Source organism: Rhizorhabdus histidinilytica (assembly GCF_900167915.1).
GTDB lineage: Bacteria > Pseudomonadota > Alphaproteobacteria > Sphingomonadales > Sphingomonadaceae > Rhizorhabdus > Rhizorhabdus histidinilytica.
On record NZ_FUYM01000001.1, the window covers coordinates 445,119 to 559,176 of the forward strand.

99 protein-coding genes and 2 tRNA genes (1 of these 101 running past the window's edge) are annotated in these 114,058 nt (G+C 67.0%); 38 read left to right on the forward strand and 63 right to left on the reverse strand.

Translation table 11 applies throughout. The features are described from left to right. The 3 genes from B5X82_RS02165 to cpdR form a co-directional block, all read right to left on the reverse strand. A protein-coding gene (locus tag B5X82_RS02165; protein WP_079646382.1) for a sugar phosphate isomerase/epimerase family protein crosses the window boundary here: on the reverse strand, positions 1-680 show its 5' portion. Its footprint begins 160 nt before the window's first position; 680 of the gene's 840 nt are visible here — the first part of the coding sequence; the start codon lies at positions 678-680; its stop codon lies beyond the left edge, outside the window. A 140-nt stretch (positions 681-820) separates the two neighbouring features. Further along, a tRNA-Val gene (locus B5X82_RS02170) sits at positions 821-895 on the reverse strand. A 60-nt stretch (positions 896-955) separates the two neighbouring features. Continuing rightward, positions 956-1,330 (reverse strand): cell cycle two-component system response regulator CpdR, encoded by a 375-nt coding sequence (gene cpdR, locus B5X82_RS02175; protein ID WP_079646383.1) that lies wholly within the window; start codon positions 1,328-1,330, stop codon positions 956-958. Between the two features lie 160 nt (positions 1,331-1,490). On the opposite strand from cpdR, the gene B5X82_RS02180 reads away from it, so the two are divergent. Continuing rightward, positions 1,491-2,351: an N-formylglutamate amidohydrolase gene (locus tag B5X82_RS02180; protein WP_079646384.1), complete on the forward strand. Its 861-nt coding sequence runs from the start codon at positions 1,491-1,493 to the stop codon at positions 2,349-2,351. 300 nt (positions 2,352-2,651) lie between these two features. Here the strand turns inward: B5X82_RS02180 and B5X82_RS02185 are convergent, their stop codons facing one another. Together B5X82_RS02185 and B5X82_RS02190 are read right to left on the reverse strand one after the other, a co-directional pair. Further along, positions 2,652-3,431, reverse strand: a complete 780-nt coding sequence (locus B5X82_RS02185; protein WP_079646385.1) for a SapC family protein — start codon at positions 3,429-3,431, stop codon at positions 2,652-2,654. Positions 3,432-3,496: 65 nt separating this feature from the next. Then, positions 3,497-4,954 carry an FAD-binding oxidoreductase gene (locus tag B5X82_RS02190; RefSeq protein ID WP_176152442.1) on the reverse strand — a complete coding sequence of 486 codons (1,458 nt, stop codon included), beginning with the start codon at positions 4,952-4,954 and terminating at the stop codon, positions 3,497-3,499. Between the two features lie 196 nt (positions 4,955-5,150). Here B5X82_RS02190 and B5X82_RS02195 point away from each other — a divergent pair, with 196 nt between their 5' ends. Continuing rightward, the gene (locus B5X82_RS02195; RefSeq protein ID WP_079646387.1) at positions 5,151-5,567 is read left to right on the forward strand and encodes a hypothetical protein; all 417 of its coding nucleotides are present in this window, start codon (positions 5,151-5,153) and stop codon (positions 5,565-5,567) included. A 96-nt stretch (positions 5,568-5,663) separates the two neighbouring features. Further along, positions 5,664-7,010 (forward strand): DEAD/DEAH box helicase, encoded by a 1,347-nt coding sequence (locus B5X82_RS02200; RefSeq protein ID WP_079646388.1) that lies wholly within the window; start codon positions 5,664-5,666, stop codon positions 7,008-7,010. A gap of 256 nt (positions 7,011-7,266) precedes the next feature. On the opposite strand, the gene B5X82_RS02205 is transcribed toward B5X82_RS02200, so the two are convergent. Then, the gene (locus B5X82_RS02205) at positions 7,267-8,670 is read right to left on the reverse strand and encodes a M20/M25/M40 family metallo-hydrolase (RefSeq protein WP_079646389.1); all 1,404 of its coding nucleotides are present in this window, start codon (positions 8,668-8,670) and stop codon (positions 7,267-7,269) included. Between the two features lie 54 nt (positions 8,671-8,724). Then, the gene (locus B5X82_RS02210) at positions 8,725-10,299 is read right to left on the reverse strand and encodes a phospholipase D-like domain-containing protein (RefSeq protein ID WP_235862573.1); all 1,575 of its coding nucleotides are present in this window, start codon (positions 10,297-10,299) and stop codon (positions 8,725-8,727) included. 128 nt (positions 10,300-10,427) lie between these two features. On the opposite strand from B5X82_RS02210, the gene B5X82_RS02215 reads away from it, so the two are divergent. Next, positions 10,428-10,982 (forward strand): biliverdin-producing heme oxygenase, encoded by a 555-nt coding sequence (locus tag B5X82_RS02215; RefSeq protein WP_139385007.1) that lies wholly within the window; start codon positions 10,428-10,430, stop codon positions 10,980-10,982. Between the two features lie 4 nt (positions 10,983-10,986). Then, positions 10,987-13,560, forward strand: a complete 2,574-nt coding sequence (locus tag B5X82_RS02220; RefSeq protein ID WP_079646392.1) for an HWE histidine kinase domain-containing protein — start codon at positions 10,987-10,989, stop codon at positions 13,558-13,560. A 21-nt stretch (positions 13,561-13,581) separates the two neighbouring features. On the opposite strand, the gene B5X82_RS02225 is transcribed toward B5X82_RS02220, so the two are convergent. From B5X82_RS02225 to B5X82_RS02235, 3 genes are all read right to left on the reverse strand, one after another. After that, on the reverse strand, positions 13,582-15,009 hold the full coding sequence (locus tag B5X82_RS02225) for an oligosaccharide flippase family protein (RefSeq protein WP_079646393.1): 1,428 nt from the start codon (positions 15,007-15,009) through the stop codon (positions 13,582-13,584). An 89-nt stretch (positions 15,010-15,098) separates the two neighbouring features. Further along, positions 15,099-15,683 carry a 2OG-Fe(II) oxygenase gene (locus B5X82_RS02230; protein WP_079646394.1) on the reverse strand — a complete coding sequence of 195 codons (585 nt, stop codon included), beginning with the start codon at positions 15,681-15,683 and terminating at the stop codon, positions 15,099-15,101. Between the two features lie 76 nt (positions 15,684-15,759). After that, on the reverse strand, positions 15,760-16,719 hold the full coding sequence (locus tag B5X82_RS02235; RefSeq protein WP_079646395.1) for an NAD(P)H-binding protein: 960 nt from the start codon (positions 16,717-16,719) through the stop codon (positions 15,760-15,762). Between the two features lie 90 nt (positions 16,720-16,809). Between B5X82_RS02235 and B5X82_RS02240 the strand changes: the two genes are divergently transcribed. Next, positions 16,810-17,700 (forward strand): LysR family transcriptional regulator, encoded by an 891-nt coding sequence (locus tag B5X82_RS02240; RefSeq protein ID WP_079646396.1) that lies wholly within the window; start codon positions 16,810-16,812, stop codon positions 17,698-17,700. A 10-nt stretch (positions 17,701-17,710) separates the two neighbouring features. Here B5X82_RS02240 and B5X82_RS02245 read toward each other — a convergent pair whose 3' ends face one another. Then, positions 17,711-18,322: a glutathione S-transferase family protein gene (locus B5X82_RS02245; RefSeq protein WP_079646397.1), complete on the reverse strand. Its 612-nt coding sequence runs from the start codon at positions 18,320-18,322 to the stop codon at positions 17,711-17,713. Between the two features lie 105 nt (positions 18,323-18,427). Here B5X82_RS02245 and B5X82_RS02250 point away from each other — a divergent pair, with 105 nt between their 5' ends. Continuing rightward, a complete protein-coding gene (locus B5X82_RS02250) occupies positions 18,428-19,129 on the forward strand; it encodes a helix-turn-helix transcriptional regulator (RefSeq protein ID WP_079646398.1) in 702 nt (233 codons plus the stop codon). 155 nt (positions 19,130-19,284) lie between these two features. On the opposite strand, the gene B5X82_RS02255 is transcribed toward B5X82_RS02250, so the two are convergent. The 10 genes from B5X82_RS02255 to dapB form a co-directional block, all read right to left on the reverse strand. Continuing rightward, entirely contained in the window at positions 19,285-20,307 is a 1,023-nt protein-coding gene (locus B5X82_RS02255; protein WP_079646399.1) for an alpha/beta fold hydrolase, read from the reverse strand. 29 nt (positions 20,308-20,336) lie between these two features. Beyond that, positions 20,337-20,642: an aldo/keto reductase gene (locus tag B5X82_RS02260; RefSeq protein ID WP_079646400.1), complete on the reverse strand. Its 306-nt coding sequence runs from the start codon at positions 20,640-20,642 to the stop codon at positions 20,337-20,339. A gap of 9 nt (positions 20,643-20,651) precedes the next feature. Continuing rightward, positions 20,652-21,791 carry a DNA adenine methylase gene (locus tag B5X82_RS02265; RefSeq protein ID WP_079646401.1) on the reverse strand — a complete coding sequence of 380 codons (1,140 nt, stop codon included), beginning with the start codon at positions 21,789-21,791 and terminating at the stop codon, positions 20,652-20,654. Next, a complete protein-coding gene (locus B5X82_RS26170) occupies positions 21,788-22,819 on the reverse strand; it encodes a hypothetical protein (protein ID WP_139385008.1) in 1,032 nt (343 codons plus the stop codon). Before B5X82_RS26170 ends, B5X82_RS02265 begins: the two co-directional genes overlap by 4 nt. A gap of 281 nt (positions 22,820-23,100) precedes the next feature. Next, on the reverse strand, positions 23,101-24,606 hold the full coding sequence (locus tag B5X82_RS02270; RefSeq protein WP_079646402.1) for a DGQHR domain-containing protein: 1,506 nt from the start codon (positions 24,604-24,606) through the stop codon (positions 23,101-23,103). Between the two features lie 125 nt (positions 24,607-24,731). Continuing rightward, the gene (locus B5X82_RS02275; RefSeq protein WP_139385009.1) at positions 24,732-25,004 is read right to left on the reverse strand and encodes a hypothetical protein; all 273 of its coding nucleotides are present in this window, start codon (positions 25,002-25,004) and stop codon (positions 24,732-24,734) included. Positions 25,005-25,064: 60 nt separating this feature from the next. Then, positions 25,065-25,141: transfer RNA gene (locus B5X82_RS02280), tRNA-Arg, on the reverse strand. 62 nt (positions 25,142-25,203) lie between these two features. After that, positions 25,204-25,590, reverse strand: coding sequence for a hypothetical protein (locus B5X82_RS02285; protein WP_079646404.1), 387 nt, complete (start codon positions 25,588-25,590; stop codon positions 25,204-25,206). Positions 25,591-25,678: 88 nt separating this feature from the next. After that, complete coding sequence (gene nth, locus B5X82_RS02290; RefSeq protein ID WP_079646405.1) at positions 25,679-26,332, reverse strand: endonuclease III; 654 nt, start codon at positions 26,330-26,332, stop codon at positions 25,679-25,681. After that, entirely contained in the window at positions 26,329-27,087 is a 759-nt protein-coding gene (gene dapB / locus B5X82_RS02295; RefSeq protein WP_079646699.1) for a 4-hydroxy-tetrahydrodipicolinate reductase, read from the reverse strand. The genes nth and dapB overlap by 4 nt, the downstream gene beginning before the upstream one ends. 128 nt (positions 27,088-27,215) lie before the next feature. On the opposite strand from dapB, the gene B5X82_RS02300 reads away from it, so the two are divergent. From B5X82_RS02300 to B5X82_RS02310, 3 genes are read left to right on the forward strand one after another with little or no spacing between them, the layout of a single operon-like run. Further along, positions 27,216-27,548, forward strand: a complete 333-nt coding sequence (locus B5X82_RS02300; RefSeq protein WP_079646406.1) for a cupin domain-containing protein — start codon at positions 27,216-27,218, stop codon at positions 27,546-27,548. Beyond that, positions 27,545-28,099, forward strand: a complete 555-nt coding sequence (locus tag B5X82_RS02305) for a DUF922 domain-containing protein (RefSeq protein ID WP_079646407.1) — start codon at positions 27,545-27,547, stop codon at positions 28,097-28,099. The genes B5X82_RS02300 and B5X82_RS02305 overlap by 4 nt, the downstream gene beginning before the upstream one ends. Next, a complete protein-coding gene (locus tag B5X82_RS02310; RefSeq protein ID WP_079646408.1) occupies positions 28,096-28,800 on the forward strand; it encodes an NAD-dependent deacylase in 705 nt (234 codons plus the stop codon). The genes B5X82_RS02305 and B5X82_RS02310 overlap by 4 nt, the downstream gene beginning before the upstream one ends. A gap of 153 nt (positions 28,801-28,953) precedes the next feature. Here B5X82_RS02310 and era read toward each other — a convergent pair whose 3' ends face one another. Together era and rnc are read right to left on the reverse strand one after the other, a co-directional pair. After that, positions 28,954-29,847, reverse strand: a complete 894-nt coding sequence (gene era, locus B5X82_RS02315; protein ID WP_079646409.1) for a GTPase Era — start codon at positions 29,845-29,847, stop codon at positions 28,954-28,956. Continuing rightward, complete coding sequence (rnc, locus tag B5X82_RS02320) at positions 29,844-30,512, reverse strand: ribonuclease III (protein ID WP_176152443.1); 669 nt, start codon at positions 30,510-30,512, stop codon at positions 29,844-29,846. The genes era and rnc overlap by 4 nt, the downstream gene beginning before the upstream one ends. Before the next feature lie 62 nt (positions 30,513-30,574). Between rnc and B5X82_RS02325 the strand changes: the two genes are divergently transcribed. Continuing rightward, complete coding sequence (locus tag B5X82_RS02325; RefSeq protein ID WP_079646411.1) at positions 30,575-30,751, forward strand: DUF4169 family protein; 177 nt, start codon at positions 30,575-30,577, stop codon at positions 30,749-30,751. Between the two features lie 24 nt (positions 30,752-30,775). Here the strand turns inward: B5X82_RS02325 and B5X82_RS02330 are convergent, their stop codons facing one another. The 8 genes from B5X82_RS02330 to B5X82_RS02365 form a co-directional block, all read right to left on the reverse strand. Next, the gene (locus B5X82_RS02330) at positions 30,776-31,054 is read right to left on the reverse strand and encodes a hypothetical protein (RefSeq protein ID WP_079646412.1); all 279 of its coding nucleotides are present in this window, start codon (positions 31,052-31,054) and stop codon (positions 30,776-30,778) included. Between the two features lie 58 nt (positions 31,055-31,112). Beyond that, positions 31,113-31,484, reverse strand: a complete 372-nt coding sequence (locus B5X82_RS02335; protein ID WP_235862574.1) for a flagellar export chaperone FliS — start codon at positions 31,482-31,484, stop codon at positions 31,113-31,115. 49 nt (positions 31,485-31,533) lie between these two features. Next, complete coding sequence (fliD, locus tag B5X82_RS02340) at positions 31,534-33,165, reverse strand: flagellar filament capping protein FliD (protein ID WP_079646414.1); 1,632 nt, start codon at positions 33,163-33,165, stop codon at positions 31,534-31,536. A gap of 112 nt (positions 33,166-33,277) precedes the next feature. Beyond that, a complete protein-coding gene (gene flhB / locus B5X82_RS02345; RefSeq protein WP_079646415.1) occupies positions 33,278-34,417 on the reverse strand; it encodes a flagellar type III secretion system protein FlhB in 1,140 nt (379 codons plus the stop codon). Positions 34,418-34,420: 3 nt separating this feature from the next. Further along, positions 34,421-35,203 (reverse strand): flagellar biosynthetic protein FliR, encoded by a 783-nt coding sequence (gene fliR, locus B5X82_RS02350; protein WP_011951066.1) that lies wholly within the window; start codon positions 35,201-35,203, stop codon positions 34,421-34,423. 10 nt (positions 35,204-35,213) lie between these two features. Continuing rightward, complete coding sequence (gene fliQ / locus B5X82_RS02355; protein ID WP_011951067.1) at positions 35,214-35,495, reverse strand: flagellar biosynthesis protein FliQ; 282 nt, start codon at positions 35,493-35,495, stop codon at positions 35,214-35,216. 12 nt (positions 35,496-35,507) lie between these two features. Further along, on the reverse strand, positions 35,508-36,299 hold the full coding sequence (gene fliP / locus B5X82_RS02360) for a flagellar type III secretion system pore protein FliP (protein WP_051743687.1): 792 nt from the start codon (positions 36,297-36,299) through the stop codon (positions 35,508-35,510). A 225-nt stretch (positions 36,300-36,524) separates the two neighbouring features. Beyond that, positions 36,525-38,693 (reverse strand): primosomal protein N', encoded by a 2,169-nt coding sequence (locus tag B5X82_RS02365; protein ID WP_079646416.1) that lies wholly within the window; start codon positions 38,691-38,693, stop codon positions 36,525-36,527. A 156-nt stretch (positions 38,694-38,849) separates the two neighbouring features. On the opposite strand from B5X82_RS02365, the gene fsa reads away from it, so the two are divergent. Genes fsa through B5X82_RS02385 form a run of 4 tightly spaced genes read left to right on the forward strand, consistent with a single transcriptional unit; the run spans position 38,850 to position 41,387 of the window. Further along, a complete protein-coding gene (fsa, locus tag B5X82_RS02370) occupies positions 38,850-39,503 on the forward strand; it encodes a fructose-6-phosphate aldolase (RefSeq protein ID WP_047166300.1) in 654 nt (217 codons plus the stop codon). Between the two features lie 50 nt (positions 39,504-39,553). Then, the gene (locus B5X82_RS02375) at positions 39,554-39,856 is read left to right on the forward strand and encodes a hypothetical protein (RefSeq protein ID WP_079646417.1); all 303 of its coding nucleotides are present in this window, start codon (positions 39,554-39,556) and stop codon (positions 39,854-39,856) included. Between the two features lie 59 nt (positions 39,857-39,915). Continuing rightward, on the forward strand, positions 39,916-40,476 hold the full coding sequence (locus B5X82_RS02380) for a DUF484 family protein (protein WP_011951072.1): 561 nt from the start codon (positions 39,916-39,918) through the stop codon (positions 40,474-40,476). Beyond that, positions 40,461-41,387, forward strand: a complete 927-nt coding sequence (locus B5X82_RS02385; protein WP_079646418.1) for a tyrosine recombinase XerC — start codon at positions 40,461-40,463, stop codon at positions 41,385-41,387. Before B5X82_RS02380 ends, B5X82_RS02385 begins: the two co-directional genes overlap by 16 nt. 15 nt (positions 41,388-41,402) lie before the next feature. On the opposite strand, the gene B5X82_RS02390 is transcribed toward B5X82_RS02385, so the two are convergent. From B5X82_RS02390 to B5X82_RS02435, 10 genes are all read right to left on the reverse strand, one after another. Continuing rightward, positions 41,403-43,970, reverse strand: coding sequence for a calcium-binding protein (locus B5X82_RS02390; RefSeq protein WP_079646419.1), 2,568 nt, complete (start codon positions 43,968-43,970; stop codon positions 41,403-41,405). Between the two features lie 261 nt (positions 43,971-44,231). Beyond that, a complete protein-coding gene (locus tag B5X82_RS02395) occupies positions 44,232-48,272 on the reverse strand; it encodes a multiheme c-type cytochrome (RefSeq protein WP_377266361.1) in 4,041 nt (1,346 codons plus the stop codon). Between the two features lie 59 nt (positions 48,273-48,331). Beyond that, positions 48,332-50,242 carry a hypothetical protein gene (locus B5X82_RS02400; RefSeq protein ID WP_176152444.1) on the reverse strand — a complete coding sequence of 637 codons (1,911 nt, stop codon included), beginning with the start codon at positions 50,240-50,242 and terminating at the stop codon, positions 48,332-48,334. Next, the gene (locus B5X82_RS02405; RefSeq protein ID WP_079646421.1) at positions 50,242-52,254 is read right to left on the reverse strand and encodes a heme-binding protein; all 2,013 of its coding nucleotides are present in this window, start codon (positions 52,252-52,254) and stop codon (positions 50,242-50,244) included. Before B5X82_RS02405 ends, B5X82_RS02400 begins: the two co-directional genes overlap by 1 nt. After that, positions 52,251-53,663: a multiheme c-type cytochrome gene (locus tag B5X82_RS02410; RefSeq protein WP_079646422.1), complete on the reverse strand. Its 1,413-nt coding sequence runs from the start codon at positions 53,661-53,663 to the stop codon at positions 52,251-52,253. Before B5X82_RS02410 ends, B5X82_RS02405 begins: the two co-directional genes overlap by 4 nt. Before the next feature lie 116 nt (positions 53,664-53,779). Next, entirely contained in the window at positions 53,780-55,216 is a 1,437-nt protein-coding gene (locus B5X82_RS02415) for an aldehyde dehydrogenase family protein (RefSeq protein ID WP_079646423.1), read from the reverse strand. A gap of 96 nt (positions 55,217-55,312) precedes the next feature. Further along, positions 55,313-56,965: an acetolactate synthase large subunit gene (locus B5X82_RS02420; protein WP_079646424.1), complete on the reverse strand. Its 1,653-nt coding sequence runs from the start codon at positions 56,963-56,965 to the stop codon at positions 55,313-55,315. 282 nt (positions 56,966-57,247) lie between these two features. Continuing rightward, a complete protein-coding gene (gene cysS, locus B5X82_RS02425; RefSeq protein ID WP_079646701.1) occupies positions 57,248-58,780 on the reverse strand; it encodes a cysteine--tRNA ligase in 1,533 nt (510 codons plus the stop codon). 273 nt (positions 58,781-59,053) lie between these two features. Continuing rightward, positions 59,054-59,755, reverse strand: coding sequence for a hypothetical protein (locus B5X82_RS02430; protein ID WP_223811339.1), 702 nt, complete (start codon positions 59,753-59,755; stop codon positions 59,054-59,056). A gap of 40 nt (positions 59,756-59,795) precedes the next feature. After that, positions 59,796-61,823 carry an adenylate/guanylate cyclase domain-containing protein gene (locus tag B5X82_RS02435; RefSeq protein WP_079646426.1) on the reverse strand — a complete coding sequence of 676 codons (2,028 nt, stop codon included), beginning with the start codon at positions 61,821-61,823 and terminating at the stop codon, positions 59,796-59,798. A 123-nt stretch (positions 61,824-61,946) separates the two neighbouring features. On the opposite strand from B5X82_RS02435, the gene B5X82_RS02440 reads away from it, so the two are divergent. The 3 genes from B5X82_RS02440 (at position 61,947) to B5X82_RS02455 (ending at position 64,672) form a co-directional block, all read left to right on the forward strand. Further along, a complete protein-coding gene (locus tag B5X82_RS02440; protein ID WP_079646427.1) occupies positions 61,947-63,284 on the forward strand; it encodes a DNA recombination protein RmuC in 1,338 nt (445 codons plus the stop codon). 20 nt (positions 63,285-63,304) lie between these two features. Then, the gene (locus tag B5X82_RS02445) at positions 63,305-63,763 is read left to right on the forward strand and encodes a hypothetical protein (RefSeq protein ID WP_079646428.1); all 459 of its coding nucleotides are present in this window, start codon (positions 63,305-63,307) and stop codon (positions 63,761-63,763) included. Between the two features lie 204 nt (positions 63,764-63,967). Beyond that, positions 63,968-64,672, forward strand: a complete 705-nt coding sequence (locus B5X82_RS02455; RefSeq protein WP_079646430.1) for a glutathione S-transferase family protein — start codon at positions 63,968-63,970, stop codon at positions 64,670-64,672. Positions 64,673-64,717: 45 nt separating this feature from the next. On the opposite strand, the gene B5X82_RS02460 is transcribed toward B5X82_RS02455, so the two are convergent. From B5X82_RS02460 to B5X82_RS02475, 4 genes are all read right to left on the reverse strand, one after another. Then, complete coding sequence (locus B5X82_RS02460; protein WP_079646431.1) at positions 64,718-65,416, reverse strand: energy transducer TonB; 699 nt, start codon at positions 65,414-65,416, stop codon at positions 64,718-64,720. Between the two features lie 210 nt (positions 65,417-65,626). Beyond that, a complete protein-coding gene (locus B5X82_RS02465; RefSeq protein ID WP_235862575.1) occupies positions 65,627-66,367 on the reverse strand; it encodes a TorF family putative porin in 741 nt (246 codons plus the stop codon). A gap of 2 nt (positions 66,368-66,369) precedes the next feature. Next, positions 66,370-66,807 (reverse strand): hypothetical protein, encoded by a 438-nt coding sequence (locus B5X82_RS02470; RefSeq protein ID WP_079646433.1) that lies wholly within the window; start codon positions 66,805-66,807, stop codon positions 66,370-66,372. Between the two features lie 114 nt (positions 66,808-66,921). Next, positions 66,922-68,307 carry a M20/M25/M40 family metallo-hydrolase gene (locus B5X82_RS02475; RefSeq protein ID WP_223811337.1) on the reverse strand — a complete coding sequence of 462 codons (1,386 nt, stop codon included), beginning with the start codon at positions 68,305-68,307 and terminating at the stop codon, positions 66,922-66,924. A 104-nt stretch (positions 68,308-68,411) separates the two neighbouring features. Between B5X82_RS02475 and ettA the strand changes: the two genes are divergently transcribed. Next, a complete protein-coding gene (ettA, locus tag B5X82_RS02480) occupies positions 68,412-70,091 on the forward strand; it encodes an energy-dependent translational throttle protein EttA (protein ID WP_079646435.1) in 1,680 nt (559 codons plus the stop codon). 89 nt (positions 70,092-70,180) lie between these two features. Here the strand turns inward: ettA and B5X82_RS02485 are convergent, their stop codons facing one another. Both B5X82_RS02485 and B5X82_RS02490 read right to left on the reverse strand, forming a co-directional pair. Continuing rightward, positions 70,181-70,600 (reverse strand): hypothetical protein, encoded by a 420-nt coding sequence (locus B5X82_RS02485; RefSeq protein ID WP_079646436.1) that lies wholly within the window; start codon positions 70,598-70,600, stop codon positions 70,181-70,183. Between the two features lie 82 nt (positions 70,601-70,682). Continuing rightward, entirely contained in the window at positions 70,683-71,315 is a 633-nt protein-coding gene (locus B5X82_RS02490; protein ID WP_079646437.1) for a carbonic anhydrase, read from the reverse strand. A gap of 66 nt (positions 71,316-71,381) precedes the next feature. On the opposite strand from B5X82_RS02490, the gene lipA reads away from it, so the two are divergent. Both lipA and B5X82_RS02500 read left to right on the forward strand, forming a co-directional pair. Then, the gene (gene lipA, locus B5X82_RS02495) at positions 71,382-72,320 is read left to right on the forward strand and encodes a lipoyl synthase (RefSeq protein ID WP_079646438.1); all 939 of its coding nucleotides are present in this window, start codon (positions 71,382-71,384) and stop codon (positions 72,318-72,320) included. Between the two features lies 1 nt (position 72,321). Further along, a complete protein-coding gene (locus tag B5X82_RS02500; protein WP_079646439.1) occupies positions 72,322-72,807 on the forward strand; it encodes a type II toxin-antitoxin system RatA family toxin in 486 nt (161 codons plus the stop codon). Here the strand turns inward: B5X82_RS02500 and B5X82_RS02505 are convergent. Then, a complete protein-coding gene (locus B5X82_RS02505; protein WP_079646440.1) occupies positions 72,744-73,280 on the reverse strand; it encodes a CinA family protein in 537 nt (178 codons plus the stop codon). The two genes, B5X82_RS02500 and B5X82_RS02505, sit on opposite strands and share 64 nt — an antisense overlap. A 15-nt stretch (positions 73,281-73,295) precedes the next feature. After that, positions 73,296-74,444, reverse strand: coding sequence for a bifunctional 2-C-methyl-D-erythritol 4-phosphate cytidylyltransferase/2-C-methyl-D-erythritol 2,4-cyclodiphosphate synthase (locus B5X82_RS02510; protein ID WP_079646441.1), 1,149 nt, complete (start codon positions 74,442-74,444; stop codon positions 73,296-73,298). Positions 74,445-74,671: 227 nt separating this feature from the next. Between B5X82_RS02510 and dusB the strand changes: the two genes are divergently transcribed. From dusB to hflX, 7 genes are all read left to right on the forward strand, one after another. Next, the gene (gene dusB, locus B5X82_RS02515) at positions 74,672-75,673 is read left to right on the forward strand and encodes a tRNA dihydrouridine synthase DusB (RefSeq protein ID WP_079646442.1); all 1,002 of its coding nucleotides are present in this window, start codon (positions 74,672-74,674) and stop codon (positions 75,671-75,673) included. Further along, positions 75,649-76,770: a two-component system sensor histidine kinase NtrB gene (locus B5X82_RS02520; protein ID WP_079646443.1), complete on the forward strand. Its 1,122-nt coding sequence runs from the start codon at positions 75,649-75,651 to the stop codon at positions 76,768-76,770. Before dusB ends, B5X82_RS02520 begins: the two co-directional genes overlap by 25 nt. Next, positions 76,767-78,224 (forward strand): nitrogen regulation protein NR(I), encoded by a 1,458-nt coding sequence (gene ntrC / locus B5X82_RS02525; RefSeq protein ID WP_079646444.1) that lies wholly within the window; start codon positions 76,767-76,769, stop codon positions 78,222-78,224. The genes B5X82_RS02520 and ntrC overlap by 4 nt, the downstream gene beginning before the upstream one ends. Before the next feature lie 135 nt (positions 78,225-78,359). Continuing rightward, positions 78,360-80,690 (forward strand): sensor histidine kinase, encoded by a 2,331-nt coding sequence (locus B5X82_RS02530; RefSeq protein ID WP_079646445.1) that lies wholly within the window; start codon positions 78,360-78,362, stop codon positions 80,688-80,690. Positions 80,691-80,693: 3 nt separating this feature from the next. Continuing rightward, positions 80,694-82,085 carry a nitrogen assimilation response regulator NtrX gene (gene ntrX, locus B5X82_RS02535; protein WP_079646446.1) on the forward strand — a complete coding sequence of 464 codons (1,392 nt, stop codon included), beginning with the start codon at positions 80,694-80,696 and terminating at the stop codon, positions 82,083-82,085. 270 nt (positions 82,086-82,355) lie between these two features. After that, a complete protein-coding gene (gene hfq, locus B5X82_RS02540) occupies positions 82,356-82,838 on the forward strand; it encodes an RNA chaperone Hfq (protein WP_047166269.1) in 483 nt (160 codons plus the stop codon). Continuing rightward, positions 82,835-84,151, forward strand: coding sequence for a GTPase HflX (gene hflX / locus B5X82_RS02545; protein WP_079646447.1), 1,317 nt, complete (start codon positions 82,835-82,837; stop codon positions 84,149-84,151). The genes hfq and hflX overlap by 4 nt, the downstream gene beginning before the upstream one ends. 19 nt (positions 84,152-84,170) lie before the next feature. Here hflX and B5X82_RS02550 read toward each other — a convergent pair whose 3' ends face one another. The 5 genes from B5X82_RS02550 to B5X82_RS02570 all read right to left on the reverse strand — a co-directional run bounded on the left by B5X82_RS02550 (position 84,171) and on the right by B5X82_RS02570 (position 87,927). Continuing rightward, positions 84,171-84,698, reverse strand: coding sequence for a hypothetical protein (locus tag B5X82_RS02550; protein ID WP_139385010.1), 528 nt, complete (start codon positions 84,696-84,698; stop codon positions 84,171-84,173). Between the two features lie 146 nt (positions 84,699-84,844). Continuing rightward, positions 84,845-85,801 (reverse strand): DUF692 domain-containing protein, encoded by a 957-nt coding sequence (locus B5X82_RS02555; protein WP_079646449.1) that lies wholly within the window; start codon positions 85,799-85,801, stop codon positions 84,845-84,847. Between the two features lie 33 nt (positions 85,802-85,834). Next, positions 85,835-86,047 carry a hypothetical protein gene (locus tag B5X82_RS02560; RefSeq protein WP_079646450.1) on the reverse strand — a complete coding sequence of 71 codons (213 nt, stop codon included), beginning with the start codon at positions 86,045-86,047 and terminating at the stop codon, positions 85,835-85,837. A gap of 222 nt (positions 86,048-86,269) precedes the next feature. Next, positions 86,270-87,031 (reverse strand): nucleoside triphosphate pyrophosphohydrolase, encoded by a 762-nt coding sequence (mazG, locus tag B5X82_RS02565; protein WP_079646703.1) that lies wholly within the window; start codon positions 87,029-87,031, stop codon positions 86,270-86,272. 5 nt (positions 87,032-87,036) lie between these two features. Beyond that, complete coding sequence (locus B5X82_RS02570; protein ID WP_079646451.1) at positions 87,037-87,927, reverse strand: LysR family transcriptional regulator; 891 nt, start codon at positions 87,925-87,927, stop codon at positions 87,037-87,039. Between the two features lie 88 nt (positions 87,928-88,015). Between B5X82_RS02570 and B5X82_RS02575 the strand changes: the two genes are divergently transcribed. Then, positions 88,016-89,503 carry a hypothetical protein gene (locus B5X82_RS02575; RefSeq protein ID WP_079646452.1) on the forward strand — a complete coding sequence of 496 codons (1,488 nt, stop codon included), beginning with the start codon at positions 88,016-88,018 and terminating at the stop codon, positions 89,501-89,503. 31 nt (positions 89,504-89,534) lie between these two features. Beyond that, on the forward strand, positions 89,535-90,488 hold the full coding sequence (locus B5X82_RS02580; RefSeq protein ID WP_079646453.1) for a glycosyltransferase family 2 protein: 954 nt from the start codon (positions 89,535-89,537) through the stop codon (positions 90,486-90,488). Here the strand turns inward: B5X82_RS02580 and B5X82_RS02585 are convergent. Both B5X82_RS02585 and B5X82_RS02590 read right to left on the reverse strand, forming a co-directional pair. After that, entirely contained in the window at positions 90,428-91,228 is an 801-nt protein-coding gene (locus B5X82_RS02585) for an ABC transporter ATP-binding protein (protein ID WP_079646454.1), read from the reverse strand. The two genes, B5X82_RS02580 and B5X82_RS02585, sit on opposite strands and share 61 nt — an antisense overlap. After that, entirely contained in the window at positions 91,222-92,226 is a 1,005-nt protein-coding gene (locus tag B5X82_RS02590; protein WP_079646455.1) for a FecCD family ABC transporter permease, read from the reverse strand. The genes B5X82_RS02585 and B5X82_RS02590 overlap by 7 nt, the downstream gene beginning before the upstream one ends. A 45-nt stretch (positions 92,227-92,271) precedes the next feature. On the opposite strand from B5X82_RS02590, the gene B5X82_RS02595 reads away from it, so the two are divergent. Then, complete coding sequence (locus tag B5X82_RS02595) at positions 92,272-93,108, forward strand: ABC transporter substrate-binding protein (protein ID WP_328588170.1); 837 nt, start codon at positions 92,272-92,274, stop codon at positions 93,106-93,108. Between the two features lie 154 nt (positions 93,109-93,262). Here B5X82_RS02595 and B5X82_RS02600 read toward each other — a convergent pair whose 3' ends face one another. Then, positions 93,263-93,976 (reverse strand): hypothetical protein, encoded by a 714-nt coding sequence (locus B5X82_RS02600; protein WP_079646457.1) that lies wholly within the window; start codon positions 93,974-93,976, stop codon positions 93,263-93,265. A gap of 16 nt (positions 93,977-93,992) precedes the next feature. Then, positions 93,993-95,180: a toxic anion resistance protein gene (locus tag B5X82_RS02605; protein ID WP_079646458.1), complete on the reverse strand. Its 1,188-nt coding sequence runs from the start codon at positions 95,178-95,180 to the stop codon at positions 93,993-93,995. Positions 95,181-95,566: 386 nt separating this feature from the next. Here B5X82_RS02605 and typA point away from each other — a divergent pair, with 386 nt between their 5' ends. Beyond that, complete coding sequence (typA, locus tag B5X82_RS02610) at positions 95,567-97,390, forward strand: translational GTPase TypA (protein ID WP_079646459.1); 1,824 nt, start codon at positions 95,567-95,569, stop codon at positions 97,388-97,390. A 195-nt stretch (positions 97,391-97,585) separates the two neighbouring features. Here typA and B5X82_RS02615 read toward each other — a convergent pair whose 3' ends face one another. The 3 genes from B5X82_RS02615 to gltB all read right to left on the reverse strand — a co-directional run bounded on the left by B5X82_RS02615 (position 97,586) and on the right by gltB (position 104,118). Beyond that, on the reverse strand, positions 97,586-97,852 hold the full coding sequence (locus tag B5X82_RS02615; RefSeq protein WP_079646460.1) for a TFIIB-type zinc ribbon-containing protein: 267 nt from the start codon (positions 97,850-97,852) through the stop codon (positions 97,586-97,588). 163 nt (positions 97,853-98,015) lie between these two features. Continuing rightward, a complete protein-coding gene (locus tag B5X82_RS02620) occupies positions 98,016-99,452 on the reverse strand; it encodes a glutamate synthase subunit beta (RefSeq protein ID WP_079646461.1) in 1,437 nt (478 codons plus the stop codon). Positions 99,453-99,465: 13 nt separating this feature from the next. Continuing rightward, positions 99,466-104,118 carry a glutamate synthase large subunit gene (gene gltB, locus B5X82_RS02625; protein WP_079646462.1) on the reverse strand — a complete coding sequence of 1,551 codons (4,653 nt, stop codon included), beginning with the start codon at positions 104,116-104,118 and terminating at the stop codon, positions 99,466-99,468. A 262-nt stretch (positions 104,119-104,380) separates the two neighbouring features. On the opposite strand from gltB, the gene B5X82_RS02630 reads away from it, so the two are divergent. The 6 genes from B5X82_RS02630 to B5X82_RS02655 all read left to right on the forward strand — a co-directional run bounded on the left by B5X82_RS02630 (position 104,381) and on the right by B5X82_RS02655 (position 111,213). After that, entirely contained in the window at positions 104,381-105,169 is a 789-nt protein-coding gene (locus B5X82_RS02630) for a universal stress protein (protein WP_236035909.1), read from the forward strand. A 41-nt stretch (positions 105,170-105,210) separates the two neighbouring features. Beyond that, positions 105,211-107,106, forward strand: a complete 1,896-nt coding sequence (locus B5X82_RS02635) for a PAS domain-containing sensor histidine kinase (protein ID WP_079646463.1) — start codon at positions 105,211-105,213, stop codon at positions 107,104-107,106. Then, entirely contained in the window at positions 107,099-107,710 is a 612-nt protein-coding gene (locus tag B5X82_RS02640; RefSeq protein WP_079646464.1) for a response regulator transcription factor, read from the forward strand. Before B5X82_RS02635 ends, B5X82_RS02640 begins: the two co-directional genes overlap by 8 nt. Positions 107,711-107,821: 111 nt before the next feature. Further along, positions 107,822-109,336 carry a catalase gene (locus B5X82_RS02645; protein ID WP_079646465.1) on the forward strand — a complete coding sequence of 505 codons (1,515 nt, stop codon included), beginning with the start codon at positions 107,822-107,824 and terminating at the stop codon, positions 109,334-109,336. A gap of 165 nt (positions 109,337-109,501) precedes the next feature. Next, positions 109,502-110,743 carry an amidohydrolase family protein gene (locus B5X82_RS02650; protein WP_079646466.1) on the forward strand — a complete coding sequence of 414 codons (1,242 nt, stop codon included), beginning with the start codon at positions 109,502-109,504 and terminating at the stop codon, positions 110,741-110,743. Beyond that, entirely contained in the window at positions 110,740-111,213 is a 474-nt protein-coding gene (locus B5X82_RS02655; protein ID WP_079646467.1) for a VOC family protein, read from the forward strand. The genes B5X82_RS02650 and B5X82_RS02655 overlap by 4 nt, the downstream gene beginning before the upstream one ends. A gap of 9 nt (positions 111,214-111,222) precedes the next feature. Here the strand turns inward: B5X82_RS02655 and B5X82_RS02660 are convergent, their stop codons facing one another. After that, positions 111,223-111,489, reverse strand: coding sequence for a DUF2171 domain-containing protein (locus B5X82_RS02660; RefSeq protein WP_079646468.1), 267 nt, complete (start codon positions 111,487-111,489; stop codon positions 111,223-111,225). 211 nt (positions 111,490-111,700) lie between these two features. After that, positions 111,701-113,977, reverse strand: a complete 2,277-nt coding sequence (locus tag B5X82_RS02665; RefSeq protein ID WP_235862576.1) for a TonB-dependent receptor — start codon at positions 113,975-113,977, stop codon at positions 111,701-111,703. Positions 113,978-114,058: the final 81 nt, after the last annotated feature.

Genomic DNA, 114,058 nt, shown 5'->3' on the forward strand with positions numbered 1-114,058 from the left:
TCGAACAGGGGCAGTTCGCCTTCGCCCGGCGGGAGGCGCGAGAAGGCCGCTTCCTCGAAATAGATGGGGTGGGCCGGCGCGAGTGGCACGTCGCAGAGCTGCACATAGCCGATCGTGCCGGGCGCCAGCGCGGCGACGTCGGCGGGCGTTCCACCCGAGCGGATGAGGTGCATCGTATCGAGCAGGATTCGGCAATCGGACCGGCCGACATGCCGCCATGCCGCTAGAGCGGTCGGCAGGTCCGGCGTGCTGACGCGCCCGCGCGAGAACTCGATGGCGCTGTCGATGCCGGCCGCGCCGGCCATCTCGGCCAGCAGGGCATATTGATCGAAGGTTCGCGCCATGTCGGGATCGAAGCTCAATATGTTGACGCAGCGCACCCCGAGCTCCGCCATGATCGCGACGTCGTCGGCATAGAGGTCGCGCACGTCGCGATCGGGGCGGACGACCAGGCCTTCGCCGAGCGCGAGCGTCACCCCATGATCCCGCGCCACGGCAACCAGATCGCGCCGGAGCGCGCGATCGGTCCGCAGCGAATAGGGCGCATAGCCTTCCGGGTTGCAGTCGAGCGGTTCGAGGATCAGCGAGATGGACGGCGCGCCGAGGTCGGCCGCGAGCTCGACGAACGCCACCGGCGGCAGCGCGAACACGGTGAGGAAGTCTATGCCGGGACGGTTCACGCCATGCCTCTCCCTCATGCCTCGTCGCCGACGCGTATAGAGGAATGAACGGGCGATGTCCTTCATCCCGCACCGGCGGGCTCGGAAGCAGTCTTTCGGGAAACAAAAACCCCGGCAAGTCAGCGACTTGCCGGGGTTTGTGGTGGGCGTGGCAAGGATTGAACTTGCGACCCCTGCGATGTCAACACAGTGCTCTACCACTGAGCTACACGCCCAATGCGGGGCTCCCTAGCCGAGGCTTTCGGGGTGCGCAACCCCGTGTCACAGCTTTTTCTTCAAAGGCCCGAAGCGCTGCCCACCTGGAACATCCGATCGACCTCGAGAACCAGGTCGCGCAGGTGGAAGGGTTTCGACAATATCTTGGCGTCGGGCGGCGTCGCGCCGGATTTCAGCGTGACCGCGGCGAAGCCGGTGATGAACATGACGCGCATGTTCGGCGCGATCACATTGGCGCGTTGCGCCAGTTCGATCCCGTCCATCTCGGGCATGACGATGTCGGTCAGCAGCAGGTCGAAACTGCTTTCCTCGATCAGCGGCAGCGCGGCGGTGCCGCGGTCGACGCTGGTGACGGCGTAGCCCGACCGTTCGAGCGCGCGCGCCAGATATTCGCGCATCGAATCGTCGTCTTCGGCCAGCAATATACGGATCATGACCCGATCGTACCCCGCAGCCGGCCACATGCCGGACCCGCGCCCTCCTTATGCGCCCATCGCTTAACAAATTCCAGCCGCGCGAAATTCGACCTTCGGGGAATGGTGGCGGAAAGGCGGCGGTTGCACGCCGTGCCCGACCTCCCTAGCACTGGCGGCGATGGCTTCCGAACCCGCCTTCTCGATCCTCGGTCCCGCGACGCCGCGCTCGCCGGTGCTGCTGGCGGTGCCGCACGCCGGGCGATCCTATCCCGCCGAGGTGGTGGCGCGGGCGCGGGTGCCGATGGAGCGGTTGCGCGCGCTGGAGGATCGCCATGCCGAGCGGCTCGTCGCCCAGGCGGTCGATGCGGGCGCGACCGCGATCGTCGCGCATCTCGCGCGCGCCGCGATCGACCTCAACCGCGACCCGCGCGAGATCGATCCGGCGATGATCGAGGGGAAGCCCGGCACGGAGGGGCTGCTCATGACCGGCAAGGTCCGCGCCGGGCTCGGCCTGTTCCCGCGCCGCCTGCCTTCCTGTGGCGAATTGTGGCGCACGAGGATGCCGGTGGACGCCGCCATGCGGCGGATCGCGGAGGTCCACGAGCCCTATCATCGCGCCATCGCCGAGCGGATCGAGGCGACGCGTGCGGTGTTCGGTGCGGCGGTGCTGATCGATTGTCATTCGATGCCGCCGCTGCCGGTGCGGCAGGCGGGCGGCCCGGTACGCATCGTGATCGGCGACCGCTTCGGTGCGGGCGCCGCCGGAGCGGTGGTCGATCTCGTCCTGGCGGTGATCGACGGGGTGGGGCTGCGCGCCGCGCGCAACCATCCCTATGCGGGCGGCTATACGATCGACCGCCACGGCCGGCCGCGCCGGCAGGTCCATGCGATCCAGATCGAATATGACCGATCGCTCTATCTCGACGCCGCGCTCGACGCGCCGACCGCTCAGATCGAGGATTGCGGACGGCTGCTCGCGGCGATCGTCGCGGAACTGGGGGCGCTGTTCAGCCCCGACCTGCCGATGGCGGCCGAATAGCGAAAGAGACCGTCAGAGCCTCAAAAGCCCGGAAATCGGGGCTTTCGATCTTCCGCATAAAAAAGAACCACCTCGTGCTTACGCACGAGGTGGCCAAGGTTCAGGGAGGAACGCATCCCGAGGGATGCGTCGTACGGGGCCGCGAAAGGGGGGCACGACCACCGCACATCAACAAGATAGGGCGCTTCCCCTGCGGATTCAAGGACAGTTCGTCCTCCTCGGGAAAATTCCTTATCTTTGTCGTGGCTTTGGGTCCGGACGGCGTCCGAGGCCGGAAGCGTTTCCGGCCCCGGATCGGGGTCAGGCCGGAACCGCCGGGGCGGGCATGGCCGGGGCCTTGCCCTGCTGCATCTGCAGCGAGAACACATCGCGAATCAGCGACAGCGAGAAGAGGTGCGCATAGATCAGCGGCAGCAGGCCGCTCTGGACCATCTTGCGGAGCACGTCACCGCGCAGCTCCTTGAGTTTGTCTTCCGACACGATCTGGAAACCGCGATAGACGAAGGGCTGGCCGCCGCCGTCGGGCTCGATCGTCACTTCGCCGTCGATCAGCAGCTTGTTCTGGATCAGCTCCTGCATGAACATGCCGGTGCGCATGCCGGCCTGCTCGAACTGCTCGCAGAAGGCGAGGGTGTTCTTGATCGCCTCCGAAGGCTCCTCCCCCTCGAACAGCGGCGCGCCATCGTCGAATTCGCCCAGCAGGCCGGCGGTGCTGTCGAAGCAGAGCGAAAGGTCGTCGCTGTCCGGCCGCAGCCGCGCGAGCATGAACGGGTAGCGGCGGACATAGGCCGGGACGTAGAGGTCGCGGGTCGGCTGGCCCTTCTCGTCGGTGAAGACGTTGACGCCCTCGTTCAGGCCGAACAGCGCGAGCGGAACGGGATCGGGACCGACCGAGAAGACGATCGGGTAATGGCGCTGTGCCGGGATGAACTCCTCGACGGTCAGCGGCACCGCATGCGCCTTGCCGAAGAACTCGGCGCTCTCCATCGTCTTCGCCTTCCACGAGGCGTGGAGCTGGCTCGAAAGGGGCTGCAGGTCGTTGTAGAACAGGGGCAGGGCGTTGGCCGGGGCGCTCGCCATCGAAAATCTCCTGAAGAATATAGGTCTCGTGTTCGGACGACGGGCCCGAAGGATGCCGCCGCCGTCTATTGGTCCTCGTCGTCGGAAGCAAGCGGAACGAGCTTTCCGGGGTTCATGATACCCAGCGGATCGAACGCCTGCTTGATCGCGCGAAGGGCGTGGAGACGAACCGGATCGGTCAGCCGCGCGAACTCGTCCAGCTTGGCTTGGCCGATGCCATGCTCGGCCGACAGCGATCCCCCGGCCGCGGCGACCCGGTCGTGAACTAGCGCGCTCGCCGCGGCGCCATGCTCAGCGATCCAGGCGCGGCGGGAGGCGTTCTCGGGCGGCAGCAGGTTGAAATGGATGTTGCCGTCGCCGAGGTGGCCGAAAGCGATGATCCGCGACCCCGGATAGCGTGCCTCGATCCGCTCGCGCTCGCGCTCCAGGAAGGCCGGCATCTCCGACACCGGCACCGATATGTCGTGCTTGAGCGAGGGGCCGTCGATCTTCTCGGCCTCCGAGATCGATTCGCGCAGCGCCCACAGCGCCTCGGCCTGCGCCTCGTTCGCCGCGATCGTCGCGTCGACGACCAGCCCGTCCTCGATCGCGGCGGCGAGCGCCTGTTCGAGCGCGTCGCGCGGATCGGGGCCACCGGTGCTTCCTATCGCCTCGACCAGCACGTTCCACGGACAGGGATCGGCCAGCGGCGCACGCGCGCCGCCGATGTTGCGCAGGACCAGCGCGAGCGCGTCCGCCGGCACCAGTTCGAAGCTCTCGACCGCCTCGCCTGTCCGTTCCTCCAGCCGGCGGAGCAGCGCCAGCGCCGCCCGCGGATCGGGCACCCCGACCCAGGCGACCGCGCGCGCGGCCACGGCGGGCACCAGCCGCAGCGCGGCGGCGGTGACGACGCCGAGCGTCCCTTCGGCGCCGGTCAGCAGCTGGCGCAGATCATAGCCGCGATTGTCCTTGCGCAGCGTCGCGAGTCCCTCGAACCGGGATCCGTCGGGCAACACCGCCTCGACCCCCAGCACCAGCGCGCGCATCGGCCCGAAGCGGAGCACCTGGGTGCCGCCGGCGTTGGTCGAGACCAGGCCACCGACCGTCGCCGATCCCTTGGCCGCGAGCGACAGCGGGAACCGCCGGCCGATCGCGGCGGCGGCGTCGTGCAGGTCGGACAGGATCACCCCTGCCTCGGCGATCACGGCATTGTCCTCGGCGGAGATCGAGCGGATCCGGTTCATTCGCCGCAGCGACAGCAGCAGCGCCGACCCGTCGGCCGGCGGAGTCGCGCCGCCGACCGTGCCGGTGTTGCCGCCCTGCGGCACCAGTGCGACCCGCGCCTCGGCGGCAAGGCGGACCACCTCGGCCACCTGCGCGGTTGACGATGGCGCGAGCAGCGCGAGGGTCTCGCCGCGATAGCGATCGCGCCAGTCGGTCAGCCACGGGGTCACGAGATCGGGATCGGTGACGAAGCCCTGCGGCCCGAGCAGGGTGCGGAGACGATCGAGCAGCAGGGGGGCGGGGGCATGGAGGCGGGGCATGGCCGGAGCATAATGCAGGCGCCGCGCGATTTGCCAGCGCGCGATGGCGCGTCAGTTCATCCACGGTTCAAATGATTGCGTCGAGGATCGAACCGGGTAAGGATCGCGTTTAAAGCGCGAAATCTCGAAAAAGGGTGGATTCTCGACCGTGATGCCTGGCCGCTTGCCGCGATTGCTGTGTGCCGGGAGACGTCCCATGGTCTTGGTCGCCCTCGGAACGGGGCTGGGGCTTGCGATCCCCGCGGCGGCCGATCCGCGCCCCGTCCGCGTCGCCCAGATCACCGTCGAGCAATCGCTGATCGTGCGGGTGCCGCGCCGCGTGCCCGCCAAGCCGCTGCGCTGGAAGGAGAAGAAGGGCCCCAAATGCGTCGCGATGAGCGCGATCGCAGGAGCCGCCGTCGTCGCCGACGATGCGATCGACCTGGCGCTCAAGGGCGGGCAGCGGCTGCGTGCCAAATTCTCCTCGCGCTGCCCGGCGCTCGACTATTATTCGGGCTTCTACATCCTGCCGACCGAGGACGGCAGGATCTGCGGCGATCGCGACGTGATCCGCACCCGTTCCGGCGGACAGTGCGAGATCGAGCGATTCCGCAGGCTCGTTCTCGACGATTGAACCCCATCCGGCCCCTAATTTCCTTGACAAAACACGGTCGGACGCCCAATCGCGCGCACTGTGCGGCGCTCATTGCCGTCTTTTCCGGATAGCTTCATGTCCTTTGCCGATCTCGGCCTTTCTGACGAACTCCTCCGTGCGGTCTCGGAGGCCGGCTATAGCGAGCCGACCCCTATCCAGGCCCAGGCGATCCCTCCGGTCCTGATGATGAAGGACCTGATCGGCATCGCGCAGACGGGGACGGGCAAGACCGCCAGCTTCGTGCTGCCGATGATCGACATCCTCGCGCATGGCCGCAGCCGCGCGCGCATGCCGCGCTCGCTGATCCTGGAACCGACCCGCGAGCTCGCCGCGCAGGTTGCCGAGAACTTTGAGAAATATGGTAAATATCATAAGCTTACCATGGCTCTCCTCATCGGCGGTGTGAACATGGGCGATCAGGTTGCCGCGCTCGAGAAGGGCGTCGACGTGCTGATCGCCACGCCGGGCCGCCTGATGGATCTGTTCGGGCGCGGCAAGATCCTGCTGACCGGGTGCAGCCTGCTCGTCATCGATGAGGCGGACCGGATGCTCGACATGGGCTTCATCCCCGACATCGAGGAAATCTGCACCAAGCTGCCCGCCCAGCGGCAGACGCTGCTCTTCTCGGCGACGATGCCGGCGCCGATCAAGAAGCTGGCCGACAAGTTCCTGTCGAACCCCAAGCAGATCGAGGTGTCGCGGCCGGCGAGCACCAACCTGGCGATCGACCAGTCGCTCGTCGAGACGTCGAGCCGCGGCAAGCGCGAGACGCTGCGCGATTTGCTGCGTGGCGAGGAGGTCTCGACCGCGATCATCTTCTCGAACCGCAAGACGACGGTGCGCGAGCTGGCCCAGAGCCTCGGCCGCCACGGTTTCAAGGCCGGGCAGATCCACGGCGATATGGAGCAGCCCGAGCGGCTGCGCGAGCTCGACCGCTTCAAGGGCGGGGAGATCAACATCCTCGTCGCCTCCGACGTCGCGGCACGCGGGCTCGACATCAAGGGCGTCAGCCACGTCTTCAATTTCGACGTGCCCTGGCATCCCGACGATTATGTCCACCGCGTCGGCCGCACCGGCCGCGGCGGCGCGACCGGCACCGCAATCACGCTGGTGACCCCGGAGGATGCCGAGGCGATCGAGGCGATCGAGAAGCTGACCGGCAACAAGATCGCCCGGCGCGGCAAGCCGGCCGGCGCGGCCGATGAGGCCCCCCCCGAAGCGACCGAGCCGCGGCGCGAGAAGCGCGAGCGGGGCGGACGCCGCGAGAGGAAGGCCGAGGTGCCCGCGCCGCGCGAGGCGAAGCGCGAGGACCGCGACCGCCGCCCGCGCCGCGACGACCGCCGTCGCGACCCCATCGACGATGAGCCCGACGACGGCTGGAACGGCCCGGTGCCGGGCTTCCTGAGCGTCAGCCTGGGCTGAACCGCTCCTACGCATCGGCAAGTCCAGAGCAAGCGGCTTTCAATCCGACGCGCCCGTCTCAGATAACGAGGCTAGATGCTTTGGGACCGTTCGTCCCGAGCGAAGTCGAGGGACGTTGGTTCTCGCAACATGTCCCGACTTCAGCCAAAGGCTGAAGTTTATCCCGAGCGCCTGCCTTGCAGGCAGTCGCGGGGCTCGACACGAACTGATTGATATATGATCTGAAGTTGAATTCAGAGTGTTTTGAAATTCATAGCTATTTCGACAGGTCGACGATCAGCGTCCGCATCAGCCGCAGCGCCGGATCGATGCTCGCCACCGGCGCGCGTTCGTTCAGGCCGTGCGAGAAGTCGTCGGCGGGGTTGAGGAACATGCCGAGCACGCCATAGCTCGGCACGCCTTTCGCGCGGAAATAGAGGCTGTCGGTGGCGCCCGCCGCCATCTGCGGCACGATCGGCAGGCCAGGGAAGCTCTGGTCGATCCCCTTGCGCACCGCCTTCATCAGGTCGGGGCGAAGCGGCGAGGCGTCGCTGCCGAGCGGATGATCGAGGATGGTGACGGTCGCCTTGGGGTTGTCGATCACCTTCGCCAGCGTATCGCGTACGCTCTCGATCGGGACGCCGGGGAAGATGCGGCAATTGACCGACACCGTCGCCTTCTGCGGCAGCGCGTTGAGCGCATGGCCGCCCGACAGCATCGTGGGCACGCAGGTCGTACCGGTGATGCCGACATATTCGGGCTCGGCGCGCAGCGTCGCGATCGCCGCCGCGTCGTCGGGATTATCGGCGAAGCGCAGCATCGCCGCGCCGATCGTGCCGCCGACCTGCTTGCCGGTCGCCTTGAAATAGGCGCGGGTGATCTCGTTGACCTGGGCGGGGAATTTATACGCGGCGATGCGGTCGATCGCCTGGGCGAGGGTGGCGATCGCGTTGGTGGCGCCCGGGCGGCTCGAATGGCCGCCGGGATCGGTCACGCTGATCTCGATGTCGGCATAGGTCTTCTCGCCGCCCTGGACGTAGAAGGCGACCGGCTTGCCCTGGTCGTCGAGCATGCCGCCGCCACCGTCGGCGTTGAGCAGCAACTCGGCATCGCCGCCATAGCGCTCGGCGAGGCGGGCGGTCGTCGCCATCGCGGTCTCCTCGTCGCCCGACAGCAGCAGGAGGATGTCGCGCGACGGCTTGAACCCCTCGGCCTTGAGCTTGAGCAGGGTCGAAACCAGCACTGCGTCGCCGAACTTCATGTCGAGCGACCCGCGCCCGTAGACGAAGCCGTTCTCCTCGACCGGGGTGAAGGGATCGCGCGTCCAGTCGGACGGCCGCGCCTCGACCACGTCCATGTGGCCCGACAGCAGCAGCGGCTTGCCCTTGCCGGTGCCCCGGTAGCGGGCGGCGAGCGAGATGTCGTCGCCCTCGCCCTCGATCACGATGTCCTCGGCCGCGAAGCCGCCCTGCTTGAGCAGGTCGGCGACGTAAGTCGCCATCGCCCTTGTCTGGCCGCGGCCATGGACGGTCGGGATGGAGATCATCTTCTTCCAGATGTCCAGCATCTGGCGGTGCTGCGCGGGATCGACCGGGGCCGGCGCGGCGTGGGCGGGCTGGGCGGCGAGCGGCAGGATGGTGCCCGCGAGCAGGGCGATCGGCAGGGTTCGGGAACGGCGCATCGAGGCGTCCTTACAAGGATGAAAGCCGGAGATTGGCGAGGCGCCGGGCGGCCGTCAATCGTCGAGCTGGCGGGCCGCGTTCCACAGCTTGCGGAATTTGCGCCGCCAGCGGCCGCGATTGCGTTCGCGCCGGGCGCGGCGCTTCTCGCGGATCGTGTCGAACAATTGCCGGGTACCGCGCCGCAGGAAGCCGCGGAACAGGCCCCGGTTCGACAGGGGCTCGAACCGCTCGTCGACCGATTCCGGATCGAGCAGGCCGCTCGCGCCGATCGCGAGCGTCGCGTCGCTCCATTGGTGCGGTTCGAAGGGAATGAGCGACTTGGCCGTGCCGATCAGGCATTCGACGGTCGCGATCAGCGAGCCGGTGCGGTCGAAGGCGTCGCGCACCGCATCGGGCGCGACGCCGAGATGCTCGGCCATCAACGCCTCGCGCAGCCGGCGGATCGCCGGATCGGGGGCGTCGCTCGCCTCGCCCTCCAGCGCGATGTCGCATTCGCTGTCGAGCCCCATCGACCGGTTGTTCATGTTCGACGACCCGACCCGCAGGATGCGGTCGTCGACGATCAGCAGCTTCGAATGGACGTAGATCGGCTTCCGGCCGGCGGTGACAGGGGTGTAGATCTGGAAATGGTCGTCGCGGTCGATCTCCGCCAGCGCGAAGAAGAGCTCGGCCCGTGCGCTGCCCATCGCCGCTTCCTGGAGCCAGCCGTCGGCGCTGATCGGGTTGACGATGACGATCTCGGGCGGGCGGCGCTCGGTCAGTCGCCGGGCGATCGCCTCGGCGACCCGGCGCGACGCGAAATACTGGTTGTCGGCATAGATGAAGCGCTTCGCCGCCGCGATCATGTCGACATAGAGCTGCTCGATCTCGCGGACTTCGGCGGCGCCTTCGCTTTTCGGATGGGTACGGGCGATGGCGATCGCCCGGTCGTGGAACAGCGGTTCGACCCGCTCGGGCCATATCCCGCCATGCGACGCCGGCACGGGCAGGACCCGGCCCGTCGCGCGCTTCCAGCGTTCGCGCGCCAGATCGCCCAGCGCGGCGGCGGCGGGCCCTTCGATCATCCCGGCGGTGTCGTGCCAAGGCATATAGGGCTTGCCGTTCGGCCGGCAGCGGCGCGGATCGCCGTCAAGGTGCTCGGGCGTGTCCCAGCGGTCCTCGGTCATGTCGATGCCGCCGCACAGCGCCACCGAATCGTCGATGACGAGAATCTTCTGATGGTGCGTCGCGCCGATCGGATGGCTGCTGTCGAAACGGATCGAGACGTTGCGGGTCATCCGCCAGCGCAGGATGGTGAAGATCGACAGCCCGCGTGTCAGCATCTTCAGGAAGCCCATGTTCCAGATCAGCAGGTTGATCCGCAGCTCTGGCCGGCGCCGGACGAGCCAGGGGATGAATTGCGCAAGGCAGTTGGGCGGTTCGTCGCCGTCCCCGCCTTCGGCCAGATCGGGATCGAGGAGGATACGGGGATCGACGTCCCAGCCGACCAGCAATATCTGCTCGCGCGCCTGGAGCATCGCGTCGCGCGCGGTGCGGAAATAGTCGGCGGCATCGACGATCACCGCGGCCCGCGACGCTCGCTCGATCCGCCAGCAATTCTCGCCCTGTACGAAGATCCCGCTCGACATCACTCGCCCGACACCGAATATAGGCCCCTGATTTTGGCCCCGTAACATTTTCCACGGACCCTAACGCGCCGCCGCTCGTTTCGTGCCATTGGAGCCGGCGCCAGTCCACGACCAGTTGGGACACAATCTTGAAGTCTGAGAATGGCATTTCCCTGAGGGACAGATTGCGGCGGGAAACCGGAGCGGCGCACGGCCGTGTCGATGGACTGTTCGGCGCCTGCGATCTCGCAACCGAGCAGGGCTATGGCACCTTCCTGCGGGCCCAGGCGGTCGCATGGGAAACCCTTCGGCCGCTGCTCGACGATGGATCGCTCGCCCGTGCCGATGCGCTGCGGCGCGATCTCGATGCGCTGGGCCTGGCCGTGCCGCCGCCGCTTCGCAATGTCGACCTCCCCGAGATGGCAACAGCCGGTCATGACTATGTGCTCGAAGGCTCGCGCCTCGGCTCCGCCGTCCTGCTCCGGCAGTTGCGGGCCGCGTCGCCGGCGCTTGCCGAAAGAGCCGGAGCCTATCTTCTGGAGTCTGGTGATACGGCCGGGTGGAAGCTTCTGTCGACTAGGTTACAGAATGAGGGAGGCGTCCATGATAGCAATGACAAAATCGTCGAGGATGCCTTGTTCGTTTTCGACCTTTTCGAACGATCCTGGCATGCGGTGGACATGAGCCCCGCCAACATAAGCTGAGACATTGACGGCCACCCCAACCGACCAGCCCGACCTTACCGCATGTGACCGCGAGCCGATCCATCTCCTCGGCGCCGTCCAGAGCTTCGGGTTCCTGCTCGCCGTGTCCTCGGACTGGCTGGTCAGCCGGGCGTCGGAGAATCTGGCGGATCATGTCGGTACGGCATGGGATATCGCCCTGGGTCAGCCGCTCCATGCGGTACTGTCGCAGGATGCCGTCCACGACATCCGCAACCGCATCGCCTATCTCCAGGGCGAGGATTCGGTAGAGCGGCTGCTGCGGATTCGCCTCAAGCCGGACCTGCCCGAATATGACGTGGCGATCCACTTCAGCCGTGGATCGATCATCATCGAGGGCGAACCGAGCGGACCGGCGGGGCACGAGGATATTGGCATCACCGTCCGTTCGATGTTGATGCGGCAGAGCCAGTCCAGCTCGATGCAGAATTTCCAGCTCAACGCGGTGCGGCAGATCCGCGCGATCACCGGGTTCGACCGGGTGATGCTCTATCGCTTCGATCAGGACGGCGCGGGCGAGGTCGTGGCCGAGTCGGTCGCGTCGAAGCGCGAATCCTTCCTGGGCCTGCGCTATCCGGCGACCGATATCCCGCGCCAGGCGCGCGCCCTCTACCTGCGCAACGTGCTGCGCGTGATCGCCGACCTCCAGGATCCCGGCGCGCGGGTGCTGCCGGAGCGCGACCTGCACGGCCATCCGATCGACCTGTCGATGTCGGTGCTGCGGTCGGTGTCGCCGGTCCATATCGAATATCTCACGAACATGGGCGTGCGTGCCTCGCTGTCGATCTCGGTGGTCTGCGAGGGGCGATTGTGGGGGCTGATCGCCTGTCATCATCATGCGCCGCTGCGCCCGTCGCTCGAACAGCGCACCGCGGCCGAGCTGTTCGGCCGGATGTTCTCGATGATGCTCGAATCGCGCGAACGCGAGGAGACGGCCGGCTATGAGCAGCGGTCGCGGGCGATCGCCGACCGATTGATGGCGGTGGTCGCGCAGGACGCCAAGCTGCTCCATGATCCGGAATGGATCGGCGAGACCATCGGCGCCGCGATCCCGAACGACGGCATCGGCGTCTATCTCGACGGAAGGATCGCGCTGTCGGGCATGGCTCCCGATGAAGGCCAGTTCCGGGCGCTGATCCGCGATCTGAGCACCGGGGCGGCGTCGCAGATCGTGATCACCGATCATCTGTCGCAGCTGCACCCGCCGGCCGCCGCCTATGCCGAGCGTGCGGCGGGCATGCTCGCCATCCCGATCTCGCGCAGCCCGCGCGACTATGTCGTGCTGTTCAGGGCAGAGAAGGTCCGCTCGGTCCGCTGGGCCGGCGATCCGCAGAAGGCGATGGAGGAGGACGCCCATGGCGTGCGCCTGTCGCCGCGCAAGAGCTTCGAAGCCTGGCGTCAGCTCGTCCAGGGGGTCAGCGAGCCCTTCGCCGCGGCCGAGCGGCGCGTGGCGGAGGCCGTCCGCACGTCGCTGCTCGAAGTGGTGCTGCTGTTGTCGGAGGAGCGGGAGAGCGACCAGGCCAAGGCGCATGAGCGGCAGGACCTGCTGATCGCCGAGCTCAACCACCGCGTCCGCAACGTGCTCAGCCTCGTCCGCAGCCTGATCTCGCGGACCCGCGGCAGCGCGCAGAGCTATCAGGATTTCGCGGAGACGCTCGAGGGCCGAGTCCAGTCGCTGGCGCGGGCGCATGACCAGCTGACCATGAAGCGCTGGGGCCCGGCGGAGATCGAGCCGCTCGTCCGGGCGGAAGCCAGCGCCTATCTCGCCGACAATGGCGATCGCATCCGTCTGTCGGGGCCCCGCGTCCTGCTCGATCCGGCGGCCTTCAACACGCTATCGCTGGTGCTTCACGAGTTGATCACCAACTGCGCCAAATATGGCGCGCTCAGCGACAGCGGCCATGTCGACCTGCGCTGGAGCATCGACGGCGACGGGGCGTTGCTGATCAGCTGGCGCGAAACCGGCGGCCCGCCGGTCCGCGCCCCCGAACGCAGGGGCTTCGGCACGACGATCATCGAGCGGTCGATTCCCTACGATCTCGGCGGCCGGGCGCGGACGAGCTTTCGCCTGTCCGGCCTGGAGGCGGAATTCTCGATTCCCGGCCGGTTCGTCACGATCGGCAGCGGTGTGGTCGGCGATGCCGATACCGCCCGATCCGAGCCCGACCTCATGACGGCGGCCGAGGATTTCCCCCGCACCGTGTTGCTGGTCGAGGACAGCATGCTGATCGCGCTCGACGTCGAGGATGCGCTGAAGTCGCTCGGCGCCCGCCGGGTCGTGACCGCCTCGTCGGTGCGCCAGGCGCGCGACGCGATCGCCGACGGCGCGATCGATTTCGCGATCCTCGACATCAACCTGGGGACGGATTCGAGCCTGTCGGTGGCCGAGGAACTGCGCGCGGCGGGCATCCCCTTCCTGTTCGCCAGTGGCTATGGCGAACAGGCGCAGCTCTCGACCGAGTTCGCGCACGAGGAGGTGATCTCCAAGCCCTATGGGCGGACGGAGATCGCCGAGGCGGTTCATCGCATGCGGGTGAAAGGCGGCGCGGGGACGGCCTGATCCCGTCTGGCGTGCGCGGTCTCAGTGCCGTACGAGCCTCCACAAGGCGGTGATCACCGACCGCTGGAAGACGAGCAGCGCGGCGATCCACACCGCCGCCAGGATCGCCGCCGCCTCGATCACCGCTGAAATGGGATGCGTCGGGATGCCGCCGCCGCGGGCCGCGTCGATGGCGATGCCGGCGGCGGCCACCACCGCGCAGATCGCAATGGACGGCAGCAGGCTCGCCAGCACCTCACGCACCGTGAACAGCTTCAGCCGCGCGCCGAGGCGGATCGCCGCCGCCGCATAGACCAGCGAGACGCCTACCGTTCCTACCGCGACCAGGACGATGTCTGTCCGGCTCAGCATCGCCAGCATGACGACGCGCGCGCCTTGCTCGCAAATACTGAGCAGGAACAGCTGGCGGGCATGGCCGAGTCCCGAGAGCGAAGCGCCCAGCACCACGAACTGGCCGGTGATCGCCGCCGCCACGCAGACCCACGGCGCTGGCGCGATCGAGGCCTGCCACTGCCAGCCGTAGAGCCCGATCAGGATCGGTGCCGACTGGGTGGCGATGCCGATCATGATGGGGGAGAAGATGCAGCCGAACAGCCGCATCCGAAGCAGCAGCGTGGTGCGCGCGTCCACGCCGCGGCGCATCTCGTGCGCGACCAGCGGGGCGAGGATGCTGAGCACCGGCGGCGCGGCATAGTTCCACAGCATGCGCGGCAGCATCTCCGCCCTGTCGAGGAAAGCTGCGGGGGCGATGCCGAGCGAGCGGCCGACGAACAGCTCGTTGAGGCGCGGGCCGATCTGGTTGAGCAGCGTGCTCCCCAGCACCCAGCCGGTGAAGGAGGAGATCGATCGCCAATGGACGAGGGCCGGGCGGAAGACGAAGCCGGCCGGTCGGCTGGCGAGCATCACCCCCAGGCTGATGACCCCGCCGACCAGCGTCGCATAGGCCATCGACAGCGTGCCCCAGCCGAGGAAGGCGAGGGCGACGGCGGTTCCCGCGCTGGCGGCGGCTCCGGCCAGGGTGGCGCCCATGATCGCCTTGAAGCGCAGCGCGCGATTGAGCAGGCCGTGGGCGAGCACCTGGAAAGGCGCGAGCAGATAGGTGAAGGCGACGATCCGCAGCACGTCGGCGATCACCGCCGCGCGGTAGAAGGCGGCGATCAGCGGCGCGGCGGCGAAGATCAGCAGCGCGAAGCCGAAGCTGGCGATCATCGCCAGTCCGAGCGCGGTGCGGATGCGGGTCTGGTCGAGCTCGGGCGCCGAGACAAGGAACATGTTGATGCCGGCGCTGCGCAGTGTCTGCGCGATCATCACCGCCGCCAGTGCGATCGAGAAGGCGCCCAGCTCGTGCGGCGACAGCAGGCGGGCGACGATCAGGCTGGCGGAAAAGTCGATGACGAACTGGACCGCGGTCTGGATGCCGACGATCCGCGCCATCGCGCTGCCGCTCATGCTCAAAAGCCGTCATCCTTCCCCAGAGGTGCGTCGGCGACGCTACAGCCCATGATCCGCTTCGTGAAGATGGCGCGGTACGACCCTCGTCAGGGGCGATAATGGCGAACGTCGCGGGTGAACCAGGTGCTGAGCGTCACACGGTCGCTACCGACCACCGGCTTCACCCCGTGAGTGGCGCGCTCATCGCTGGGATAGAAGACCAAGGTGCCGGTCCGGGGCGTGCTGACATAATAGCCCCCATGTTCGTTGCGGATGAAGGTCTCGTCGCCCGAATAGTCGTAATTACAATAGGTTACAGCCGAATAGTGACGACAGCTCATAAGTTCGTGGTCGCCGGGATAGCCGTCGTCCTTATGCTCGTCCATGCTCTTGCCAGGCCGCCAGCGGACGAGATCGGTGAAGTGCGGAAAGACGATCTCGCGCACCGCGAGGCAGATGAGCTGGGCGACCATCAGCCGATAGCCGCCGATCAGGTGGCGCAGCTCGCCCTCCTCCCAATGGTCGAAGGCGAAGGTATCGCTGTCTTGCCAGGGGAGCTTGGCGGGGTCGGCCGCGCCCTCGGGCTTCTGGGTGTGGCTGTGCGACAATGTGCAGAGCCGTGCGCAGATCGCCGGGTTCAGCGCGCCGTCGAAGCGGTGGATCATCGCCGATCCGGTATCGACCTTCTGCACGCCCGCCGCCCCCTGATGCCGCCGCCCTCACCGGGATTAGGGCCGGAGCCCGGGCGAGCACAAGCGGGATCGCCGGTCAGGCCCGTTCCGCCAGGCAGCCTAGCGCGGCCAGCGTCGCCCGGACGGCCGTATCGAGCGGGGTGTGCGGCTCGTCGCCGAGGACCGCGACCAGCCGGCGATTGTCGAGCCGCACCGGCTGCTGCCACAAATAGCGCATCTCCAGCAGCTCGCGCAGCAGCGGCACGGCGGGGGAGGCGAGGCGCATCGCCCACCAGGGCAGCGGCCGGACCGGCACCGCTGGCGCGCGGAGCGCACGGCGGATGGCGTCCGTCATCCGGCTGCCGTCCGGGTCCCAATGGCCGTCCATGTGGAAGCGGGCGAAGGGCTCGAGATCGTCGCGCTCGGCGAGCCGCACCATGGTTTCGGCGACGTCGGGCAGATAGGCCCATTGGTGGCCGACGCCCGGCTTGCCAGGACGACGGATCACGCGCGGGCGGCGGCCGGGCCGGACAATCCCCTGGCCGAACCAGTTGTTGCCCGGCTGCGGCCCGAAGAAGTCGCCCGCCCGCACGATCAGCGCGCGGGCGGTGCCCGTGGTGGTGGCCTCGGCGAGGCGCCGTTCCAGCTCGACCCTGATGCGCCCCTTGGCGGTGGGCGCGTGCTGGGGCGCCTCCTCGCCGATCAGGGGGAAGGCGTCGGGGCCGTAATTATAGAGGGTTCCCGGCAGCAGGATGCGTGCACCGTTCGCTTGTGCCGCCGTGATGCTGTTGTCGATCATCGGCAGGACGAGCCTGTCCCAGTCGCGATAGCCGGGCGGATTGACGGCATGGACGATCAGCGCCGCGTCCCGTGCCGCCGCCGCCACGTCGGTCGCGACCATCGCGTCGCCGCCGATCCAGGCGAAGGCCGGGTCGCGGGCCGGATCGGGGCGGCGATGCAGCGCCCGTACCCGCCAGCCGCGTGCCGCCAGCCCGCGCGCCACCGCGCCGCCAATGCCGCCGGTCGCGCCCAATATGAGCGCCGTTCGTTCGATCATGCCGTCCTCCTTCGATGCCGGGGGTGAGGATCGGCGGATCGGCCATGATGGAAAATTGTGGAAATATCTGGTTCTGCTATACGGAAATAGATGAACTCGGAACCGGATTGGGACCTGTACCGCAGCTTCGCGGCCGTACTGCGCGAAGGATCCCTGTCGGGCGCCGCGCGCAGCCTGGGGCTGACCCAGCCGAGCGTCGCGCGCCATGTCGACGCGTTGGAGGCGGCGATCGGGACGACGCTGTTCCTGCGCACCCAGCGCGGCCTTTCGCCGACCGATGCCGCGCTGCGGCTGAAGCCTCATGTCGAAGCGCTGGTCGCCACCTCGGCCGCGTTGCTGCGGGCGGCCGCCGACCATGCGGGCCAGGTGCGGGGAACGGTGCGGATCAGCGCCAGCGAGGTCGTCGGCGTCGAACATCTGCCGCCGATCCTCGCCGAGCTGCGGCGGCGGCACCCCGCGCTTGGCATCGAACTGGTGCTGTCCAACAGCATCGACGACCTGCTCGGCCGGCAGGCGGACATCGCGATCCGGATGGTCGAGCCGGTCCAGCAGGCGCTCGTCACCCGCAAGGTTGGCGCGGTCGAGGTGGGGCTGCACGCCCGCCGTGACTATCTCGACCGGTGCGGTGTGCCGGAGACGATGGAGGCCCTGGCCGGCTACGACCTGATCGGCTTCGATGCCGAGACCCCGGCGATCCGCGCCATGGCAGGTCGTTATCCGATGCTCCGTCGCCGCTTGTTCGCGCTGTGTGCCGACAGCGACCTTGCCCAGCTCGCGGCGATCCGCGCCGGCTTCGGCATCGGCTTCTGCCAGGTCCAGGTCGCACGCCGCTCCCCGGAGCTGGTTCGCGTGCTCGAACACGACTGCGCCATCGAGCTGGGGCTGTGGATCGTGATGCATGAGGACCTGCGCGCCAGCGCATCGTGCCGGGCGGCGTTCGATGCGCTGGCGGCCGGCCTGGGGGCGATCGCGCGAGGCTAGACCTGGAGGTTCAGGCGGCCTGCTGCAGTCCCGAGGCGTCGTCGAGGGCGAGCGCCCGGATCGCGGCGGGGCGTTCGCGGCAGCGGGCCATATAGGCGTCGATGGTCGGGCTCTCGGGAAAGACCTGGCGTCCGAAGGCGAGCGCGCTCGCGATCAGCAGGTCGGCGCCGGTGAAGCGATCGCCCATCATATAGGGGCCCTGCGCCAGCGCCTGCTCGATCCGCCGGACGACCTGCGCATGATAGCGCTGGCGCATCGGCGCGCGTTCCAGCTCACCGGTCATGGCGGCGACCATCGCCGGCTCCATCTCCGCCGCATACCAGGCGAGCCAGGTGAGATAGGCGCCGCGCTGCGCATCGCCGGGAAGCGGCCCGAGCCCGGCTTCGGGGAATGCCTCCGTCAGGTAGAGGACGATCGCCACCGATTCGGCGGCGAGGTTGCCGTCATGCGCGATGGCGGGGACGCGCTGGTCGGGGTGCGGGTTGCCCGGATCGGGGGCGCCCTCGCCGGTCATCGGGCGAAAGATCGACACAGGCCTGATCTCATAGGGGGCGCCGATCTCCTCCAGCAGCCAGATCATTCGGGACGAACGGGATTGCGGCGCGTGATAGAGCGTGATCATGGCGGATGTTCCTTCCTTCTCGCCGTCGCCGGACGGCTTGCCCGGCGCGACGATCCCGTATTAGACCACCCCTGCTGACAGCATATTGTCAGTAGGGAGACGGGTATGCGTCGCGCCGACAGGCTGTTCCAGATCATCCAGATACTGCGGCGCTCGAACCGCGCGATCACCGCCGCCGACATCGCCGGGGAACTGGAGGTGTCGCCGCGCACCGTCTATCGCGACATCGCCGACCTGATCGGGCAGCAAGTGCCGATCCGCGGTGAGGCGGGCTTCGGCTATATCCTTGACGACGCCTTCGACATGCCGCCGCTGATGCTGACGCCCGACGAGATCGAGGCGGCGGTGCTCGGCGCGCAATGGGTGGCCGGGCGGGGCGATCCTGTCCTGGCCGGCGCCGCGCGCGACCTGATCGCCAAGATCAGCTCGGTCGTTCCCGAACGATTGCGCTCCTATGCGATGCTGCCCGCGACCGCGGCGCGCCCGGCCCGCGCGCCGCGCGACGGGATCGACATCGCCCGGACCCGGTCGGCGATCCATGAGGGACGCAAGATCAGGATCGACTATCGCGACGAGCATGGGCAGGCGACCAGCCGCGTGATCTGGCCGGTCGTCATCGGCTTCTTCGACAGCGCCCGGATGCTCGCGGCTTGGTGCGAGCTGCGCCAGAATTTCCGCCATTTCCGAACCGATCGCGTGGTCTCGGCCGAGTTCCTCGACGACCGCCACGGCGCCCGCCCCGGCGAACTGCGCCAGCGCTGGAAGCGTCATATGGCGGAGAAGCACGGGGCCTCCTTTTCGGGGTAGGGCGGCGGACGGCCTCCTGATCAGGCGTGGTCCAGCGCGCTATGCCATGGCCGCGACAGGGTCGGTCGCGTCGCTCACGCGCCCGGCCCGCGCGCGGAGAACCCTTTCGATCCTGGTCATGATATGCTCCTTTTCGTTTGATTGGGTGGTCATTCTCAAAGCCGATCGACGTCGATGACGGCCTTGGCGAATTGCTCTGGTGCTTCCTGCGGCGCATTGTGGCCGATGCCGCCGGTGAACAGCCGGTGCTCATATTTGCCGGTGAAGCGCTTGGCGTAGGCGGACGGATCGGGATGCGGTGCGCCGTTGGCGTCGCCCTCTATCGTGATGGTCGGCACGCCGATGCTGGGGAACCCCGCGAGCTTCTTCTCGATTTCGTCGAACCTTGGCTCGCCCTGCACGAGGCCAAGCCGCCAGCGATAATTGTGGATCGAGACCGCGACATGGTCGGGATTGTCCAGAGCCGCTGCCGAGCGGGCGAAAGTAGCGTCGTCGAACCTCCACCGCGGCGAAGCCAGTTCCCAGATCAGACGGGCAAAGTCGTGGGTGTATTTGGCGTAACCGGCGGCGCCTCGCTTGGTGGCGAAATAATATTGGTACCACCACTGCAATTCAGCCTTCGGCGGCAGCGGCGTCTTGTTCAATTCCTGGCTGCCGATGAGATAGCCGCTGACGGAGACCAGCGCCTTGCAGCGCTCGGGCCAGAGTGCGGCGATAATGTCCGCGGTCCGTGCGCCCCAGTCATAGGCGCCGATCACGGCCTTCTCGATCCTCAGCGCATCCATGAAGGCAATGATGTCGACGGCGAGTGCCGCCTGCTGACCGTTGCGCGGGGTTTCGGCCGAGAGAAAGCGGGTGGTGCCGTAGCCGCGCAGATAAGGCACGATCACCCGGTATCCGGCTCTGGCCAGGAGCGGCGCGACATCGACGTAGCTGTGGATGTCGTAGGGCCAACCGTGCAGGAGCAGCACCGGCGGACCATCCGACGGGCCGTCCTCGGCATATCCGACATCGAGAACACCGGTCTTGATCTGCTTCAGCGAAGCAAAGGTGGTGTGGCCACTCGTCGCCGGTGTCTGAGCGCGAACGCCGCTGAGAGCGCCGAGCTGCGCGAAGGCGACGCCGAGTGCGAGAGTGTTCAGGATATTGCGGCGGGACTGATCGATATTGTCAGACATGGTGCTGCTCCTGGTTCGAGGGTGAGGGATCAGTGTCCGAGCGTCGCCAGCATTCCCGGCGAATAGCGCTCGCCAGCGGCGGCGCCGAACGGGGCGGCCTGTTCCAGCGCGGCGAGTTCATCGGCCGACAGGGTGATGTCGGCGGCGGCGATGTTCTCTTCGAGATATCTGATGCGCCGCGTGCCGGGGATCGGCACGGTTCCTGCCTGCATCGTCCAGGCGATTGCGAGTTGCGACGGCCTAACGCCCTTCGCTTGCGCAATCTCCGTTAGACGCTCGACCAGCCGCAGATTGGCTTGCAGGTTCTCGCCCTGGAAACGCGGATCCGAGATGATGGAAAGCGTTTAAATCTGTAGCGGCTTCAGCGTAATGATCAGCTCTTCAGAATCCTGACGCGCGCCTCGATGCTTGTGATCACCTCCCAGCGTCGAAAACCTTGATAGAACGTGCGTTTTTACAACGCGGAAGTTGCTCTTAGCCAGTTCCGCAATGCGCGCGCCGCTTAATCGGTTCGAGGTTTCGGCTAAGGGAAAAGTGATGATCGCCGTCGCATTGGCCGCAGCTATGCGGTCCAGCAATTCGACTATCGCAGCCTCCGAGCGTGTGGGTATCGAGTAATCGGAGGAGGGACGGAGATGGGGTTCTGGATACCTTCCTGTGCCCGATACATCGCCAACGGAGCCACGCGCGATGCTTTCAAGAACGTGATAAAAGCGGCTGTAATGCACGCTGGAGTATGGCGGATCGAGGAAAGCGACATCTCCCTTTTTGAGCTTCCGCGCCACCGCATTAGCATCCGCCGGATACGCGCTTCCCTTTTTCACCGCATGACGTTCGCAAAGAGCGCTCGCGCTTACCGTGACCTGCGCCACGATATCGCGTTGCCATGCCTCCAACAGAAACGGCGCGGCCCGCGTGTCAGGTTTGAATGGTTGAGCAGTATGCCCCGGCGCAGCTACACATCGGCTAGCGGCTTGCACTACCGCAGCGACGGCCACATCAAACCATGCAGCGTCGGGGTTGGCTTCTTCGCGCAGAGAGTTGAGAAGAAGCGCTTGCCAGGGCGAATAATACCAACCGCCATACGCGCGGACGAAATCTGAGGAAGATGCAGCCGAGAGTTGCCGCGCTCGTTCAGCCTGCTTAGGCAGCTTATCAAGGGCAAGACGGTTTTGCAGGTTCGCAAACGCTATGGCGTTCGGATCGCGCTCCGCCCGCGCAATCGCTGAGGCGATCCAGGTCGGCACCCATTCCTCAAACGAGAGAGGCTTATCCCGCTTGATCACGGCACGAGCGAGCGTAGCAGCATATTGTTGGAGGTCTGTGGCGATCACCTTGACGGGATAATTTTCGGCAACATGGTGGGCGACCGAACCCGATCCGGTGAACATATCAAAGAAACGATCGCAATCGACGAGTTCTCTTTCCAGAACGTCACCCAAGCCGCCTAAAAGCATCGATCGCTTTGAGCCCATATATTTCATGCACAGAGGCTCCACACGGCAATTCGTTCTGCCTCGGTAATGAGCGGCATTCCGTTGTTGTTAGCGGTTTTCCAGCTCATAAGATCAGCGGGTGCGGGCAATCTAGATCGACCCAGATCATCCATCGCCACTCGGATATCGTCCCAAAGCCCTGAACCGTCGCCAAGCGGCGTTGTGGCACTACAAAATCCACGCAATTGAGCGTAGTTTTCTAGCCAAACTTGAAGGTCTCCCGTAGCGGTATTCACCCCCGCTTCGGACAGCGAAGTGTGGGTGAATGCCATAGCCGTCCGAAGCAGCATGAGCGCACGAGATAGCATTTGCAGTGGGGTAGCGGGCGTCGTTCCGGCGTCCGCATATCGAATGATCTCTAAGTTAGTAGCCTCAGTGTTCCCGACGAGAAAATCCTGCGAGCAAAGTCCCCTGATGGTGGCTGGCAAATTCCCGTACTGCGCAGGGATTGATCCCGCCGATGGTGGCGTACCCGGATTGGTCGCCTCATGCTGCGCCCATAGAATTCGTCGCAACAGGAAGCGATCGAGATTATCGAAGCCGGCACTTCCCGAAGGTTCAAACATTCGCCACGCGCGCTGCACAAAGCGCAAGTTTGTCGCGGTTCTCATCGGCAATGGGTTCAGCGCGTGCGGAGCGTAGCTTGATGTGTTCCGAAAATTCCTGTCAGTTTGGCCTCGCTTGAGATCGATCCCCCAAGCGTTGATGAGCCCTCCCACCGTCGCAGTTGAGATAAATCCCGGCCATATGGTTTCTAGTATGTCTCGTAGGGGCGCGTGCCTCACCTTAATGAGATCCAGAAACGACTGGGATAGCACGGGGTTTTTGCTCCAATCATCCAGAGCAGACCAAACCACCTCGTGTGTTCCCATTCCCCTACGCGACGTTTTCTTGGTTGGATCGATGCGAACGATGGCTCCCGCATTATCCACCGCAAAGTTGATCCCGTTGAACAACCCCACGCCTAAATTCGCCATGATGCAAAGACCGGCGCGAAGCTGGGCATAGTAGGCCATATGCCGACAGCCGTGTGCATCGCCCGCAAGGAGTGCATTTAGCCCGCGAGCAGCGAACGACCACCCATCAATACAGTGGCTGGGAATTGACACAGCGACAGCTTCAATGAGCTGAGCGGCAGGCAAAGCGGATACCGCCGTCCAGTTGTTGGGAAGCTCTCCATGGGGCGCGGAATGTCCCGCCGAAAGCCAGGCGTCCGGGTTGGCGTCTTTGACGCGAGCCAAAGTGGCGACAACATGGCTACGGGATGCCGCTGCGAGCGCGGTTGAGTTAAGAGGCATCAGGCCATTTTTGCGAGCAAGTCTGCCGCAACCCCTCCAACTGCGGTGCCCTGCTCGGTGGCGAGGCTTTTCAAAACCTCGATCTTGAGCGCGGTGTATCCGCCGCTTCCTCGGAATGATCGCTTCAGAACTTCTTCTTCGCTGTCTTTAACACCGGGGCCATCGAGCGAGCGCCAATCGAACGCCACAATTCCCTTCGCCAAGTTTGTGATTTCCTCAGCGAACGGAGCTTTATCGATTGATTCAAAGGCTGCGGATGCTTCGACGGGGAACGAGGCATCTTCGATATTCGGCGCACGCCAATCGTATAAATTCCAGTCATCCACCGCGTGCACGAAAATGTCGTTCGCGACGCTAAGGGTCGCACGGAGCCCCATATCCTGGTTGAGGAGAGATGTCCGGTCTATGAGAGGTCGATTTCGCTCGCCCTTATATTGGCGTGTCCACCAATGGCGTGCCCCTGTCTCGATCTCCGAGGCAATTTCCTGCCAAAGTTTTAGGAGGAATGCGCCTTGTTGACCGCGCGACCAAGGCAGAGGCATGTCATCTTCGCCGAGGTTGGCCTGAAATAATCCCTTTGTTCCGGCACCCTTTCCGGTGCTCAAGAAGCTAGCTGTCAGCGCCTTGACCCAAGCGTTCTGGCTTACCCCAACAACGCCTTTCTCGCCGAGCATATTGATCCGATGATGCCAAACGCTTTTCTCGTGCGTGTACATCAGCTCGGTCAGTTCTTGCGCCCGAGCCTCACGATAGACATTCAGCTCCCCAAACTGTTCCAGCCAATCTTGAGTCCGCAAAAGGGGATAGAGGTCGAAGGCGTGGCTTTTGTTAATGCGCTTTGGTGAGACGTTAATCGACCAAAAAAGATATGCCTGCCATGCGACATCCAACCCTTTAAAAGCCACAACGGGGAGTTCGAAATCATCTGGTATTCCAGAATCATCATTCCCGAAAGACCATAGACGGTGCTGCCCATCGATAACTTCGAAGGGAGCGAGATAGTCGCTGGATTTTGCGTCGATCTCGGGCACAGTAATTTCCACACTCGCGCCGTTTGATGTGACCTGTACGAGATGGTCGTCATTAAGCGTATGGCCGCGCCGAGAGGTGCCTTTTTCGAGGATGTTGATTACGATCGCCGTCGGAAGCCAGCCCGGCTTTTTTAGATGAGCGTGTTCCTTGTTCCGCATTGGAGCGGCAAGGTCGCCATACGGATAACCGTACCGCACGTATCGCTGAATTCGAGCGGTACGGTTAGTATCCTGAGCCCTTTGGACGCCCTCAGAAATGTTACCGTCGTACTTTCGACGATAAACGTCACTGAGATTTCTTAAATCTCCTGCCTTCATGCTAAATAGGTAAATGTATGGCTCGGGCTTCTTCCAACTTCCATTAGATACGGAAGAGTAGTTATCCCAATCCTGAAGCCACTGCTTAAAACGGAGCGCGGGAACCGTTTGCGCGGCAACGTGGATATTTTCTTCAACGTCTTCGTCGCCAGCCATTGGATTTCTTTTCTCGCCCCTAAATTCGTCGGATCAAGCTATTTTTAGGCCATTCTGATGCATCTCGTTACGGGATGCAATCCTGACAATAAACCGAAACGGTGGGGATTTGGGGGCGGGGCGACCTATTGCGCGAGGGTGTATAGGGGCGCGTGAAAGCCCTTCTCCTCCATCGGTTGGCTGGTTCCAGGATCACTAACGTCGATGCGTTCGTGATCTTTGCCGCGCATTAAGTCCGCCGGGGTAAGCAGGCGAATCAAAACGACCATAGCGATGAACGTCAATGCGACCTCGCCGCGCATCGTCTCAAGCCAGATGCCTTTCGCGATCATAGGCGCATTGCCAGCGGGGCGATCGGCGATGTCGGAAGAAGGGATGCAAATGGGCGCAAATCCCACCCTGTTTTCCGTACGCACTCCGTACGAAATGCGACTGAACCATCTAAGTCATTGAAATATTGGCGCACCCGAAGGGATTCGAACCCCTGGCCTCTGCCTTCGGAGGGCAGCGCTCTATCCAGCTGAGCTACGGGTGCGTCGAGGGGCGCTTAGCAAAGCGATCCGCGAACCGCCAGCGCAATTTCGGATTGTGCCGCAGCTATTTCGGCGCGCCCGTGATCGGCTGGAACTTGCCGAGGCCGCAGCTCGCGCCCTGCGGGACCGGCGGGGTGCGCAGCACGGTGATGATGTCGACCGAGCAGAGCTGCGACAGCGAGGTCGCATAGCCGAAGCGCTCCTCGAAGCCGAGGCCGGGGCAGCTTTGCGGCAGGACGTTGCGGTAGACCTTGCCGCCCGTCATGTAGAAGTCGATCGTTCGGTCGTCGCGGACGCGGGTGTTGCGGATCGAGCGGAGCGGGATGCAGTTCTCGGCCGGGCCGGCCGGCTTGATCTTCGCTTCCTGCTCGGGCTTCAGCGGCCGGGCGTCGGCCGTCATTCCGCTGGCGGCCAGTATCAGTGCCGCCGCGCCCGCGATCATCCTGCTCATCGCCGTCTCCTGTCGCCGTCGGGCACATCGTCCCGCTGGTCGCGCGAATATATTCCCGAATCGCCGCGATGGTTACGGAAAAAGCCGATCAGGCCGCCTGGGCGGCGGGTGGCGGAGTCTTGGGCTTGAACGCGCACAGGTCCGCGACCGGGCAACGCCAGCATTCGGGCCTGCGCGCCTTGCAGATGTAGCGGCCGTGCAGGATCAGCCAGTGATGCGCGCCCTGCAGGAAGGGTTTGGGCGTCACCTTCTCCAGCTTGAGCTCGACCTGGAGGACGTTCTTGCCCGGGGCCAGGCCGGTACGGTTGGCGACGCGGAAGATATGCGTGTCGACCGCGATGGTCTCGGCCCCGAAGGCGGTGTTCATCACCACGTTCGCCGTCTTGCGGCCGACACCGGGCAGCTCCTCCAGCGCCTCGCGGTCGCGCGGCACCTCGCCGCCATATTTGTCGACCAGGATGCGGGCGGCGGCGATGACGTTCTTCGCCTTGGTGTTGAACAGGCCGATCGTCTTGATGTGCTGCTTGAGCCCTTCCTCGCCCAGCTCGAGCATCTGCTGCGGCGTGGTGACCTTGGCGAACAGCGGGCCGGTCGCCTTGTTCACCCCGACGTCGGTCGCCTGCGCCGACAGTGCCACCGCGACCAGCAGCGTATAGGGGTTCACATAGTTGAGCTCGGTCTCCGGCGCGGGGTCGTTCTCCGCGAGCCGCCGGTAGAATTCGAAGATGTCCGCCTTCTTCATAGGCCGAGCACGTCGCCCATCGCGTAGCGGCCGGCGGGGCGACCCGCCATCCACAGGCAGGCCTTGACCGCGCCGCGCGCGAAGATGGCCCGATTCTCGGCGCGGTGGCCCAGCTCGATCCGCTCATTGTCGGTCGCGAACACGACCATATGGTCGCCCGCGACCGATCCGCCGCGTAAGGAGGCATAGCCGATCGTGCCTTCCTCGCGCGGGCGGTCGTTGCCATGGCCGATCCGGTCGAAGCGGTTGAGCGCTTCCGGGGTCGCGTTGCGGCCCTGCGCGGCGAAGGTGCCGAGCAGCAGCGCGGTACCCGACGGGGCGTCGACCTTGTGGCGATGGTGCATCTCGACGATCTCGATGTCCCAGTCGGAGCCGAGCCGCGCCGCCGTCTCGCGCACCAGATGGGCGAGGATGTTGACGCCGAGCGAGGTGTTCGCCGACTGGAGCACCGCCAGTCCGCGTCCGGCGGCGTCGTCGATCAGATGGTGATGCTCGGACTGGAGGCCGGTGGTGCCGACCACCAGCGCGACCTTCGCCGCCAGCGCGGCGTCGAGATGGCCGGCCAGCGCGGACGGTGCCGAGAAGTCGACGAGCACGTCGCTGGCGGCGGCGAGCGCGGCGACGTCGCCATGCGGGCCGAACACCGCGCCGTCCTGGTCGACGCCGCCGGCGAGGCCGGCGCCCAGTTCGGGCGCCACGGCGGCGATCGCGCGGCCCATCCGTCCGTTCGCGCCCAAAATCCCGATCACCGTCATGCCATGCCCCTCGTCTTCGTCGCGCGCTTCATGGCGGGCGCCGCCGCCCGGCGCAAGCATGCGATAGCCGCTGGCATTGCGGCGGCGGCCATGCTCAAACGGGCGGGTCGGAGGGAAAGGAGGCTCGCATGGTTCCGTCGGACTGGATGTTCTCGCTCGAATCGGCACTGGCCACGCTGCCCGAGGGGCCGGACGGCCGCTTCGCCTATCCGATCCGCCACGGCTCGATGAGGGTCGGCGTCTATGCCCCGCTCGGCATCGACGAACAGGCACCGCACGAACAGGACGAGCTCTACATCATCGCCTCGGGCACCGGCACCTTCACCAAGAACGGCGAGCGAAGGCCGTTCAAGCCGGGCGACGCGATCTTCGTCGAGGCGCATGCGCTCCATCGCTTCGAGGATTTCAGCGACGACTTCGCGACCTGGGTGATCTTCTGGGGGCCGAAGGGCGGCGAATGATCCTGTCGCTCGGGTTGGCCCTCACCGTGGCGACGAGCGCCGAGGTTCCCGCATCGTCGCCCTTCGCGGGCATGCCCAATCTCACCTTCCGCTATTATGAGGTCGAGGGCCGCACCCCGGCCGAAATCTACGCTTCGATGCGTGCGCGGGCGCCGCAGAAGGGCGATGGCGTCGCGCATACCGCCTGGCACATACGGGCAGGATGGCGCCAGATGCGGCGCGGCGGCGACTGTCGGGTCGCCGATCCGACCACCAGCCTGTCAATCATCGTCGTCCTGCCGCGCCTGGCCACCACCGATGGGGTGACGCCGGAAGGGTGGGCCTTCTGGGAGCGGACGATGCGCGGGCTGGAGATCCACGAGGCGGGCCATGCGCGGATCGCGATCGACCATCGCAACGATTTCGTGAAGGCGGCGGCGAAGGCGAGCTGCGGATCGATCAAGGACGTGGCGAAGCGGACCCAGGAGCGGATCGAGGAAATCCAGGAGGACTATGACCGCCGGACACGGCATGGGCTGACGCAGATTCCACGGCCGGGAGAGGCGCCATGACCGACATCCGCAACATCGTCGTCCTGACCGGCGCCGGCATCTCCGCCGAAAGCGGGCTCAACACCTTCCGCGGGCCGGGCGGTCTGTGGGAGGGGCATCGGGTCGAGGACATCTGCACGCCCGAGGCGCTGGCGCGCAACCGGGCGCTGGTGCTCGACTTCTACGACCAGCGGCGCGCGGCGCTGGCGACGGTCGAGCCGAATGCCGGGCACCGCGCGCTCGCGCGGCTCGATCGCGAATGGAAGGGCGGGCTGCTGATCGTCACCCAGAATGTCGACGACCTGCACGAGCGCGCCGGCGCGAAGCGGATGCTGCACATGCATGGCGAGCTGATGTCGGCCTTCTGCGAGCATTGCGGCCATCGCCAGCGCTTCGGCGGGGCGATGCTCGACGGGACGCACTGCGGCGGCTGCGGCGCGGCCGATACGCTGCGCCCCGACATCGTCTTCTTCGGCGAGATGCCCTACGAGATGGACCGGATCGACGCGGCGCTGGGCGAGGCCGACCTGTTCGTGTCGATCGGAACCTCGGGCGCGGTCTACCCGGCGGCGGGCTATGTCCAGCAGGCGCGCCACGCCGGGATCGAGACGCTCGAACTTAACCTGGAACCCTCGGCGGGGAGCTATTTCTTCCACGAGACCCGGCTGGGTCCGGCGAGCGAGCTGGTGCCGGCCTGGGTGGAGGAGGTGTTGGGAAAGTAGCTCCCCTCCTGCAAGGAAGGGACCGGGGGTGGGTCGCGAGCGCAGCGAGCGCCTACGATCGTTCCGCAGAACTCCGCCAAGGGGCATCGAGCCCCTTGGCTCCGTACCCCACCCTTACATCCCTCCCCTGAAGGGGAGGGAGATATTTTGGCGTCAATCCACCCAGTCGAGGCCGATCTCGCGGTAGAGGCCGCGGTCCTCGCCCCATTTCTCGGCGACCTTGACGTGGAGGAACAGGTGGACCTTGCGTTCGAGCAGCGTCTCCAGCTCGGCGCGGGCGCGCGAGCCGATCTCTTTCAGGCGGGCGCCGCGCTTGCCGAGCACGATCGCCTTCTGGGTGTCGCGCGCGACCAGGATCTGCTGGTGGATCGCGACCGATCCGTCGCGCCGCTCTTCATATTTCTCGGTCTCGATCGCCGAATCATAGGGCAGTTCGGCGTGGAGCTGGAGGTAGAGCTGCTCGCGCGTCACCTCGGCGGCGAGCATCCGGTCGGTGGCGTCGGAAACCTGCTCCTCGGGGAAGTGCCACGGCCCCTCGGGCACCCGATCGGCCAGTGCCTGGCGCAGGTCGGCGACGCCGTCGCCGGTCGCGGCGGAGACCATGAAGATCGCCTCGGGGCTGAGCTTCTCCTGCAGGCGCACGGCCAGTTCGAGCAGGCTTTCCTTCGAGCAGATGTCGACCTTGTTGAGCACCACCAGCTTGGGCTCGCGCCGCTGGGCGAGCGTGTCGAGCAACTCGCCGATGCGGTGGGTGATGCCGGTCTTGGCGTCGATCACGAAGGCGATCAGGTCGGCGTCCTGCGCGCCGCCCCAGGCGGCGGCGACCATCGCCCGGTCGAGCCGGCGGCGCGGGGCGAAGATGCCCGGGGTATCGACCAGCAATATCTGGCTCTCCCCCGCGATCGCGACGCCGATCAGCCGAGTGCGCGTGGTCTGCGCCTTGGGGCTGACGATCGCGACCTTCTGGCCGACCAGGGCGTTGACGAGGGTGGACTTGCCAGCATTGGGGGCACCGACGACGGCGACGAAGCCGCAGCGTTCGGTCATGACAATTTCTCCAGAAGCGCCTTGGCGGCGGCGGTTTCGGCTTCCTGCTTCGAGCTGCCCTCGGCACTCGCCTCGTCCCGGCCGGGGATGGCGACGGTGACGGTGAAGCGCGGCGCGTGGTGCGGGCCGCTGCGGTTGCCCATGGTGTAGACGGGCGGCTTGCAGCGATGGGCGGCGGCCCATTCCTGCAGCGCGGACTTGGGATGCTTGGGCGCCTGCGCCTGGCCGGTGGCGCGATCGTCCCAGGCGCGGCGGACGAAGGTCTGCGCGGCGTCGAGCCCGCCTTCGAGGTAGAGCGCGCCGATCAGCGCCTCGACCACGTCGCCGAGCACATTGTCGCTCTGCACCGCGCCGTCGTCGCGCGCCTGCTTGCCGAGCTTCATGTGCGTCGCGACCCCGATCGCACGGCCGACGTCGGCGCAGGTCTCGCGGCTGACGATCGCGTTGAGGCGGCGCGACAGCTTGCCCTCGGGCTCGTCCGGGAAAAGCTCGAACAGCCAGGCACCCGCGACCAGGCCGAGCACCCGGTCGCCGAGGAATTCGAGGCGTTCATAATGGTTCGGGCCATAGCTGCCATGGGTCAGCGCGCGCTCGAACAGGGCAAGGTCGCGCGGTTCGTGGCCGAGCGTGTCGGCGATCCAGGCGCGAAGGGCGGTTTCGTTCATCGCGCGCGCCTTAGCCGATCGCGGGGATTGCGTCACCTCCGCCCGTGCGGCAGGGTGAAGGGATGGGTGACGTGGTCAATCTCAACAAGGCGCGCAAGGCCAGGGCGCGGTCCGACGCGAAGGCGACGGCCGAGACCAATCGCGCGAAATTCGGCCGCACCAAAGCGGAGAAGGAGCGCGACCGGATCGAGAAGGCGCGCGCCGACAAGCTGGTCGATGGCGCGAAGCTGGAGGATTGAGGGCAGTCCCGGCGTGACGGGGAATCAGCGCGCCAGCATCATCATGGTGGCAAGGCCGGCGGCGCTGCCGCCCCACAGCAGCAGCGCGGTGCCGAGGAAGCGGATCAGCGCGCGGCGGCGGGCGACGGGATCGAGGATGTAGCCGTCCGCTGTTCGCTCGGCGAGCATCTGCTGGAGCGCATGGGCGGGCGAGGGCACGTGCTCGGCGACGATGTCGGCCGAGAAGGCGACGACCTTGCCGCGCACCCGGCGTTCCCGGAAGGGTGCGGCGTCGGCATCGGGCTTGTGCTTGAACAGGGCCATGGTCGTCTCCAGTCGGCCGCATGATGCGGCCGAAGGCGTTAACGAAAGCCTAAGGGCTTCAGCCGATCGCTTCCCAGGCCTCGACGATCTCGGCCAGGTAGGAGCGGGCGCGGTCGACCAGCTCGGGCTGGTTGTCGCGGCCGCCGAGCCGTACCAGCCGGCGCGCCTCGCGGTAGATCTTCGCGAGGTTGACCGCGATCTCGCCGCCGTTGCGATAGTCGAGGCTGGTTTCGAGCGCGAGCAGGATGTTCGAGGCGCGTGCCTGCTTGTCGATCGCCTTGGCGGTCATGCCGGCGCGCTGGGCGGCGGTCATGATCTCGAGCGCCTTCATCAGCTCCTCGAACAGGATGCCGATCAGCCGGTGGGGCGAGGCGCCCTCGACGCGGCTGTCCACGTCGACCGTCTGATAACGGAGCTTCGCCCCATTCATCGGGCTGCCATAACCGTGGCTCATATACATAGGGATTCGGCCTCTTCGTTTAGCTGCTGCTGTCGTTGGTCCAGAGCTTGATCTGCTGGCTCAGATAGCTCTGCGTCGAGGAGAAGGCGGACAGCGCGCCCTGCATGCGGGTATATTGGGCGGTGAGCTGGGCGCGGTAGGCGGTGTCGCGCGCGGCCAGCTTGTCCTTGTCGTCGGCGATCGACTTCTTCTCGTTGTCGAGCCGGGTCTGCGAGGCCGTGAGCTGGCCCGACGAGGCGGTCAGCTCGTTCTTGATCGCGTCGAGCGCGCCCTGCAGGCCGAGGTCGATCGTGATCGTCGCGCTGGCGACCGGGCCGAGCACGTCGAACGCCAGGCCGGCCGCCGCCGACGTGAAGGACGCCTGGACGCCGGTGGCGCCGAGCGGCAGCGTATAGCCCCCGTCGAGGGTCGCTTGCGCGGTGGTGCCGGCGACGCCCGGCGTGGCGTTGGTGACGGTGTAGACGCCGCCCTTCACCTGGCCGACCGCGTTGGTGATCTGGATCAGCGGATTGTCGCTGCGCTGGCCGGGGTTGAACATCGCCTCGACCGCGGCCGGGTTGCTCGCCATCACCGAGGAGAGCTTGGCGCTGTCGAGCGAGAGCGTGCCGTCGCGGTTGGTCGACACGCCGATCTCGGCCAGTGTCGTCGGGCTGCCGTCGCTCGAATAGGTGAGCCGGGTAGAGGTGAGCGCGCCGAGCTTGGTGACGAGCGCGCGGATGCCGGCGTCGCTGCGCAGCGATCCTTCGGTGCCGGTCATCGAAGTGAGCGTCGCCTTCATCTCGTTATAGGCGGCGACGAAGTCGCTCACCGCCTGCTTGATCGAATCGACCGGCTGGCTCGACCCGATCGACACCGTCGTGCCGGGCGAGGCCGAGACGAGGTCGATCTTCACGCCTGGGATGACGTCGCTGAAGCTGTTGCTCGCCTTGTTGACGGTGACGCCGTCGACGATGATCTGCGCGTCCTGCGCCTCCTGCTGGAGCGTCAGGCCGGTGACGGCGTCGGGATCGTAGGTGGCGGGATCGAAGGCGAAGCGATCGAGCTCGCCGGCGGTACCGCTCGTCACCTTGAGCGAGAAGGCGTTCGCCTCGCCGGTCGCGCCCTTCACCACCAGGCGCGCGCCGGTCGAGTCGGTGACGATGCTGGCGGAGACGCCGAGGCCGCTGTCCTTGATCGCCTGGGCGAGCCCGGCGAGCGAGTTGTTGGCGGAGGTGATCGTGATCGTCTTGGTCTTGTCGCCGACGGTCAGCTCCATCGTGCCGAGGCCGACCGGGCTGGCCGCGCCGGGCAGGGCGGCGGCGGTCAGCGTCTGGGCGCTGGCGATCCGCTCGACCTTGATCGTCGAGGACAGGCCGCTGAGCCGCGAGCCGGCGACCGCGCTGACGTTGACGATCGAGCTGTTCGAGCTGGTGGGCTGGGTGAACAGCGATCCGCCCGAGATCAGCGAGGAGAGCGACGAGGAGAAGGTGGTGATCGAATTGACCGCATTGGCGAGGTCGGAGATCTTCGCGGTGTTCGCGGTCTCGCGGGCGGTCAGCGCCTTGGTCTTGTTGGCGATCGCGGCGGTGGCGAGCTGGTCGACCAGCGAGCTCGTGTCGATGCTCGACGCGCCGAGCGCGGTCAGGATGGACGAACCGACAGACGTGACCATGGACTTCTCACCACCTCGCTGCTGCCGGTAACGGCGCATTCGGCGAGGGGTTTAGCCGGCCAACTCCTTTTAATTTCCTAACGGCGGCTAACCAACTTCTGTCCAGCGCTCGTCATCCCGCCCGCCGGCCGTCCTCGTCGAACCGGGCCCCCTGGGGCACGTCGACCTCGGGCTGGGCGATGCCTTCGGCCATGGCGCGGTCGAGGTTGAAGACGAAGGCGAGGATCGCCGCGACTGCGATGAACAGGTCCTCGCGGATCACCTGGCCCGACCGGCTGGTATAATAGATCGCGCGGGTGAGTTGGGGATAATGCAGCATCGGAACGCTGTTCTCGGTCGCCAGCTCGCGGATCGCCTGCGCCGTCGCGCCGCGTCCGCGCGCCAGCACGACGGGCGCGGTGTCGAAGCCGGGGCGGTAGCGCAGCGCCACCGCGAAATGGGTCGGGTTGGTCAGCACCACCGTCGCCTCGACCACCGCCTTGCGCGCCGATCCCATGGCGGCGGCCATCTGCTTCTGGCGGATCGCGGCCTTGAGCTCGGGCGAGCCTTCGGTCTGCTTCGACTCCTCCTTGATCTCCTGCTTCGACATGCGCAGCCGCTTGCCGCGCTGGAACATCTGCATCGGTACGTCGGCGCCCGCCACGACCGCGAGCGCCAGGGTCATCACCAGGATCGCGAAGACGAAGGTCGAGCCGAGGCTGTCGAGCGCGGTCCGCAGGTCCTGCTGTCCCATCGTCACGATCGCGGCGATCCGGTCCATCAGCAGCCAGTAGCCGACCGCGCCGAGCGCCAGGATCTTGAGCAGCGACTTGCCGAGCTCGATCAGCCCCTGCATGCCGAAGATACGCTTGAGCCCCGCCATCGGGTTGAGCTTGCTCGCCTTGAAGCCGAGCGCCGACCAGCGGAAGCCGAGCGACCCCAGCATGGCGGGGGCGGCGATCGCGGCGGCCAGGGTCAGCGCGAACAGCAGCACCAGCGGCAATGCCACCGTCGCGACCATCGCCAGCGCGGCCGAAAGCGGATCGAAATTCTCGATCGCGCCGGCATCGAAGGACAAGGCGTTGGACAGCATCCGCTTGAGCGCCGCCATCGCCCAGGGACCGGCGATCGCGATCCAGCCGGCGCCGACGATCATCACCAGCGCCGTGCCCAGCTCGCGCGACTGGAGGACGTCGCCCTTCTCGGCGGCGTCCTGCCGCCGTTTCGGGGTTGGGGCTTCTGTCTTTTCGTCGTCCTCGGGACCCTCGGCCATCGCCTATCTCCCGAGCGCGAGCAGCCGCGCTTCGGCGAGGCCGCGCTGGATCGCGGCGGTGATGCCGTCGGCCATCACCGGGGCGGCGATCGCCAGCAGGACGAGGCCGGCCATCAGCGTCGCGGGCAGGCCGACCGAGAAGATGTTCATCTGCGGCGCAGATCGCGCCAGCATCGCCATGACGAGCTGGACGAGGATCAGCGCGAAGCCGACCGGCAGGGCGATGGCGAGGCCGGCGGCGAACAGGTCGCCGCCGAACAGCGCCAGCCCCTGGATGCTGCGCGCGCCGAGCCAGGCCTCGCCGGGCGGCAGCGCGCGATAGCTCTCGACGATGATCGCGGCGAGCTGGAGATGGCCGCCGGTCGCCAGGAACAGGAAAGTCGCGAGCAGCGACAGATATTGGCTGACCGCCGGGGAGGGCGATCCGGTCGCCGGGTCCATCATGCCCGCGAAGCCGAGGCCCATCGCGTTGCCGATCACCTCGCCCGCGACCAGCGCGGCGGAGAAGCCGATCTGCACCGCGAAGCCCAGCGCGAGCCCGGCGAGTATCTCCCCCGCGACGAGCAGGAAGCCCTCGATCGTCACGATCCCGCCGACCGGCATCACGAAGGGGGTGTTGGCCAGCGCCGGGATGCCGATCGCCAGCGCCACGACGGCGCGAAGCTGCATCGGCACCTGCGGCGCGCCGAACACCGGCGCCGCGATGAACGCCGCGCCCGGCCGGATCATCGCGATCATCCAAAGCCAGAGCTGGGTTTCGATCCCCGCCAGGCCCTGGGGTATCATGGGAGCGCCATCATCGGAGCATGTCCGGGATGCGGGCGAATATCTCGCGCGTGAAGTCGGCGAGCAGCATCAGGATCGCCCCGCCGAACAGCGCCAGCGCGATGCCGACGACGATCAGCTTGGGGACGAAGCTCAACGTCTGCTCGTTGATCGAGGTCGCCGCCTGGATCATGCCCAGGATGATCCCCGCGACCAGCGCCGGGATCAGGATCGGCGCCGACGCGAGCGCGAGGATCCACATCGCCTGCTGGGCGATGCCGATGAAATAGTCGGGGCTGCCGGCGCTATCCATGGACGGGCCGGCTCATGTCGCGAAACTCGCCGCGAGCGAGCCCATCGTCAGCGCCCATCCGTCGACGAGGACGAACAGCAGCAGCTTGAACGGCATCGATATGATCGCCGGCGACAGCATCATCATGCCGAGCGACATCAAGGTCGACGCCACCACCAGGTCTATGATCAGGAAGGGCAGGAAGATCAGGAAGCCGATCTGGAAGGCGGTCTTGAGCTCGCTGGTGACGAAGGCGGGCAGCAGGATCGAGAAGGGTATGTCGGCCGGCCGCGCGAATTTCGGCGCCTTGGCGAGGTCGGCGAACAGCTTGAGGTCGGTCTGGCGGGTCTGGAGGACCATGAAGCGATGGAGCACCGCGCCGCTGCGGGTGATCGCCTCCTCGATCGTGATCTGCCCGGCGCCATAGGGCTTGAAGGCGTCGGCGTTGATCTGGTCGATCGACGGCCGCATCACGAACAGCGACAGGAACATGGCGAGGCCGACCAGCACCTGGTTCGGCGGGGTCTGTTGCAGGCCGAGCGCCTGGCGCAGCAGCGACAGGACGATGATGATGCGGGTGAAGCTCGACATCATCAGCACCAGCGACGGCAGCACCGTCAGCAGGCTCATCAGCACCAGGATCTGGAGCGACAGCGACAGCGGCCGGCCGTCGCCCGCGATCGTCGTCATCGCCCGGTCGAGCGCGCCGGTCTGCGCCGGGCCCGCGGTCGAGGCCAGCGCCGGATCGGCGATCAGCAGGGCGGACAGGAGAAGCGCGGCGACGGCGAGAATCGATCGGATCGTCGGGCGGCGCGGGGCTGTCATGCACGGCGTTTCAGCACTTGGGCAGGGTAACTTCAAGCGCCTTCCTTTCCCCATCCGCGTCATGCCAGCCCCTCGACTGCCTGCAAGGCAGGCGCTCGGGATAAACTTCAGCCAAAGACTGAAGGCTGGCATCCATGTCTGTCTTCTCCCCGACGGCCATCTGGCCGATGAGAGACATGGACCCCTGCCTTCGCAGGGGTGACGGGCTGTTTACGACGAACGCGTTTACAAGAAGCTATACGGATCGACATCGACCGCGACGCGGACGCCGCGCGGCCATTGCAACGGGCCGAGCCAGTCGCGGATCACCTGCTGGACGTCGAGCGAGCGGCGGGCGTGGACGAGCAGGCGTTGTCGGTGGCGGCCGCGCAGCATGGCGAGCGGGGCGGGGGCGGGGCCGTAGACGTGCATCCCCTCGACGGCCGGGGCGGTCCTGCCGATCAGCCGCGCGGTGGTCGCCGCCTCCTCGAGCTTCTCGGCGGAGATGATGATCGCGGCATAGCGGCCGAAGGGCGGCGCTTCGGCGATCTTCCTCGCTTCGGTCTCGGCGTCGTAAAAGCTCTGCGCGTCGCCCGAGAGCAGCGCCTGGATCACCGGTGCCTTGGGCGCATGGGTCTGGATATAGACATGGCCGGGCTTGGCGCCGCGCCCGGCGCGCCCGGCGACCTGGGCGATCTGCTGGAAGCTGCGCTCGGCCGCGCGCAGGTCGCCGCCCGACAGGCCGAGATCGGCGTCGATCACCCCGACCAGCGTCAGCTCGGGGAAATGATAGCCCTTGGTGACGAGCTGGGTGCCGACTACGACGTCGATGTCGCCCGCCTCCATCCGCTCGACGAACTCGGCGGCGCGGGCGGGGGTGGAGAGCGTGTCGGAGGTGGCGATCGCCACCCGCGCGTCGGGGAACAGCGCGGCCACCTCGTCCGCGATCCGCTCGACGCCGGGGCCGCAGGCGACCAGGCTGTCCTCGTCCTTGCACTCTGGGCATTCGGCGGGGGGCGCCATGCTGTGTCCGCAATGGTGGCATTGCAGCCGGCCGAGCAGCCGGTGCTCGACCATCCAGGCGGTGCAGTTGGGACATTGGAAGCGGTGACCGCAGGTGCGGCATAGCGTCAACGGCGCATAGCCGCGCCGGTTGAGGAAGAGCAGGCTCTGCTCCTTCTTCTCCAGCCGGTCGGCCAGCGCGCGCACCAGCGTCGGCGCGATCCAGCGGCCGCGCGGCGGTGGATCGGCGAGCAGGTCGATCGCCTCGATCTCCGGCATCTCGGCGGCGCCGTGGCGTGCGGTGAGCTTCAGTTCGGTGTAGCGGCCGATCGCCGCCTGCTGGCGCGTCTCGATCGCCGGCGTCGCCGAGGCGAGCACGATCGGGATCTCCTCCAGCTTGGCGCGCATCACCGCGACGTCGCGCGCATGGTAGAGGACGCCGTCCTCCTGCTTGAAGCTGGTCTCGTGCGCTTCGTCGACGATGATCAGGCCGAGGTCGCGATAGGGCAGGAACAGCGCCGATCGCGCGCCGACGACGACCTTCGCCTCGCCATGGACGATGCCGCGCCAGGCGCGCCGCCGCTGCGACTGGCGCAGCTCGCTGTGCCAGGCGACCGGCAAATGGCCGAAGCGGGCCTCGAAACGCTTGAGGAAAGGCTCGGTCAGCGCGATCTCGGGCAGCAGCACCAGCGTCTGCCGGCCGGCGCGCAGCGCTTCGGCGATCGCCTCGAAATAGACCTCGGTCTTGCCCGATCCGGTGACGCCGTCGAGCAGGAAGGGCTGGAAGCGCTTCGCCGCGACCGCGTCGGCGAGCATGCCGGCGGCAAGCTGCTGCTCTTCCGACAGGTCGACGGCGCTATGGCCGGGATCGGGGGGCGGCCAGGGCGTGTCGATCGACACCGTCACCGCCTCGATCGCGCCCGATTTGACGAGGCCGCGGATCACCCCCTCCGACACGTCGGCGATCGTCGCCAGTTCGCGGATCAGGCCCTGGCGCTGGCCGATCCGGTCGAGCGCCTGCTCGCGCTGCGGGGTCATCCGGCCGGGCCGCTCGCCGGTCGCGCGATATTCGATGATCGTCCGCGCGCCATCGAGCGCGCTCGACGAAGGCAGCGCCATCCGCAGCACCGCGGCAGGCGGAGCGAGATAATAGTCGGAGGTCCACTCGATCAGCCGGCGTAAGGGGGCCGCGAGCGGCGGGACGTCGTAGACGTCGAGCAACGGGCGCAGCCGGTTGTCTCCGACCTGATCGGCCGAGGGCAGCGTCTCCTCCTCCCACACCACGCCGACCATCTGCCGAGGCCCGAGCGGCGCGAGCACGATGCTGCCCGGCTCGACGACATGTTCGCGGTCGGCGCGATAGTCGAGCGGCCCGAGGGCGGGGTTGAGCAGGAGGACATGGGCGCGGGCCATCCGCCCGTGCTTAGGGGGCGCTTTCCGGCATCGCAATGCCACCCCCGTCGAAGCGGTGGATAACCTGCCCGGCCGGCGGTTCCGAGCCTAGGCGAGGGGCCCTGCGGCCGCTATAGGCAGCGCCAACCAGATATGCAGCCGGAAGGGCCTTCCTACATGAAATTCTTCGTCGACACCGCGGACACTGCCGACATTGCCGAAATGGCGGCGACCGGCCTGCTCGATGGCGTGACCACCAACCCCTCGCTGATCGCCAAGTCGGGCAAGCAGTTCGTCGACGTGATCGCCGAGATCTGCAAGATCGTGCCCGGCCCGGTGTCGGCCGAGGTCGTCGCGCTCGACCATGCGACGATGATGAAGGAGGCCGAAGTCCTCCGCAAGATCGCCGACAATGTCTGCATCAAGGTGCCGCTGACGATCGACGGGCTCAAGACCTGCAAGGCGCTGTCGGACGACGGCACGATGGTCAACGTCACGCTCTGCTTCTCTGCCAACCAGGCGCTGCTGGCGGGCAAGGCGGGCGCGGCGTTCATCTCGCCCTTCGTCGGTCGCCATGACGACGTCGGCTTCGACGGCATGGGCCTGATCGCCGACATCCGCCAGATCTACGACAATTATGATTTCGGAACCGAGATCCTGGTCGCCAGCGTCCGCCACCCGATCCACATCCTCGAATCGGCGAAGATCGGTGCCGACGTGATGACCGCGCCGCCGGCCGTGATCCGCGCGCTGTTCAACCATCCGCTGACCGACAAGGGCATCCAGGGCTTCATGGCCGACTGGGCCAAGACGGGGCAGAGCATCCTCTGATCCCGCTGGCGCTGCTGCTGGCCGCCGAGGCGCCGGCAGCGGCGCCGACGATGCCTTCGACCTTGGGCACCGCGATCGAGACGGCCACCGGCTGCCCGCGCGGCCGATCGGGCGAGATCGTGGTGTGCCGGCGCGGCAATGCGTCGGAACGCTACCGCATCCCCGAGGCCTTGCGCCCCGACGGCTTCGACTTCCACCAGCAGGACGTCGACGGCGTATCGCGCGAGCGGCATCGCCTGATGGAAGGCGGGGAAGGCGGGATCGGCTCCTGCTCGCCGTCGGGAGCGGCGGGCGCCAGCGGCTGCCTGGCCCAGAAATTCCGGGCGTGGGAGCAGCAGAAGGCGGGCCACTGAGCTTCATCTCCCCGACAATCCCCCATTGAGTGTTAACCAATGCAGGGTAAACTGCCTGCATGGGAAGCGTGATCGACTTCGAAGGCGGCGCCATGGCCTCGCTCAAGCGGCGGATGGCCGAGGTCGAGGAGGCCAATCAGGACCTCATCGCCTTCGCGCGCGGTCATTCAGGCGCGGTCTCGTCGATCCATGCCGCGGTGCTCGCCGCGACCGAGTCGGACGGGCTCGATCATCTTATCCATATTGTCACCCAGGTCTGGCCCGATATGCTCGGCCTCGACGCGGTGTCGGTCGCGCTGTTCGTCGGCGACCAGGGGCTGCGTGCCGATGCGTCGGGGATGCAGTTCGTCGAGCGGCGGATCATCGAGCGGTCGATCGTCGACATCGAAGGCGTGGTGATGCGCAGCGTCGAGCGCGGCCACCCGCTGTTCGGCCCGGCCTCCGAACTGATCCGCGCCGAGGCGCTGATCCGGCTGTCGGCCGAGGCGCCGCTGCCCGGCGGGGTGCTCGCACTTGGCCAGCGCCGCCCGATGGGCTTCGACACCCGCGCCGGTTCCGAATTGCTGGGCTTCCTCGGCGCGATGCTTTCGCGCATGATAGGACGGTGGTTGCTGCCCTAACTTTAGACGATCATCCCGCCCGCGACATCGCCGTGGCGTGGGCCGATCATCTCCGCCGCGACCGGCGCCGGTCCGAGCATACCGTCCGCGCCTATCTCGCCACCGCGCACCGCCTGATCGCCTTTCTCGGCCGGCATCGCGGCGCGGCGGTCGACGGCGTGCTGCTGGCGCGGCTCGATCGTGGCGACTTGCGCGGCTATCTGGCCGAGCGGCGCGGCGAGGGGCTGTCCAACGTCTCGACCGCGCGCGAGCTGTCGGCGGTCCGCAATTTCCTCGACTATGTCGCCGAGCGCGAGGGCACGGCCAAGCCGGTCAAGGTGAAGGGGCCGCGCATCAAGAAGGGCGTGCCGCGCCCGGTCGCGCCGGACGACATCGGCGCGATCGCCGAGGACGCGGCCGAGTCCGCCGCCGAGCCGTGGATCGCCGCGCGCGACGAGGCGGTACTGCTACTGCTCTACGGCGCTGGGTTGCGCATCGGCGAGGCGATGGCGCTGACCGGCGACATCCTGCCGCTGGGCGACACGCTCAGCGTCACGGGCAAGCGCGCCAAGACCCGCATCGTGCCGATGCTGGCGCCGGTGCGCGAGGCGATCGAGCGCTATGTCGCGCTCAGCCCCTATGGTGCGGCACCGGGCGAGATATTGTTCCGTGGCGCGCGAGGCGGGCCGCTCGCGCCCGAGCTGATCCGCCGCGCGATGCGCGCCGCGCGGGTCCGGCTGGGGCTGGGCGAGCGGACCACGCCCCACGCGCTGCGCCACAGCTTCGCGACCCATCTGCTTGGCCGGGGGGCCGACCTGCGCTCGCTCCAGGAACTGCTCGGCCATGCCAGCCTGTCGTCGACCCAGGTCTATACCGGCGTCGACGCCGCGCATCTGATGGACATCTACCGCAACGCCCATCCGCGAGCGTAGATTTCAAGGCGGTCGTCAGATGAAATCTTGAATGCCGATCGCCACGGGATCGCCGAAGTCCTGCAATGTGATCGCCTCGAGCGGGGAGGAGGGGCCGAGATCGTAGAATAGCACCGTATCGCCGCCAACCCGGAAGGCGACGATATCGGTGCTGCCCTGCGTGCCGAGCATCTGTTGGGCCGAGGCTGCCGCGGTCGCAAAGTCAGCGGAGGCGGCGCCCTGCAGAACGGCGCGGGGAATACCAAAGGCCAGGTCGATGAGATCGGTCCCATCGGTGAAATCGGTGATCCTGTCGGTCAGAAAAGCAAGTGAGCCGCTATTCGCGAAGGATGCGTCGCCGCCGGCGAAGACGAAGATGTCGACATCCGCTCCGCCCGTCAGGACGTCGATGCCGGAGCCACCCCCCAGCCGATCCTGGCCGAGATCTCCGGATAGGATGTCATTGCCGCCGCTGCCGAACAGGCTGTCGTCGTCCTGCCCGCCGCGGAGCGAATCGTTTCCGTCGCCGCCATAGATCGTGTCGTTGCCACGATTCCCGTTGACGGTATCATTGCCCGTCTCGCCCCGAATGGTGTCGTTGTCGGCGCCGCCCATGATCCGATCAGACCCAGCGCCGCCGCTGAGTTCGTCGTTGCCGGCATTGCCCTGGAGATAGTCGGAGCCATCGCCAGCCATGATCGTGTCCGCGCCGTCGGCCCCGCCGTCGGCGGATTGGCCATAGAGATGATCGTTGCCGCCTAACGCGCTGATGAAGTCGGCGCCTGCGCCGCCCGAAAGGATGTTGTGCCCATTGCCGCCATTGACCGCATCGGCCCCGTCGGTGCCGACGATCGTGTCGTTGCCGTTGCCGGCGTTGATCGACGCGCCGCTGCCGCCGGGTCCGGTTGGACCGGCGATCAACTTGTCGGCGCCATCGGTCAGATTAGCGGTGGCGAGATATTCGGCGTTGACGATGGTTGTCGTGCCGATCGTGACTGTGCTTCCGGTGCCCAGGGCGCGCAGATCAGCGATGATTGGTCCGGGTGCCCCCTGGTCGAAGATAAGGTGGAGACTGTCGGTGCCGCTGCCACCATCGACCTTGTCGCCATAACCGACCTGGATGACGTCGTCGCCATTGCCGCCGTTCAGCGTGTCGATCGCGGTGTCGCCCGTCGAACTGCTGTAGCCATAGCCTTTGAGCGTATCGTTGCCGTCGCCGCCGTTGAGGAGGTCGCGGCCATCGCCGCCCAGCAAAGCATCGTTGCCCGCACCGCCCTGGACGGTGTCGTCGCCGGCGTCGCCTTCGAGGCGGTCATTGCCTTCACCGCCGTCGAGACTGTCGATGCCGTCGCCGCCATTCAGGTCGTCATCGCCACCGCCGCCGACCAACGTGTCGTTGTTGCCTTCACCTCGAAGGACATCGGTTGCGCCGCCGCCGGTCAGCAGGTCATCGCCCCTCCCGCCATATTGGTAGGATCCTTGGGAACCGGCATAGATCCTGTCGTTGCCGTCGCCGCCCTCCAGCCGATCGAGCGGTATCGGAAAGGATGTCGGCGAGGGATCATGGCCGTTCAGGCCGTAGATGACGTCATCGCCGTTGCCGCCATAGATCGAGTCGATCTGATCGGTGCCGGTCAATGTGTCGTTGCCGTCCAGCCCTTCGAGGGTAACGCCGCTCGTACCGGGCGTCACAGGACCGGCAGTCACATTATCGGCAAAGTCGGTGAGCTGGATCGAGTCGATATATTCGACATTGGCGATGGTTACGCCCGCGATCGTGGCAGTGCCGCTCGCCAGGGGACGGAAGTCTGCGGTAATCCCTGTGGTTGCGCCGTCGTGAAAATAGAGGCTGAGCGTGTCCGTTCCGCTGCCGCCGTCGACGGAATCGCCCAAGCCGGCGTAAAGGCGGTCATTGCCGGCACCGCCGAGCAACGTGTCGCCTGGATCGGCCAAGTTGTCGAAGGATTCGCCCAGGCCGTTGAGCCGATCGTCGCCATCGCCGCCATCGATCAGGTCGCGGCCGCGACCACCGCCGACATAGTCGTCGTCGGCGCCACCCCGGAGCGTGTCGTTGCCATCATGGCCCTGCAGCGTGTCATTGCCGTTGCCGCCCTCGAGCACGTCCTCGGAGCTGGTGTCCTCGCCATTCAGGCGCGCCGTGTCGCCGGAGATCTCGTCATTGCCGTCGCCGCCATAGACCGTGTCGCGACCCGCCCCGGCCTGTATGTTGTCATCACCGGCTTCACCATAGAGGAGATCGTCGCCCTCGCTTGAAGAGATCAGGTCGTTACCGCTGCCGCCATAGACCGTGTCATTGCCACGCTGCGTGTGAATGGAATCGTCGCCGCCATCGCCATATACCAGGTCGGCCCCAGTGCCCGCCGGGCCGGTACCCAGGAAGATGGTGTCGTTGCCTTCGCCGCCATGAACGGTGTTGTCCCCGTCGCCGCCGTCGAGGATATCGTTGCCAGCATCTCCGAAGATTAGATCGGCACTTCCCTTGGTGACGATGAAGTCGTCGCCATCGAAGCCATGCACTTCATAAGAGGTCTCATCCGTCGGGAAGATATTATCATTGCCGGACGTACCGTTGATGGTTGCCACTCGATCGCCTCTCTAACTCGTTACGCCGGCGTGCGGAAAAGCCCAATGCCGACAGCATGTTATATCGAACGGCGATCTCTGCCGACCGCTTTTGCATCCGATTGGGAGCAATCATGCGGTACCGGTCGATTTTCCCGATGGTCCGAAAAGTAAGTCCTGAGAACGGAAGACGGTCGAGTGGCCGTCTCCAAGCCGGAGAACCGCGTCGCGGCTTCGCTCAGCCGCGTTCCTTCCCTCGGACATTTTGCGCCAGGGCGCGTCTCATCGTGCGGCCCGCGCCGGAACCCAATCGGCGAAGGTCGGCGTGTCGCTGACCTTCCAGACCTGGCCCTTGGCGTTGAGATAGAGCTTCTCCATCTCGTTGCGCCTGAACGGGCGCGAGCCGATGCGGCCGAAGACCGCGATCTGGTTGCCGCTCTCGTCGACGCCCCGGTCGCGGTCCAGGCCCTTCGACAGGGCCAGCGCGGGCGAGGGGGTCTTCGCCCAGGCGATCAGCTCGGGTTTGGGCGCGGGTGAGAAGCCGTAGAAATTGGGTTGGCTGTCTGGCGAGGTGAGCTGGATCACCTTCAGGCCATTGCGGCCGTCGGCGACATAGGCGAACAGCGAGGCATTGGTCGTGCCGACGATTACGTCCTCGGCATCGTCGAGCCGCCCGTCGAACGTCACTTTCTGGTAGAGCTTCGGCTTGAGCGGTCGGGTGATGTCGACGATCACCAGGCCGTCCTGCTTCGCCGCGACATAGGCATAGGTGCGGGCGAGGTAGACGCGCTGCGCATTGGCGATCGGCAGCGTCGCCGACGGGATCAGCACAGGCTTGTCGAGCTGGGTCACGTCGACGAGCTGGAGGCCATCGGCGGTCGTCACCCACAGATAGCGGAACTGCAGGGCCGATGCGCGCGCATCACGCAGCGGCACCGTCGCGGCGAGGCGTGGATTCCTCGGGTCGCTGATATCGACGACGACCAGGCCGACATCGGCGGCGATATAGGCATAGTTGCCGCCGATCGTGATATGGCGCGCGCCGGCGAGGATGTTGTTCTCGTTCCAGGTGGCGGTGCGCTTCAGGAAATTATTGCGCGGCTCGCCGTCGGCCAGCGTTTCGACATTGACGACGATCAGGCCCTCTACCGAGTCCGTGACGAAGGCGTAGCGATAGATCTCGCCCATCTTCTGTTCCTGGTTCTCGGGATAATATTTGACGATGTGATCGTTGCGCTCGGTCGAGATGTTCTGATCGGTCGGCAGCGCCATGCAGGTCGCGTTCCGTGACGCGACATGCGTGTCGTGGCCGAGCGGCGAGAAGGGCGCCGTCAGGATGCGCTGCGACGTGCCCTTGTTGGCGATCGACGCGACGTCATAGACGCGGAACCCGCCCTTGCCCTCGGCGACGAAGAGATATTCGCCGCGCAACTGCACGCAGCGCGCCGCGCCGCCGGTCGGATGATGGGTGTTCGCGAACTCCTCGAGCGAGTCCGGTTCGCCCGACAGATTCTTGTCGAAGCGGGTGCCGCGCACCCATTCGATCAGCTCGCGGCCATGGTCGAGATGCTGCTTGTACCAATCCGGATAGGCATATTTGTGGAGGTAGGAGCCGATCACCGCCTGCGGCTCGCTCCACTCGGTGACGCGGATCGCCTCGATGCCCTTCTCCAGCCCCGTCCAGGCGTTGAGGCCGACGAAGTTGACGAAATTGGTGCCGAGCAGGTTGAGCTGCGCCATGATCGCGTTGTTGTCGTCGTCGGCCGACAGGTGGCAGTCGGTGCACTTCTTGGTCTCGGTCTTGCGGACCGTGTGCGGGAAGTGCGGCGCGAAGGCCTGGCTGGAGTAGCCGGCGGCCGAGATCGGCGGCTGCTGGATGTAGATCCGCTCGCGGTTGATGTTGGTCGACGACAGGACCAGCGCCGATGTCGACCGGATCGGGGCGACGATGTTGCCCTTGGTCGTCTGGTGGATGCCGAGCTGGAACATCTCGTCGCGCGCGACCTGCGGGTTGTAGGTCGCGAAGTTGCGCGTTTCGATGCCTTCATATTTGTGGCTGCTGGTCTTCCAGTTCGCCTCGATCGGCAGGTGGCAGCCGCCGCACGACGTCGTCCAGGACAGGTGGCAGGTGAAGCAGGCCATCTTGTCCATGTCATGGGCACGGTCACCCGGCGCGACGCCGGGCCCCCATTCGAACCTGCCGGTTTCGACGCCGGCCTTGCCCATCAGCTTGGCGCGCGCGGCGAGGGGATTGAAGTGGGCGCTACCGCGATCGACCGATTCCTTGACCAGCGATACCTTCCATTCGATCTTCGGATCGACGATCGAACGCTGGATCAGCACCCGTTCGCCATTGGCGTCGGTCGTCCATTCGAAGCGCCGCTTGCCGTCCTGGTTGCGCAGCAACGAGAGGTCGGTGCCGCCTGGAGGCGCGGCCGGCCCTGACGTGCGCAGCGTCGGGAAGGCGTCCGGCGTGCCGTGACAGTCCTTGCAGCCGATCTCGACGGCATTGGCCACCTCGCCGTAGATCAGGCCGTTGCCGTGGCTGTCCTGCGCGAAGTGGCAGTCGGCGCACTGGAGACCCTTCTCGGCGTGGATGTCCATCATATGGACGGCCTTGCCCTTCTGCTCGCCCACCGGGGCGAATTCGGGCATCCCGGCCTTGCGGAATTTTTCCGGATCGTCGGGCGAGACGATATTGCCGTCGGCGTCGAGCAGATTGCCCTCGCGGTCGCGCTTGTAGATGGCGCGGAAGTTCCAGCCATGGCCGTGATAGTCGGCGAACTGCGTATCCTTCGCCTTCGGATTCACATCGTCATAGACGTTGCGCAGGAAATCCAGGTCGGCCCATTTGCCGATCGCGGCCGCGGCTTCGGGATTGCGGTCGAGCACCGCGTGACGTTCGGCGATCGTCGGGTTCTTCTGCTTCTCCGGCCACATCAGCGGCGCGTCGGACTCATAGTCCCACATCGTGTAGCCGAGATAGGAATTCAGGAATATGTTGGGCTGGTGCATGTGGCAGTTCATGCACTGCGCGGTCGGGATCGCCTTGGTGAAGGCGTGCTGGATCGGGTGGCCCTTCTCCTTCTGCGCGCCGATCGGATGGGCGGGCACGTCGGCCGCCCCGTGCATCGCGATGTCACGGCGATCATGATCGGGCGCGGGCGGGCCATGTTCGTCGGTCTTGGTGCCATGGCCGCCGCCATGACCGTCGCCCTTGGGTTCCAGCTTGTCCTTGATGGTCGGGTCGACCGTCGCCGTCTGGCCGTCGCGGCCATATTTGGCGTAGATCAGGCTGTGGGTGGGTTCGCGGTCGTTGGCATAGACGACATGGCAGCCCGCGCAGCCCGAATTGCGATAGTCGCCGGGCTGGTCGTTGGTGCCCATGAACCACATGAACGGATCGTTGAGGCGCGTCTTGTGGATGTTGAGCACGGCGATGGCGACGCGCAGACCGGTGCCGGGGCCACGGTTCGACTGCTTGAGGTCGGGCCGGCCGGGCTCCTCCAGTCGCTGGATGCTGCCGGTCGAGTTGGGCAGGCCGATTTCCGCGAAGGTGCTGTTGATCGTGCGGCCGCCGCGTTCGAACACGCGGAAGATGTCGGCGGGTGGAATGACGTGCCAGGTCGGCAGCGGATACATGACCGGCAGCGCGCCGCGCGCCTTCTGTTCGGGCGTCACCGTGCCCGGCGTCGTGCCTGGCGACTTGATCTGCGCGGGCTCGCCCTTGCTGGTATAGGCTTCGCCGAAGATGTAGTTCTTGTAGGGGACGATGCCGTTGTTATAGGCGCCGCCGCCCCACAGCATCGCGCCGGTCGACATCAGCGAGCGTTCCGCCGCCTGGATGATCTCCATGTGGCAGGAGCCGCAAGCCTGGCGCGCGACACGATAGTCGGATGGATTGACGAAGCGCACATATTCCGGCGCTTCCCGGTTGAGCAGCGTGTAGCTCCGCTTCGGGTTGGCCGACGAGGGCCAGTGCCAGCTCTGCGGATATTTCGGCAGGACGTGCGCCTTGTCGCGGGCGCGGACATAGGACGCGTCACCCATTCGGGCGCCCGCGTCGACATGGACGGTCGCATCGCCGCCGTGGCAGTCGACGCAGCCGAGCACGACCGCCTCGGTCTGGTGCATCGTCTTGCGGTCGGTCGCGGTGTGGCAGGAGACGCAGCCCGCGCTCTTGCCGTCGGCCTGGGCCCAGTCCTGGGTGCGCGGCGCATCGGCGAATTTGGGATAGCTGCGCGCGACCGGCTTCTCGCCCTCGGAAGCCGGGGCGGGTGAGGGCGCCGAGACGATCAGCGTGACCGCCGCCGCCAGCGCCATCGCGCCGCGTGCCGCCCACCGCATCGTCAACAGGGATCCCAAGCCTCGCATCTACATCCTCAGAAAGACAGGATCGCGTTGAAGAGGACCGAATAATATCGATCGTCGCCGCGCGAATTGGTGAAGAGGTCCGAAAAGCCCTTGCCCGGATCGAGCACCGCGCCCGACAGGCGGAAGACGACGTTCTGGATCATGCTCGGCCGCCAGATCAGCGCGCCCGACAGGTCCCAGCCGATCGACTTGGGGATGCTGCCCTCGTTGCGCAGCTCGCGCAGCGTCGCGGTGTTCTCGAACCACAGATGGTTGAGGTTGGTCGAGAAGCGAAGCTGCGGCAGGATGTCGAAATCCGCGCCGACGCCGAGCAGCATCGTCCCCGGATTGTTGAAATTCGACTGGCCCTGCTCCTTCGAGGTGCGCAGGTCGTTGAGGATGCCGTTGCGCGGCGAGATCGCGACATTGACGCCGCCGCCCGCGAAGGGGACGACCTGACGGATCCAGTAGCTGGTGTCGGCGCCGGCGAAGATCGGGTTCTCGAAGATCGCCGAGAAGCCGGTTTCCTTGTTGTCCTTCGGCTTGCCGTCGCCGGTCGCGTAGAGGCCCGACAGCTTCACGCGGATCCAGTCGATGTCGTAGCTCAGCTCAGCCGCCGCGAAGAAGGCGCGGATCTTGGCCGGCTTCGAGGTGAAGAAGCTGTTCCGGTCCTCGCCGAAGGCACCGTAGAAGGTCGACGACAGGTTGAAGCGCTTGAGCCGCCCATCGAGGCTATAGCCGACATAGTAGACATCATATTCGCGCGGCCTCTGGTCGCCGAGCAGGGCCGGGCGGACCGGAAAGCCGTTATGGTCGAGCTCGCGCTCGGTCTCGCGGTTGAAATTCGCGGTGAACGAGGCAAGCGAAGTCAGGCCCGGCAGCGGGAAATCCTGCGCGAAGATGTTGGCGCTCAGGATATAGTCGTCGCGCGGCTTCCTCGTGATGTCGTTGAGGCCGCTGTTGGTGTCCTTGTCGAGCCGCCAGATCGCCTGGAGGTTGAACTGGTAGCGATTATTGTCGCGGTTGCCGAAGAACCGGATGCCGAGCTGGTTGTCCTGGAACAGGAAGCCGCGGAAATCGAACTGGAAAGGCTGGATACCGATGCGGATCGAGTCGAAGTCGAAACGATCGGATCGGTTGCCCAGATGCTTGTCGATGAAGAATTCCTGGACGCCCAGGAAGCTGTCGGTGCGGTGCGTCGGGCGCGAGGATTCGACGTGAAGGACGCGGCGTTCCTGCACGTTCACATAATTGACCTGATAGGCCAGCAGAACGCGATATTCGACGTCCGGCGGCTTGTAGGCGGTCGATCCCTTGGTCAGGCCGAAGCCGAACAGGCCGGTCTGGGCGAGGACGAGGCTGCGATCACGCCCGAAAGTATCGATTGCGCCGGGATAGCTGCTGGTCTGGTCCGCGACCGGGGTCGGGAAGGAGCGCGGCTCGACGACGGTGTCGGAGATCGCGTTGATCCCGAAAAACCAGTCGTCGCCAGTGATCGGCAGGAAGAAGGGCTTCTTGTCGAGCTGGATCGGCAGGTCGGCCTTCAGCGGATTCTGGTGATAGGGGTCGAAGCGCGATTTGCAGACCGTCTGGAGCCCGACGAAATTCTTGTCGGGGCATAGTGCCGTGACGAGGCGCCAGCGATCGGGGATCGGGAACTGGTCGGTCGGAAAGGCCTCGGGAGGCGGGGCGGAGACCGCGCCGACATTGTTCTGGACGACCGGCGCCGGCAGCTCGGTGACGTAGCCCGGGCGGCGGCGACCTGCGATCATCGGGTCGTCGACGGTGGCGCCGGGCTCGACGCTGCCCGGCACGGCGAGCGCGTCCGGGGCGGGCGCGTCGACCGGCGCGGCGTCGCGCGGCTGCGCGGCGGCCTCGTCGGGCGCGGCCGAAGCCAGGGCCACCGCATGCAGGAGCAGGGAGGAGAGCGCCGCTGCCATTATTTTCCGCCGCAGACGTCCTGGTCGGACGTATCGAGGAACGGAGCGAAGGGGCAATTCACGTAGCGCAGGCGGACGCCCGCGCCGACCGCCACGACGATGTTGTCGGCGCGAATGTCCTTCGGCGCGTTGGAGACGGTGGTGACCCGCTCCCCGCCATAATGGAGACCGAGGAAGGAGATCATGTCGTCCTGGTCGATACCGTCGCCCGACACGCCGATGCCGCCGACCAGCTTGTTGCCGCGATAGACCGGCACCGATCCGGGGAAGATCTGGATGCCGTTCTGCAGGCGGTTCTCGCTGGTGCCGGGAACGTCGGGCAGGAAGGTGCAGCGCTGGCGCGTGTCGGTGGGCGAGGCGCCCAGCACGAAGCCGAGATGCTCGGCCAGGTTGTTGAAGATCAGCGCGCTCTGCAACCCGGTGGAGAAGGGACTCCACTGGTTGAAGGGGCGCGACAGCGGTCCGTTGGGCCGTCCCACCTCGCCGTCGGGAAAGAAGGGGCGCGAGAGATTGCCGCCCGAACGATCCGCGAAGGCGCGGCTGCCGGTCAGCGCGCTCGGATCGTTGAGGAAGGTCCGGACCTTCTGGACGAACGACTGGACGTCAGGACTCGAGTCGCCGAGCAGATCGGGTGCGGCGTGGGCGCCCGAGAAGAAGGTTGCGGTGCGCGCCTTCTGCAGCGAGACGTCGGTGCCGAAGATCGGGGCGTCGGGGCCGCGCACCATGCCGAGCACGACCCCGCGCGTGTCGACGACGGTCATCGTCACCTGCGCGCGGCTGTCGAGCGGCTTGCGGATCTGCGCGCGGGCGCGGCTCATGATCTTGAAGGCTTCCTCGAGGATCGCCTTCACCTCGGTCTGGGTGAGCGGCGTCGAGACCTCCGCGGCGTCGGTTCCGCCGCGCAGCGGATAGCGGTTGTTGCCGGCGCCGTCGGTCAGGATGAAGGCGTCGACATTGTCGATCGTGTTGCCCGAGCCGCGCTCCGCCGCGGTCGCCGCGCGATAGCCCGACGCCTCGGAGCCGTAGGCATGGCCGGCGAGCACCGCCGGAGTGCTTCCTTGCGCATAATAGCCCGGGATCGACACCAGTGATCCGGTGCCCGAAAGCGCCGTGAAGGCGCGGGCGTTGGCCGGATTGGTGCGCAGCTTGGACGTGTCCGCGTCGGTATAGCGAAGCTGGACGATCACCTGGATGTTGTTGGCGCGGATGTCCTGCGGCGCTTCGAAGCCGCTCAGCCCCGCCGTCGCGATATATTCGTCGTCGTCATTGTCGATGTCGTCGACGTTCGGATCATAGCCGTAGAGGCCATCCGACATGACGCCGATGCCGCCGACCACCACGCCGTTCTTGTAGAGCGGGAAACCGCCCGGATCGGCGGCGAGGCCGAGCGGCGAGCGCTTCGGGCCGATGAAGGCGGCGCTGCCGCCCGCGGGCAGGTAGCGCCGCGAGAAATCCGAGCAGGGGAGCTGGCTGAACTGCACGCCGAACAGCGGACCGCCGGCAAGCTGGTTGTTGCCGGGCGGAAAATGCTCCTGGACGATGAAGCTCGCGGTCCGGGTCGAGAAGGCGTTGCCCGACGACGACAGATAGGCGCCGGTGATCGCCTTGGCGATCGCCGCGGCGGCCAGCGGGTTGGCGGCGGGCGAACCGGCGACGGCGAGGCCCTCGACGTCGGTCGGCGTCACAACGCGATGGGTGGTCTTGATCGTCAGCGTCGTCGGCGCGCCGGTCATCTGATAGACGGCGAGGACGTTGCCGACCCGGTCGACGATCGCAATGACGGCGGGCTTGTTGCGCGCCGCGGCTTCCTCGATCGCCTGGGCGAGCACCTTCTGCACGTCGGCGACGGTCAGCGCCTCCGGCGCCGGCACGGCGTAGAGCGCGCTGGGGGTCGGCGTCGGAGTCGGCGTGGGTGTCGGGGTCGAGCTGCCGCCGCTGCCGCCGCCGCCGCAGGAGGCGAGCGTGAAGGCGAGGGCGGTCAAAGCGGCTACACTACGCGAGGCAACGGTCATTTGAGGGCCCTTATCGAAGCGGCTGCCTGCCCCAGGGCCGCCCGGAATTCCGCGGGGCGATAGGCGTTGCTGTTGCCCACCGCCTTATAGGCCCGATCGATCGCGCCACGCGCGCCACGGGCCCGGTCTTCGCTGACATGGCCCTGGCGGACCAGCGCGTTGAGCAGCGTGTCGACCGCCATCACCGCCTGCGCCGAACCTTCATAGTCGGTGAAGCGCGGCGAGATGGCGTTGCCGGCGATCGTGTCGATGATCGCGAAGGTCTGTTCGCGGCCGAAGGCGCTGCGGCTCAGCGTGTCGGCGAGGCTGCCCGCCGTCGCCGACAGCCGGCGCGCGGCGGCGACGGCTGCGGGGCGGTCCTTCGCCAGCGCGGCGTGGAAGGCGCGCGAGTCGGCATCGAACTTCGCCGCCATGCTCGGCGCCGCGACCTTGGCCGCCGCCGACAGCATGATCATGTTCTCGTCGTTGAAGGGCGGCATGCCCGACGGGATCGGGCGGCCCGGATTGGCAACCCAGTTGGCCCGGCCGTTCGGCCCGTCGACGATCTGGCGATGGCAGCTGTGGCAGTCGAAGAAATAGATTTCGGGGAAGATGCCGTCGGTCCCGAGCCGCGGATTGGCGAACAGGTTGGTCGCACGGCCGACCGCTGTCGCCTGACCCACTGCCCAGAGCTGGACATTGTTGGTGCGGCGCTTGCGCTGCACATAGTCGGCGTCTTCGTCATGGTGTTGCTGGAGCGCCGAGAAGAGGTCGACTTCGAACGCGACGCGCGGGTGGCCCGCCGCCATGATCCGGTGCGAGACGAACTGGCCGGGCCTGTCGCTGCCGAGGTGGCAGTCGAGGCACTTCTCCGCGCGGGCGCGGGGCTGGTCGAGCGGGTAGAGGCCGCGCGACACGTTGGCGCCGTGGGTCTGGCCGACCGCATAATGGGTCGTCAGCCAGCCATTGTCGCCACCTGCGCCGCCATGACAGCCTTCGCAGCCGACGCCGTCGCTGACCTGCCAGCGCGGCCCCTTGCCGTTGAAGGCGGGATCGGCGTGGCAACCAAGGCATTCGCCGGCCGAGGTCGCCGGACCGACCCCTATCTTCGCGGCGATCGCCTGGCCGCGCGCGGAAGCGAGCGCGGCATAGGCGCGGCTGTGCGCGCCGGTCTTGCTGGATGCGTTCTGCCAGTGGAGGATCTCGTCCTGGCGGACGACCTTTCCGGTCGGTTCGCTGCGGCCGTGGCAGGTCGATCCCGCGCAGGAGGCGACACCGACATGGACGGCGCCGGTGGCGGCGGATGCCGAGGCGGCGACGGCCCGGTCGGCCGTGCCCGTCGTGGCGAGGAAAAGCAGTGCGATGCCGAGAACCGCGGCGCCGAAAAGCCCGCAGACACAGGACAGCCTGCTCGAGACCTTACCCCCCAATTCGGCGCTCCCTAACTGCCGATGCCCATTCGTAAACGCCACTTTTGCCCCTGGGCGGTCACGATCGAGAGTTTGTATCGCTCTTTAACCGCCCGATGGCAATCATTCAAAGTTTATCAAGCGCTTCGCCGCCGGATGACGAGATTGCGGATCTCCGTCATGTCCTCCATCGCGAAGCGGATGCCTTCGCGGCCGAGGCCCGAATCCTTGACGCCGCCATAGGGCATGTTGTCGACCCGGTAGCTCGGCACGTCGTTGACGACGACGCCGCCGACGTCGAGATCGTCCCAGGCGTCGAGGATCTTGAAGATGTCGCGGGTGAAGATCCCGGCCTGCAGGCCGAACTTCGAGTCGTTGACGATCCTGAGCGCCTCGTGCCAGTCGCTGAAGCGGATCAGGAAGGCGGCGGGGCCGAATGCCTCCTCGCGGTTGAGCTTGGTGTCCGGATCGACATTCTCGAGCAGGGTCGCTTCGAGCATCGCGCCCTCGCGCTTGCCGCCGCACAGCAGGGTAGCGCCCTTGGCGGTCGCCTCCTGAATCCAGCCGTCGAGGCGCTGCGCCTCCTTCACGTCGATCATCGGCCCGACGAAGGTCTTCTCGTCATGCGGGTTGCCGGCGATCAGCGTCCTGGTCCTGGCGACGAGCTTGTCCCGGAACGCATCGTAGACCGCGTCGTGGACGAGGATGCGCTGCACGCCGATGCACGACTGGCCCGACTGGTAGAAGGCGCCGAACACGGTGCGTTCGACGGCATCGTCAAGATCGGCGTCGGCGTCGATCACCACCGCGGCGTTGCCGCCCAGCTCGAGCACTACCTTCTTCTTGCCGGCGCGGGCCTTGAGGTCCCAGCCCACATCGGGCGATCCGGTGAAGGACAGCAGCTTGAGGCGCTCGTCGACGGTGAACAGGTCGGCGCCGTCGCGCGCCGCCGGCAGGATCGAAAAGGCGCCCTTGGGGAGGTTGGTCTCGGCCAGCACCTCGCCCATGATGATCGCGCCCAGCGGGGTGCGGCTCGCCGGTTTCATCACGAACGGGCAGCCGACCGCGATCGCCGGCGCGATCTTGTGCGCAGCGAGGTTGAGCGGGAAGTTGAACGGCGAGATGAAGGAGCAGGGGCCGATCGGCACCCGCTTCCAGATTCCCTGGTAACCGCGGGCGCGCGGCGAGATGTCGAGCGGCTGGACCTCGCCGGTCATGCGCACCGCTTCCTCGGCGGCGATGCGGAAGGTGTCGATCAGGCGGCCGACTTCGCCGCGCGAGTCGTTGATCGGTTTGCCCGCCTCGATGCACAGCGCATAGGCGAGCTCGTCCTTGCGCTCGGTAAAGCGGTCGACGCAATGCTGGAGGACGGCCTGCCGCTCGTAGCTCGCCATCTTCGCCATCGGCTCGGCGGCCTTGACCGCCCATCCGATCGCGGCGTCGATCGTCCTGGCGTCGGCCAGTGCCACCAGCGTCGCGACCTCGCCGGTGAACTTGTCGGTCACCTTCAGGTCGGTGTTCGGCTGCTGCGCCTCGTTGGCGAGGTAGAGGGGATAGGTGTCTTTGAGCTTCATCGCGGACCGTCCGTTATCGTCGTCGCCGGGAGCGGCGGGGGTGGCGGCACCCATATAGGCAGCCGGGCGACCCCGCCGAAATCGATCATAACGGAATTAAGAAATTTCCTTGCTGAGCGTCTTGATATCCTTGTTGAGGATCTGGTCGTTCTCGGAATAGTCGACCGGGCAATCGATCAGATGGACGCCGGGCGTGTCGAGGCATTCCTTGAGCAGCTTGGTCAGGTGCTCCGCGCTTTCGACGCGATGGCCCTTGGCGCCGTAGCTTTCGGCATATTTGACGAAGTCGGGATTGCCGTAGGTCAGGCCCCAGTCCTTGAAGCCCATGTTCGCCTGCTTCCAGCGGATCATGCCGTAGGAGCTGTCGTTGAGGATCAGCACGGTGATGTTGAGGCCGAGGCGGACCGCGGTCTCCATCTCCTGGCTGTTCATCATGAAGCCGCCGTCGCCGCAGATCGCCATCACCTTGCGATCCGGATAGACCATCGCGGACGCCATCGCCGAGGGCAGGCCCGCGCCCATGGTGGCGAGCGCGTTGTCGAGCAGCACGGTATTCTGCTGGCGCGCCGGATAGTTGCGCGCGAACCAGATCTTGTAGACGCCGTTGTCGAGGCAGATGATGCCGTCGGCCGGCATGGCGCGGCGAATCTCGCGCACCAGGTGCGGCGGGAAGATCGGGAAGCGCATGTCGCCTTCGAGCGATTCGGTGTGCGCAACCTCGGCCTTGCGGGCCTTCAGCATGAAGTCGAAATTCCAGCGGCCCGACGGGACGATGTCCTTCTGCATCTTCCAGATCGCGTTGGCGATGTCGCCGATCACCTCGACCTGCGGGAAATAGACCGGGTCGACCTCGGCGGTCTTCGAGCTGACGTGGATCACCGGGGTGCCGCCGTTGCGCATGAAGAAGGGCGGCTTCTCGATCACGTCATGGCCGACGTTGATGATCAGGTCGGCATGCTCGATCGAGCGGTGGACGAAATCGCCGGCCGACAGCGCGGCGCAGCCCAGGAACTTCGGATGGCATTCGTCGATCACGCCCTTGCCGAGCTGGGTGGTGACGAACGGAATGCCGGTCTTCTCGATGAACTGGAGCAGCATCCGGCCGGTCTGCTTGCGGTTGCCGCCGGCGCCGATCACCAGGATCGGGGATTTCGCGTCCTCGATCATCTTCACGGCGGCGCGGACCGCCTTGTCCTCGGCCTCGGGACGACGGGCCAGCGAGCGCTTGAGCGGCTTCGAGTCGGTGTGCTCGTCCGCGACGTCCTCGGGGAACTCGATATGGGTCGCGCCCGGCTTCTCCTCCTCGGCGAGGCGATAGGCTTCGCGGACGCGGCTCGGGATGTTGTCGGCCGAAGCGAGCTGGTGGGTGAACTTGGTGATCGGCTTCATCATCTCGACGACTTCGAGAATCTGGAAGCGGCCCTGCTTCGACTTCTTGATCGGCTTCTGGCCGGTGACCATCAGGATCGGCATGCCGCCAAGCTGCGCATAGGCGGCGGCGGTCACGAAATTGGTCGCGCCCGGCCCGAGCGTCGCCATGCAGACGCCGGTCTTGCCGGTGTGGCGGCCATAGGTCGCGGCCATGAAGCCGGCGCCCTGTTCGTGGCGGGTGAGGATCAGCTTGATCTTCGTCGACCGCGAGAGGCTGTCGAGCATGTCGAGGTTTTCCTCGCCGGGAACGCCGAAGATATATTCGCAGCCCTCCTCTTCCAGACATTGGATGAAGAGATCGGATGCCTTCGTCGCCATGCTATGCCCCCCTTACTGTCGTCGCGCCCCTGTTGCGACCATGCAAGATGGGCGATTGCTATGTCATTTCGGCGACGGGGAACAGGATTTTTTACAATCTGTTGCGGATTGATTCCGGGTCAACTGGCTGAAGCCCGTTTGGGACGCGTCTGTCGGCGTGTCACGGCACCAGTCCGCTCCCCCACCCGGCCACCCAACGGCAGTATCTTATGGGGTGGGCGGATGGGGGAGCGGGCTGGTGCCGCCTCGAAATGCGCTCTTCCGCGCATTTCCAAACCACTCTCAGAGATCGAGAATCCAGTCCCAGCGCATGTCGCCGGCGCCGTCCATCACCGACACGCCCCGTTCGGCCAGTTCGTCGCGCAGGCGGTCCGACGCCGCATAGTCCTTGGCCGCACGGGCGGCTTGACGCTGCTCGATCAGCGCCTCGACTTCGTTTTCCGTGGTGCGGGCGTCGGCCGGGCGCAAGCGCAGGTCGATCCGCTTGAGGGTAAGCAGGCCGAGGCCGAGCGCGAGGTCCATCGACGCGAGCAGCCGCAGCCGTTCCTCCGCGGGGATCGCCTTGTCCGCGATCGCGCTTTCGAGCAGCGGCAGGGTCTGCGGCACCATCAGGTCGTTCGACAGCGCCTCGTCGAACTGGACGAGCAGCGCGCCGGCCTTCGCGCCGAGCCCCGCCTCGATGACCGAGCGCTGATAGGCGAAGGACGCGCCCTTGCTCGAGCCGCTCTCGTCGATCAGCCGCAGCCAGTCGGGCGCGCCGGCCTTCTCGCGAAGCTGCTGCGCGGCGAGGACGAGCCGGGTCAGCCGGGTCAGCGCCGCCGCCAGCGCCTCGGGCGAGAATTCGAGTTCGGAGCGGTAATGCGCCGACAGGCAGAGCAGGCGATAGGCGAGGGGGTGGACGCCCTTGGCGATCACGCCCGCGAGCGTGGCGAAGCCGCCCTTCGACTTCGACATCTTGCCGCCGCGATCGACCAGGAAGTTGTTGTGCATCCAGAAATTCGCGCCCGACGCGGCGGTGCCGGTGAAGGCCTGGTTCTGCGCGATCTCGTTGCAGTGGTGGATCTCGCGATGGTCGATTCCGCCAGTGTGGATGTCGAACTGGCTGCCCAGATACTTCATGCTCATCACCGAGCATTCGAGATGCCAGCCGGGCGCGCCGGGGCCCCAGGGCGACATCCATTCCATCTGCCGTTGCTCGCCCGGCGCCGAGCGGCGCCACAGCGCGAAGTCGGCGGCGTTGCGCTTGCCCTCGACCTCGGCGATGCGGCCGACCGTCTCGTCGCCGCGCGCGCCGGCGAGGCGGCCGTAATCGGGCACCTTCGACGTGTCGAAATAGAGGCCGCTGTCGAGCTCATAGCTCGCGCCCGCCGCCTCGATCGTCCGGGCGAAGGCGATCATGTCCTGGATATGGTCGGTCGCAACGCTCCACAACGTCGGCGCGATGATGTTGAGGCCCGTGAGATCGGCCTTGAACGCATCGGTATAGAAGGCCGCGATCTCCCAGATCGTCTTGGCCGCCTTCTTCGCCGCCGCCTCCATCTTGTCGTCGCCCTCGTCGGCGTCGGAGGTCAGGTGGCCGACGTCGGTGATGTTGATGACGTGGTTGACCGGCCAGCCCTTCCAGTTGAGCGTCCGCCGCAGCGTGTCGGTGAAGACATAGGCGCGCAGATTGCCGAGATGGGCGAAGTTATAGACCGTCGGCCCGCAGCTGTAGAGGCGCACCATCGTCGGATCGATCGGCGCGAAGGCGCGGGTCGACCGGGTGAGGCTGTCGAACAGCATCAGGGGGGCGCCGGCGGGTACGGTATCGGTCATCATCTATCCATTTGAGACAGAATGGCCTGTCTGGTTTCTATCCGTATCGGAAAATTGCAGGCGCTCTAGAGCATTTCGGCGGACGGGGCCAAGGGGCTGTCCCACATCCGTCATCCCGAAAGTCGGGATCGCCCTTCACCTTTCCCGGCCTGTTTTCGTCACGAGATCAAAAGGCAGGGAGATTCGAGCTTTCGCTGGAACGACGACTTCTCCCCAAAAGAAGAAGGCCGGCAGGTTTCCCCGCCGGCCTTCGCTTTGCCCCGGTGGGCGGGATCAGCCCTGCGACTTGCCGTCGGGCAGCGCGACCGTCTCGATCAGGAGGTCGAGCTGCGCGTTGCAGCCGGCCTTGATCAGCGACTGCGCCATATCTTCAAGGCCCGGCGAGGTCGGCTTGACCACGACGAACTTGAGCGAGGTCGGGGCCTTGGCGCCCTCCCAGCTCAGCTTGTACGCGCTGCCGTCGGTGACGGGCAGGTTGGCCGGCCAGAGACCCGCGGCCTGGCCGGCGGCGAGGTCGATCGTTCCGCTGGTGCCGTCGGCGCGGGTGACGCGGACGCTCGCCGCCTTGCTCGCGTCGGGACGCCACACCGTCACCGACGAGGTATCGGCGATGCACATGTTCGCGCTGCGGGTAACGTCGACATACCAGACGTTCGGGTTGCGGCCGGCATTCTTGTCGATGCCGCTGGCGCTGCGGACCGCCCCGATCCGCGCGCGCCGCTCGCCGCCGCCCGAGACGAGCGCGTTGAGGGTCGAGCCGGTGGTCGCCGCCGCTACGGTCGATCCGGTCGAGCTGAACGTACCCGGGCCGCTGAGCGTGCGGGTGCCGCGGCCGTCGAGCAGGACGACGGTGTCACCGGCCTTCAGCGTGATCTTGGCATTATCCGGAAGCGCCTTGCCGGCCGGATAGACCTTGGCCGACGGGCCCGCCGAACGGACCACGAGCGGGGCCGCCGCGGCACTACCCGCCAGCATCACCCCAAGGAATGCCGCAATTGCAGCCTGCGGCCGGCATTTATTTGTCCAGAGCACTATAACCTCCCGGTCCAACCTCACGAAGACGCTCTATCAGATTGGCGAGCGCCTTATCATCAGGATTTTCTGCGGCCATCTTCTCGAACTCGGCCAACGCACCTTCATCTCCTGCATCATATCTACGGAAGATGTCTGTGAACTGTTGCACACGGGCTTCCGAAAAATCGAAGACGGGTTCGAACACTTCCATCGGGGTCGATCGGCCGGACACGGCGATCCGTCCGACCGGCCGGAAACAGCTCAGCGTCGACCGCTCGACCACGGTGTCGCTGACCAGCGTCTTGGTCTTGAGATATTTGTTGGCGCCCTCGAGCCGCGACGCGGTGTTCATCGAGTCGCCCAGCGCGGTGTACTGGATGCGGCCCTCGCCGCCGAAATTGCCGACGATCGCCTCACCGAAATGGACGCCGACGCGGGTGACGCCGATCGGCGGCACGCCTTCGGGGGCCTCGCGGCGGAACTGCTCGCCGGCCTCGTACATCGCCACCGCGCAGCGGACCGCGCGCTCGCAATCGTCGGGACGGCTGATCGGCGCGCCCCAGAAGGCGACGATGGCGTCGCCGACGAACTTGTCGATCGTGCCGCCATGTTCGAGCACCGTCTCCGACAGCACGTCGAGATATTTGTTGAGCAGGAAGGCGACCATCTCCGGCTCGATCTGGTGGCTGAGCTTGGTGAAGCCCTCCAGATCGCTGAACAGCGCATAGATCTCGCGCTTCTCGCCGTGGAGCTGGAGCCGCTCCGGGTTCTTCATGATGTCCTTGGCGATGTCGCCGGGGAGATATTTGCCGAGCGCCGATTGCGCGAAGTTGCGCTGTTCCGATCCGATGCCGCGCGCTGCGGTGCCGACCGCCGAATAGGCGAAGACCCAGCCGATCAGCCAGCCGAACACCGGCAGTCCCTGCGTGTCGATGCCGTGGAACTGCCAGATGAACGGCACCGCCGCGATCGCGCCCGCCTGAACGAGCAGCAGCAGGCCGAGCTTCCAGATCTTCATGTTCGATACCGCCGTCAGCGCGCCGAGCGTGATCACGCTGAGCGCGATCAGCCACAGGCCCCAGCCGGGAATTTTCCGCGGCATCACCTGATCGAGCATCTGCGCGAGCAGCGTCGCGTGGATCTCCAGCCCGATCGTCGTCTCGCCCTTGCGGATGCGCGAGGCGGGGGTGATGAACTGGTCGACGTCGGGAATGTCGCCGCCGATCATGATGTAGCGCCCCTCGATCTGAGGGCGGAACGCCTCGATCAGATCGGGATTGGCGATGATCTCGATCGGGAATTTGTCGAAGACGGGCCGGTCCTCGAACTTGGGGAGCCGGTAGCGGATCGATCCCTGATAGGAGCGGAACTGGTGGTAGCCGCCGGTCAGCGAATTGGCCATCAGCGGCGGCAGCTCGGGCGGCTGGTTCGGCCAGCTGCGCATCACGCCGTCCTCGTCGGCAAGCAGGCGGATGCTCGTCGGATGGACGTTGCCGGGCTTGGTCTGCCGCAGGAAGTCGCGCAGGAAATTCTCCTGGTCGAGCGTCATGAAGGTCGTGTTGGTCGCGTGCGAGGCAAAGCCCAGATAGGTCGGCGTCTTCATTGTCCGGAAGGCGTCGATCAGGATCTGATCCTCGGGCGTCGGCTGGTCGATAAGGATATCGATGCCGATCGCCTTGGGCTTCATCCGGTCGAGCGCGAGCAGCCCCTTGGCCAGCATCGACCGGTCGAGCGGCGACCGGCGGCCGGTAAGGCGCAGCGTGTCCTCGGTGAAGGTCACCATCGCGATGCGCGGATCGGTCTCGACATGCGGGCTGGCGAGCAGCAGGCGCACGTCGAACAGCGCGCGCTCGGCATCCTTGGCCAGGATCACGTTCCAGCTGTAGCGGGCGAAGGCGAGGCCGAGGATCAGGAAGATGGCGGTAACGACGAGTCGCGTCGCACCGATCTGTTTCAGCGTCTTGCGAAAGACCGGCCCGAAAGCCAGGATACGCGCCGCCAGTGACGCGCCTTCGCCGCTACCCGCCATAGAATCCCCCAATATGCCCCGCCGCGATATTACCCGCTGCGGCGGCGATGGGAAGCGGCGAGTTAGCTTGCAATCCGTGCCGGTCCGGGGCAGGGTTCCCATTCTGTTCCAGAAGGATGCTCCATGTCGCCGATCGTTGCCCTTGCCTTGCCCGTCTGCCTGCTGATCGGGCTCGCGATCGGCTGGCTGGTGCGCGGCCGGCTGCTGGCGAGCGGGGCCGAGGATGCCGCCGGGCTGCGTCGCGCGCTCGACACCGCGCGCGACGCGCTCGCCCGGTCGGAGGCCGATCGGGCGGGGCTCGCCGCCGAGCGGCAGGCGCGGACCGAGGCGTTCGAAGCGCAGATTCGCCAGCTCCAGGAGGCGAAGGAGCAGCTCGCGGCCCAGTTCGCCGAGGTCGGCGGCAAGCTGCTCGATCAGGCCCAGCGCCAGTTCCTCGAACGCGCCGACCAGCGCTTCCATCAGGCGGGCGAGAAGAGCGAGGCGCAGTTGAAGGCGCTGCTCAACCCGGTCGAGACGACGCTCAAGCGCTATGAGGAAGGGCTTCAGCGGGTCGAGAAGGAACGGGTCGACAGCTATGCCGGCCTGCGCGAGGCGGTCGAGCTGGTCCGCCAGGGGCAGGGGCAGGTGCGCGACGAGGCCGCCCGGCTGGTCAACGCGCTGCGCGCCAGCCCCAAGGCGCGCGGGCGCTGGGGCGAGCAGTCGCTGCGCAACGTGCTCGAACAGGCGGGCCTGTCGCCCTATGCCGATTTCGCGACCGAGGTATCGGTCGACACCGAGGACGGCCGGCTGCGGCCCGACGTCGTCGTCCGCCTGCCCGGCGGGCGCAAGCTGATCGTCGACGCCAAATGTTCGTTCAACGCCTACATGGACGCGAGTGAGGAGGTTGACGAGGCGGCCCGAGCGACCCTGCTCAAGGCGCATGCGGCGGCGCTGCGCACCCATGCCAGCCAGCTCGGCCAGAAGAGCTATTGGGACCGCTTCGGCGAGGCGGCCGATTATGTCGTGATGTATATTCCCGGCGAGCATTTCCTGTCGGCGGCGATGGAGCAGGATCCCGAGCTGTGGGACTGGGCGCATCAGCGCCGTGTGCTGATCGCGACGCCGATCAACCTCGTCGCGCTCGCCCGCACCATCGCCAGTGTCTGGCGGCAGGAGAAGATGGCGGAGGAGGCGCGCGCGATCGGCCGGCTCGGCAAGGAGATGTACGAACGGCTGTCGACCGCAGCGGGCCATCTGCGCCGGGTCGGCGGCGGGCTCAACAGCGCAGTCGAGAATTACAACAAATTCGTGTCGAGCTTCGAGGGCCGCGTCCTCGTCACCGGACGGAAGTTCCGCGAGCTCAACGTCGAGACCGGCGACAAGGAGATCGATGAGCTGGGCGCGATCGAGACACGCGCCAGCGAGCCGTCGGTCGATCTGCTGGCGTCGCCCGAAGGCGGCGAGCCGGGTCTGCCGAACTGACGCGGGCGCGGTGACCGGCGATGGCCCTGGCGGAGAACAAGCCGGACCATTGGCTGTCGCTGCGGATCGTCTGGGCGGCGCTGATCGTCGCGACGCTGGCCTTCGCCTGGATTTCCGCCACCGAATATTGGCGCCGCGACGCGATACTGCGCGGCGGCCGCGAGCTTTCGGCGCGGGTGGTGGCGCAGTATCGCAGCGACCCGTCGCCGCTGGCGAGCTGCTCGCTGCGGATCGAGTTCCGCGACCGGACGATGGCCTTCCAGGACGGCCTGCCGATCGCCTGCGACGACCTGGCCGACTATCCGGTCGGCCGCCGCTTCGCGATCGTCGCGAACATGGCGCGCGGCGACTGGATGCCCGCCGGCCAGGGCCGCTTCCCGCCGGCGATCTTCGGCGTGGTGGCGGGGCTGGTCGGATTGGGCCTCGCCGCGATCCACACGCTGCGGATGCGGGCGCAGCCGGATAGCGAGGTTTATTGATTTCATAGTCGTCCTTGCGGAGGCAGGGGCCCCATGTCTCTCACCAGCCAGATGGCATTTGAGAAGACGACAGACATGGATGCCGGCCTTCAGCCCTTGGCTGAAGTTTATCCCGAGCGCCTGCCTTGCAGGCAGTCGAGGGGCTGGCATGACGATCAATGAGGCGATTAAGCTAGGGTCCGAACATCTCGAATGGAGACCATCATGGCCGATCTTTCCGCCTTCCCGATCACCCGGCGCTGGCCGGCCGAGCATCCCGACCGCATCCAGCTCTATTCGCTCAACACACCCAATGGCGTGAAGGCGTCGGTCATGCTGGAGGAGACGGGGCTTCCCTATGAGCCGCACCTCGTCGACATCACCGCGGACCAGAGCCACACGCCCGAATTCCTCTCGCTCAACCCGAACGGCAAGATTCCGGCGATCATCGATCCGGACGGACCCGGCGGGCGGCCGCTCGGCCTGTTCGAATCGGGGGCGATCCTGATCTACCTCGCGGACAAGAGTGGCAGGTTCATCGCCGCCGATCCGGCGCTGCGCTACGAGACGATCCAGTGGGTGTTCTTCCAGAATGCCGGGATCGGTCCGATGTTCGGCCAGGTCGGCTTCTTCAACAAATTCGCGGGCAAGGACTATGAGGACAAGCGCCCGCTGCAGCGCTACGTCGCCGAGTCGAAGCGGCTGCTCGGCGTGCTCGAACGGCGACTCGACGGCCGCGACTGGATCATGGGGGCGGAGTACAGCATCGCCGACGTCTCGACGCTCGGCTGGGTCCGCAACCTGATCACCTTCTACGAGGCGCGCGATCTCGTCGACTATGACAGCCTGAAGAACGTCCCCACCTGGCTCGACCGCGGCCTCGCCCGCCCGGCGGTGCAGCGCGGGCTGGAGATTCCGAAGCGGATTTGACATTCGGACTCGTTCCTTCCCTGCTGAGGGTTGGGAGGGAACGGCTCATCTCGGCGAGAACATAAGCGAAAATCCGCTCAGATTGGGGCGCCAGCTAAGCGAAACCAGTCCCCTGTCATTCTGGATGTCGGCAGGAAGCCGAAACCGGGAAACCTTCATCAGCTGCTTGCAAAGGCGTTTGTCGAAAACGCTGTTGCCGGACGAAGCCGTGATAGTGCAATTGGTGGCCTTTCCGAGGTCATCGGCCTCGATTACGGCCTGCACCGATCCCGTGTTTTTTCCGTGCATGTTCGAACGTATCCATTTCAGGTCGAGCCAGCCATCCTGATGAACGGCCTCAATCCTCGGTGTGGGAGCTTTGCGGGGCCCGGCGGGTGAATTGCCCAGTTTCCATGAGATCGATACGCTATCGAGAATATTTCCGTGCCGATTGCTGAAAGCGCGATACTTAGCCCTTCTCATAAGCAGATCGCACGTCCCCTCATCGAGGAGTGGAAAGCCACTGGAAAGTTGCGCTGTACACGAAATCGGCTTGCCTGAAGGTTCGACCTCCAGTTGAGCGACAACCTTCCCCTCCAGCCCCAGCCGCGCGGCGGATGGAGGATAATCGTCCGCTCCGATCCATTGATCTTCGTCCACCCTCTGCGGAGAGCCGAGCGGCTCTGCCACAGCGGCGAGCGGAATAACCAGCGCGCCCGTGATCAGGATTGAGATTCTGGCGAGAAGGCTGATCTCGATACCCACTGTTCGACCCCCCGACGTTCATCGATATCGGCAATGCTTTTGCACCATCGCTCGGATGAATAAGCGAGACATGATCCTATGGGGCAAGCTGTGACGGAAGACCACGGCGCCTGTCCATTGTGGATCAAAAGCGCTGCCAGTTCACGAGCGATGCGGGCCGAAATCCCGAACTATCGAAACGGAAGTGCTACTGCCGACGACGGAAGACGCTCATAGCGTGACCCCAATCCGCGCCGAAACCCGCCGTCCGGCGTCGGCGGCGATCGGGCCGGTGGCGATGCGGTGGCCGTGCCAGGTGTCGGTCAGGTCGACGCCGACCGTGAACGGACCTATGACATAGTCGACGCGCAGCGCCGCGTCGGTGTAGCGGCCGTGCGGGCGGAGGCGGGCGGAGCGGACGGGGTCGTGGGACGTGCCGCTCGACCGGCCGACCTGCGCGACGACCGTGACCGGCGTCCCGACGATCGCGACCGCGGCGCTGGCGGCGAGGTAGAGATTGTCGCCGCCGATCGCATCCTGCTTCGGAGCGTAGAGGCCGAACAGGTCGAGCTGGACGGGACCGATCGTCGTCCCCGCGCCGCCGCCCAGCTCGACATAGTTGCCGCCGCCATGGCCGGGGAAGGCGTGGTGGCTGATCTGGGCGTCGGCCCGGATCGCGCCGAAGTCCTTTCGATAGACGATCGCGCTGTCGATGCCGGCCGCGGCGCCGTCGTGCCGCGCGCTATGGCGCAATGTCGTGCCCGCGACCGAGACCGAAAGGCCGTCGGCGGGTTGCAGCGACAGCCGCGCGCTCGCCGCCGGACGGCCGTCGCTCCAGCTCAGCCCGCGACGGCGCTCGTCGCTGGTCAGCGTGGCGGAGAGCGAGGGCGACCAATCCGCCGCCCGCGCCGCCTGCATCGCCTGGCCCCCAAGCAGCAGGCCGGAAAGGATCGTGGCTGCCCGGAGACGCACGATCAGCTCGCGTTCGGCCGCGCGGCGGCCTCGAGTTCGGCGAGCAGGGTCGCGCGGTCGCGCTCGACCACCGCCAGGACATGGCGGCGCACCTCGTCGCCACGCTCGGCGACCTGGCGCTCGATCGCCTTCTTCGCCGCGGAGCAGGTGCCGGGCTGGCTGCCCTTGAGCTGCAGTCCGGTGTCGACGACGCGGCTGAGTCCGTCGGCGCCGCCCAGCCTGCGTTCGACGGCCACCCGTGCGATCCAGGCACAGCGGACGACCCCGCCGGTCCGTGTCGGCGGCGACATCCCGGTCTGGCGGGTGCTGAGCGCGGTGGTCGCCCGATAGTCGATCGTCACGGGCGAGCCGCGATGCTCGATCGTCGTGCGATGGAGATGGCCTCCATCCGCGCCCGCCAGGGATGCGGTCAGCGCCCCCAAAAGCATCATCATGGTCATTGCATTCTCCTGCTTGCGTCGCCCTTGTTCGGGCGATCGCGACAGCCGAGGTATGACCGCTGTGTTGCTGGTCCTTTGCTGGGCGGCGACATTTGCCGCCGCCGCCCGCCGGGATCAGTGAGCGCCGGGCGGGACCGGGCCATAGTCGGTCGGGTCGTTGGCGGTGACCGACAGCAGCGCCGTCCAGGCGGCGACGTTCTGCCGGAGCTGCACCGGATCGACCTTGTCGAGCGTGTCGTCGGGCGTGTGGTGGAGGTCGAAATAGCGGGTGCCGTCCTGGCCCAGCTCGATTACCGGGATGCCGAGCTTCTGGATCTCGGAGATGTCCGATCCCGACGCGTCGCCGTTCCGGGGCGCAAGCTGGATGCCGAGCGGAGCAAGCGCCGCGGCCAGCGGCTTCATGGCAGGCAGGGCGGCCTCGGCGACCGATGTCTGGAAGCGCCAGATGCGGTCGGCGCCGAAATCGGACTCGGCGAGCAGGTGGTGCTTCTCGCCCTTGTGCTTCTCGCGATAGGCGGCGCCGCCGAACAGGCCGATCTCCTCCGATCCGAACCAGACGACGCGGATCGTGCGCAGCGGCTGCCCGGCATCCATGATCCGCTTGGCGGCCGCGGTGGTGATCGCGACGCCGGCCGCATCGTCGATCGCCCCGGTGCCCTGGTCCCAGCTGTCGAGATGCCCGCCGACCAGCACGATCCCGGCATCGGGATCGCGGCCCGGCACCTCGGCAATGACGTTGCCCGACAGGCGCTTGCCGGCCATCCGGGCCGTCGCCTTGAGCGCCACCGTCACCGGCTTGCCGCGCTTCAGCACCCGTTCGAGCTGATCGGCGTCGGGATTGGCGAGCGCCAGCGCCGGAATCGGCTGCGCGCCGTCGCTCCAGCTTTGCGAGCCGGTGTGCGGCGCGCGGTGATGGTCGGTGCCGATCGAGCGGATCAGGATCGCGGCGGCGCCGAGCTTGGAGGCGACCGAGGGGCCTTCGCGGCGGACCTTGCCGACCGTGCCGTAATGCGATCCGTCCTGGGTCACCGCCATGCGGTGGGTGAGGAAGACGATCTTGCCCTTCACCGCCGCGGGATCGGCTGCCTTGAGCGAATCGAGGCTGTCGAAGCCGATCACCTCGGCGGTCAGCCCCTTGGTCGGCGTCGCGGCGCTGTTGCCGAGCGCGGTGAGGACGAGCGGCTGCGGATAGGGGGCGACGATCGCGGCGCTCGCCTCGCCGCGCTCCCAATAGGGAACCTCGAACGGCTCGATGCGGACGTTGGAGAAGCCGAGCGCCTTGAGCCGGGCGACCGCCCAGTCGCGGGCGCGCGCCTCGGCATCGCTGCCGGCGAGCCGGGGGCCGATCTCGGTGGTGAGGCCTTCGGTGATGTCCCAGGCGACGGTGTCGGTCAGCGCCGCATCGCGCAGCGCGGCGGTTTCTTCCGGCTTGGCCTGGGCGAGGAGCGGGGAGGAAAGGGCGGCGGAGGCGGCGAGCGCCAGCAACGAAATTTTCTTCATGGGGTTGGTTGCTAACCGCCCGCTCCCCATTTGCCAATTGTCGTGTCGTCGGTTAGTGGCGGCGGCAAATCCCAGCCCTTGACGTTCGATGAGGTTCGCGCCCGATGGCCGTGCAATATAGTTTCGTGATGAAGGGTCTGACCAAGACCTTCCCCGGCGCCAACAAGCCGCTGTTCAACAACATCCACCTGCAGTTCCTGCCGGGGACGAAGATCGCGATCATCGGCGTCAACGGCGCCGGCAAGTCGACCCTGATGAAGGTCATGGCCGGGCTGGACACCGATTATTCGGGCGAAGCCTGGGCCGCCGAGGGTGTCAGCGTCGGCTATCTGCCGCAGGAGCCGCAGCTCGATCCAGACAAGACGGTCAAGCAGAACGTCATGGACGGCGTCCGCGAGGTCGCGGACATGATCGAGCGCTTCAACGCGATCTCGGCCGAGATGGGCGACCCCAAGGACGACACCGATTTCGACGCGCTGATGGAGGAGATGGGCGTCCTCCAGGAGAAGATCGACGCGGCCGACGGCTGGACGCTCGACAACCAGCTCGAGATCGCGATGGAAGCGCTGCGCTGCCCGCCTGGCGACCTGCCGGTCACCGGTCTGTCGGGCGGTGAGAAGCGCCGCGTCGCGCTGTGCCGCCTGCTGCTCGAAAAGCCCGATATCCTGCTGCTCGACGAGCCGACCAACCATCTCGACGCCGAAAGCGTCGCCTGGCTCGAACAGCATCTGGTCGACTATCCGGGCAACGTCATCCTCGTCACCCACGACCGCTACTTCCTCGACAATGTCGTGGGCTGGGTGCTCGAGCTCGATCGCGGCCGGGGCATTCCCTATGAAGGCAATTATTCGTCATGGCTCGACGCCAAGGCGAAGCGCATGGAGCAGGAAGAGCGCGAGGACGCCGGTCGCCAGAAGGCGATCAAGGAAGAGCTGGAATGGATCCGGCAGAGCCCAAAGGCGCGCCAGACCAAGTCGAAGGCGCGTATCCGCGCGTTCGACGAACTGGTCGAGAAGCAGAACAACCGCGCCCCCGGCAAGGCCCAGATCGTCATCCAGACCCCCGAGCGCCTCGGCGGCAAGGTGATCGAGGCCAAGGGGCTTACGAAGTCCTATGGCGACAAGAAGCTGTTCGAGGGGCTCGACTTCACTTTGCCGCCGGGCGGCATCGTCGGCGTGATCGGGCCGAACGGCGCGGGCAAGACCACGCTGTTCCGGCTGATCACCGGCCAGGAGACGCCTGACGCAGGCTCGATCGACATCGGCCCGACCGTCAAGCTGGGCTTCGTCGACCAGAGCCGGGACGCGCTCGATCCCAACAAGAACGTCTGGGAGGAAGTGTCGGAGGGTCATGACATCATGACCGTCGGCAAGTTCGAGATGTCGACCCGCGCCTATGTCGGTGCGTTCAACTTCAAGGGCCCCGACCAGCAGAAGAAGGTCGGCCAGCTCTCGGGCGGCGAACGCAACCGCGTCCACATGGCGAAGATGCTCCGCAAGGGCGGCAACGTCCTGCTGCTCGACGAGCCGACCAACGACCTCGACGTCGAGACGCTGCGCGCGCTCGAGGAGGCGCTGGAGAATTTCGCGGGCTGTGCGGTGGTGATCAGCCACGACCGCTTCTTCCTCGACCGCCTCGCCACCCACATCCTCGCCTTCGAGGGCGACGGCCATGTCGAGTGGTTCGAAGGCAATTTCGAAAGCTATGAGGAAGACAAGCGCCGCCGCCTCGGCGACGCTGCCGACCGCCCCGGCGCCGGAGCGTACAAGAAGCTGACGCGCTAAGGAAAAAAGCCCGGACCTCAAGGGGTTCCGGGCTTTTTCTTGCTCACCCCAACCCCGTCATCCTGGCGAAGGCCAGGATGACGATTCCCTCACATATAGTTCAGCGGGTCCGGGGTCGGCAGCTTGCAGGCGCTCTGGTAGCCGCGCTTGCACATCGCGACCTGGGCGCGCCAGTCGCGCATTGCCATGGCATAAGCCTCGCGCTGGCGGATGAAGGTCGCGTCATTCTCGAGGACCTCGCGATTGTGCTGGCGCAGCGCTGCGGCATAGGCGGCCTTGTCGGCCTCATATTGGGCCTGGTTCTCTTCGTTCTGCGCCTGCGCGACGGCGTTGTTGGTCTGGGCCTGGGCAATCGCATTCCCGACCTGGCCGTTGAGCGCCCGGGTCTGCGGAACCTCGCGGGCATCGGCGGCCTGATGGGCGGCGTCGGTCTGGACCGGGCCGCCCTGGGCGGCGAGCGGGGCGACGGCGATCAGCGCGGTGATCGCCAGGATCGAACGGGCTATCATGGTCAAGCTCCTCAACAAAACTGTCGAGGGGCTCAACGAATGGAGGGGGGCGGGCGTTCCGGCCCTCTCGTCGAGGGAGTCGTCAGACCGGTGAAAACTCGCCGGTCTCCTCGTCGAGCAAGTGGAGGATGCCGTCGGCGACCGCAAAATAGGCGCCGTGGATCTTCAGCCTGCCCTTCTGCTCGCGGATCGGCACGCAGGGGAAGGTCCGCAGATTGGCGATCGAGACCTTGACCGCCTCCCATTCCAGCGCGCGCACGGCTTCCTCGCCATGGCCATGCTCGGCGACCACCTTGTCGCGCGCCTCGTCGAGCATCGACATCCAATCGGAGATGAAGCCGCCCTGGCCCTTCTCGGCATTCTCGAAGCGGCGGGTGAGCGCCGCCGCGCAGCCGCCGCAGCTCTGGTGGCCGAGCACGACGATTTCGGGTACTTCGAGCTGGGTCACCGCGAACTCCAGCGCCGCCGAGACGCCGTGGAGGCCGGCCGTGGTCTCGAACGGCGGCACCATGTTGGCGACGTTGCGGACCATGAAGATCTCGCCGGGCGAGGTGTCGAAGATGATCGTCGGATCGACCCGGCTGTCGGAACAGGCGATCACCATCAAACGGGGATCCTGTCCGGAAGCCAGTTGAGTCCAGCGTTCGCGTTGCTGTTTCCAGCCATTCGCCTTGAAGCGGCGATAGCCCTCGATGAGCCCGGAGAAGTCGGTCATGAGCGAGTGCCCTAGACCCGAGCGCGGGGGCTGGCAAGTGCGGTCCTTATCGCCTATCTGGCATCCATGAGCGAACCCCTGCCGATCACCGACGCCCCGAAGCAGCGCAAGCCCGACTGGATCCGGGTCAAGGCGCCGATGGGCCAGGCCTTTTCCGATACCAAGGCGCTGATGCGCCGCCTCAACCTTGCCACCGTGTGCGAGGAGGCGGCCTGCCCGAACATCGGCGAATGCTGGACCAAGAAGCATGCGACGGTGATGATCCTGGGCGATACCTGTACCCGGGCTTGCGCCTTCTGCAACGTCAAGACGGGCATGCCGCGCCCGGTCGACGTGCTGGAGCCGCAGCATGTCGCGGATGCGGCGGCCGAGCTGGGGCTGGAGCATATCGTCGTCACCTCGGTCGATCGCGACGACCTGCCCGATGGTGGCGCCAGGCAGTTCGTCAAGGTGATCGAGGCGCTGCGCCGGACCACGCCCAAGACGACGATCGAGATCTTGACCCCGGATTTTCGCAACAAGGCCGATGCGGCGATCGACATGATCGTCGCGGCGCGGCCCGACGTCTACAACCATAATCTCGAAACGGTGCCGAGGCTCTATCCGACGATCCGGCCGGGCGCGCGCTATTATGCGTCGCTGCGCCTGCTGGAGACGGTCAAGCGGCTCGACCCGACGATCTTCACCAAGTCGGGCATCATGGTCGGGCTGGGCGAGGAGCGGCTGGAGGTCCACCAGGTGATGGACGACATGCGCTCGGCCGACATCGATTTCCTGACGATGGGCCAATATCTCCAGCCGACGCCGAAGCACGCCAAGGTCGCCGACTTCGTCGCGCCCAAGACGTTCGAGGCCTATGCCGCGATCGCGCGGGCCAAGGGCTTCCTGCTGGTCGCCGCGACCCCGCTGACCCGGTCGAGCTATCATGCCGGTGACGATTTCGTGAAGCTGCGCGACGCCCGCAATGCCGAGCTGGCCCGCAAGGCGGCAGTCCCGGCCGTCTGACATGCCTCGCCACCGCGAGACCCGGACGCTGCCCTATAGCCCGGAGCAGATGTACGCGCTCGTCGCCGACGTCGCGTCCTATGCCGAATTCCTGCCCTGGGTATCGGCAGTGCGCGTCCGGTCGAACAGCGAGACCGAAATGGTCGCCGACCTGATGGTCGGCTTCAAGGCGCTTCGCGAGAAGTTCACCTCGAAGGTGACCAAGCGGCGGCCGGTGAGCATCCATGTCGATTATATCGAAGGACCGCTCAAGTTCCTCCACAACGACTGGACCTTCACCGCCGACGGCAAGGGCGGCACGATCGTCGACTTCGCGATCGATTTCGAGTTCAAGTCGCGGCTGTTCGAGATGATCGCCGGCCAGATGTTCGATCGGGCGCTGAGGATGATGATCAACGCCTTCGAGGAACGTGCGGCGAAGCTTTACGGCTCCTCGGCCAGCGTGGCGCCGGGCATCAGCAGTTCGAGCGCGCACAGCGCCGCCTGAAGGCGGACGCCGCCGCGTCCCAGATCGCCGAAATGGCGCTTGTCGGCGGCGATGTCCTCGGGATCGGCGCCCTTGCGGGCGCGGCCGAACACCACCGTGCCGACCGGTTTCTTCTCGCTGCCGCCGCCAGGACCGGCGACGCCGGTGATCGCTACCGCGGTATCGGCGCCGCTCTTCTCCAGCGCGCCGCGCGCCATCGCCCAGGCGACCGCGATCGACACCGCGCCGAATGTCTCGATCATTTCGACCGACACGCCGAGCAGCGAGATCTTGGCCTCGTTCGAATAGGTGACGAAGCCGCAGCCGAGCACGTCCGACGACCCCGGAATCTCGGTCAGCGCGGCGGCGACGAGGCCGCCGGTGCAGCTCTCCGCGACTGCGATCTTGCGGCCTTCGGCGCGGTTCGCCTCGATCACGCGGCGCGCGGCCTCCACCAGTTCGGGGGGCAGCAATATGTCTCGGTGCTCGGTCACGATCTCTTCCCCTCGCTATATGGACGGCACGCGCACCGTTGCAACCGCCTGGGCTGCGATCCCCTCGCGTCGGCCGGTGAAGCCGAGCCGCTCGGTGGTGGTCGCCTTGACGCTGACCTGGCCGGCGGCGAGGCCCAGCAGGCTCGCGATCCGGTCGCGGATCGCCTCGCGGTGCGGGCCGACCTTGGGCGCCTCGCAGATGATCGTCAGGTCGACGAAATCGACGATTCCGCCCGCTGCGGCGACGAGGTCGCGGGCATGGGCCAGGAACATCGCCGAATCGGCGCCTTTCCAGCGCTGGTCGCTGGGCGGGAAATGGCTGCCGATGTCGCCCGCCGCGATCGTGCCGAGCAGCGCGTCGGTCAGCGCGTGGAGCGCGACGTCGGCGTCGCTGTGCCCGGCGAGGGCGCGGTCATGGGCGATGCGGACGCCGCCGAGCTGGACCCCGTCGCCGGCTGTGAAGCCGTGGACGTCGAAGCCCATCGCGGTGCGGCTGATCATCGCCATCCTTCCTTCGGCGGCCTCGAAATCGGCGGCATAAGTGAGCTTCTCCAGGCTGCGGTCGCCCTCGACGATCGCGACCGACAGGCCGTGGGCGCGCGCGACCTGCGCGTCGTCGGTCGCCTCACGCGCCGTATCCCATGCCCGGTGCGCGGCGAGGATGTCTACGCGGCGGAAGGCCTGCGGCGTCTGGATGCGATGGAGCCCGTCGCGCGGCACGCTGTCGCCGAGCCGGGCGTCGCCCTTCGCCAGCGTGTCGGCGACGGCCAGCGCGGGGACGGCGCCGTCGCTGCCGTCGAGCGCGGCGATCAGCCGGTCGATCACCGCGGCGGGCAGGAAGGGGCGGGCGGCGTCGTGGATCAGGACGATGTCGGCGTCGATCGCCGCCAGCCCCGCGATCACCGAATCGCGCCGGGTCGCGCCGCCGGTCACGGGCGGGGGCAGGGCACGCACGCCGATCGCTTCGGCATGGAGCGCCTCCTGGCCGGCGCCGATCACGAGCTGGACACTGCCGATCGCCGGATGGCGTGCCAGCGCGTCGATGGCATGAGCGAGCACCGCCTTGCCGCCGATCCGGCGATATTGCTTGGGTACGCCACCGCCGCTGCGGACGCCCTGTCCGGCGGCGACGATCAAGGCGGCGATGCTCGGCTTCCCCGTCATGCGCCGGGCTTTAGGTGGGGGGAGTCGAACAGTAAAGCTCAGGCGCCGTCGTCCTTTCCCCGTCATCCTGGCGAAAGCCAGGATCTCCCTTCTTTCCCGGGACGCGGGAAGGCAGGGAGATGCCAGCTTTCGCTGGAATGACGATTTGGTTGGGCAATGCCACGTCGCTTGCTCCCCGGACGCTTTGCGGGTAGAGCGATTGCCGCTTTTTTAGGCAATATGGCTTCATGACCCCCAGACTGCGCCCTATCGACATCGGTCCCGTGCGGATCGACAGCCCCGTGATTCTCGCGCCGATGACCGGCGTGAGCGACCTGCCGTTCCGCAAGGTGGTGCGCGGCTATGGATCGGGGCTGAACGTCACCGAGATGATCGCCAGCCAGGCGGCGATCCGCGAGACGCGCCAGTCGGTGCAGAAGGCGCTGTGGGACCCGGCCGAGGAACCGGTGTCGATGCAGCTGGTCGGCTGCACGCCACGCGAGATGGGCGAGGCGGCGAAGCTCAGTCAGGATCGCGGCGCGGCGATCATCGATATCAACATGGGCTGCCCGGTCCGCAAGGTCGTCAACGGCGACGCGGGATCGGCCCTGATGCGGACGCCGGAGCTGGCGGTCGAGATCGTCAGGGCGACGGTGGCGGCGGTCGAGGTGCCGGTCACGCTCAAGATGCGGATGGGCTGGGACCATGACAGCCTCAACGCCCCCGAACTGGCCCGTATCGCCGAGGATGTCGGCGTGAAGATGATCACCGTCCATGGCCGCACCCGTTGCCAGATGTACAAGGGATCGGCCGACTGGGCGTTCATCCGCCGGGTCAAGGACGCCGTGTCGATCCCGGTGATCGTCAACGGTGACATCTGCTCCATCGAGGATGCCGAGACGGCGCTCGACCAGTCGGGCGCCGACGGGCTGATGATCGGGCGCGGCGCCTATGGCCGGCCGTGGCTGCTCTCGCAGGTGATGCATTATCTCGCCACTGGGGAGCGCAGGCTCGATCCGACTATCGAGGAACAATATCACGTTATCCTCGCGCATTATCATGCGATGCTTGAACTCTATGGCAAGGAGGTCGGCGTCAACATGGCCCGCAAGCACATCGGCTGGTACACCAAGGGGCTGCCAGGCTCGGCGGAGTTCCGCAACAAGGTCAACCAGGAACCCGACGCCGCGCGGGTCATCGCCATGCTCGGAGAGTTTTACGCGCCATGGCTCTCCCGGGCAGCAGCCTGATCCGCTTCGGGCGGCGCGCACCGGCGGCGGACGGCCCCGCCGATCCTCCTTCCGCGGCCGAGATCATGGCGGCGATGGCGACCGCGGTGCTGACGATCGACCCCGAAGGCCAGGTCGTCGAGATCAACGCGGCCTGCGAATCGCTGTTCAACCTCAGCCGTAACCAGATCGTCGGGCACGGCGTGCTCGACGCGATCGGGCATCCGTTGACGACGATGCCCAGCGATGCGCCTTTCGCCGCCTATGACATCGACATCATGCTGCCCGGCGGGCGGCGGATGCGGGTCGACCTGATGGTGGCGCCGCTGCCCGACCGGCCGGGCTGGCGCGCGGTGTCGATCCACGGCCATGCCCGTAGCGCGATCGGCGCCCGCTCGATCGACCGCGAGGGCGGCACCCGCACCGCCGTCGCCGCCGCGGCGATGCTGGCGCACGAGGTGAAGAACCCGCTATCGGCGGTGCGCGGCGCGGCACAATTGCTCGAGACGAGCTGCGACGAGGAATCGCGCCCGCTCACTCGGCTGATCCGCGAGGAAGTCGACCGCGTCGCCGCGCTGATCGACCGGATGCAGGGTTTCACCGACACCCGCCCGATCGAGATGGCGCCGCAGAACATCCACGCCATCCTCGGCCATGCGCGCGAGGTGGCGCTTAACGGCTTCGCGCAGGGACGGGTGATCCGAGAGATCTATGATCCGTCGCTGCCGGCCGTGCTCGGCCATCGCGATTCGCTGATCCAGATATTGATCAACCTGCTCAAGAACGCCGCCGAGGCAATGGGCGAGGCCCCGGGCGCGATCACGCTGACGACCGCCTATCGCCATGGCGTGTCGATGCGGCGCGCCGACGGCGACGCGCGCCAGCCGCTGCCGATCGAGCTGTGCGTGATCGACGAGGGCCCCGGCGCGCCGCCCGAGATCGAGGGCCATTTGTTCGATCCGTTCGTCACCACCAAGCGCACCGGCAGCGGCCTCGGCCTCGCGCTGGTGGAGAAGCTCGTTTCCGACCAGGGGGGAATCATTGAATATGCGCGTGAAGGCACTCCGCCGCGGACCGTGTTCCGCCTGCTGCTCCCCCGGGCACGGGTGACGGCATGACCGGAACGGGGGGCAGGGTCCTGGTCGTCGACGATGACGGCGCCATCCGCACCGTGGTGCGCGAGGCGCTGCGCCGCGCCGGCCACATCGTCGAGACGGCGGCCTCGGTCGCCGAACAACGCCGGCTGTTCGCCAGCTTCGATCCGCAGGTGCTCGTTACCGATGTCGTCCTGCCCGACGGCAACGGGCTCGACATCATTCCGGAGATGCTCCGCACCAATCCGGGCCTGCCCGTGATCGTTCTGTCGGCGCAGAACACCTTCACCACGGCGCTGCGCGCGACCGAGCAGGGGGCGTTCGATTATCTGCCCAAGCCGTTCGACCTGGGCGAACTGACCCGTGCGGTGTCGGACGCGCTCGCGGCGCGGACGGGTGGCGGTGCGGCGGCGTTCGACGGCGAGGCGGCCGAGGACCTGCCGCTGATCGGCCGGTCGCCGCCGATGCAGGAGGTCTACCGGACCATCGCCCGCGTCGTCGCCAACGACCTGACCGTGCTGGTGCTGGGCGAGTCGGGTACCGGCAAGGAGCTGGTTGCGCGCGCCATCCACGATTTCGGGCCGCGCGCCGCGGCGCCCTTCGTCGCGATCAACATGGCCGCGATCCCGCGCGAGCTGATCGAATCCGAGCTGTTCGGCCATGAGCGCGGCGCCTTCACCGGCGCGCAGGCGCGCAGCGCCGGCCGCTTCGAGCAGGCGCAGGGCGGCACGCTGTTCCTCGACGAGATCGGCGACATGCCGATGGAGGCGCAGACCCGGCTGCTCCGCGTCCTCCAGGCGGGCGAGTTCACCACGGTCGGCGGCACGCGGTCGATCCGCGCCGACGTCCGGATCATCGCCGCCACCCACAAGGACCTGCCCAGGCTGATTGCCGACGGCGGCTTCCGCGAGGATCTCTATTACCGCCTCAACGTCGTGCCGATCCGTCTGCCGGCATTGCGCCAGCGCGGCGACGATATCGGCGAGCTGGCACGCTTCTTCCTCGACCGGGCTGCGGCGGACGGCCTGCCGCGCAAGGCGCTCGATGCGGGGGCGGTCGCGCGGCTCGGCCAATATGGCTGGCCCGGCAACGTTCGCGAGCTCGAGAATCTGATGCGCCGGCTGGCGGTGCTGAGCCGCGAGGACGTGATCACCGCGGCGTTGGTGGAACAGCAGCTGCACCAGCGCCCGGCCGCCGAGACGCCGCCCCCCGTGCCGGCCGGCAGCGGCGGCCTCGCCGACGCGGTCGGGCAGCACCTCGCCCGCTATTTCACGACTTTCGGCCGCGACCTGCCGCCCGACGGGCTCTACGACCGGGTGCTGGCCGAGGTCGAGCGGCCGCTGCTCGAACTCAGCATGGCGGCGGCCAAGGGCAACCAGCTCCGCGCGGCGCGGCTGCTGGGGATCAACCGCAACACCCTGCGCAAGAAGCTGACCGATCTGGGGATCGATGCGGGAGCTTCGCGAAGGTTGGATTGAATTGTATCTCGTGATGCCGGCCGAGGCCGGCATCTCGGCAGTGACGAGATGAGCTCGAGGCAAGAGCCGCCTGAGATGCCGGCCTCCGCCGGCATGACGAAGTATTGGCGGACATCCATCCGCCAAAGGCCGTGGATGCGACCGCCGGCGCCTGAGGCGAGCCAAACTGTGTTCCCGAAGCCACGCCCTTGTGGTAATCCGGTCACGATGGCTGCATTAGGGCTTGTATCCAGGCGGTGGCGCAGGCGCGCGGTGACGGCGCTGCGGCCACGGCGCCTGATGCCTTTGCTGGAGATATTGGCGCCGCTGGCTGCGCTGCTGGTGGTCGCGGTCAGCTATCGGGTCGTCACGGCCAGCGGAAAGCCGGAGATCCCGATCTCCCCGACCGTCGTGGCGCTGCTGCTCGGTGCCAATCTTTTATCCTTCATGGTACTGATGGTGCTCGCCGCCCGTCGCGTGGCGCTGCACCGCGCGGCGCGATCGGGGCTTGGGGGCAGGGCGCGGCTGCACGTCCGCCTCGTCGCCTTCTTCTCGCTGATCGCGACCGCGCCGACGCTGCTGGTCGTGATCTTCGCATCGCTGCTGTTCCAGCTTGGCACCGAATTCTGGTTCTCGGACAAGGCGACGGTGGTGCTGCGCAGTTCCGAGCGGGTCGCGCAGGCCTATGTGACCGAAAGCAAGGAGCGGCTGCTTGGCGACATCCTCGCCATGTCGGGCGACCTGCGCAGCGCGCTCTCCGCGACGACGATCGACGATCCGCGCTTCGCGCCCTTCTTCGCGCGCCAGGTCGCCTATCGAGGCCTGTCGGAATCGGCGATCATCAGTGTCGATCGCGCCGGCACGCCGCAGCTCATCGCCCTTGCCAACCTCGACAAGCGGCCGCTCGACAAGCGCCTGCCACCCGAGACGCTGCCCTTCCTGGCGGGTGGGCAGCCGCGCATCACCGCCGCGGCCGGCGACCGGATCGAGGGCACCATCCTGCTCGACGCGGCGAGCCGCACCTATCTCTACATATCGCGCCAGTCGGACCGCAACGTGCTGGCCCAGGCCGCCCGCGCGCGATCGGCGCTGGGCGACTATGTCGCGACCGTCGACCGCGCCCGCGCGCTCCAGCTCCGCTTCAACATCCTGCTGATGATCATCGCGCTGGCGATCCTCGGCATCGCGATCTGGGTGGCGATGACGGTCGCCGACCGGCTGGTCCGCCCGGTCAACGACCTGGTCGCCGCCGCGCGCCGGGTGGCGGCCGGCGACCTCAGCGCGCGCGTCCATATCGATCCCAGTCCCGACGAGATCGGCACGCTCGGCAGCGCCTTCAACCGCATGACCCGCAAGCTGGGCGAGCAGACCGGCGCGCTGGTCGCCGCCAACAGCCAGCTCGAAAGCCGCAGCGCCTTCATCGAGGCCGTGCTGTCGGGCGTGACGGCGGGCGTCATCTCGGTCGACGCCGATCGCCGGATCACGCTCGTCAATCCCTCGGCGCGGGCGATGCTCGCCCTCGAGGAGCCGGTCGACGGCCTGCCGCTCGCCGACATCTCGCCCGAACTGCACCATATCCTCGATGCCGGGGATCGCGAGGCGGTGGTCCAGATCGTCATCGCGGGCGAGCCGCGTACCCTGTCCGTCCGGTCGGTCGCGGCGGAGGGCGCGCGGGTGCTGACCTTCGACGACATCACCCAGCGCCTCGCCGACCAGCGCCGCGCCGCCTGGGCCGACGTCGCCCGCCGCATCGCGCATGAGATCAAGAACCCGCTGACCCCGATCCAGCTTGCCGCCGAGCGCCTCCAGCGCCGCTATGGCAAGGAGATATCGTCCGATCCCGGCGTGTTCGAGCGGCTGACCGCCACGATCGTCCGCCAGGTCGGCGACATGCGCCGGATCGTCGACGAATTCTCGTCCTTCGCGCGCATGCCGAAGCCCGCTTTCCGCGAGGAGGCGATCGTCGATATCGCCCGCCAGGCGATGTTCCTGCAGGAGGTCGCCCATCCGTCGATCAGCTTCAGCCTCGACAGCGAAGGGATGACCCCGACGATGGTCTGCGACCGCCGCCAACTCGGCCAGGCGCTGACCAACCTCGTCAAGAACGCGGTCGAGGCTATTGAAGAGAACCCCGCGCAGCATGCCCCCGGCGTGATCGCGATGACGATCCGGGTCGCGGAGCGGCGGCTGCGCATCGTGCTGGCCGACAACGGCCCCGGCCTGCCTCCCGAACGCGAGCGGCTGACCGAGCCCTATATGACGACGCGCAAGCGTGGCACCGGCCTTGGCCTCGCCATCGTCCGCAAGATCGTCGAGGACCATCTCGGCACGCTGGCGCTGCGCGACCGGCCCGGCGGCGGCACCATGGTCGAGATGGATTTCGACCTGGAGGCGCTCGGCAGCCTCGCGGTGGAGGGCGAGGACCGCGCCGGCACCGCGGCCGAAGAAGCTAAATTCCCCGAACTCAAGCGAAGTGGAACTGGTTGAGGCATGGCGCTCGAAATCCTGATTGTCGACGACGAGGCGGATATCCGCGACCTGGTGGCGGGCGTGCTGGAGGATGAGGGCTATGCTGCCCGCACCGCCGCCGACAGCGACTCGGCGCTCGCGGCGATCGACGAGCGGCGGCCGTCGCTCGTGCTGCTCGACGTCTGGCTGCAGGGATCGCGTCTCGACGGGCTCGATCTGCTCGACGAGATCAAGCGCCGCGACCCGAGCCTGCCGGTGCTGATGATCTCCGGTCACGGCAATCTCGACACGGCGGTGACGGCGATCCGGCGCGGCGCGACCGATTTCATCGAGAAGCCGTTCGAGGCCGAGCATCTGCTGCTGCTGGTCGATCGCGCGACCGAAACCGATAGGCTGCGCCGCGAGAATGCGACGCTCAAGGCGCAGATGGGCCAGGAGGAGGAACTCACCGGCAATTCGGGCGCGATCAACGGTATCCGCGCCACGCTGAAACGCGTCGCGGCGACCGGCAGCCGGGTCCTGATCAGCGGCCCGGCCGGTGTCGGCAAGGAGGTGGCCGCGCGCCTCCTCCATGTCTGGAGCCACCGCGCGCAGGCGCCCTTCATCGTGGTCAGCGCGGCGCGGATGGAACCGGAGCGGGTCGAGGAGGAGCTGTTCGGGGTCGAGGAGAATGGCGAGCTGATCCGTCCCGGCCTGCTCGAACAGGCGCATGGCGGCACGCTGTTCCTCGACGAGATCGCCGACATGCCGCTCACCACCCAGGCGAAGATATTGCGGGTTCTGACCGAACAGGCGTTCAACCGGGTCGGCGGGCAGCGCATCGTCAAGGTCGATGTCCGCGTCGTCTCCGCCACCTCGCGCAACCTGGCCGAGGAGATCACCGCCGGGCGCTTCCGCGAGGACCTCTATTACCGGCTCAACGTCGTGCCGGTGAACATCCCGCCGCTGGCCGAGCGGCGCGAGGACATCCCGGCGCTGGTCGAGCATTTCCTGGCGCGCTTCGCCTCCGAACGGCGGGTGCCGACGCCGGTCGTCACCGACGACGCGGTCGGCGCGCTGCAGACCTATGACTGGCCCGGCAACGTCCGCCAGCTCCGCAACATCGTCGAGCGGACGATCATCCTCGCGCCCGGCGAGCGGATCGGCCGGATCGAGCTCGACATGCTTCCGCCCGAGATATTGAGCGACCAGGCCCGGTTGGCGCCGGGCGAGGCGGCCCGTTCGATCATGGGCACGCCGCTCCGCGAGGCGCGCGAGACGTTCGAGCGCGAATATCTGCGCGTCCAGATCCGCCGCTTCTCGGGCAACATCTCAAAGACCGCGTCGTTCATCGGCATGGAACGCTCGGCGCTCCACCGCAAGCTCAAGACGCTGGGGCTGGTCGATCCGCGGGAGGAAGGGGAGGAGGGCTGACCCTCCCGCCCGTCATCCCGGCGAAAGCCGGGATCTCACTGCCTTTCAGTAGGCTCCAGCAAGATGTTGAAGAACAAGGGAGATCCTGATTTTCTTCAGGATGACGATCGGATGCTTGCGGCGAAGCGAGCGGCTTTGCTGCAACTGCGAGATGGACGCGCCGACCAAGCTGCTATATGAAGGAGTCAGCCCCGCATGTGGCGCGGGCTGCACGACGCCATGCAACGGCGCAATCAGCGGGCCATGACCCGCCAAGACCGGAGACCGGCAATGGCCGACAAGGTCAATAATCTTCAGGATATCTTCCTCAACTCGGTCCGTAAGACCAAGACCCCCGTCACGATGTTTCTCGTGAAGGGCGTCAAGCTCCAGGGCATCATCACCTGGTTCGACAATTTCTCGGTCCTGCTTCGCCGCGACGGCCAGTCGCAGCTCATCTATAAGCACGCCATCTCGACGGTGATGCCCGCGCATCCGCTCGACATGGCGGAGATCGACAAGAGCTTCGAGGACAAGAAGTCCCACCTGCTGCAGGAGGTGTTCCTCTCGGCGGTCCGCAAGGCGCGCGAGCCGGTGACGATGTTCCTCGTCAACGGCGTGATGCTCCAGGGCGAGATCGCGGCCTATGACCTGTTCTGCATGCTGCTGCGGCGGGACGGTCTCAGCCAGCTCGTCTACAAGCATGCGATCTCGACGGTGCAGCCGGCCCATCCGATCAACCTGGCCGAGATCGACAGCTCGGACGACGATTGAGCGTCTTCAACCGTGACGAGGACGACGGGCTGAGCCGCGGCGCGCGAGCGCTGGTGGCCCTGCCCGAACGTTCCGGCGACAACCCTCGCAGCGCGGAAGCGCGACTCGACGAGGCGGCAGGGCTTGCCGCCGCGATCGGGGTCGACGTGGTCGACAAGCTCGCCTTCCGCCTGCGCGATCCCAAGCCCGCCACGCTGTTCGGCTCCGGCCAGGTTGACCAGATCGCGCTCGCCGCCCGTCAGGGCGAGGCGGAGCTGATCATTGTCGACGCCGCGCTGACGCCGATCCAGCAGCGCAACCTGGAGAAGGCGACCGAGGCGAAGGTGATCGACCGGACCGGTCTGATCCTGGAGATCTTCGGCGAGCGCGCGGCGACCGCCGAGGGCCGACTGCAGGTCGAGCTCGCCCATCTCGACTATCAGGCGGGCCGTCTCGTGCGGAGCTGGACCCATCTCGAACGGCAGCGCGGCGGCTTCGGCTTCCTCGGCGGCCCGGGCGAGACCCAGATCGAGGCCGACCGCCGCCTGATCCGCGACCGGATGGCGAAGCTGCGCCGCGAACTGGAGCAGGTGCGCCGCACCCGCGGCCTCCACCGCGCCCGGCGGCAGCGCGCGCCCTGGCCGGTGATCGCACTGGTCGGCTATACCAATGCCGGCAAGTCGACCCTGTTCAACCGCATGACCGGGGCGAAGGTGATGGCAGAGGACCTGCTGTTCGCCACGCTCGATCCGACGATGCGGCAGATTTCGCTGCCCGGCCTCGACAAGGCGATCCTGTCCGACACGGTCGGCTTCGTCTCCGACCTGCCGACCCAGCTCGTCGCCGCCTTCCGCGCGACGCTGGAAGAGGTGACCGGCGCCGACATCATCCTCCACGTCCGCGACATCTCGCACCCCGACAGCGATGCCCAGGCGGGCGACGTGCTGGCGGTGCTCGGCGAGATCGGCGTCGGCCCCAGGGCCCCGGAAGGCGAGGCGGGGGAGGGAGCGCCGATCCTCGAGGTCTGGAACAAGATCGACATGCTCGATCCCGAGGCGCGCGCCGCGACCGAAGCGGAAGCCGCTCGCCGCGACGACGTCGCGCCTCTGTCCGCGTTGACCGGCGAGGGCGTCGAGGAACTGCGCCGGCTGGTGTCCGATCGGCTGTCGACAGGCAATCGAGTCCGCACCCTGTCCGTGCCGATCGCCGACGGCGCGGCGCTGGCCTGGCTCCATGCCAATGGCGAGGTGATCGGACAGGAGGTCGAAGGCGATACGATGATCGTCGAAGTGCGGCTGTCGGACAAGGACCTGGCACGGTTCGAGGCGCGCTGACAGGCGCGGACCGCCCCGTTCAGCATCCGTCCACGCCCGCGACGGTTTCCAGCGCCCCACAGGCGACGAGCGACCGTGCCGCCGGCCAATAGTCCTTTGCAGGGACGGGCCGCTCGGCGGCGTGCCAGAGGGCGATCTCCACAGGGCTGGCGTCGCGCACGAGACCGGCGATGCCCGGGGCCACGAGCAGTCGGTGCGAACCCTCGCATATGGCGGGCCAGCGTCGCGTTTTGGCGAGAGCTTCGAGGAGCTGTTCGACAGGCGCGTGCAACTCGACGAGATCGGCATGAGGCGACCGCTGGACCATGCTGTCGATCGACGCGGGACGGATAAGTCGGCGCATGGTCGATGCGCCTCTTGCACGGATCACGGCGCGTTCGAAGCGGCACAGGCTCGATGCGTGGCTCGGCCGGTCCAGTCGCCTGGAGACGAAGGTGAGAAAGGCTTCAGCTTCCGTTTCAAAGAAGGAACTGGTCCCGCCGCCGCGTGCGACCCATTCGGCGACGATCTCCTCGCGATCATCTTCGGTCAATATGGCGAGGGTCAAGGGAGCGGCGCGACGGACGCGGCCCATGCACCAGCTGTGGCGAACCCGCCGCGTCAGGGCGAGGCCGGAAACCGAGAGACCCGGGGGCACGGGCCGATCTTCCCCACCATGCCGGACAGCATCGGCCAGGGCGCGTTGATAGTCGCTCAGGCGAGGCATGGATCGGCCTTCGCCACGGCCTTGTGCCGGGTCCAGATGGCGCGGAGCCGGCCCAATTCCTCGACGATCGCCGCGGGACCGAGCCGCCGTGCATGGTCGGCCATGATCTCGAAAACGACGCCGCCGACATGCGGGCAGCGGGGAAGCACGTCATCCAGCAGCGCCCAGACCGGTTGCGGGGTCCGGCCATCATGCGAATCGAGGCGGAAGCCATCCGACCAGCGGCCGCCGGCGATGTGGATTTCACCGACGCGATCCAGACGGAGGGCATCGATCAGCCCGGCGGCATCGTCGCCGTTATTGACCGCGTTGCAATGGAGATTGTGCAGGTCGAGGAGAAAGCCGCAATCGCCGGTTTCCGCGATGCGGTTGAGGAAATGCGCCTCATCCCGGATTCCGTCGGAACGGGGAAGGCGGCCGAGATAATGGGCGCCGTTCTCGAGCAGAAAGGGAACGCCGAAGGCGGCGTTCAGCCGGCGAGTCCGGTTCGCGACCGTCGCAGCGGCCGCCTGGGTGAACGGCAAGGGCAGGGGAACGCCGATATCGCGTTCACCGCATCCATCGTCCATGTCGATCGTCTGGAAGTGCAGATGCTCGCTGTGCCACGCGAAAGGCCATTCCTGCTGGAAGGTCTCCAGCATCGCGACATAATGGTCGTTCCAGCGGCCCGCCGATCCGATCGACAATTCGACGCCATGGACGACGATGGGGAGGCCGCCGCAGACATCCCGTGCGGTTTCGAGCAGGCCCATATCGAGCACCATGCCGGGCGCTCCATAGCGGGGGCGGCATAATATATCCGGCGTGATTTCGACGAAGTCGATCAATCCGGATGTGTAGAGCGCCGCATCGAGATCCGGGAGATAGGGCAGGCCCACTCCCAGGGGAGCGGGCCTGCGCCAGATGTCCCGGTCCGCGACCCGGTTCGCATCGCAGGCCGTCATGTCGATTGTCCCGGAGTCTGAAACGGCCAGGGCCTAGAAGCCCCGCGTTCCCTGGGAGATCACGATGTCCTTGAACTCCGCGATCGGATCGTCGTGGAAGTGCAGATCGATATAGGCGAGGCGACCGCAACCTTCGCAGCCGGCAAGACCCGCGACCTTCGCCACGAGTTCGTTAAGTTGTTTGATCGATTGGCGCTGCATGCCAAGTACCGCCGAGAACTGCTTCGTGGTGTTAAAGCGTCCCATGACCATCTCCTATGAAAAACCGGATCATGCCGGTGTCAGCTATCAAGATGAGGGGCGGGTGCCGCACGATATCATCTGACCATCGCTTGACATTGATGGTCCCCTTTTCAGGATAGCTGAAGGAAGTGATAAGCCTGTTGGCGATATGGGACGCGTGACGATCATCACGACGCCATAAATGGTAAAGAAATTCGTGAGTTCAGGCGGGGCGCATGAAGGTAACTACCGCCCGGCGGGGTGGGATCGGCCCGCCTCTCCGGCCTTGGCTCGCACCCAGAGCTCTTCCTTTTCATCGAGCGTCAGGCCGGCGAAGCGGTCGCCCGCCATGTCCTCCATGGCGCGGAAGCGTTTCTCGAACTTGGCGTTGGCCGCGCGCAGGGCGGCTTCGGGATCGATTCCGCATTTGCGCGCCCAGTTGACCAGGGCGAACAACAGGTCGCCCATCTCCTCGAAGCGGTGCTCCGCCGAGGTCGCCCGGTCGACCTCGTCGATTTCCTCGACGACCTTCTCGCGCGCGCCGCTCTGGTCCGGCCAGTCGAAGCCGGTCCGCGCGGCGCGCTTCTGGAGTTTCTCGGCGCGGAGCAGCGCGGGCAGGGCGGACGCCACCCCGGCCAGCGCGCTGCCGTCCTCCGACGCGCCCGCGCGCTCGGCGGCCTTGATCTCCTCCCAGCCGGGGCTCGCGCCATCGCCGAACACGTGCGGATGGCGCCGGATCATCTTCGCGCTGATCGAAGCGAGCACGTCCTTCAGGTCGAACGCGCCGGCCTCTTCGGCCATGCGGGCGTGGAAGACGACCTGGAGCTGGAGGTCGCCGAGCTCGTCGCGCAACGCCGCCATGTCGTCGCGCTCGATCGCGTCGGCGACCTCATAGGCCTCCTCGATCGTATAGGGGGCGATGGTGCGGAAATCCTGCTCGACGTCCCAGGGGCAGCCGGTTTCCGGGTCGCGCAGCCGCGCCATGATGTCGCGAAGTTCCTCAAGCATCGCCGTCATTTATCCCAGGGCGGCACCGGCGAGAAGAGCGTCCGGAAATGGTCGACGAAGGCGTCGGCATTGGGCGCCCCGGCGGTGCCGCGCGGCTGCACCGCGTAGATGGCGACGTCGGTCGCGCCGCTGATCTCCGGCAGGATCCGGACCAGCGATCCGTCGCGCAGCGCCGGACCGACGTCCCAGGTCGACCGCAGGGCGATGCCGAGCCCTGCGATGGTCAGCTCGCGCGCGACCTCGCTCGAATTGGTGCGCACCGCGCTTACCCCATCGAGCGCCACCGGGCCGCCGGGGCCTTCGAGGCGCCAGGGGAACTGGTGATCGGCGGCGAGCAGCCGGTGCCGGCCGAGGTCGGCGAGGCTTGCGGGCGTGCCCTGGGCGGCGAGATAGCCGGGGGCGGCGCAGAGGATGCGGCGATTCTCGGCGAGGGGGTGCGCGACCAGCGACCCTTCCGGCTGGGTGGCGATGCGGATCGCGACGTCGATCCGTTCGCCGAGGAGGTCGACGAAGCCATCGTCGAGATCGAGCGACAGCTCGATCCGGGGATAGCGATCGAGGAAGGCGCGGAGATAGGGCGCGACGTGCATCCGCCCGAACGAGGTCGGCGCCGAGACCCGCAACCGCCCGCCCGGCTGCCCGACCCGCCCGGCCACCCGCGCCTCGGCGGTGCGGACGGCATCGAGGATGTGGCTCGCATCCTCGTAGAAGCCCTGGCCGACATCGGTGAGCAGCAGCCGCCGCGTGGTGCGGTGGACCAGCGTCGCCCCCAGCCGCGCCTCCAGCCGGGCGAGGCGCTTCGACACCATCGCCGGCGATATGCGCAGCCGCCGGCCCGCGGCGGACAGGCTGCCGGCCTCGACGATGGTGACGAACAGATTGTAATCTTCGTGCATCCTGCCCCTCTGCTGCCCCAACATCGGTTGCAATGCCATCGCTAATCCCGGATGACGGGGCGGGGGTTGGCAGCAGCAGGGATCGGCGGTGCTTCAGCGATGGCTGTTCCATCTGGGCTGCGTGCTGGCGCTGGCCTGGCCCGCCTTCGTCAATGGGCAGCCCTTCTATTTCCCCGACAGCACCGCCTATGTCCGCGCCGCCGACAGCGCCGCCTACATCTTCTCGGGCGAGCGCATCCGCACCGAATGGACCGAGCATTATCGCCGCTCGCTCGACCCCGAGGGCAAGGCGCGCGATTCCGACCGCCATGTCGGCGCCCGCGGCAACGACCTTGCCACCGAGAGTATCATGGCCGGCCGATCGCCTTATTTCGGGGCGCTGCTGTGGCTCAGCTACCTGCTCAGCCGCTTCTGGCTGTTCGTCGTCGCGCAGGCGGCGATCGCCTATTGGCTGATCCGGATCACGCTCCGCCTGTTCGATCTCGCCCGGCCGGCGATCGTCGCCGGCACCGTGCTGCTGCTGTCGGCGGTCACCGCCTTGCCCTATTTCACCGGCCTGCTGATGCCCGACCTGCTCGCCGCGATCGGCATCCTCGCCTTCCTGCTGCTCGCGATCGACCGGGGGCGGTTGGCGCGGGGCGAGCGGATCGGGCTGCTCGCGCTGCTGCTGCTGTCGGTGATCGCCCACCTCACCCATATCCTGATCGTCGCGGCAATGGCGGCGGTGCTGGCGATCTGGGCGCTGGCGCGGCGCTGGCCGCGCGCGCGGACCGCCGCGCCGATCGTGCCGACGCTGCTGATCCTCGCCGCCGGGGTCGGATCGGTGCTGGTCACCTCGGCCGTGGTCGAGCAGGTGTTCGGCCGCAAGCCGCTGCTCGTCCCGCTGCTCACCGCGCGCTTCATGGCGGACGGGCCCGGCCTCGACTATCTGCGCCGCCATTGCCCGGAGGCGGGCTTCGCCGCCTGCGCCTGGGCCGATCGCGACCGGGTGGCGGCGGCGGACCTGCTCTGGTCGCACGATCGGGCGAAGGGCGGCTATATGTTCGCCGACGCCGCGACCCGCCGGGCGCTGTCGGCCGAGGACAAGGCGTTCGCCCTGGCGGTGCTCGTCGAGCATCCGCTGGCGCAGGGGGCGGCGATCGCCCGCAACGGCTGGTGGCAGGCGATCGCGGTGGAGGCCGACCTGCTCAACTATTCCTGCGCCGCCGGCCCGCATTGCTGGCCGGCGCTGCCGCCGCGCGAGCGGGCGGCGTTGCGGGCCAGCCTCGGCGGCCAGGGGCTATGGCCGCAGCCGGCGATCGCGCGGCTGCAGCAGGGCGCGATCGTTGTCGCGATCCTGCTGCTGCTGGCCTGGCTGGCGGTCGATGCGCGGCGCGGCGGCGAGCGGCGCGACGACCTGCGCCTCTGGCTGCTGCTGATCGTCGTCGCGCTGGCGGCCAATGCCCTGCTCGGCGGCGGCATATCTGAACCGCAGGCGCGCTATCAGGCGCGGATCGCCTGGCTGCTGCCGCTGGTCGCCATCATAGCGGGACTGCTCTGGCGCGGCGGCGGGGAAGGGCAAGCGACGGACGGATGACAAGCCTCGCGGCCCCGGCTATCAGGCCGTCATGACGCTCGATATCGCCGTGATCCTGCCCTGCTACAACGAGGAAGCGGCGATCGGCACGACGGTCGCGGCCTTCCGCCACGCATTGCCCGACGCGCGCATCTATGTGTTCGACAACAACAGCCGCGACCGCACGGTCGAGGTCGCGCGCGCCGCGGGCGCGATCGTCCGGACCGAGCGGATGCAGGGCAAGGGCCATGTCGTGCGACGGATGTTCTCCGACGTCGAGGCCGACATCTATGTGATGGCCGACGGCGACGCGACCTATGACGCGGCCGCCGCGCCGGAGATGATCCGGATGATGCTCGACGAGCGGCTCGACATGGTGGTCGGCGCACGCAAGTCGGAGGTCGAGGCCGCCTATCGGCGCGGCCACCGCTTCGGCAACCGCATGCTGACCGGTCTGCTGGCGCGACTGTTCGGACGGACTTTTTCCGATATCTTATCGGGTTACCGGGTTTTTTCGCGACGATTTGTCAAGAGTTTCCCGGTGCTCTCGGCGGGCTTCGAGATCGAGACCGAGATCAGCATCCACGCGCTGGAGCTGCAGATGCCGGTGGGAGAGCTCGTCACCCAATATGGCGCGCGGCCCGAGGGATCGGCGTCGAAGCTGTCGACCTATCGCGACGGCTGGCGCATCCTCTGGACGATCGCGACGCTGTTCCGGATCGAGAAGCCGATGCTGTTCTTCGGGGTGATCGCGGCGGCACTGGCGCTGTTCGCCGTTCTCCTCGCCATCCCGCTCGGCATCACCTATCTCCAGACCGGGCTGGTGCCGCGCCTGCCGACCGCCTTGCTCGCCACCGGGCTGATGATCCTCGCCTTCCTCAACCTGTTCTGCGGGCTGATCCTCGCCACCGTCGTGCGCGGCCGGCGCGAGGTGCGGCGGCTCGCCTATCTCAGCTTCGCCGCACCGGGCGGGGATGATCGCTCGATCGGCAGCACCACCGCCTGACCCTCGATCGTGCCGGTCCAGGCGCGAATATTATAGCAATCGCTCAAATATTCGGGGATCAACACCGCGCCGGGGTCGCCATCGGCGATGAGCCGTCCCTGGTGGAGCAGCAGCAGCCGATCGCAGAAGCGCGCCGCCATCGCCAGGTCGTGGAGGATGAGCAGGACGAGCGTCCCGGCCTCGGCCTCGGCGCGCATCAGATCCATCAGTTCGAGCTGGTGGCCGGGGTCGAGCGCGGCGAGCGGCTCGTCGACCACCAGCACCGGCGCCTCGGCCGCGAGCGCGCGGGCGATCAGCACGCGGGCGCGCTCGCCGCCCGACAGTTCGGTGACGACCCGGTCGCGCAGGCCGCCGATGTCGGCGCGCGCCATCGCCCGCTCGACCGCGTCGCGGTCCGCGCGCGCCATCGCCGAGAAGGGGGCGAGGTGGGGCAGGCGGCCGAGCGCGACCAGCCGCTCGGCGGTCAACGGCCAATGCACGGTCTGCCCCTGCGGCAAATAGGCGATGCGGCGGCCGAGATCGGCGGGAGAAAAGGCGCGGACGTTGGTCCCGTCGATCGCGACGCGCCCGGAGGACGAGCGGAGCAGCCCGGTCACGGCGCGCGCGAGCGTCGACTTGCCGGCGCCGTTGGGGCCGATGACGCCCACCAGGCTGCCCGAACGCATCTCGGCGTCGATCCCGTGCAGGATCGCGCGGCCGCCGAGATCGATCCGCAGCGCCTCGATCGACAAGGTCACCATAGCCGCCGCTCGCGCACCAGATGATAGAGGAAGACGGGCACGCCGAGCAGCGAGGTCAGCACCCCGAGCCGCAGCTCGCTGTCGGCGGTCGGGATCAGCCGCACCGCGATGTCGGCCGCGCTGAGCAGCGCCGCGCCGCCGAGCGCCGAGGGCAACAGCAGCGCCGAGGGCGAGCGATCGGTGAGCGGGCGGAGCAGATGCGGAACGATCAGCCCGACGAAGCCGATCGCGCCCGACACCGCGACCGCGCCGCCGACTCCGATCGCGACCCCGGCGAGCAGCCGCCAGCGCAGCGCGCGCAGGTCGACGCCGAGCGTCCGGGCGGCATCCTCGCCCAGCGTCAGCGCGTCGAGCGCGCGGGCGTTCCACAGCAGCAGCGTGGCGCCGATCGCGATGCAGGGCAGCGCCAGCCAGAAATGCTCGAACGAGCGATCCTCGAGCGATCCCATCAGCCAGCTCATGATCTCCATCGCTGCGAAGGGGTTGGGCGCGAGGTTGAGCGCGAGGCTGATCCCCGCGCCGCCGAGCGTACCGACCGCGATCCCGGCGAGGATCAGCGAGAGCGGGCTTTCGGCGCGCCGGGCGAGCAGCAGCAGCGGCGCGAGACCGAGCAGCGCGCCGGCGACCGCGAGCAGCGGCAGCGCCAGCGGATGCGCCTGGGCGAGCCCGAAATAAAGCGCGATCACCGCGCCGAGCGCCGCGACGTTGGAGGTGCCGAGCACCGAGGGCTCGGCGAGCGGATTGCGCAGATAGCCTTGCAGGACCGCGCCGCCGAGACCGAGCATCCCGCCGACCAGCAGGCCGAGCAGTGCGCGCGGCAGCCGCAGTTCGAGGAGCACGGCGCGCAGCACCGGATCGCCGCCGCCCGCCAGGATCGCCGCGATCTCGCCCGACCCGAAGCGGGTCGGCCCGGTCAGCAGCGAGGCGAGCGCGAGCAGCAGCGCGGCGGCGGCCAACGCGGCGATCAGGATCAGACGCTTGGGGAGGGGGCTGCTCATCGGGGCGGGTTGACCCTAGCGGGCCCTTCTCCGAATGAGAAGCCGATGCGGTTCCGAAATCTTGGCAAGTTCCTGACCGGGTTGGCGCTGGCGCTCGCGATAGCAGGGCCGCTGTCGGCCGCGCCGCGGCGGATCGTCTCGCTCAGCCTGTGCGCCGACCAATATCTGCTGCTGCTCGCCGATCCGGGCCAGATCGTCGCGCTCAACCGCTTCTCGCACGATCCGGCGATGTCGTGGGGCGTGGCGAAGGCGCGGCGCTTCCCGGCGGTGCGCGGCAGCGCCGAGGAGATGCTGACGCTGAAGCCCGACCTGGTATTCACCTCGGGCTTCGGCACCCCCGCGGCGCTGGCGGTGCTCCGCAGCCGCAAGGTGCGGCTGGTCGACATCGGCTGGGCCGACAGCTTCGCCAGCATCGAACGGACCGCGCGGACGATCGCCGCCGAGATCGGCCACCCCGAGCGCGGCGAGGCGCTGGTCGCGGCGATGCGCGCGCGGCTGAAGGCGCTGGGCCCGCCGCCGGGTCGCGGCCGGGTCGCAGCCTATTATCAGCGGCGCGGCTATCTGACCGGGCAGGGGACGCTGGTCGACGAGATGATGCGCCGGGCGGGGTTGGCCAATCTCGCGACCCGGCTCGACCGGCCGATGCTGTCGCACCTGTCGCTGGAGGAGATGGCGGTGGCGCGGCCCGATTTCCTGCTCGTCGAGAATGGCGACCAGGTCCGCGACAAGGGAACCGAGCTGCTTCAGCACCCGCTGCTTCGCCGCGCGGTACCGCCGGGACGGCGCATCGTCATCCCCGAGGCGCTGACGACCTGCGGCGGCCCGTCCTATCCCGATGCGATGGCGACGCTGTATCGGGGGATCGAGCGGGCGGATCGCTAATCGTCATGCCAGCCCTCGACTGCCTGCAAGGCAGGCGCTCGGGATAAACTTCAGCCGAAGGCTGAAGGCTGGCATCCATGTCTGCACTCTCCCCGATGGTCATCTGGTTGATGAGAGACATGGACCCCAGCCTTCGCTGGGGTGACGTGGCGGTTCAACGCGCCTCGCCGTCCTCGCCGCGATATTTGAGTTCGAGATAGCGGCCCTGGGTCGCCAGCTTGTTGAGATCGCCGCTGACGATCTGCTCGCTCAGCCGCGCCAACTCCTCGTCGACGACCTGGAGGCCCTCGACCAGCTGTCGGTCGGGCGAGCTGCCGTTGCGTTCGGCGCGGCGCATCCCCTCGGGCACGCGCTTGTAACCCTCGACCAGCTCGGGAAGCTCCTCGGCCATCAGCTTGCGGAACTCGAAGGCGGCGGGCTCGCGCGGGTCGATCTGGGCGAGCTGCGGGCCGATCGCCTCCAGCTTGATGCCGATCGCGTCGGCGAGCCGCTGGGCGGGGGCGGGAAGGGCGGGGCGCTGCGCCTCCAGCCAGCGTTCGGTCTGCGACGGCAGCAGCGGCAGCTCGCTCTTCGCCATCTGCTGCGGGGTCGGCTCGGGCGCTTGCGGCCAGCCGAGGATGCCGAAGAAGACGATCGCCATCGCCACCAGCATCAGGAAGAAGCCCCAGATGCCGAGCGGCGTGACGAAGCTGCCGATCAGCCCGCCCGCCAGCGCGACGCCCAGCACCGCGAAGAAGGCATATTTAAGCCGGCGGAAGAAACCGACGACGCGGCGGCGATGCGCCTTGATCGCGCGGGGCGTGGTGCGCGAGCGGATGCGTTCGAGCACTTCCTCGGCGCGGTCCATCGTGACGCGGCTGTCGACCATCGGCTGTCCTGCTATCCTATTCCAGCGCCTTGAACGGTTCGGCCTGCGCCTGGTTGGCGCCCTCGGCCCGGGCGATATAGCCGCGCGACTTCTCGACCTCGCTGGTCAGCGTGTTGACGGTCTGCTTCATCGACGACAGCGCCTCGACCTTGAAGCGGTCGATCGTATCCATCGTGTCGTAGATATTCTGGAAGGCGCGCTGCAGCGTCTCGATCGGGATGGTCGAGGCGGCAGCCTGCTTGTGGATCTCGCCGGTCTGGTTCTTGAGCATCGAGCCGGTCGACTCGATCATGTTCGCGGTCGTCGTGTTGAGCGCGGTGATCTGTTCGAGGACCAGCTTCTGGTTGGTCAGCGCCTGCGCGACCGTCACCGCGGTGCGCAGCGCCGAGACGGTGGTGGTCGAGGCGCGGTCGACGCCCTTGACCAGCTCGACATTGTTCTTCTTGACCAGGTCGAGCGCGAGATAGCCCTGCACGGTGACCGCCATCTGGGTCAGCAGGTCCTGGCTGCGCTGGCGGACGTAGAACAAGGCGGTCTCGCGGATCGTCCTGGCCTTCTCCGGATCGCTGCTGTCGAGTTCGAGCGCCTTGGCTTCAAGCTTCTCGTCGAGCTTCTTCGACAGGTGGATCATCTGTTCGAGCCGGCCCATCGCCGCCCACAGATTCTGCCGTTCGACGTCGATCGCGGCATTGTCCTTGATCAGCTCGTCCTTGCCCGAGGCGAGATTGCGCAGGATCGAGGAGATGTGGCTCTGCGCCGATTTGTAGCTGTCGAAATAATCGCGCATCCGGCTGCCGAACGGGATGATCCCGAACAGCTTCTTGCGGGTGAACAGGTCACCCTTCGAACCGGGGTCGAGATCCTCGATGGTGCGGCGCAGTTCGGCCAGATCGGCGCCGACGCCGGTATCGGCGTCCATCGCGCGGACCGGGCGATCGAGGAAGCGGTTCGACTGGCCGGCCGCCTCGGCGATCTCCTTGCGGCCCATATTGCTGATCGAATCGACGCGCTTGCCGAATTCGGGGCTGTTGACGTCCTGCGCCACCAGGTCCTCGACGAAGCCGTCGACCTTCTCGTCGAGCTTGGTGCGCTGCTCGTCGCTGAGCGGCACGAGACCGGCGGCCTTCTCCGGGGCGAGCACCTTCACCGGAGCCGGCGCCTGGAGCACCAGATCGGGTTCCTCGGTCGTCGTCGTGGTTGCCATGCCCCTTCGTCTCCTGCTGCGTTGGTGGACGGAAGATGGCCGCATGAGGTGCATTATTCAAGCGATACGGCGGCCGTGCGTCGCGGCCATTCGGGCTGCCCATTGCGATTGCGCATTCCAAAATCGTTACATTGCATTTTATGCAATCGTTATTGCCGCATCAGCATTTGTCGAATCGGACGGCGGCCATCAAAGGGAGCGGGCCTTTCAGGCATCCTCTCCTAATGACTTACGGGCTGGTTCTTCGGAGCCGGCCCTTTTTTTGTCGGCAGGCGATCGGGGCTGCCATTCGGATAAAGGTCGAAAGGGCGGAACGGCGCCCTTGTTGCATTGCGCCAATTCCGCTATGCGCGCGCCAGATTCCTCCAAACAGGACCGGATACTATATGAGCCTTCGCAACGTGGCCATCATCGCCCACGTCGATCACGGCAAGACCACGCTCGTCGACCAGCTTTTCCGCCAGTCGGGCACCTTCCGCGACAATCAGCGCGTCGAAGAGCGCGCGATGGATTCGAACGACCTCGAAAAGGAGCGCGGGATCACCATCCTGGCCAAGTGCACCTCGGTCGAATGGGAAGGCACCCGCATCAATATCGTCGACACGCCCGGCCACGCCGATTTCGGCGGCGAGGTGGAGCGCATCCTGTCGATGGTCGACGGCGTCATCCTGCTAGTCGACTCGTCGGAAGGGGCGATGCCGCAGACAAAGTTCGTGACCGGCAAGGCGCTGGCGCTGGGCTTGCGCCCGATTGTCGTCGTCAACAAGATCGACCGCCCGGACGAACGCACCCAGGAGGTCCTCGACGAGGTGTTCGACCTGTTCGTCTCCTTGGACGCGACCGACGAGCAGCTCGACTTCCCGGTCCTGTTCGCCAGCGGCCGCAACGGCTATGCCAATGAGGACCCGTCGGCGCGCTCGGGCACGCTCAAGCCGCTGTTCCAGAAGATCGTCGATCATGTCCCGGCGCCGAAGGCCGATCCCTCCGGCCCGTTCAAGTTCCTGGTGACGCTGCTCGACCGCGACAATTTCCTCGGCCGCATCCTCACCGGCCTGGTCCATAGCGGCACCGTCAAGATCAACTCGCCGATCCACGCGCTCGATCCCGACGGCAAGGTCGTCGAGACCGGCCGCGCGTCGAAGATCATGGCGTTCCGGGGGCTCGAGCGCGTTCCCGTCGAAGAGGCGAAGGCCGGCGACATCATCTCGATCGCCGGGCTGACCGTCGCGACCGTCGCCAACACCATCGCCGATCCGAGCGTCAGCGAGCCGCTGCACGCGCAGCCGATCGACCCGCCGACGCTGTCGATGCGCTTTGCCGTCAACGACAGCCCGATGGCCGGCCGCGAAGGCACCAAGGTGACGAGCCGCATGATCCGCGACCGCCTGTTCCGCGAGGCGGAATCGAACGTCGCGATCAAGGTGACCGAGAGCGACGACAAGGACAGCTTCGAGGTCGCCGGCCGCGGCGAGCTCCAGCTCGGCGTGCTGATCGAGACGATGCGCCGCGAGGGCTTCGAACTGGGCATCAGCCGCCCGCGCGTGCTGTTCCGCGAGAATGAGCAGGGTGGCCGCGAAGAGCCCTATGAGACGGTCGTGATCGACGTCGACGACGATTATTCGGGCACGGTCGTCGACAAGATGGCGCAGCGCAAGGCCGAGATGACCGACATGCGTCCCTCGGGCGGCGGCAAGACCCGCATCACCTTCTCGGCACCGTCGCGCGGCCTGATCGGCTATCATGGCGAGTTCCTGTCCGACACGCGCGGCACCGGCATCATGAACCGGCTGTTCGAGAAATACGGCCCTCACAAGGGCAATATCGAGGGCCGCAAGAACGGCGTGCTGATCTCGAACGGCGCGGGCGAGGCGAACAGCTATGCGCTCGGCCCGCTTGAAGAGCGCGGCATCCTGTTCGTCGGCCATGGCGAGGCGCTCTACGAGGGCATGATCATCGGCGAGAACGCCAAGACCGACGATCTCGAAGTCAACCCGATGAAGGCCAAGCAGCTCACCAACTTCCGCGCTTCAGGCGGCAAGGACGACGCGATCCGCCTCACTCCGCCGAAGCGGATGACGCTGGAGCAGGCGATCGCCTATATCGACGACGACGAGCTCGTCGAGGTGACGCCGAAGTCGATCCGGCTGCGCAAGCGCCACCTCGACCCGCATGAGCGCAAGCGCGCGAGCCGGGCCAAGGCGGCGGCGTAAAGCCTCAGGAAAAAGAGGGCGTCGGAGTGATCCGGCGCCCTTTTTCGTTTTCCCCCTCGCTTGAAAGGGAGGGGGATGATGGGCCTGACGGCAAACCCCAAACCACCCTGGCGGAGGCCGGGGTCTCAGGAGAGAGGCGCTGCCCGACTCTCCCGAGATTCCGGCCTCCGCCGGAATGACGCGAGAGACAGGCCTCTAGTCGAAGAGCTCCTCCAGGAAGCTCTTCTTCCGCTTGTACTTGTAGCGGTCGTCATGGGGCCGGCCATAGGAGGGCTGCGGCGGAGTGTCATAGCCACGCTGCGGCGCCTGCGGGGCCAGCTCGGCGGCCGAGCGCTCGATGATCTTGTCGAGCTCGCCGCGGTCGAGCCAGACGCCCCGGCATTGCGGGCAATAGTCGATCTCGACGTTCTGGCGCGTGCTCATCGTCAGCGGCACCGCGCAGACGGGGCAGTTCATGGACATGGTGGTCATCTCCCTCGATGGTGCGCCCGGCGCGTGAGGAAGATGGACCCCGCGTCACCGAGCATGCTCGATGCGGTCCGACATCACGATCCGATCGGATCGCCAGAGGGGCCCGGTCCCGCTCCCTTGAGATAGGGAGCGGGCGGGGCGGGGCAAGAGCCGATCAGTTCGGCAGGTCGGTGCGGCCCATCAGGTGGAGGTCGACGGCGCGGGCGCACTGGCGGCCCTCGCGGATCGCCCAGACGATCAGGCTCTGGCCGCGCCGCATGTCGCCGCAGGCGAAGATGCCGTCCTGGCTGGTCGCATAGCCGCTGGTGTCGGCCTTGACGTTGCCGCGCGGATCGAGCTCGACGCCGGCCTGCTCGATCATCCCGGCGGTGTTCGGACCGAGGAAGCCCATCGCCAACAGGACGAGATCGGCCTTCAGGGTGAACTCGCTGCCCGGAACCTCCTGCATCCGGCCGTCGACCCACTCGACCCGCGCGCATTCGAGCGCGGTGAGTTGGCCGTTGGTGCCGATGGCGCGCTTGGTGACGACCGCCCAGTCGCGCTCGCATCCCTCTTCATGGCTCGACGAGGTGCGCAGCTTGAGCGGCCAGTTCGGCCAGGACAGAGCTTTCGCCTCCTTCTCGGGCGGCTTGGGCATGATCTCGAGCTGGGTGACCGAGGCGGCGCCCTGGCGGTTCGAGGTGCCGACGCAGTCCGAACCGGTGTCGCCGCCGCCGATCACGACGACATGCTTGCCCGTCGCGGTCAGCGAGCCACGCGGCGCGGCGCGCAGCTCGTCATCGCCGGCAACCCGCTTGTTCTGCTGGGTCAGGAACTCCATCGCGTAGCGGACGCCCGACAGCTCGAAGCCCGGAACCTCCAGCGGGCGGGGCTTCTCGGCACCGCCCGACAGCACGATCGCGTCGAAATTCTCGCGCAGCGAGTCGAGCGAGACCTGGACGCCGACCTCGGTCGAGGTGCGGAAGGTGACGCCTTCGGCCTCCATCTGCACCAGGCGGCGGTTGATCAGGTGCTTCTCCATCTTGAAGTCGGGGATGCCGTAGCGGAGCAGCCCGCCCATCCGGTCGTTCTTCTCGAACAGGGTGACACTGTGGCCGGCGCGGGCGAGCTGCTGCGCGCAGGCAAGGCCAGCCGGGCCCGATCCGACGACCGCGACCGACTTGCCCGTCTTGCGGGCCGCCGGCTGCGGCAGGATCCAGCCTTCGTCCCAGCCGCGGTCGACGATCGCGCATTCGATCGACTTGATCGTGACGGGGGTGTCCTGGATGTTCAGCGTGCAGGCGGCCTCGCATGGGGCGGGGCAGACACGCCCGGTGAACTCCGGAAAATTATTGGTAGAATGAAGAACTTCCAGTGCGTTCTTCCAGTCATCCTCGAATACAAGATGGTTCCAGTCCGGGATGATGTTGTTCACCGGACAGCCATTGTGACAGAAGGGGATGCCGCAGTTCATGCAGCGGGATGCCTGGTCGCGCAGATCGCCGTCCGGCAGCGGTACGATGAACTCGTTCCAGTGCTTCAGCCGCTCGCCGGGCTTGGCGTAGCCGCGGTCCTTGCGCTCGATCTCGAGAAATCCGGTTGCCTTGCCCATCATCAATCTCCGGTCATTCGGCGGCGACGTTGGCGGCGGCGAGGCGTTCGGCCTCAAGCTGCTGCAACGCCCGCCGATAGTCGCGCGGCATGACCTTCACGAAGCGCGACAGCGTGTTGTCCCAATCCTCCAGCAGCGCGGCGGCCTGGTCGCTGCCGGTGTGGAGATGATGCCGTTCAAGCAGGATGCGCAGCCGCGCCGCGTCGTGGCGGAGCATGTCGCCCATGCCATAGTCATGGACACTGGCGGCGCGCTGGTGCGGGCGGCCTTCCTCGACGTCGGCGTCGGCGGCTGGATCGATCGGCTCGACGTCGACCATGGCCAGGTTGCACCGCTGGCGGAACAACCCGTCGGCATCGTAGACATAGGCGATGCCGCCCGACATGCCGGCCGCGAAGTTGCGTCCGGTGCGGCCGAGCACGGCGACCACGCCGCCGGTCATATATTCGCAGCCATGGTCGCCCGTACCCTCGACCACCGCGATGGCGCCCGAGTTGCGGACCGCGAAGCGCTCGCCCGCGACGCCCTGGAAATAGGCCTCGCCCGCGATCGCGCCGTAGAGCACGGTGTTGCCGACGATGATGTTCTCCAGCGGGTCCCGGTCGACCCCGGCCGGCTGACGCACGATCACGCGGCCGCCCGACAGGCCCTTGCCGACATAGTCGTTGCCGTCGCCGGTCAGCTCCAGGGTGACGCCGTGCGCCAGGAAGGCGCCGAAGCTCTGCCCCGCGACGCCGGTCAGGCGGACGGTGATGCTGTTTTCCGGCAAACCCTCATGGCCATGGCGCCGGGCGACCTCGCCCGACAGCATCGCGCCGACGGTGCGGTTGACGTTGGCGACCGGCCGCTCGATCACCACCGGCTCGCCCCGCTCGAGCGCCGGCATCGCGGCGGCGATCAGATGGTTGTCGAGCGCGGCGTCGAGGCCATGGTCCTGGAGCTGTGAATGGTGGAGCGTGTTGCCCATCGCCGGCGTCGCCTGGTGGAGCAGGCGGCCGAGATCGACGCCGTGCGCCTTCCAATGGTCGAGCGCCGGGCGCATGTCGATCCGGTCGACCCGTCCGACCATCTCCTCGATCGTGCGGAAGCCCATCTCGGCCATGATCTGGCGTAGTTCCTCGGCGACGAAGAAGAAATAGTTGATCACATGCTCGGGCTGGCCGGTGAAGCGCGCGCGCAGCACCGGGTCCTGGGTCGCGACGCCGACCGGGCAGGTGTTGAGATGGCACTTGCGCATCATGATGCAGCCGGCGGCGATCAGCGGTGCGGTGGCGAAGCCGAACTCGTCGGCGCCCAGCAGCGCGCCGATCGCGACGTCGCGGCCGGTGCGCAGCCCGCCGTCGACCTGGACCGCGATGCGGCTGCGCAGGCCGTTGAGCAGCAGCGTCTGCTGGGTCTCGGCCAGGCCGATCTCCCACGGGCTGCCGGCATGGGTGAGCGAGGTGAGGGGGGAGGCGCCGGTGCCGCCCTCATAGCCCGAGATGGTGACATGGTCGGCGCGCGCCTTGGAGACGCCCGCCGCGACCGTGCCGACGCCGACCTCCGACACCAGCTTCACCGAGATGCGGGCGCCGGTGTTGACGTTCTTGAGGTCGTGGATGAGCTGCGCCAGGTCCTCGATCGAATAGATGTCGTGGTGCGGTGGCGGCGAGATCAGGCCGACGCCGGGCGTCGAATGGCGGACGCGGGCGATGTTCTTGTCGACCTTGTCGCCGGGCAGCTGGCCGCCTTCGCCGGGCTTCGCGCCCTGCGCCATCTTGATCTGGATGTCGTCCGCGTTGACCAGATATTCGGCGGTGACGCCGAACCGGCCCGAGGCGACCTGCTTGATCGCCGAGCGCATCGAGTCGCCGTTGGGCAGCGGCTTGAAGCGGTCGACTTCCTCGCCGCCCTCGCCGGTGTTCGAACGGCCGCCGATGCGGTTCATCGCCATCGCCAGGGTGGTGTGCGCCTCGCGCGAGATCGAGCCGAAGCTCATCGCGCCGGTGGCGAAGCGCTTGACGATTTCGGAGGCCGGTTCGACCTCGTCGATCGACAGCGGCCGGTCGGCCTTCTTCAGTTCCATCAGGCCGCGGATCGTCAGCAGCCGGGCGTTCTGCTCGTTGATCGAGCGGGCGAACGCCTCGTAGCGCTCCTTGCTGTTGCCGCGCACCGCATGCTGGAGCGCCGAGACGCTCTCGGGCGTCCAGGCATGTTCCTCGCCGCGGATGCGGTAGCCATAGACGCCGCCGACATCGAGCATGTTGCGATATATCGGGTTGTCGCCATAGGCGGCGGCGTGGCGGCGGACGGTCTCCTCGGCGAGCTCGGCCAGGCCGATGCCCTCGATCGTCGTCGCGGTGCCGGTGAAATATTTGTCGACGAAGGCTGACGACAGGCCGATCGCGTCGAAGATCTGCGCGCCGCAATAGCTCTGATAGGTCGAGATGCCCATCTTGGACATGACCTTGAGGATGCCCTTGCCGATCGCCTTGATATAGTTTTTCTGCACAGCGTTGGGCGACAGCGGCAGCTCCTGGCGGACGCGGATCTCCTCCAGCGTGTCGAAGGCGAGCCAGGGGTTGATCGCCTCCGCGCCATAGCCGGCGAGCACGCAGAAATGATGGACCTCGCGCGCCTCGCCGGTCTCGACGACGAGGCCCGTCTGCATGCGCAGGCCCTGCTTGACGAGGTGATGGTGGACGGCGGCAGTCGCCAGCAGCGCCGGCATCGCGATCCGGTCGGCGCTCTGGGCGCGGTCGGACAGGATCAGGATGTTCTTGTCGGCGAGCACCGCCTCGGTTGCCGCCCAGCACATCTCCTTGAGCGCCATGGCGAGGCCGTCGGCCCCGGTCGCGGCGTCCCAGGTGATGTCGATCGTCTCGGTGCGGAAGGCGCCGTCGAGCTGTTCCTCGGCCGATCGGATGCGGGTCAGGTCGCGGTTGGTGAGGATCGGCTGGTCGACCTCAAGCCGCTTATGGGTGCCGGCCTCGCGGCCGAGCAGGTTGGGGCGCGGGCCGATCATCGACACCAGCGACATCACCAGCTCCTCGCGGATCGGGTCGATCGGCGGGTTGGTGACCTGCGCGAAGTTCTGCTTGAAATAGTCGTAGAGCAGGCGCGGACGGGCCGAGAGCACGGCGATCGGCGTGTCGGTGCCCATCGATCCGATCGGGTCCTCGCCGGCGCGGGCCATCGGTTCGAGGAACCGGGCGATGTCCTCCTGCGAATAGCCGAACGCCTGCTGGCGATCGAGCAGCGCCTGGGGATCGTTGGGCAAAGCGGGGGCGGCGGTCCCGTCGTCGGTCGCCAGCACCTCGAGGTCCTTGAGCTTGTACTGGTTCGCTTCGAGCCACTTGGCATAGGGCTCGGCCTCGGCGAGGCTGGCCTTGATCTCCTCGTCCTCGATGATCCGGCCCTGCTCCATGTCGATCAGCAACATCTTGCCGGGCTGGAGGCGCCACTTGCGGACGATCTTCTCCTCGGGAACCGGCAGCACGCCCGATTCCGACGCCATGATCACATGATCGTCATCGGTGACGAGGAAGCGGGCGGGGCGCAGGCCGTTGCGGTCCAGCGTCGCGCCGATCTGGCGGCCGTCGGTGAAGGCGACGGCGGCGGGGCCGTCCCACGGCTCCATCAGCGCGGCGTGATATTCGTAGAAGGCCTTGCGCGCCGGGTCCATCAGCGGGTTGCCGGCCCACGCCTCGGGGATCAGCATCATCACCGCATGCGCCAGCGAGTAGCCGCCCGCGACGAGCAGTTCGAGCGCGTTGTCGAGGCAGGCGGTATCGGACTGGCCGTGTGGGATGATCGGCCAGATCTTGTCGAGATCGGCGCCGATCAGGTCGGATTCCATCGTCCGGCGGCGGGCGTTCATCCAGTTGACGTTGCCGCGCACCGTGTTGATCTCGCCGTTATGGGCGATGAAGCGGTAGGGGTGCGCCAGCTTCCAGCTCGGGAAGGTGTTGGTCGAGAAGCGCTGGTGGACCAGCGCGATCGCCGAGGTGGTCAGCGGATCGGAAAGGTCCTTGTAGAAGCTGCCGACCTGGCCCGCGAGCAGCAGCCCCTTGTAGACCACGGTGCGGCTGGAGAAGGACGGCATGTAGAGGTCGGTCAGGCCCGGCAGGTCGTGCTTGCGGGCCAGCGCCTCGAGCGGGTTCTGCGTCTGCTTGCGGATGACGAGCAGCTTGCGCTCGAACGCGTCCTGGTCGACGCAGTCCGCGCTGCGGCCGATGATCGCCTGGCGGATCACCGGCATCTCGTCGAGCACCGCCTGGCCGAGGCCGGTGGTGTCGACAGGCACGTCGCGCCAGCCGATCAGGCTCTGGCCTTCCTTGACGATGAACTTCTCGAAATTGCCGACCGCGAGGTCGCGTGCCGCGGCGTCGCGTGGCAGGAAGCACATGGCGACGCCATAATGGCCGGGCGGGGGCAGGGTGAAGCCGATGCCCTCGGCCCAGGCGCGAAACAGCGCATCGGGAATCTGGATCAGGATGCCCGCGCCGTCGCCCAGCAGCGGATCGGCGCCGACCGCGCCGCGATGGTCGATCTTGAGCAGGATCTCGAGGCCGCGCTGGACGATCGTGTTGGATTTCTCGCCACGGATGTTGGCGATGAAGCCGACGCCGCAGGCGTCGTGCTCGTTGCGGCTATCGTACAGACCCTGATTGTGCGGATAGGCCATCCGGCATGCTGCTCCCTTGGGCCCGATCGCGCGGGCGTTTCGGCCGTGCCTATACAGGGATGATATCGCGAGTGAACCTTCAAAATCACGTGTCGCTGCAAACTAATCTTTCAAGCACGCCTCCTGACGCGATAATTTCCCGTTTTTTCGTCGATCCATGCAAAATCGGGTGGTTTTCGGGCCGGCCCGGTATCCGTATAGTCCCCAATGTCGGAGCGGCCATTCCGCACCTAGCAATTCTCCGGACGCACGAGACGGAGACATGGCGGTGAAGAACATCCTTTTGCTGGTGCACGACGACCAAGGGCAGGAGGCGCGTTTCCAGGCGGCGCTCGACGCCACCCGAGCGCTGGATGGGCATCTCACCTGCGTCGACGTCGTCATACCATCGCAGACGCCGGCCGAGCTGTGGGATGGCGGCGCGGGAAGCGCGATGCTGTTGGCCGAGGAACGGCAGCGCGAGGCGGCGAACCGCACGACGCTGGAGCAGCGGCTGGCGAAGGAGGACGTCTCCTGGAACTGGATCGACATGGTCGGCGAGCCGGGCCGATGCCTGCGCGGGGCTGCGGCGATCGCCGACCTGATCGTCGTCGATTGCGACCCGGACGGCGCCGCCGCCGGGCTGGTGTTGGAGAGCGGGCCGCCGGTCCTGGCGGTGCCCGGTCGGGCCCGGGGCATCGCGCTGGGCGGCCGCGCGCTGGTGGCGTGGGATGGTTCGCCCGAGGCCGAGGCGGCGCTGCGCGCGGCGGTGCCTCTGCTCCTGCTGGCCGAACAGGTGATGATCCTGCAGGTCGACGACGGATCGATCCGCATCCCGGCCGGCGAGGCGGCGAGCTTCCTGTCGCGGCACGGCATCCACCCGCTCGTCATCCTCGAAAAGGCGAAGAAGGGGCAGGCGGCGACGAACATCATCGCCGCGATCGTCGGGCACCGCGCCGATTATCTGGTAATGGGCGGCTTCGGTCGGTCGCGTCTCGTCGAGGCGCTGTTCGGCGGGGTGTCGCGCAACCTGCTCCTGAAAAGTCCTGTGCCGCTGTTCATGGCGCACTGAAGCAGATCGTTTCGCTCCTTGCGGGCGGCCCGGTTGCCCTTATGGTCGGCGCCGTGCGGATCCGGGGAAATATCTCGATGGGCAGGACCGTCCCGGCCCTTCTTCTCGCCCTCGCGGCGGTGGGCGTCGCCGCGCTGGTCCAGGCCGAGCTGGCGATGTCGACCGGCGCGGCGGGCGACTATCTGCCGCTGATCGTCGCGATGCTCGTCGCCGGCCTGACCGGCGGCAGCGCGGCGGCGGTAGTGGCGGCGCTCGCGGCGCTCGCCTTCGTCGTCTGGCAGGGCGCGGGCACGCCGCTCGACCATGCACGCGCCGCGGACCTCGCCGGCTTCCTCCTGGTAGCGGCGGTCATCGTCGGGCTGTCGCGTTCGGTCGAGCGGACGCGCCGGCGGCTCGCTCAGGACAAGCTGGAAGGCTATCGTCGCGCCGTCGCGGCGAGTGAGACAGCCGACGAGCTCAACCTGCTGATCGACGGTGCGACGGACTATGCGATCTACATGCTCGACCCCGAAGGGCGGGTGACGATCTGGAACAAGGGCGCCGAACGGCTGATGGGGTGGAGCGAGGCCGAGGCGGTCGGCCAGCCGATCGCCTTCTTCTATCCGCCCGAGGCGGTGGCGGCGGGCAAGCCGGCCGCCGATCTCGATCGCGCCCGCTCGGAGGGTCGGTTCGAGGAGGAGGAATGGCGGACCCGCAAGGACGGGTCGCCTTTCCTGGCGCATATGTCGCTGACGGCGCTCTATGACGAGCACCGCCAGCTGCGGGGTTTCGGCAAGGTGATCCGCGACGTGACCGAGCAGCGCGCGGTCGAGCGGCAGCTTCGCTCCAGTGCCGGGCAGATGCGCTCGATCCTCTCGACCGTTCCCGACGCGATGGTGGTGATCGACGCGCGCGGCCTGATCATCTCGTTCAGCGCCGCCGCCGAGCGACTGTTCGGCTACGCGGAGGCCGAGATGCTCGGCACCAACGTCAGCGGGCTGATGCCGTCGCCCGACCGCGAGCGGCATGATTCCTACCTCCATCGCTATGCGAGCACGGGCGAGCGCCACATCATCGGCATCGGCCGCAAGGTGATCGGCCAGAAGCGCGACGGTTCGACCTTCCCGATGGAATTGTCGGTCGGCGAGGCGGAAGCGGGAGGCGAGCCCGTCTTCACCGGCTTCATCCGCGACCTAAGCGAGGCGGTGCGGATGGAGGAACGGATCGAGGATCTGCGGTCTGACCTGATCCATGTCGCGCGGGTCAGCGCGATGGGTACGATGGCGTCGACGCTGGCGCATGAGCTCAACCAGCCCATCACCGCGGTGGTCAACTATGTCGAGACGGTCCGCGACATGCTCGCGGACCCGAAGGCGGAGGACATGGCCGTCATCCGCGAAGCGCTGGAGGAAAGCGCGAGCGAGGCGATGCGCGCCGGACAGATCGTCCGGCGGCTGCGCGAATATGTCGCGAGGGGCGACGTCGAGAAGACGGTCGAGAATCTGCCGGCACTGATCGACGTCGCCGCCAAGCTGGGCCTGATCGGCGCGCAGGAACGTGGGGTCGAGCTGCGCTTCGACGTCGACCCGCTGGCCGGGCCGGTGCTCGTCGACCGCGTCCAGATCCAGCAGGTGCTGATCAACCTGATGCGCAACGCGATCGAGGCGATGGCCGACAGCCCGGTCCGGGTGCTGCGGATCGAGACGCGCAGGGACAGCGGCGGGATGGTGCGGGTAACCGTCGCCGACAGTGGGCATGGCGTGGCGCCGGAGATCGAGGCCGACCTGTTCCGCGCCTTCAACAGCACCAAGGCCGGTGGGATGGGACTTGGCCTGTCGATCTGCCGGACGATCGTCGAGGCGAACGGCGGCCGGATATTCTACGAACGCGATCCCGGCGGCGGATCGCGCTTCCATTTCACCCTATTGGGATACACGCCGGAGGAAGATCATGGATGAGACGCGGCTGGTGCACATCGTCGACGACGAGGAGGCGATCCGCCGATCGACGCGCTTCATGCTGACGACGACGGGCTATGCGGTCGAATGCTGGGAGTCGGGCACCGCGTTCCTGAAGGAGGTCCGCCATGCCGCGCCGGGCTGCATCCTGCTCGACGTGCGCATGCCCGAGATGGACGGGCTGCAGGTCCAGCAACAGCTCAACGAGCGCGGCGTCACCATGCCGGTGATCATCCTGACCGGCCATGGCGACATATCGACCGCGGTGCAGGCGATGAAGGCCGGCGCGGTCGACTTCATCGAAAAGCCGTTCGAGAAGGCGGCGCTGCTGTCGGCGATCGAGACGGCGCACGCGCGGCTCGACCGACAGGCGGACGAGGCGGGAAGGGGCGCCGAGGCGCAGGTCATGCTGGCGAAGCTGACGGGGCGTGAGCGCGAGGTGCTCGAAGGGCTGGCGCGGGGCCTACCGAACAAGACGATCGCCTACGACCTCGACATCTCCTCACGCACCGTCGAGGTGCATCGTGCGAACCTGATGACCAAGCTTGGGGTCAGGAGCCTGTCCGAGGCGCTCCGGATCGCTTTCGCCGCCGGGCTCGGATAAATCGATAATGACGATCACTGTCGCCGGATTGATCAATTTTACCGCTGGAAGCCATTGACCTAGCCTTGGGCATCCGTTGGAAATGACGACCGAGTGAAAGGAGGACCGACCATGTCCGACAATGCCCAGAATTCCGGAAAATGCCCGGTGACCCATCTGACGACGGCGTTCGGCGCGCCCGTCGTCGACAACCAGAACAGCCTGACCGCCGGTCCGCGCGGCCCGTTGCTGATGCAGGATGTCTGGTTGCTCGAGAAGCTCGCCAACCTCAACCGTGAGGTCATTCCGGAGCGGCGCATGCACGCCAAGGGGTCGGGCGCCTTCGGCACCTTCACCGTCACCAACGACATCAGCCGCTATACCCGCGCCAGCATCTTCTCGCAGGTCGGCAAGAAAACCGAGATGTTCGCCCGCTTCACCACCGTCGCCGGCGAACGCGGCGCGGCCGATGCCGAGCGCGACATCCGCGGCTTCGCGCTGAAATTCTATACCGACGAGGGTAATTGGGATCTGGTCGGCAACAACACGCCGGTCTTCTTCCTGCGCGATCCGCGAAAATTCCCCGATCTCAACAAGGCGGTGAAGCGCGACCCGCGCACCAACATGCGATCGGCCACCAACAATTGGGACTTCTGGACGCTGTTGCCCGAGGCGTTGCACCAGGTGACGATCGTGATGTCCGATCGTGGCATCCCCAAGAGCTACCGCCACATGCACGGCTTCGGTTCGCACACCTACAGCTTCTACAATGATGCGGGCGAGCGCTTCTGGGTGAAGTTCCACTTCCGGACGCAACAGGGCATCGAGAACCTGACCGACGCGGAGGCGGCGGCCGTCGTCGCGGGCGACCGCGAGAGCAATCAGCGTGACCTCTACGAGGCGATCGAACGCGGCGACTTCCCGAAATGGAAGATGTTCATCCAGGTGATGCCGGAAAAGGATGCGGAGACCTATCGCTTCCACCCGTTCGACCTGACCAAGGTCTGGTACAAGGCCGACTATCCGCTGATCGAGGTCGGCGAGTTCGAGCTCAACCGCAATCCGGAGAATTTCTTCCAGGACGTCGAGCAGAGCGCCTTCGCGCCTTCGAACCTCGTGCCCGGCATCGGTGTGTCGCCCGACAAGATGCTGCAGGCGCGTCTGTTCGCTTATGCCGACGCGCAGCGCTACCGGCTCGGCGTCAACTTTCACCAGATTCCGGTCAATGCGGCGCGCTGTCCGGTGTTCAGCAACCACCGCGACGGCCAGGGTCGCGTCGACGGCAATTATGGCGGCCTGCCGCATTATCAGCCGAACAGTTTCAGCCAGTGGGTCGACCAGCCCGATTTCCGGGAGCCGCCGCTGAAGATCGACGGCAATGCGGACTTCTGGAACTTCCGTGAGGACGACGACGATTATTTCACCCAGCCGCGCAAGCTGTTCCAGCAGATGACGCCAGCCCAGCAGCAGGCGCTGTTCGACAACACCGCGCGTGCGATGGGCGATGCGCCCGCCTTCATCAAGCAGCGGCACATCGACAACTGCACCCGCTGCGACCCGGCCTATGGCGCGGGCGTGGCGAAGGCGTTGGGCATGTCGGTCAGGGCGCCCGGCGACCTGCCGGCGACGCCCGAACTGGCCGACTGAGCAAGGCCGGGTCGACAGGTGCCCCGCCTCCGGACGACCGGGGGCGGGGCGCAGCCTTTTCGGTGTCGCCGTTCAGATAGGCGATGATGTGCCCGTCGCGAGCCGAAAACGCTCCCGCCTCACCGGAACATGATAGCGTCGACCCAAGGACGTGGGAGAGGGTCGATGAAACTGCTTTTCGCGGGCGGGAAGGTCTGGGACGGTCTGGCCCGAGAGGCCGTTGCCGCCGACGTCCTGGTCGAGGATCAACACGTCGCCACGGTCGGGGCCGTCCCGGCGGCGCGTTGCGAGGGCGCCCGGCGCATCGATGCGCACGGCGCGACCCTGATCCCGGGCATGGTCGACGCGCACGCCCATTTGAGCTTTCCCGTCGTCACCTACGCCTATCAGATCGAGGACACGCCGCCCGAGGAGACGGTGCTGATCACGATGCACAATGCCCGCACCCTGCTCGACGCCGGCTTCACCGGGGCGGTCGGGGCGGGATCGCCCAAGCTGCGCGCCGAGGTCGTGATCCGCAACGAGATCGAGGCGGGGCGCATTCCCGGCCCGCGCCTGATGGCGTCGACGCCGACGCTCACCGCCACCGGCGGCCTCAACGACACCGCCCAGATCCACCAGGGACGCGACGTGGCGGCGATGGTGGTCGACGGGGCCGACGCCTGCCGCCGCGCCGTGCGGACCGGCTATCGCGAAGGCGTCGACCTGGTGAAGGTCAACGTCTCGGGCGACGATTTCTTCCCGCGCCCGTCGGGCCGCACCACGACCCTGGCCGAGGATGAGATGCGGGCGATCGGCGAGGCCTGCGCCGCGCTCGGCCTGCCGATCAGCGCGCATGCCCGATCGGCGGAGTCGATCAAGCGCGCGCTGCGCGCTGGCGCGACGCTGATCAACCACGCCGATTTCGCCGACGAGGAGGCGCTCGACATGCTCGAGGCGGCGAAGGATCGCGTCTTCGTGGCGCCGACGATCGGCTATTATCACAGCCTGCTCCACGACAGCCCGTTCGATCGCGCGACGCTCGACCGGATGGGCGTCGAGGCCGCGATGGCGTCGAACGTCGAGGTGCACCGCGAGCTCCGGCGGCGCGGGGTGCGGGCGGTGATCGGTGGCGACTATGGCCTCGCCTGGCAACCCAATGGCGCCAATGCGCGCGACGTCGGACATTTCGTCACCTATCTCGGCTATTCGCCTTGCGAGGCGCTGGTGGCCGCGACCCGCAACGGCGGCGAGCTGATGGGCCAGGGGGCAGGCGGGATCGTCCCCGGCGCGCCGGCCGATCTGCTGTTGGTCGACGGCGATCCGCTCGCCAATCCGGCGCTGCTGGCCCGATCCGACGCGTTGCTCGCGATCGTCAAGGGCGGCGGCCTGCACAAGTCGCCCGCCGTTCCGGAGCGGATCGCATGATCCCGTTCAACATCTTCCAGGCCGCCTATGTCGCCGCCGACATCGACGCCGCCGTCGCGTTGGCGGCGCGGCGCTTCGGTGTGGCGGAGATGCAGGTCAATCGCGCCGTGGCGATCGAGACGGGGCGGGGAATCGCGCTATGTCATTTCGCGCTGGCGTTCGTCGGCGCGGTCCAGATCGAGCTGATCGCCCCGGCGGGCGAAGCGGACGAGGTCTATCGCGACATGCTGCCGCCGGATGGGGGCATGCGGCTGCATCATATCGGCTGCCTCGTCAGCGGCGACGCCGAATGGGACGCGGTGCTGGCCGATGCAGAGGCGTCTGGCGTGGCGATGCCGGTGCGCGGCGATTTCGGCGGGCTGATGCGCTATGTCTATCTCGACCGCCGCGCCGAAATCGGCCATTTCGTCGAATATATGCAGCCCGGCCCCGCCGGCCTGAGCCTGTTCGAAGCGGTTCCCCGCTTCTGAGGCGGCCGCTCAGTCGCGATCGTCGGCGAGGGCGCCGCCACCCTTCTCCTCCTCCAGCAGCACCGCCGACGCCGCCGTGGCCGAAAGGCGGACGGCGTCGCCCTCGACGGCGGCGACCAGCCCGGCGGAGAGATAATGATGATGGTCCCCGTGCGACCCGCTGTCCGCCTTGGTCATCTTGATGCGGTCGCCCTCGACCGCGTCGACGGTGCCGACATGGACGCCGTCGGCGCCGATGATGTTCATATGCTCCCGGATTCCGCTGAGGTCGGTCATGACAATGCTCCTTGTTGGAGCAGGAACAACGCGCCCGGGCCGCCGGGGTGCCTCGGGCCGTCGGACAAAAGAAGAGGCCTGACGGCATCCGCCAAACCTCCCAGTTGTCCCAGTGCTTCGAGGGACCGCCGCCTCCGTCCCGCCGCCACCGCCTGGACGGAAGCGGCGGAAGGGGAGGTGACCGGGGTATCACCGCGGCATGCGGCGATCTTCAGAAATGATAGCGCAGCGTCGCGCCATAGGTGCGCGGCAGGCCGGGCGTGTGGCTGGTGTAACCCAGGCTGTCGAGGTTGATCAGCAGGAAGTCGTATTTCTTCTTGGTGACGTTGTTGACGAACAGCGCCACGTCGAAGCCCGATCCCATCACCCGGTTCCAGCTCGCGTCGAAGTTGAGCAGGCTGTAGCCCTTCACATCGGTATAGCCAGCGACATAGGTGTCGTTCCCGCTGAAGTGATCGGTGTGGTAATAGTTGACGCCCACCGAGGCGTCGCCCTGGCTCTCGTCGAGCGGAGCGATCACCCGGGCGCCGAGCGTATAGACGTTGCGCGGCGCGCGGGCGAACGGATCGTTCGAGTGATCGCTGCCGTCCGGGTAGATGAACTTGGTGAACTTGGCGTTGGTATAGGCGTAGTTCGCGGTCAGTTCGATCATCTTCACCGGGCGGAACAGGATGTCCGCCTCGATGCCGTAGATGCGCGCCCTGCCGGCATTGGTGGTCACCGTCGTCGGCGGCACTGCCACCGGATCGGTCAGGAGCCGCTGGATGTCCTTGTACTTGGCGTAGTAGCCGGCGAGGTTGGTGCGCAGGAAGGCGTCACCCATCCGCCAGTCGGCCTTTACGCCGACCTCGATATCGTCGACCGTCTCGGGCCGGAAGGTGCGGCGCAGGCCGGCCTCGGTCGAGGCGCGGGCGCCGAAGCCGCCGGTGCGGTAGCCGTGGCGGTGGGCGACATAGACCAGCTTGTCCGCCGCGATCTTATATTCGAGGCTGAGATTGTAGGTGACTTCGGAGAAGCTGTCCTTCACGCCGAGCTCGCACTGCGCCAGCGGCACCGCGGTTTCGGGCGTCGCCGGATTATTGTCGAGATCGCGGGTGAAGCGGCAGGCGGTCGCGGTGCGGTTGCGGATCGTCGCCTCGCGCTTGTCGTGGTTGTAGCGGACCCCGGCGGTCAGGCTGAACCCGTTGCCGAAGCGGTAGGTGCCCTGCGCGAAGGCCGCATAGCTGGTGTTGCGCGCGGCGGTGTCGGTGTTGCTGTACGCCGTGCCGGGGAACGCCGCGACATTGTCCGGCTCGACCAGGCCCGGATCGATCGCGCCTACCGCCGAGATGCCCTGGTTGCGGCCGCTTTCCCGGAAATAATAGAGGCCGGCGATCCAGTTCAGATTGGCGGTGTCGCCGAGGATCTGGAACTCCTCCGAAAACTGCTTGGCGCGATCGATGCGCTCCTGCGGGTGCAGCGAGTTCGAGCTCCCGTCCATGTCGTCGAAGATATGATCCTTCACATGGCGATAGCCGACGATGTTCTTCAGCTTGATCGTATCGGACAGGTCGAAGCTGGTCGTGTTGGCGATGTCGTGCGTTTCGACCTTGGTGAAGATGGGTGAGCCGTTGGCGATGCGATAGATGCCGCGCGCCTGCTGCTCGGCCAGCAGGTCCTCGAGCGGCCGATAGCCGCGCGATGCGCGCACCGCGGCGCCGTTGAGCGATCCGGTTGCGCGGACATTCTGAAGGAAGCTCGCCGTGCCCCCGTCATTCTCGTGGAAATAATTGTAGACGGTGAGCGATTCCAGGCTGTCCTGCTGCATCAGGATCGAGGCGCGCGCGCCCTCCTGCTTCGTGTCGTTGACGTTGCGCTTGAGGATCTCGTCGTAGACGAAGCCGTCGTCGCGCTGGCGCTGGCCGGCGATGCGGATCGCGATGTTGGGGCTGAGCGGCACGTTGACCATGCCCTCGACGTTGAAGGTGTCGAGATTGCCGACGGTCACGCCGACCCGGCCTTCGAACTCGTCGGTCGGGCGGGCGGGGCGGATGATGATCGCGCCGCCGGTGGTGTTGCGGCCGAACAGCGTGCCCTGCGGCCCGCGCAGCACCTCGACCGAGGCGATGTCGAACAGCGCGCTGTTGATGCCTTGGGTGCGCGCCGCGACGATGTCGCCGATATAGGTCGACACCGACTGGTCGGCGAGGATCGTCAGTTCCTGCTGCGACAGGCCGCGGATCGAGAAGTTGGGGAGCGAACGGCTGCCGCCCTGGCCGGGCACCGAGGTGAGGCTGGGCACCAGCCGGCTGAGCTGCGCGACGTTCTGGATATTGGCGCGTTCGAGGGCGGCGGTCGACACCGCACTGACCGCGAGCGGCACGTCCTGGAGGCGTTCCGCGCGGCGGCGGGCGGTGACGACGATGTCGTCGATGTTGCCGGCGGCCGGTGCTTCGTCGGCCGGCGCCGCCGCGGCGGCTTGCTGTGCATGAGCCTCGATCGAAATCATGCTCAGAGCCGCGACAGTCGCCATACTGGCGACGCGTAGTGATCGTTTCATTTTCCCCTCCCTTGTTCTTGGATGCCCTAA

Bases quoted from the DNA above. Each gene is read 5' to 3' on its own strand.
- cpdR (WP_079646383.1), bottom strand. From the start codon at position 1,330: ATGATCCGTATATTGCTGGCCGAAGACGACGATTCGATGCGCGAATAT.
- B5X82_RS02180 (WP_079646384.1), top strand. From the start codon at position 1,491: ATGGCTTCCGAACCCGCCTTCTCGATCCTCGGTCCCGCGACGCCGCGC.
- B5X82_RS02185 (WP_079646385.1), bottom strand. From the start codon at position 3,431: ATGGCGAGCGCCCCGGCCAACGCCCTGCCCCTGTTCTACAACGACCTG.
- B5X82_RS02190 (WP_176152442.1), bottom strand. From the start codon at position 4,954: ATGCCCCGCCTCCATGCCCCCGCCCCCCTGCTGCTCGATCGTCTCCGC.
- B5X82_RS02195 (WP_079646387.1), top strand. From the start codon at position 5,151: ATGGTCTTGGTCGCCCTCGGAACGGGGCTGGGGCTTGCGATCCCCGCG.
- B5X82_RS02200 (WP_079646388.1), top strand. From the start codon at position 5,664: ATGTCCTTTGCCGATCTCGGCCTTTCTGACGAACTCCTCCGTGCGGTC.
- B5X82_RS02205 (WP_079646389.1), bottom strand. From the start codon at position 8,670: ATGCGCCGTTCCCGAACCCTGCCGATCGCCCTGCTCGCGGGCACCATC.
- B5X82_RS02210 (WP_235862573.1), bottom strand. From the start codon at position 10,299: ATGTCGAGCGGGATCTTCGTACAGGGCGAGAATTGCTGGCGGATCGAG.
- B5X82_RS02225 (WP_079646393.1), bottom strand. From the start codon at position 15,009: ATGAGCGGCAGCGCGATGGCGCGGATCGTCGGCATCCAGACCGCGGTC.
- B5X82_RS02235 (WP_079646395.1), bottom strand. From the start codon at position 16,719: ATGATCGAACGAACGGCGCTCATATTGGGCGCGACCGGCGGCATTGGC.
- B5X82_RS02240 (WP_079646396.1), top strand. From the start codon at position 16,810: ATGAACTCGGAACCGGATTGGGACCTGTACCGCAGCTTCGCGGCCGTA.
- B5X82_RS02245 (WP_079646397.1), bottom strand. From the start codon at position 18,322: ATGATCACGCTCTATCACGCGCCGCAATCCCGTTCGTCCCGAATGATC.
- B5X82_RS02250 (WP_079646398.1), top strand. From the start codon at position 18,428: ATGCGTCGCGCCGACAGGCTGTTCCAGATCATCCAGATACTGCGGCGC.
- B5X82_RS02255 (WP_079646399.1), bottom strand. From the start codon at position 20,307: ATGTCTGACAATATCGATCAGTCCCGCCGCAATATCCTGAACACTCTC.
- B5X82_RS02265 (WP_079646401.1), bottom strand. From the start codon at position 21,791: ATGAAATATATGGGCTCAAAGCGATCGATGCTTTTAGGCGGCTTGGGT.
- B5X82_RS26170 (WP_139385008.1), bottom strand. From the start codon at position 22,819: ATGGCCTACTATGCCCAGCTTCGCGCCGGTCTTTGCATCATGGCGAAT.
- B5X82_RS02270 (WP_079646402.1), bottom strand. From the start codon at position 24,606: ATGGCTGGCGACGAAGACGTTGAAGAAAATATCCACGTTGCCGCGCAA.
- B5X82_RS02285 (WP_079646404.1), bottom strand. From the start codon at position 25,590: ATGAGCAGGATGATCGCGGGCGCGGCGGCACTGATACTGGCCGCCAGC.
- nth (WP_079646405.1), bottom strand. From the start codon at position 26,332: ATGAAGAAGGCGGACATCTTCGAATTCTACCGGCGGCTCGCGGAGAAC.
- dapB (WP_079646699.1), bottom strand. From the start codon at position 27,087: ATGACGGTGATCGGGATTTTGGGCGCGAACGGACGGATGGGCCGCGCG.
- B5X82_RS02300 (WP_079646406.1), top strand. From the start codon at position 27,216: ATGGTTCCGTCGGACTGGATGTTCTCGCTCGAATCGGCACTGGCCACG.
- B5X82_RS02305 (WP_079646407.1), top strand. From the start codon at position 27,545: ATGATCCTGTCGCTCGGGTTGGCCCTCACCGTGGCGACGAGCGCCGAG.
- B5X82_RS02310 (WP_079646408.1), top strand. From the start codon at position 28,096: ATGACCGACATCCGCAACATCGTCGTCCTGACCGGCGCCGGCATCTCC.
- era (WP_079646409.1), bottom strand. From the start codon at position 29,847: ATGACCGAACGCTGCGGCTTCGTCGCCGTCGTCGGTGCCCCCAATGCT.
- rnc (WP_176152443.1), bottom strand. From the start codon at position 30,512: ATGAACGAAACCGCCCTTCGCGCCTGGATCGCCGACACGCTCGGCCAC.
- B5X82_RS02325 (WP_079646411.1), top strand. From the start codon at position 30,575: ATGGGTGACGTGGTCAATCTCAACAAGGCGCGCAAGGCCAGGGCGCGG.
- B5X82_RS02330 (WP_079646412.1), bottom strand. From the start codon at position 31,054: ATGGCCCTGTTCAAGCACAAGCCCGATGCCGACGCCGCACCCTTCCGG.
- B5X82_RS02335 (WP_235862574.1), bottom strand. From the start codon at position 31,484: ATGAATGGGGCGAAGCTCCGTTATCAGACGGTCGACGTGGACAGCCGC.
- fliD (WP_079646414.1), bottom strand. From the start codon at position 33,165: ATGGTCACGTCTGTCGGTTCGTCCATCCTGACCGCGCTCGGCGCGTCG.
- flhB (WP_079646415.1), bottom strand. From the start codon at position 34,417: ATGGCCGAGGGTCCCGAGGACGACGAAAAGACAGAAGCCCCAACCCCG.
- fliR (WP_011951066.1), bottom strand. From the start codon at position 35,203: ATGATACCCCAGGGCCTGGCGGGGATCGAAACCCAGCTCTGGCTTTGG.
- fliQ (WP_011951067.1), bottom strand. From the start codon at position 35,495: ATGGATAGCGCCGGCAGCCCCGACTATTTCATCGGCATCGCCCAGCAG.
- fliP (WP_051743687.1), bottom strand. From the start codon at position 36,299: ATGACAGCCCCGCGCCGCCCGACGATCCGATCGATTCTCGCCGTCGCC.
- B5X82_RS02365 (WP_079646416.1), bottom strand. From the start codon at position 38,693: ATGGCCCGCGCCCATGTCCTCCTGCTCAACCCCGCCCTCGGGCCGCTC.
- fsa (WP_047166300.1), top strand. From the start codon at position 38,850: ATGAAATTCTTCGTCGACACCGCGGACACTGCCGACATTGCCGAAATG.
- B5X82_RS02375 (WP_079646417.1), top strand. From the start codon at position 39,554: ATGCCTTCGACCTTGGGCACCGCGATCGAGACGGCCACCGGCTGCCCG.
- B5X82_RS02380 (WP_011951072.1), top strand. From the start codon at position 39,916: ATGGGAAGCGTGATCGACTTCGAAGGCGGCGCCATGGCCTCGCTCAAG.
- B5X82_RS02395 (WP_377266361.1), bottom strand. From the start codon at position 48,272: ATGGCGCTGGCGGCGGCGGTCACGCTGATCGTCTCGGCGCCCTCACCC.
- B5X82_RS02400 (WP_176152444.1), bottom strand. From the start codon at position 50,242: ATGGCAGCGGCGCTCTCCTCCCTGCTCCTGCATGCGGTGGCCCTGGCT.
- B5X82_RS02405 (WP_079646421.1), bottom strand. From the start codon at position 52,254: ATGACCGTTGCCTCGCGTAGTGTAGCCGCTTTGACCGCCCTCGCCTTC.
- B5X82_RS02415 (WP_079646423.1), bottom strand. From the start codon at position 55,216: ATGAAGCTCAAAGACACCTATCCCCTCTACCTCGCCAACGAGGCGCAG.
- B5X82_RS02420 (WP_079646424.1), bottom strand. From the start codon at position 56,965: ATGGCGACGAAGGCATCCGATCTCTTCATCCAATGTCTGGAAGAGGAG.
- cysS (WP_079646701.1), bottom strand. From the start codon at position 58,780: ATGACCGATACCGTACCCGCCGGCGCCCCCCTGATGCTGTTCGACAGC.
- B5X82_RS02430 (WP_223811339.1), bottom strand. From the start codon at position 59,755: ATGCTGGCGGGTAGTGCCGCGGCGGCCCCGCTCGTGGTCCGTTCGGCG.
- B5X82_RS02435 (WP_079646426.1), bottom strand. From the start codon at position 61,823: ATGGCGGGTAGCGGCGAAGGCGCGTCACTGGCGGCGCGTATCCTGGCT.
- B5X82_RS02440 (WP_079646427.1), top strand. From the start codon at position 61,947: ATGTCGCCGATCGTTGCCCTTGCCTTGCCCGTCTGCCTGCTGATCGGG.
- B5X82_RS02445 (WP_079646428.1), top strand. From the start codon at position 63,305: ATGGCCCTGGCGGAGAACAAGCCGGACCATTGGCTGTCGCTGCGGATC.
- B5X82_RS02455 (WP_079646430.1), top strand. From the start codon at position 63,968: ATGGCCGATCTTTCCGCCTTCCCGATCACCCGGCGCTGGCCGGCCGAG.
- B5X82_RS02470 (WP_079646433.1), bottom strand. From the start codon at position 66,807: ATGACCATGATGATGCTTTTGGGGGCGCTGACCGCATCCCTGGCGGGC.
- B5X82_RS02475 (WP_223811337.1), bottom strand. From the start codon at position 68,307: ATGAAGAAAATTTCGTTGCTGGCGCTCGCCGCCTCCGCCGCCCTTTCC.
- ettA (WP_079646435.1), top strand. From the start codon at position 68,412: ATGGCCGTGCAATATAGTTTCGTGATGAAGGGTCTGACCAAGACCTTC.
- B5X82_RS02485 (WP_079646436.1), bottom strand. From the start codon at position 70,600: ATGATAGCCCGTTCGATCCTGGCGATCACCGCGCTGATCGCCGTCGCC.
- B5X82_RS02490 (WP_079646437.1), bottom strand. From the start codon at position 71,315: ATGACCGACTTCTCCGGGCTCATCGAGGGCTATCGCCGCTTCAAGGCG.
- lipA (WP_079646438.1), top strand. From the start codon at position 71,382: ATGAGCGAACCCCTGCCGATCACCGACGCCCCGAAGCAGCGCAAGCCC.
- B5X82_RS02500 (WP_079646439.1), top strand. From the start codon at position 72,322: ATGCCTCGCCACCGCGAGACCCGGACGCTGCCCTATAGCCCGGAGCAG.
- B5X82_RS02510 (WP_079646441.1), bottom strand. From the start codon at position 74,444: ATGACGGGGAAGCCGAGCATCGCCGCCTTGATCGTCGCCGCCGGACAG.
- dusB (WP_079646442.1), top strand. From the start codon at position 74,672: ATGACCCCCAGACTGCGCCCTATCGACATCGGTCCCGTGCGGATCGAC.
- B5X82_RS02520 (WP_079646443.1), top strand. From the start codon at position 75,649: ATGGCTCTCCCGGGCAGCAGCCTGATCCGCTTCGGGCGGCGCGCACCG.
- ntrC (WP_079646444.1), top strand. From the start codon at position 76,767: ATGACCGGAACGGGGGGCAGGGTCCTGGTCGTCGACGATGACGGCGCC.
- B5X82_RS02530 (WP_079646445.1), top strand. From the start codon at position 78,360: ATGCGACCGCCGGCGCCTGAGGCGAGCCAAACTGTGTTCCCGAAGCCA.
- ntrX (WP_079646446.1), top strand. From the start codon at position 80,694: ATGGCGCTCGAAATCCTGATTGTCGACGACGAGGCGGATATCCGCGAC.
- hfq (WP_047166269.1), top strand. From the start codon at position 82,356: ATGGCCGACAAGGTCAATAATCTTCAGGATATCTTCCTCAACTCGGTC.
- B5X82_RS02555 (WP_079646449.1), bottom strand. From the start codon at position 85,801: ATGACGGCCTGCGATGCGAACCGGGTCGCGGACCGGGACATCTGGCGC.
- B5X82_RS02560 (WP_079646450.1), bottom strand. From the start codon at position 86,047: ATGGGACGCTTTAACACCACGAAGCAGTTCTCGGCGGTACTTGGCATG.
- mazG (WP_079646703.1), bottom strand. From the start codon at position 87,031: ATGCTTGAGGAACTTCGCGACATCATGGCGCGGCTGCGCGACCCGGAA.
- B5X82_RS02570 (WP_079646451.1), bottom strand. From the start codon at position 87,927: ATGCACGAAGATTACAATCTGTTCGTCACCATCGTCGAGGCCGGCAGC.
- B5X82_RS02580 (WP_079646453.1), top strand. From the start codon at position 89,535: ATGACGCTCGATATCGCCGTGATCCTGCCCTGCTACAACGAGGAAGCG.
- B5X82_RS02585 (WP_079646454.1), bottom strand. From the start codon at position 91,228: ATGGTGACCTTGTCGATCGAGGCGCTGCGGATCGATCTCGGCGGCCGC.
- B5X82_RS02590 (WP_079646455.1), bottom strand. From the start codon at position 92,226: ATGAGCAGCCCCCTCCCCAAGCGTCTGATCCTGATCGCCGCGTTGGCC.
- B5X82_RS02595 (WP_328588170.1), top strand. From the start codon at position 92,272: ATGCGGTTCCGAAATCTTGGCAAGTTCCTGACCGGGTTGGCGCTGGCG.
- B5X82_RS02600 (WP_079646457.1), bottom strand. From the start codon at position 93,976: ATGGTCGACAGCCGCGTCACGATGGACCGCGCCGAGGAAGTGCTCGAA.
- B5X82_RS02605 (WP_079646458.1), bottom strand. From the start codon at position 95,180: ATGGCAACCACGACGACGACCGAGGAACCCGATCTGGTGCTCCAGGCG.
- typA (WP_079646459.1), top strand. From the start codon at position 95,567: ATGAGCCTTCGCAACGTGGCCATCATCGCCCACGTCGATCACGGCAAG.
- B5X82_RS02615 (WP_079646460.1), bottom strand. From the start codon at position 97,852: ATGTCCATGAACTGCCCCGTCTGCGCGGTGCCGCTGACGATGAGCACG.
- B5X82_RS02620 (WP_079646461.1), bottom strand. From the start codon at position 99,452: ATGGGCAAGGCAACCGGATTTCTCGAGATCGAGCGCAAGGACCGCGGC.
- gltB (WP_079646462.1), bottom strand. From the start codon at position 104,118: ATGGCCTATCCGCACAATCAGGGTCTGTACGATAGCCGCAACGAGCAC.
- B5X82_RS02630 (WP_236035909.1), top strand. From the start codon at position 104,381: ATGGCGGTGAAGAACATCCTTTTGCTGGTGCACGACGACCAAGGGCAG.
- B5X82_RS02635 (WP_079646463.1), top strand. From the start codon at position 105,211: ATGGTCGGCGCCGTGCGGATCCGGGGAAATATCTCGATGGGCAGGACC.
- B5X82_RS02640 (WP_079646464.1), top strand. From the start codon at position 107,099: ATGGATGAGACGCGGCTGGTGCACATCGTCGACGACGAGGAGGCGATC.
- B5X82_RS02645 (WP_079646465.1), top strand. From the start codon at position 107,822: ATGTCCGACAATGCCCAGAATTCCGGAAAATGCCCGGTGACCCATCTG.
- B5X82_RS02650 (WP_079646466.1), top strand. From the start codon at position 109,502: ATGAAACTGCTTTTCGCGGGCGGGAAGGTCTGGGACGGTCTGGCCCGA.
- B5X82_RS02655 (WP_079646467.1), top strand. From the start codon at position 110,740: ATGATCCCGTTCAACATCTTCCAGGCCGCCTATGTCGCCGCCGACATC.
- B5X82_RS02660 (WP_079646468.1), bottom strand. From the start codon at position 111,489: ATGACCGACCTCAGCGGAATCCGGGAGCATATGAACATCATCGGCGCC.
- B5X82_RS02665 (WP_235862576.1), bottom strand. From the start codon at position 113,977: ATGATTTCGATCGAGGCTCATGCACAGCAAGCCGCCGCGGCGGCGCCG.